Here is a 108079-nt window from a genome sequence, read left to right as displayed (position 1 = left end):
GCACGATCCCAAGGACACCACGTCGGTGGACATCGCCGTGCCGGATTACGAGGCCGCGATCGGCAAGTCCGTGAAGGGCATGAAGATCGGCATCCCCAGGGAATATCGGCTCGACGGCATGCCGGCCGAGATCGAAAAGCTCTGGAGCGAGGGCGCGCAGTGGCTGAAGGCCGCCGGCGTCGAGCTCGTCGAGGTGTCGCTGCCGCACACCAAATACGCACTGCCTGCCTATTACATCGTGGCACCGGCGGAGGCCTCGTCGAACCTCGCGCGCTACGACGGCGTGCGCTACGGGCTGCGCGAACCGGGCAGGAACATCATCGAGATGTACGAGAACACCCGCGCCGATGGTTTTGGCGACGAGGTGCGCCGCCGCGTGCTGATCGGCACCTATGTGCTGTCGGCCGGTTACTACGATGCCTATTATCTGCGTGCGCAAAAGGTCCGGACGCTGATCAAGAAGGACTTCGAGGACTGCTTCGCCAAGGGTGTCAACGCAATCCTGACGCCGGCGACGCCGTCGGCAGCGTTCGGCATCGGCGAGAAGGGCGGCGCCGATCCGGTCGAAATGTATCTCAACGACATCTTCACGGTGACCGTGAACATGGCGGGCCTGCCGGGCATCGCCGTGCCCGCCGGCAAGGACACGCAAGGTCTGCCGCTCGGCCTGCAGTTGATCGGCCGTCCGTTCGACGAAGAGACGCTGTTCTCGCTCGGCGAGGTGATCGAGCAGGCGGCCGGCCGGTTCACGGCGCCTAGATGGTGGTGAGCGATGGCGGATTTCCGCGCCAGTCTCGCTGACACCGCGCCCGATGCGGCGCTGTCGCCGCCGCTCGCCGCGTTGTGGTGGGCAAAGAAGGGCGATTGGGACCAGGCGCACCGCATCGTGCAGGATAAGGGCGACGCCAATTCGGCCTGGGTGCATGCCCATCTGCATCGCGTCGAAGGCGATCTCGGCAATGCCGGCTACTGGTATCGCCAGGCCGGCCAGCCGGCCGCAAAGGACACGCTCGAGGCCGAGTGGGAGCGGATCGTAGCCGCGCTGCTGGCGCAGCGCGGCTAAAGGACGCCGGTGCGGAGGCACCGCGAGCATTAACCCTGTTTCGGCCGCCATGCCGCCGCCCAGATTGGCCGTGATAGGCTAGTGGAACCGGGCGGGGGCCAGCGGCAAAGAGAGTATTCGTGCGTGGGTCGGGCATAGGGGGATGGCTGTCAGCAATGCTGGTGGCCGTGGTGGCGGCGGGCCTTGCCGGCTGCGCCTCCGTCTACAATCTGCCCGGCAATGTGCCGCTCGGCGCCGCGCTCGCCGACAACAGCAGCGCTCGCGACATTCCGGCCTACGAAGATGATCTGCTGCTCGCGCTGTCGTTCTCCGGCGGCGGCACCCGCGCGGCGGCGTTTTCCTTCGGCGTGCTGGAGGAGCTTGACCACACGCGTTCGAGTGCGGCGGGCACCAAGACGCTGCTCGACCGCGTCGACTTCGTCTCCGGCGTCTCCGGCGGATCGGTCACCGCCGCCTATTTCGGATTGAAGCGCCGCGCGGCGCTCGACGATTTTCGCCAGCGCTTCCTGCTGCGCAACGCCGAGGAGGGACTGAAGACCCGGATCTCGCTCGGCAATATCGGGCGCGCGCTCGGCGGCGGCGTCAACGACAGCCAGTTCACCGACTGGCTCGATCAGAATTTGTTCGACGGCGCGCGGTTCGACGCACTGGCCGACGATCGCCGGCCGCGGGTCTGGATCAACGCGTCTGATATCTACAACCGCACGCCGTTCGTGTTCGGCAAGACGTCGTTCGATGCCTTGTGCAGCGACATCAGATCGTATCGTGTCGCCGAAGCGGTGGCGGCATCCGCCGCGGTGCCGCTGGCATTCGCCCCGATCGTGCTGCAAACCTATCCCGGTGGATGCGCCGCGCCGCTGCCGGCCTGGCTCGAGCGGGTGCGCAACGATCCGAACGCACAGCCGTTGCTGCGCGCCTACGCCGAGGCCCAGGCGCATTACCGCGACGGCTCGATGCGCTACGTCAAGCTGCTCGATGGCGGCCTCGTCGACAATTACGGCCTGTCGGGGCTGAGCATCGGCTTGCTCGCCGCGCAGCGTCCCTACGAGCCGCTGAACGAACGGCAGGCGGCCAAGCTGAAGCGCATCCTGTTCCTGGTGGTCGACGCCGGCCGCGGCATCTCCGGCGACTTCGTGCAGACGCTCGAAGGGCCGAGCGGCGTCGAACTGGTGTCCGCAGCCGCCGACACCGCGATCGATGCCAGCGTGCGCTCCAGCTACGCCGCCTTCACGGCGCTCGCCGAGGACTGGTCCGGCAAGCTGAAGCGCTGGCGCTGCGGGCTGTCGGCGGCGGAGCGCAGCCGGCTCGGCGTCGGCGCCGGCTGGAAATGCGGTGACGTCGCGATCTATGTCGAACGGCTCGGCTTCGACCGGCTCGGACCGGACCGCGCCGGCATCCTGAACGCCATCCCGACGCGGTTGTCGCTGCCGCCGGAGCAGGTCGACCAGCTGATCGCGGGCGGCGCCGACGCGCTGCGCTCGAGCAAGGCTTACCAGCAGTTCCGGCGCGGGCTCTGATCCCGCCTCAGGCGACGGCGGCGGGCTGCAAGTGGACCGCAAGGCGGCTTGACTGGCGCGATTGGTTGCGCGAAGCCCAATCCATCCCAGATATCCTTTATCCGGAAACCGAGATCCATGATCGCATCTGCCGCCCCGCACAAACTGATCAAGAGCGCCACCGGCGATTGGGAGGTCGTGATCGGCATGGAGATCCATGCCCAGGTCACCTCGAACGCGAAGCTGTTCTCCGGCGCATCGACCGCGTTCGGCGGCGAGCCCAATTGCCATGTCTCGCTGGTCGATGCCGCGATGCCGGGCATGTTGCCCGTGATCAATGAGGAGTGCGTCCGCCAGGCGGTGCGCACCGGTCTTGGGCTGAACGCGAAGATCAACCTGCGCTCGGTGTTCGACCGCAAGAACTATTTCTATCCGGACTCGCCGCAGGGCTACCAGATCAGCCAGTACAAGTCGCCGATCGTGGGCGAGGGCGAGGTGTCGCTCGAGCTCGACGGCGGCCGCAGCGTCACGATCGGGATCGAGCGGCTGCACCTGGAGCAGGACGCCGGCAAGTTGCTGCACGATCAGTCGCCGACGATGTCCTATGTCGACCTCAACCGTTGCGGCGTCGCGCTGATGGAGATCGTCTCCAAGCCCGACATCCGTGACGCCGAGCAGGCCAAGGCTTACGTCAGCAAGCTGCGCTCGATCCTGCGCTACCTCGGCACCTGCGACGGCGACATGGAGAAGGGCAATCTGCGCGCCGACGTCAACGTCTCGGTGCGCCGCTACGGCGAGACCGCGCTCGGCACCCGCTGCGAAATCAAGAACATGAACTCGGTCAACTTCATCGGCCAGGCGATCGAGTACGAGGCGCGGCGTCAGATCGAGATCATCGAGGACGGCGGCTCGATCGACCAGGAAACCCGGCTGTTCGACCCGAACAAGGGCGAGACCCGCTCGATGCGCTCCAAGGAAGAGGCGCACGACTACCGGTACTTCCCCGATCCCGATCTGTTGCCGCTCGAGTTCAGCCAGGCCTTCGTCGACGATCTGAAGGCGCAGCTGCCGGAACTGCCGGACGAGAAGAAGTCCCGTTTTATTACGGGCTTCGGCCTGTCGCCCTATGATGCGAGCGTGCTGGTCGCCGAGCGCGAGAGCGCGGAGTTCTACGAGGCGGTGCTGTCAGGTCTTGCCGACAAGGCGCGCGACGGCAAGCTCGCCGCCAATTGGGTGATCAACGAATTGTTCGGTCGTCTCAACAAGGAAGGCGTCGAGATCGCAGCCTCGCCGGTGTCGGCGGAGCAACTCGCCGCGATCGTCGACCTGATCGGCGAGGGAACGATTTCCGGCAAGATCGCCAAGGACTTGTTCGAGATCGTCTGGCAGGAAGGCGGCGATCCGCGCGCGCTCGTCGAGGCGCGCGGCATGAAGCAGGTCACCGACCTCGGCGCGATCGAGAAGGCGGTCGACGACATCATCGCGGCCAATCCCGACAAGGTCGAGCAAGCAAAAGCGAAGCCCGCCGCCCTTCAGTGGTTCGTCGGTCAGGTGATGAAGTCGTCGGGCGGCAAGGCGAACCCGAAGGCGGTCAACGAGCTCTTGAAGTCGAAGCTCGGCATCTGAACAACAGGACAATGATGTTGTCCTTGGCGCGTGATCCAGCCGGATCATGCTCACTTGCCGTCACCTTCGATGTCGTCGCGCGCGCGTGAACGCGGCGTGATCCTGCCTCACACCCTCCGTTCGTGGCGCGCCGGCGCCATCGGCGCCGAATCGCCGAAGCCGCAATTCGTTCGCAAATCCGGTTCGGATGACCTCAAACGAGGCAAAAGCCGTCTTTCCCACGAAAATTTTTTCGTTGCCAAAAATTACAACTCGGCGTCTGCGACGTGCCCCTTTTCGTCTTCGCTCGCGACTCAGCGCAACGACGATCTCGCGTCGATCGCTTCAATGCGAATTCAAGAAAAGCCTACAACAGAAGGCATTTTCTGCAACGTTGACAAATGCCGATGTCGGCGGCTGTTGCACTTCTTGCATCGTCGCGTGAATGAAGTGTCGATTTGAACGGCGGCGCGCGCGGTGCGCATTGCCACCGCTGCGTCAACACTTCCTTAAGCGGGACACTGTTTTTTTCGGTCTGTTGGTGTATTCGGGAAGTAGTGCATATCGATTCCCGAGTGCACGCAGCGAAGTAGAGCCATCTCACATACTGGAGGGCAACATGGCTAAGAAGGCAAAGAAGGCGAAGAAGGCGAAGAAGGCGAAGAGCGCAGTGAAGAAGACTGCGAAGAAGACCCGCAAGGTCGCCAAGAAGAAGTAAGCCTCTCGCCTCGAGAGGATCGCCGGCGGCTTGACGCCGGCACGTCGCGAGAGCCAGCGGACGGACTGCTGAGAGGCACATCCCACCCCCAAGGCTCTGGCTGACGAAAGAGGGTGTCGGCGAGACATCAGGTCAAACGGCTGGATCGAATTTCGGAGAGGGCAACCTTCCCAAAACCGGTCCGGCAGAAGAAACAGAGATTTCTTCGTTCGGTGCGGAGCCCGCTTGGTTCCGCAATTTCACCGGCGAGAATGCCGAGCTGAAATCTGGTCCTGACGTGTTCGCCGACCCCCTCGTTCCGGCGGCCCGCGCAGTCCGCGCCCGGCAGCCACTTTCCCCATCCATCCCCGTTCCGGATCGACGCTGGGCCTGACGGCCTCGCGTTGCTTTTCTCTGTGCACCCGACCGCACGCCGCTCCGCGGCTCGTCCATGGTCGCGCCGCCCCTCCGTCAATTTCGAACTGATTACCTGGTGGGACCCGCCAGCGCCCGCGGCCAATGTCCGCCATGGTTATCGTTGTCCCAAACACCAGGGTAAACCGGCGTTCACGAATGCAAGGAAGTGCCTGCGGCACAGGCACTTCTGCGAATTCTTGGAGGCGCCCTCGGCGGTGCCGATTTACATCCCGTTCATCGCGATACTTAAACCGCTCTTCAAATTTGATGGGCCATGATCATCCCAACAAGCTGGCAAACGGCACGCGGTGATCCCGAGGATCAGCGCGGGGCATGATCAAGAGATCAGCCCGGGAATGACAGGGTAGTTTTAACAGTGGACGGGGGCCGCGCTCGGGGGAGGGCGGCCAACAACGAAAAGGGGAATGAGAATGTTTCAGGGGGTCATCGATCAGGAAAGCGCTGTCCCGGTTGCCGCAACGGCGATCCAGGACGTGCTGTTCGAACGTGGCATGTATTGGGCGAGCGGCCGCTCCGGCGTGGTCAACCTCGTCGCGGCGCACAAATGGTTCAACCTGGCGGCGCTCAAGGGACGTACTGACGCGATCGCGCACCGCCGCGAAGTCGCCGAGCAGATGTCCGATGTCGAGATCGCGGTCGCCCAGCGTGAAGCCCGCGCCTGGATGACGACGCACTAAGCCAACCGATATCGATGGGAGCCTCGGCTCCCTCGCTCCACCTAGAACCAGTATCGCGCCGCGTAGACCACTGTCATCAGCGCTCCGGCCACGATAACGAACTGCCGGACGGTGTGGCCGGGAAGGATCCGGATCAGGAAGCCTCCGGCATAGCCGCCGATCATGGCGCCGAGCAGCATCGCCAAGGTCTCTGGCCACCGCACCGCTCCCTGCAAGATAAAGATCAATGTGGCAGCGAGCGACACGCAGGTCGCGAGCAGGTTCTTCAACGCCTTGATCGCCCTGATGTCGTTGGGCTCGGTGATCGACAGCTCCGCGGTCAGGATGACGCCGAGACCGGCGCCGAAGAAGCCTCCATAGATGCACGCCAGCCCCAGCCCAGCACCGCTCGCGCCGGTCGAGGGCAAGGCCGCGGCCTTGTGGCGCCCGACGGTCCATCCCTGGATCTGCGGGGCGAAGCCGAACAGCAGCGTTGCGAATGCAATCAAGGCCGGTACCGGCAGCAGGAACAGCCGCTCGGGAAGCAGCAACAGCACGCCGGCGCCGACCGCGCCGCCCACCGTGGCGATCACGACGTAGCTGATCGTGCGCCGCGTCGGCGGCGGCAGCTTGCCGCGATCGGCGAGCGCGGCGATCAAATGCCCCGGCGAGATCGCCACCGCATTCGACGCGTTGGCGATGACGGCCGGCAGGCCCGCCGCGAGCATCGCCGGAAAGGTGATGAGCGTCGCGCCGCCCGCCAGTGCATTGATGATCCCTCCGGCGACCCCGGCCGCCAGCAGCAGAAGACCTGTCTGGGTATCCATCCTTCACCCTCTTCAGGGTGAGCAGGCTAGCGGGCGATGCGCCAATCGGTCTGGAACGTCTGTGACGTCACTTCAGCCGCGCCGGTAGACGCCCGGCGTCGTGCCAAAGGTGCGGCGGAACAGCCGGGTGAGGTGGCTCTGGTCGGAAAAGCCCGCATCGACCGCGACTGCTGCAATCGGCTCGCCGGCGCGCAGCAATTGCCGGGCAAGATTGAGGCGGGCCAGCAGGCGGAAGGTATGCGGTGGGATGCCGAGCTCGCGGCTGACCATGCGACTGAACCCTTCGCGGCTTCGCCCGAAGCCGGCGGCAATCGCGCCGATCGGCGCCACGCTCTCGGTCAGCGCAATGTCGAGCTTCGTCCTGTCGGTGCACCCGGCGGGGTGGGACGGCGCGCACGACAGGATGTCGTCGGCGATCTCGCTGACGTGCTCAGGCGAGATCTCGCCGACGTTCCGCCAATGCTGCCCGAAGCGGATGATCCGCACCGATGAGCAGACGCGGCCGGCAGGAACGTAGGCGTTCAGGCAGATCGTTTCCTCGTCCGACATCGTCATCGGCGCATGCAGCATTCCCGCCGGAATCAGCGCGGCATGGCCGGCAGGCACGGTGACGGTCGCGCCGCCGATGCGAAAGGCGCGCGACCCCGACAGCACCAGCACGATCTGGCCCTCGTCATGGAAGTGCGGCTTGAGGCCAAGCGAGCCGTCGCCGCGCCACGATGCCAGCTCGACGATGTCTTCCCTGTCGGCTCGCTGATAAGTCCAGGCATTGGTCATGACGAAGCGCGTGATCACAGAGGCTCGAAACGATGGGGCGGTGATCTCCGAGCCTAGCACGGGGGTCACCGACCGTCATGAGGGCCTCACGCCTGCGCAACCGAGGCGATCGGCGAGGCCGTTCGCATGGTCGCCATTGCGATGAGGGCGGCGACGAGGTTGGCGGCTGCACTGATCGCCACCGGAATGAAGTAGCTGTGGCTGATGTCGTAGGCGAAGCCGGCGGCGCTCGGGCCCAGCAGCGTGCCAACGGCGACGCTGGTGTAGAGGATGCCGATGATGCCGCCGACATTGCGGCCGCCGAAATGGTCGGTGACGACAGCGGGCAGGATCGCGACCCAGCCGCCATAGAACAGGCCGAACAGCAGCGCGAAGACCGTGAGCGACCAGAAGGTGCCGGCGATCGCCCAGATCGCCAGCGAGACGGCCATGCCGAGATACATCGCGACCAGGAATGCATCGCGGCCGACGCGGTCGGCGATGCCGCCGAGGAAGAACCGGCCGGCCGTGCTGCCGACCCCGATCATCCCGAGCAGCAGTACGGCCAGCGTCGGCGCCACCTGATGATCGACCGCAAACGGCACGAGGTGCACGAAGGGCACGAAGACGCCGAACGCGCTGATCAGGCAGGCGGCATAGAGCCCGGTGAAGCGCGCGCTCCGTACCGCAGCGCGGATCGCAACACCCTGACGGAGCGGCGCGCCCGAAACCGTCTCAAGCGGATCGCCGTCCGGTCCGGTGCCGTAGCGGCGCGGATCGTCCGCGACCAGCAGCGATGCACCGATCCCGGCGACGGCGGCGACAACGCCCAGCACGACATAGGCATCGCGCCAGCCGAGGCTCGTGATCAGCCAGGTCGCGAGCGGCGGCATCACCAGCGTGCCGACCCCGATCCCGCTGACCGCGAGGCCCGACGCAAAACCGCGCCGCCTGACGAACCAGCGCTGCACGGCGCCCAAGGTCGGCACGTAGGCGCAGCCGACGCCGGCGCCGATCCCGATGCTGTAGGCGGCGTAGACCTGGAGGATGGTCTGCGCCTGTCCCGCCAGCACCATGCCGAGACCGACCAGCGCCATTCCGAGGCCAGCGAGCCTGCGCGCGCCCCAGCGATCGGCAAGCGGACCGGAGATCATCCCCAGGCCGAAATACAGGAAGCCAGCGAAGGAGAACACCAGCGACACCGAGCCCCGCGAGGCGCCGAACTCCCGCTGCAGGGACTCGACGAAGGACGAGAATGTGTAGGCGCTGCCGAAGCCGATCAATGTGACGACGAAGGCTGCTGCGACGACGTACCAGCCGTAGAACGGCTTGGCTCGTTGATAACCGGCGTGCATGACGGCATTCCTCATGATCGTTCTCCCTGTGCCGCATGACCACCGGCCTTGCTCGGCGGGTAGAGCAGCATCTGCGTGCAGCGAAACAGCGCGATGGTCTTGCCGGTCGCCTCGCTGCAAATATCGGCGTCCCACACCTGGGTGGTGCGCCCGGCGTGAACGAGGCGCGCCTCACAGCTCATGCCGCCTTCGCGCGCGGCGCCGATGAAGTTGGTCTTCAACTCTCCGGTGGCGAAGCCGATGGCGCCGTCCGGCAACGACGCGAGGCAGCCGAACCCGCATGCGGTATCGGCCAATGCGACGATGCTTGCGCCGTGCAGCAGCCCGTGCGGCGAGAAGTGTTTTGCGGCAATCTCGAAGCGGCCGCGGATGTGGCCGCGTCCGGCTTCGAGCCATTGAAAGTCCAGCAGGCCGGGCAGACTGCCGGCTTGCGACGCGTTGATGCGCTCGACGAGCGGGCCTGTCTGGCCGCCTGCAGCGATCTCGCGGAGGGCGAGCTTGCTTGCGACCTCAGTCATGGCTTGGCTCCATCAAGAAAACGGAGCCGTCGGGAGCGACAAAGAAGGTTAGAAAATCTAAGTTCCATGGTTCGATTTTCTCTGCGTTGACGCGGCTTTCAGCGTCGGATTAAGCTGATATGGCGCCCCGAACGCCGAGTTGGCAAACCAGATTTGCTGGGCATTTGAGATTAGAAAATCTAAATCATGGAAAGCAGGCTTCCACCGCTGAACGCGCTCAAGGCGTTCGAATCCGCCGCCCGCCATCTCTCGGTGAAGCTAGCAGCCGAGGAGCTATGCGTGACGCCGGGCGCGGTCAGCCAGATGCTCAAGACGCTCGAAGCCGATCTCGGCGTGAAGCTGTTCGAGCGGGTGCCGCGCGGCGTCTATCTCACCGACGCCGGCCGCGACTATCTGCCGTCGATCCGCAACGCCTTTCGCCAGATCGCGGATGCGTCGCGCCGCGTCGCGGCATCCGTCGATGTCGGTACGCTGACGGTGAGCGTCACGCCATTCTTTGCGTCGGCCTGGTTGGTACCCCGCATGGCCTCGTTCCAGGGCGCGCATCCCGAGATCGATCTGCAGATCGTCACCAGCAACACAGTGGTCGATTTCTCTCGCAGCGGCGTTGACGTCGCGGTGCGACACGGTCTTGGCCGCTATCCGGGGCTGCGCAGCGACCGCGTCGTCACCGTGGAGATGGTGGCGGTCGCATCGCCGTCGCTGGTTGAGCGACTTGGCCGGCCGGCATCTCCGGGCGAACTCGCGGGCTGGCCGCAGGTGCATGACGCCGATCGCAAGGGGTGGAGCCTGTGGTTTCAGGCCAACGGCATCGCGGAGGTTCGCACGCCGCGCGGACCCTCGTTCGATGACAGCGGCCTTCTGCTGAAGGCCGTGCTGACGGGGCAGGGCGCGGGCCTGCTGCCGGCCGCGATGGTCGCAAATGAGATCGCGAGCGGCGAACTGGTCCAGCTGCTCGAGACCGCGCATCTGGAGGAGTTCGCCTACTATCTCGTCTGTCCCGACAACCGGCAGTCGCTTCCGAAGATCGCGGCGTTCAGGGAATGGATCCTGGGACCGGAGGCTCAGTCGGCGGCGGAGCACTAAAGCGCGACGAGATTATGTCAGGTCGAGCAACGGACTCTGCTTCACCTCGCCCCGTGTGCGGGGAGAGGTCGGATCGCATGGAGCGAAGCGCAATGTGATCCGGGTGAGGGGGAATCTCCACAAGTCTAACTCGAAGTTGTTTTGCGGATGCAGCCCCTCACCCAACCCTCTCCCCGTAAGAACGGGGAGAGGGAGCACAGCGGCAGTGGACGGCTCACCGATAGAACGCGTTGGGCGGCACGCCAAAATGCTTGCGGAACATCGCGGTGAAGGCGCTCTGGCTGGCATAGCCGGCATCGAGCGCGACATCGACCACCCGGGCGCCGCGCGCGAGGCGTTCGAGCGCGAACAGCAGGCGGGCCTGCTGACGCCATTCGCCGAACGTCATGCCGGTTTCCCTGGCGAACAGACGATGGATGGTCTTCGACGTCAGCTTCAGCCGGCGCGCCCATTGCTCCGCCGTGGAGCCATCGTTCGGGTGGGCCACCAGCGCGGCGCAGATCCGCGCGAGCCTTTCGTCGCGCGGCATCGGCAGGTGCAGCGGCAGCACATCGACTTCGCGCAGCTGGTCGAGCAGCACGCGCATCAGGCGCTCGTCGGAGGTCGCGGGCGCATAGTCCAGCGGGACGCGCATCGCGGCGACGAACAATTCGCGCAGCAGCGGCGAGACCGCGAACACGCAGCTGGCCCGCGGCAGATTGGGAGCCGCGTCGGCGTCCACGAACACGGTGCGGATCTTGACCGCGCCGCACATCCGGACCTCGTGCGCGAGATCGGCCACGAGCCACACCGCCCGGTTGGGCGGCACCACCCAGGTGCCTTCAGCGCAGCGCACGACCATCACGCCTTCGATCGCATAGAGCAGCTGGCCGCGCGGATGCGCGTGCAGGCCGGTCGACGCGCCGCTCGGATAGTCGATCTCCATCGCCGCCATCGGCCGCGCCGTGGCGTGATAGTCGAGGTGCCGTGTGGTCAGCTCGTCCAACACGTCTTCATCTCGCATGTCCCAATCTCACTAGGTGAGGTCAGTCTAGCGTGAGACGGACTTCGGCGCGACAGGTAGTTGCTGGTGCGTCCTCCACCAACAAGCTGCCGGGTCATGTTCAAGTCAAAAGCTGCACTTCTCTATCCCTTCGTTGCCATCGTGCTGTGGGCGGGCAACGTCATCGTCTCTCGCCTCTCGGCGCACACGATCGGTCCGCAGGCGATCACCTTCTATCGCCTGCTGGTCGCGGTGCTGTTGATGTCTCCGTTCGTGGCGCGCGGCGCCTGGCGCAATCGCCGTGCGATCTGGCCGCATCTCGGTCCACTCGCGATCCTCGGCTTCCTTGCGATGTGCCTGTTCCAGAGCCTGTCGTATCTGGCGGCCGAAACCACCACCGCGACCAACATGGCTGTCTTCACCGCGCTGACGCCGCTGTTGACGGTCGCCCTCAGTGCCGCGCTGCTCGGCGAACCGCCGACGCTTGGCATGATCTGCGGCGCGCCGCTTTCGTTCGCGGGCCTCGTCTATCTCGTCGGCGGCGGCGACTTGTCGTCGCTGTTGCAGAACGGCGTGCATGCGGGCGACGCGCTGATGCTGCTGGCCGCGATCGTCTATGCGCTGTACGGCGTGCTGCTGAAGCGCTGGAATCTGCCGATCACTGGATGGCAATCCACCTACATGCAGGCGCTGTGCGCGCTGGCCGTGATGCTTCCCGCGTTCCTCGCGACGCCGGCGCCGCTGCGTCAGGTCAACGCCGAGACTTTGCCGCTGATCGTGTATGCCGGTGCGCTCGCGTCGGTGGTGCTGCCGTTCCTCTGGATTCGCGGCGTCGCGCAGCTCGGCCCGAACCGCTGCGCGATCTTCATGAATCTCTTGCCGGTGCTGACCGCTGTGGCCGCGATCGTGATGCTGGGCGAGCCGGTCAGGCCATTCCACGTCATCGGCGGCGGCCTCGCGCTGCTCGGCGTCGCCTGCGCGCAAGCCTTGCCGCGGCCGCTGAAGACCGCGATCGGTGCGCGATAACGAAGTGACGGATCGCCGATCTCGCTGTTTTGATCGCATGTGAGAAGCGAGGGCAGAATACAGCGCTACGCTCGGCGATCACCTGTTCGGTGAAACGGAGTGATCGCGATGCTTGTTGCCTTGCGTCTATGCTTGCCTATTTCCTTGGCCTTGGCGTTGCCGCTTGTGATGCTGTGGAGCTCGGTTGCCGGCGCCGCAACGGCGCATCACCGTCGCGTGCGACAGCACCTCATCATCCGTCCAAGTGAACAGGTCGTCCCTCCGGACCGGTACGTATATCCGGGCTTTGGCCCGATCCCGCCCGGCGAGAACCGAAACCTCGATCCATCCACCCGCGGCAGCGGCTGACGTCGTCACCGCCGCACTGATGCTTCATCGCATCGATCGCTCTGCCCGCGTGCAAGGAGCTGGTCAAGGACCGAGCTATGCTGCGTCGGTCACCATCTTGTGCTGAGATCTCTCGGCGACACGCTTTTCGAGCGTGGCAATCGTTCCCTTGAGATTGGCGTGCCGCTCATTGAGCGACCTTGCCAAAATCGGATACCTCGCGTCCGATCGGTCATAAATTCCCACGCGCGCTTCTTCGGTCGCGATGTCGGCTTCGATCTGCTGGCAGGCCAGCACGAGATCGGACAGCATCTTGCTGACCGTCGACTCGCGTCCGCCACGTCCGCCAGCTGTCTCAAAACGATGATGCATGTTCATTTGCGTGCTCCGAATGTCTGAGTTCGGCACACCGAGAACAGCTGGCGCCGAACTATTCACGGATACATCGCAAGTTCCCTGCCAGTTGGGGGTCCGTAGGAATACTGTCGGGGCGGTGCGGCGTATGTCGCCGGGCGGCGACAGTCTGATGGCTCGGACTATTCTCGCCGCCACGCCGGAACGCAAGCACCTAGCGTGACGCGCTTGTAGTCTCGCGCGGCGTCCTGATTTCCGGCCTGTTCGGCAAACCTGACCGCTGCTTCCATGTCTTGAGCGGCGGACGCGCTGTCGCAGAATTGGCTGCGAATGTCAGCCCGGTATCGATATGCCCTATAGTTCATCGGGTTGTACTGAAGCGCAACGTTGTAGCTATTTTGCTCCTCGGTGGCGCCTCGGCGTGCTTCATCCGACTGACTGCCGAAATTGGTTTGGCGATTGAGCGCCTGGAGTGTCCCGAGCTCCGTGTAACGCAGAGACATCGCGCCGAGGCTGGCAGGAAGTGCGTCACCCGACGAAGAAGGTTGCCTCGCCGAGGTGCGTTCAATTTCGATCTTCTTGTACTTGATGGCGTTGCCGTAGTCCCGCAAGCCTTGGAAGGTGCTCGATATTTCGCCGGTGATCGACGCAAGATAAGCAGTCGAGAGGCGTCGATCGCTCAGCAGGTTGAGGCACGCCCGAATCTTTGCCTGCGCAGGCAAGACATCGCGACATTCCTTGTCAACCACACGCCACTCGTCCCGCGAATGCGGTGTCGGCGGCGTCTGCGCAGCAGGCAGCACCAGAACCAGCGCGAAACAGATCGCTAACCTGAGACCGCGACTTGGGCCATCCATCTATTCTTCGCCTTCAGCTCGATCTCGACCGGCCGGCGGATTCTTCGTGCGGGCGCCGTGATCAGTTGATGCCAAATAATCAAGCCGAGGGAAAGCTGACGCGGTTCATGGATGGACCTAAAAGTGGGGCCGTTCGTGACTGGGAAAGACCGAACGGCCCCAGCCGGCCCGTAGTGCCAAAATGGAAGAAATAGGCCGGCGCTCCAGCTACGGAGTCGCCGGACAGATGGTTTCACCAGTGCCAATTGACGTCGCTACCGTACGTCCCGATGCGGCTGTTTGCTATGAACGGGCAGGGTCGGCTTGACGACAGGTCGTCAGGACAAACGCGGCCTTGCTGCATTGCCACTCGCTGCCAAGCGCAGCGCTCGAGACCGGCCGCGGGGCAGCAGCGATCGCCAGCACAACAACCATGCAAGCCAGCGAAGTCGCGACCACGAGCCTGCCTGCCTTGGATGAGAAGCGCTGCCGTAACCAGGGACCCAAGTCGGCGGATCGGCGAAGCTGGGCGTTACGCAGAACCTGGTCGGTATCCTGGAATTGGATGCCACTGTCTTGCTGCATGGCTTTACCCCGGAAATGTTCAGGTGAAATAAACAATGCGGGGATGGTGGGCGCGGTTTGTTGCGTGCTCGCTTCGCGGCGCCGGGAATGATGTTTCATTCACGCGGAGGTGACAACCGGCCCAGGCCAGGGGCCGATGCCGGCATTTCTCTCCGATGACCCCTTAGGACCACCGCTCATTGGTCGCTGGCCCGTTCGATAGGCCGCTTCCGGATCGTCTGCCCGGCTGGGCAACCGACTGGATCTGATCGAATCCCCAAAAAGTACGCCGCCGGTCTCAAAATACACGCCCGGCGGCGTTTCCTTCCTGAACTGGGACACTGAAATCCCCAGCACGGTCAAAAGTGCAGACACTATGCCATCGCGTTCGCGCCGGGGCGGCTAAGTACCCGTGCCGCGTCGCTGGATTGCTTGACCTAGATCAAACCCAACTACCGAGAAACAGCCTCGGATGCGCGCCCCTGTAATTTCCAATGGAGGGTAGCATGGCAGTAGTCGTGCAGTATGTGGTCAAGCCAAATCCAGGCGGTGACCTCGCAGGAATACTCGAACTGGCAAAGGAGAGTGCCGGGCTTTGGCGCAAGCACGGTGGCAAACCAAGGTTCTGGTCTGTCGCCGTCGGTGAAGCCGGCAATTTCGTTTTCTCAGTAAATTTCGAGACGTTTTCGGCTTATGGCGCGGCGGTTGACAAGCTAAACGCCGATCCAGCTTTCCAGACCTGGCAAGCGAAGAGATTGAAAGCGGGCTTGACCACCCTTGTTCGCGCGAACATGGCGATCGAGATTGAACTTTAAGGGAGCGCTGCCCAGCATGCCAAACGTACGCCGCCGGGCTCGAAATGGCATTGTCCCGGCGGCGCCTGTTTATCCAGCCTTGGTCATATTTGCAGTAACGGTCGAACGGATCGCCGTCTCAAGTTTCGGAAAATCGGCGCGATTCTGAGAGATGAATTTGACCGTGCTCTCGCACGAGGCCGTCACCCATGTCTTAGGTACGACCTGTTACCCATGGCACCGGGCTGGACATTTGGTTGGCTGGCGGAGAGGAGGGATTCGAACCCTCGATACAGCTTGAGACCGTATGACGCTTTAGCAAAGCGTTGCCTTCAGCCACTCGGCCACCTCTCCAATGGCGCCGATATGCCCGAGTGGGCGCTGAGCCGCAAGCGGCAGATTCAGATTGCGCCAAGGTGATTTGAGGGCAGCTCGGCCGCCGGCCGTCCCCAAGCCCTTATATACCGCGCCGATCGGCTCGTATCGGAGTGCGCGGATGCTTAAAATGCAAGATATAACAATAGATTAGTGAGATTTTTGGTCGAGGCTGGAAGCGGCGGTCGCCCAGCCTGTTGAAAACCGGCAGCGGCGGCTCATTCCACGCTGGCGCCGCGGCGCAAATCGGCCTCGATCTGCAATTTGGTGCCGCCGCCGAACCGGGCGCGATAGACCTGCAGGTTTTCCATGATCCGCTGGACGTAGTTCCGCGTCTCCGAGAACGGAATCGGCTCGACCCAGTCGACCGCGTCGACCTTGGGATCGCGCGGATCGCCATAGCGCTCGATCCACTTCCGCACGCTGCCGCGGCCGGCATTGTAGGCCGCGAAGGTCAGAATGTAGGAGCCGCGATAGTCCTCGAGCAGGCCGCCGAGCTCGGCGGCGCCGAGCATCGCGTTGTAGACCGGGTCGGTCTTCATCCGGTTGAGGTCGAAGCCGATGCCGGCGCGCTTGCAGACGTAGCGTCCGGCGTCCGGCGTCACCTGCATCAGGCCGTAGGCCTGGGCCGGCGACACCACTGCAGGATTGAACGCGCTCTCCTGGCGCGCGATCGCGTAGACAACGCTCTGCTCGACCTCCGGCCCGACCTGGCGGAACGACGGAATGCCGTTCACCGGATAGGCGTAGTGGTCGAACGGCAGTCCGCGGTTGAGCGCGGCCTTGCCCATCAGCAGCATGCCGCGGGCATCGCCGTGGCGCGCGGTGAGCTCGCCGAGGCCGGCAAGGGCCTCCGGATCGCCATTGTCGCCCATGTCGCCGAAGATCGGGATCGCGAGCTCGCGCGCGTCGATTTCGTAGAGCAGCGCTACCGCGCGCACGATCTCCAGCCGGTCGGCGCCGCGGCCGCGCGGCGCGCTATTCAGCTCGATCTGCGGCAGGCCGAGCTTGGCGCGCGCGAGCTGGCCGTAATAACTGGTGGACTGCTCAGCAGCGCGTCCGTAGGCGGCGCGCGCCTCCTGGCCGCGGCCGGCGGCCTCGGCGGCGCGGCCCTGCCAATAGCCGGCACGCGCCAGCGCGGTTGGGTTGGCGCTGCCGACGCCGATCCGCGCGAAATGCTGGGCGGCGAGGGCGGGATCGTTGAGGAAGCGCAGCGCTATCCAGCCCGAAGTGAATTCCTGCTCGGTCTTGTAGATATCGCGGGCCGGCAGCGCCGCGTCGCGCGCGATCAGATAGGCGGTGCGAAACTCGTTGGTGTCGATCATCTTGCGCGCCAGCAGCCGGCGCTCGATCCACCATTCGTCGACATTGTAGAGGCGGGAAGCTTCCTTCGGTGCGCTCAGCATCAGCCGCGCGGCTTCGGAGAATTTCTCCTCGCGGCGGAGCAACTGGATCCTGGCGAACAAGTAGCCGGTGTCGCCGGAGAGTTCGCTCGGCACGGCTTCCAGCAGCGCGCGCAGGTTCGAACCCTTGCGGGTGGCGGCGATGCGTGCCTTCGCGAGCGCCACGTAGCCGGAGCCAAGGCGTTTGGCTTCGCGCATGCCGGCGGCCTCGTTGTCGGTGCCGTACAGCATGGTGTCCATGCGTGCCTTGTGATCGCCGGCAGTCAGGAAGGAGCCGAACAATTCGAGCGCGGTGTTTTCGGTGTCCTCGCTCATCCCGTCGTTGCGCCAGGCCTCGCGGACCAGGCGCTCGGCATTGCCGCGGTCGCCGCGTCCGATCATGACCTTGGCGAGTGCCAGCCGGCCCTTGGCCGAGACCGGCGATTCATTCTGGAACCAGGCCCAGACCGCGGAGTCGTCGCGGCGGTCGTCCCACAACGAGGCCTCGATGCGGCGACGCAGGAAGGTCTGCGACGGCCAGCTCGGATTGGCGTCGAGGAAGGCGCGGTAGCGCTCGACCGAGGCGCCGTTGTCCTCGCTGCGCAGGATCAGCCATTCGGCAAGCTTGCGCGCGACCGGATCGGAGATCGACGCCTCGGCCTCGGTGGCGTCCGCCGGCCTGCGCTTGCGCAGCAGCTCGACGACGCTTGCAAGCGCTTCCTTGTCCGACTGCGACGTCGAGGATGTCGCGGCCACGGCCGCAGGCAGCACCGGCTTGCGCGCGATCGGCGCGGCATGCTGGCGGGTTGCCGGAACCAGTGCGGGCGCGGGCACCGACCTGTTCGATACAGTTCCCGTTGCAACCGGAGCGGCGGGCTTGGCCGCGGTGGTCTTGGATGTGTTGGTCTTGGACGTGGTGCCCTTGGATTCCGTGGGCTTCGGAGCCGTTGCCTTGTGAGCTTCGGTCTTGGCAGGAGCGGCCTTGGCTCCGTCCGTCTTGACCGCGCCGGACATGGACGACGTTGCCTTGTGAGTGTCAGTCTTTCCAGCGCTGGTCTTGGCAGCGTCAGTCTTGGCCGCGTCAGTCTTGGCGGCGCCGGGTTTGGTTACCGCTGGCTTTGACGCCGCCGCCTTCGGAGCCGTGGACTTCGGCGCGATCTTGGAGGCGGCGCCCTTGGAAGCCGCGTCTTGGGCAGCCGGCTTCGCGGTTGGAGCATCCTCGGCGGCCCAGGCATCTGCCGTGATGGCGGCAAGGCCGACAACGAGCGCCAGGCTCGTCGCTAGCGCCGTCGACCGCAATGTGCCTGCACGAACGGAACGGATCACAGAAGTCCTCTGCGGCCCCGAATCATCTGGTCGTTTGGGCCATGGGTTCTTATTTGATTGAAAACGTACACAAAATACTAAGAAGCCTGCCGGTGCGGCTGTTTGCGCCAGCACAACGGCAAAATCGCGGCCGGAAACGATTTCGCGCGCCGCAGATTACCGTTGGGAATAGGTACGGTACGGCCCTTTCGCCTGTCCGCCAGACCCGATATGAATTGCGTTTCATGGCGTTTCGCAACAACCGGGTGCCGGTCGCACGGACGTGAAGCGCGCCAACAACAAAGGTCCGTCGACCTAGCCTTTAGCCTGAAGCGTTTGGAGGAAGTCCATGGCAGCCAAGACAAAATTCCGGGGATCATTCACTGCCTTGGTGACGCCCTTCAAAAACGGCTCGGTGGACGAAGCCGCCTTCCGCGGCCTTGTGAACTGGCAGATCGCCGAGGGCACCCACGGCCTGGTGCCGGTCGGCACCACCGGCGAGAGCCCGACGCTGAGCCATGACGAGCACAAGCGGGTGGTCGAGTGGTGCATCGAGGAGGCCAAGGGCCGGGTGCCCGTGATCGCCGGTGCCGGCTCGAATTCGACCAAGGAGGCGATCGAGCTCGCCGAGCACGCCGAGAAGGCCGGCGCCACCGCGGTGCTGGTCGTGACGCCGTACTACAACAAGCCGACCCAGGAAGGCATGTATCAGCACTTCAAGGCGATCAACGATGCGATCGGCATCCCGATCATCATCTACAACATCCCGCCGCGCTCGGTGATCGACATGTCGGTCGACACCATGAAGCGGCTGTTCGAGCTGAAGAACATCGCCGGCGTCAAGGACGCCACCGCGAGCATGGTGCGGGTCTCGCAGCAGCGCGCCGCGATGGGCGAGGATTTCAACCAGCTCTCCGGCGAGGACGCCACCATCATCGGCTACATGGCCCATGGCGGCCATGGCTGCATCTCGGTGACCTCGAACGTCGCGCCGCGGCTGTGCTCGGAGTTCCAGACCGCCTGGCAGAAGGGCGACGTCACCACGGCACTGAAGATCCATGACAAGCTGATGCCGCTGCACACCAACCTGTTCATCGAGAGCAATCCGGCGCCGGTGAAGTACGCGATGTCGCTGCTCGGCAAGCTCGACGAGAAGCTGCGCCTGCCGATGGTGCCGGTCACCGAAGCGACCCGCCAGGCGGTCCGCAGCGCCATGGTGCATGCCGGCCTGATCAACTGAGCCGGACCGTACCGCCCGTGAACAATGCCGTGCGCAATGTCGAGCAGAAGGGGATGGGTATGCTGAAGGAATTCCGCGAATTCGCGATGAAGGGCAATGTCGTCGACCTCGCCGTCGCCGTCATCATCGGTGCAGCCTTCGGCGCGATCGTCACCTCGCTGGTCGGCGACATCATCATGCCGATCATCGGCGCGATTACGGGCGGACTCGACTTCTCCAACTATTTCACCGGGCTTTCCAAGGCCGTGAACGCGACCAACCTCGCCGACGCCAAGAAGCAGGGCGCGGTGCTGGCCTGGGGCAGCTTCCTGACGCTGACGCTCAATTTCCTGATCGTCGCCTTCGTGCTGTTCATGGTCGTCCGCTTCATGAATCAGTTCAAACGCAAGGATGAGGCCAAGCCCGCCGAACCGCCGAAGCCGTCCGACGAAGTCGTGCTGCTGACGGAAATCCGCGACCTCCTCAAGAAGAGCTAAAGTGGCCGAGAAGAACGAACGCCCGATCAAGGTTGTTGCCGAAAACCGAAAGGCCCGCTTCAACTACGCAATCGAGGACACGATCGAGGCCGGCATTTCGCTGACCGGCACCGAGGTGAAATCAATCCGCAACGGCAAGAGCACGATCGCGGAATCCTATGCGGATTCCAAGAACGGCGAGATCTGGCTGATCAACGCCAATATTCCTGAATATCTGCAGGCCAACCGCTTCAACCACGAGCCGAAGCGGCCGCGGAAGCTGCTGCTGCATCGCAAGCAGATCAACAAGCTGCTCGGCGCGGTCGACCGCGAGGGCATGACGCTCATTCCGCTGAAGCTGTACTTCAACGAGCGCGGCCGTGCCAAACTGCTGCTTGCGGTCGCCAAGGGCAAGAAGCTGCACGACAAGCGCGAGACCGTGAAGAAGCGTGACTGGGGCCGCGAGAAGGGCCGCCTGATGCGAGCGCGGGGATAGCACGGTGCGGAACGGCGTCATTGCGATGACGGCGGATGGAGAGGGTCCGATGAGCCAAAGCAGCCTCACTGACGTCGACTGGAGCAAGATCCCGGCGCCGACGGATGACGGCGGTGCGGCGCACCTCGTCGGCATGACGATCCCGCCGGTCAGGCTGCGCGCCACCGACGACACCGCGGTGGCGCTGTCGGCGCTCAAGGGCCGCACCGTGGTGTTCGCCTATCCGCGAACCGGCGAGCCCGGCAAGATCGGGCTGGTCGACGATTGGGACATGATCCCGGGCGCCCGCGGCTGTACCCCGCAGACCTGCGCGTTCCGCGACCTGTTCGCCGAGTTGAAGGCGGCCGGCGCCGCCCAGGTGTTCGGGCTGTCGACGCAAAGCAATGCGTACCAGACCGAGATGGCGTCGCGCCTGCATCTGCCGTTTCCGGTGCTGTCCGACGAAGCGCTGGAACTCACGCGCACGTTGAAGTTGCCGACGATGTCGGTGGCGGGCCTGACGCTGATCAAGCGGCTCGCCCTTGTGATCGACGATGCGCGCATCAGCCACGCGTTCTATCCGGTGTTCCCGCCCGACCGGAACGCCGGAGACGTGCTGGAATGGCTGAAGGCCAATCCGCGGACGGACTAGCTAGACTAGAGCAATACGAAGTTATGGGGCCGTCGCAGGTCGCGCTGCCAGAATATCGAAAACAACCCCATGCAAAGGAGCCGGCGGCGGCCGGCGTTCGCCCAGGCAGCTTGACACGTCGGGCAATTCAGGGATATATTTCTAATATTCCGAAATGGTGCGGGCGCCTCCTCGCATGTGCTAGCCGAGTTCCTTGCGCACGGTCGCGAACACCTTGCGGAACATATCGGTCGTCAACACGCCGGTGTTCGTGTTGTAGCGCGAGCAGTGGTAGCTGTCGTAGAGCTTGAATTTGCCCGCGCTATGCACGGCACCGTGCACAAAGGGCGCGGCCGCCAAGCGAACATCCAATGCCTTGAGAGTCGATTCGTGCGCGATTCGCCCAAGCAGCACGATCGCGCGCAGCTTCGGCATCGTGGCGATGGTGGCGCGGAGGAATTGCCGGCAGGTGTTGATCTCGGCCGGCAGCGGCTTGTTCTGCGGCGGCACGCAGCGCACCGCGTTGCTGATCCGGGCGTCGACCAGCTTCAGGCCGTCGTCCGGCCGCGCCTGATAGACGCCGCTGGCAAAACCATATTCGAGCAAGGTCGCGTAGAGCAGATCACCGGCGTAGTCGCCGGTGAAGGGACGGCCGGTGCGGTTGGCGCCCTGCATGCCCGGCGCGAGGCCCACGATCAACAACCGCGCATTCGGATCGCCGAACAATTCCACCGGCGAGTTGAACCAGTCCGGATGCAGCGCGCGCGCCTGCGCGCGGAAGTCGGCCAGCCTGACACAAAGCTGACAGTTGCTGTCGGGGCGCGTAGCAGCAGCGACGAGATTACTCGTCGAAATCGTCATCGGCTCCCCGTGGGGCCATGGTGGTCGCGCGCTGCAGGAATTGCGGGGAGTGGTGACGCGGTTCGCGCGGGGCCGGGCGTTCAGACGGATCACGGCCGAGCTTGGATTGCAGCTCGACAAGGTCGGTGAAGACGTCGGCCTGGCGGCGCAGCTCGTCGGCGATCATCGGCGGCTGGCTGGCGATGGTGGAGATGACCGTGACCCGAACGCCGCGGCGCTGCACGGCCTCCACCAGCGAGCGGAAGTCGCCATCGCCGGAAAACAGAATCATCTGGTCGATGTGCTCGGCGAGTTCCATGGCATCGACGGCAAGCTCGATGTCCATGTTGCCCTTCACCTTGCGGCGGCCGCTGGCGTCGATGAATTCCTTGGTCGCCTTGGTGACGACGGTGTAGCCGTTGTAATCGAGCCAGTCGATCAACGGGCGGATCGACGAATACTCCTGATCCTCGATGATCGCCGTGTAGTAGAACGCACGGAGCAACGTGCCGCGACTCTGGAACTCCTTGAGGAGGCGCTTGTAGTCGATGTCGAAGCCCAGCGTCTTCGCGGTGGCGTAAAGATTCGCTCCGTCGATGAAGAGCGCGATCTTGTTGGAAACAGGTGACGACATCAAAGTGTTCTCGCGTGGTTGTTAGTGTTCTTAGCGCGGCGGTGATCAACCGCGCGCAATTTCCGGCGTTGCTGCCTAAAGTTCTGTAAATCTTTCCCCACGACAGTCACCACCGCAATTATGGTGAGGCGAGGGCAAAAAGCCTAGACCCTTGACATTGCAATGAAGAGATTTACTCGCCTGGGACAGCAACCTGGCCATGTCGTCAGACGCTCCGGCCCTTCTGGCCCCCGTCAGACCGGGTTATCAGAGCCTGTTCGGAAGGCAAATCACAAATTTTACCTTGCGAAACGGGGGCTAGGCCTATAACTAACCCTCATAACCTACATGTTCGATCCCTTTTACCACGGAGCGCCTTGAGATGGCTCGCGTCACCGTCGAAGATTGCATTGACAAGGTCGACAATCGTTTCGACCTCGTCCTGTTGGCCGCGCATCGCGCCCGGATGATCTCGTCGGGGTCGCAACTCACGGTTGATCGCGACAATGACAAGAATCCGGTCGTCTCGCTGCGCGAGATTGCCGAATTCGACGATCTCGCCGGAAGACCTGAAAGAGGAACTCGTGCACTCCCTGCAGAAGTTCGTCGAGGTCGACGAGCCCGAGCCCGACACCGTGCCGCTGATCGGTTCCGCCGGTGCTAGCGTCGACGCCGACGACACCGAGGTGGCGGTCGAGCGGATGACCGAGGAAGAGCTGCTGAAGGGCCTCGAGGGACTGGCGCCCCCGGAGGAGCAGCCCGAGGAAGACGAGTAAGCTCGCCGTCGTTTCGAACAGATTTGCCGAAGGCCCGGACATTGCTCCGGGCCTTTGCTTTTGTTGACAATTTTGCTGTTACGGTGCGTCCTATGCGGACGCGGGAAATTGAATGGTTCCAGGGCCCGCGCGGGGTGCTGCTTCATTGGAAAGCGCACTAGATTGAGGAAAGGTGGGACGTTCCGGTCCCGCGCGAGAGGCAGCGAGTTCATGGCGTATCGACGCCGCAGTTCCATCCAGATGCAGGCTGCAACCGAAACGGTCGCGGTTGCGCCGACGTCGTCCACGGCGGAGAGGCCGGCCAAGCCGCGGACGCGAATGATGCGACAATATGACCTCGTCGAGCGCGTCCGCTCCTACAACCCCGACACCAACGAAGACCTGCTCAACCGCGCCTATGTCTACGCCATGAAGGCGCACGGCACGCAGACCCGTGCCTCCGGCGATCCCTATTTCTCGCATCCGCTCGAGGTCGCCGCGATCCTCACCAACCTCAAGCTCGACGACGCCACGATCGTGGCGGCGCTGCTGCACGACACGATCGAGGATACCGAGGCGACGCGGGCCGAGATCGACAATGTGTTCGGCCACGAGATCGGCGCGCTGGTCGAAGGCCTGACCAAGCTGAAGCGGCTGGAACTGGTGTCGCGCGAGGCCAAGCAGGCCGAGAATTTGCGCAAGCTGCTGCTTGCGATCGCCGACGACGTCCGCGTGCTGCTGATCAAGCTCGCCGACCGGCTGCACAACATGCGCACGCTGGAATTCGTGCCGCCGGCCTCGCGCCGGCGCATCGCCGAGGAGACGCTGGATATCTATGCGCCGCTGGCCGGCCGCATGGGTATGCACGAGATGCGCGAGGAGCTCGAGGACCTGTCGTTCTTCGTGCTCGATCCCGAGGCCTATGCGGTGGTCAAGCAGCGGCTCGATTCACTGGCCGAGCGCAACCGCAATTTGATCGGCGAGATCGAAACCCAGCTCTCCAAGAATTTGCAGAAGAACGGCATCACCGCGCGGGTGTTCGGCCGCCGCAAGCAGCCGTTTTCGATCTGGACCAAGATGGAGCGCAAGTCGGTCGGCTTCGAGCAGCTGTCCGATATCTACGGCTTCCGCATCATCCTCGACGATGTCGGGGCCTGCTACCGCGCGCTCGGCATCGTCCACACCACCTGGCCGGTGGTGCCGGGCCGCTTCAAGGACTACATCTCGACCCCGAAGCAGAACGACTACCGCTCGATCCACACCACGGTGATCGGGCCGGGCAAGCAGCGCGTCGAGCTGCAGATCCGCACCGAGGACATGAACCAGATCGCCGAGTTCGGTATCGCCGCGCACGCCTTCTACAAGGAGGGCGCGGGCTCGCCGCACGAGCGGCTGAAGCACGAGTCCAACGCCTTCGCCTGGCTGCGCCACACCATCGGCATCCTCTCGGAAAGCGCCAATCCGGAAGAATTCCTCGAGCACACCAAGCTCGAGCTGTTCCACGACCAGGTGTTCTGCTTCACGCCGAAGGGCAAGTTGATCGCGCTGCCGCGCAACGCCAACGTGATCGATTTCGCCTATGCCGTGCACACCGGTGTCGGCAACAGCGCGGTCGGCTGCAAGATCAACGGCAAGTTCGCGCCGCTGTCCTCCGAGCTGCAGAACGGCGACGAGGTCGAGGTGCTGACCTCGAAGGCGCAGTCGGCGCCGCCGTCGGCCTGGGAGGCGCTCGCCCGCACCGGCAAGGCGCGGGCCGCGATCCGCCGTGCCACCCGCGACGCGGTGCGCGACCAATATGCCGGCCTCGGCCGCCGCATCGTCGACCGCCTGTTTGCCCGCGCCAAGATCGAATACGCCGACGACAAGCTGAAGGGCGCATTGCCGCGGCTCGCGCGCAGCTCGATTGAGGACGTGATGGCCTCGGTCGGGCGCGGCGAGATCAAGGCCTCCGACGTCGCGCGCGCGATGTATCCCGATTACAAGGAAGAGCGGCTGGTGCGCTACGGCGCCAAGAAGGGCCTCGCCGCCAAGCTGAAGACGCAGAACCCGCCGCATCCGGCGCGCGCCACCTCGGTGATCCCGGTGCGCGGCATCAACTCCGACCTGCCGGTGAAGTTCGCGCCGAACGGCGGTGCGGTGCCGGGCGACCGGATCGTCGGCATCGTCACGCCGGGCGAGGGGATCACGATCTATCCGATCCAGTCGCCCGCGCTGAAGGATTTCGAGGAGGAGCCGGAGCGCTGGCTCGACGTGCGCTGGGATATCGACGAGACCATGCCGCAGCGCTTCCCGGCCCGCATCCTGGTCCACAATGTCAACGAGCCCGGCAGCCTCGCCCAGATCGCGACCGTGATCGCCGAGCACGACGGCAATATCGACAACATCCACATGTCGCGCCAATCGCCTGACTTCACGGAGCTGACCATCGATCTTGAGGTCTATGACCTCAAGCATCTCAGCGCTATCATCGCCCAGTTGCGCGCCAAGGCCGTCGTCGCTCGGGTCGAGCGCGTCAATGGTTAGGGTTCCGCCTGTCATCGGCCCTCATGGTGAGGAGGCGCGTCAGCGCCGTCTCCGGACGATGCTTCCGCATCGCTCGGGAACCATGCGGCCCGAGACGGGGGCCACATCCTTCGAGACGCGGCGCAGACGCCGCTCCTTAGGATGAAGTGATGGTTCAACTGGTTTGTCAGAGAGTGATTTGATGTCGTCTCCGCCGCTGCGTCTCGGTATCAATGTTGATCACGTCGCCACCCTGCGCAACGCGCGGGGCGGAGCGCGGCCCGATCCGGTGCGGCTGGCGCTTGCCGCGATCGCGGCCGGCGCCGACGGCATCACCGCGCATTTGCGCGAGGATCGCCGCCACATCCGCGATGAGGACATGGCGCGGCTCAAGGCCGAGATCTCCAAGCCGCTGAACTTCGAGATGGCGGCGACCGACGACATGCTGCGGATCTCGCTCGCCACCAAGCCGCACGCGGTTTGCCTGGTGCCGGAACGGCGCCAGGAACTCACCACCGAAGGCGGCCTCGATGTCGTCGGCCAGCACAACGCGCTGGCGCCGTTCATCGCGCGGCTCAATGACGCCGGCATCCGCGTCTCGCTGTTCATTGCCGCCGATCCCAGGCAGATCGAGATGGCGGCGAAGCTGAAGGCGCCGGTGATCGAGATCCACACCGGTGGCTGGTGCGACGCCGTGGTCGACGGCCACCAGGACAAGGCGGAGGCCGAATGGAAGCGCATCAGCGCCGGCGCCAAGCTCGCGCAGGCGGCCGGGCTCGAGGTCCATGCCGGCCACGGGCTCGACTATGACACCGCGGAGACGATTTCTGCGCTGCCCGAAATCCGGGAGTTGAACATCGGTTATTTCATGATGGGCGAGGCGTTGTTCGTCGGCATCGCCGGGACGGTGCGTGAGATGCGTGCGGCGATGGACCGCGGCCGCGCCAGGGCGCAGGGTGGCGTCAGCGCATGATCATCGGCATCGGCTCCGACCTGATCGACATCACCCGGGTGGCTAAGGTGATCGAGCGCCATGGCGAGCGATTCCTCGATCGCATCTTCACCGACGCCGAGCGCGCCAAGGCGATGCGCCGCGCCAACAACGAGAAGATGGTGGTCGCAACCTACGCCAAGCGCTTTGCCGCCAAGGAAGCCTGCTCCAAGGCGCTCGGCACCGGTATCCGGCGCGGGGTGTGGTGGAAGGACATGGGCGTCGTGAACCTGCCGGGCGGGCGGCCGTCGATGCGGCTGACCGGCGGGGCGCTGGCCCGGCTGCAGGAACTGACGCCCGAGGGCATGCAGGCGCAGATCGACCTTTCGATCACCGACGATTGGCCGTTGGCCCAGGCCTTCGTCATAATTTCGGCGGTTGCGCCCGCCAGATGAGGCCGCGGCGCCGGATTCTGCCGGAAAACTTCAGCAAACTAAAAAATCATTGATATTTCAATGAATTGCGAAGTTTTGAGGCGACGATTGATTGCGCCCCTGCGAACAACCGTCTAAAACGCCGCAGGGTTATATCGAGCGAGATGCTGATTCCGGGTTTAGGCCGGAATTTGCCCTCAAGATCAGAATCAAGGCCATTTTCCTCACGCGAAGGCCGAACGCTTCGCGCGAAGAGAACGTTCTGCCACCGCGTGGACATCAGTCCACGGGAATTGGGAAAGCAATGAGCGTGACCACCGGGACCAAATCTGAAAGCGGCTTGGGCGAGACCATCCGCGTCGTCATCCATGCTCTTCTGATCGCGCTCGTCATCCGCACCTTCCTGTTCCAGCCGTTCAACATCCCCTCCGGGTCGATGAAGGCGACGCTCTTGGTCGGCGACTATCTGTTCGTCTCGAAATATTCCTATGGCTACAGCCACTATTCGATCCCGTTCTCGCCGAACATTTTCTCGGGCCGCATCTTCGGCTCGGAGCCGAACCGCGGCGACATCGTGGTGTTTCGCCTGCCGCGGGACGACTCCACCGACTACATCAAGCGCGTCATCGGGCTGCCCGGCGACCGCATCGAGGTGAAGAGCGGGCTGCTCTACATCAACGATGAGCCGATCAAGCGGGAGCGGCTGAGCGATTTCGTCGGAGAGGATCCCTGCGGCTCGGCGGATGCGACCGCCCGCGTCAAGCGCTGGAAGGAGACGCTGCCGAACGGCGTCAGCTATGAGACGCTGGACTGCACCGACAACAGCTACATGGACAACACCATCGTCTACACCGTTCCGCCCGGGCATTTCTTCATGATGGGCGACAACCGCGACAACTCCACCGACAGCCGCTTCCTGTCGCAGGTCGGCTACGTGCCGTTCGAGAACATCATCGGGCGAGCCCAGATGATCTTCTTCTCGATCGCCGAGGGCGAGCAGGCCTGGATGATCTGGCGCTGGCCGCTTGCCGTGCGGTGGAATCGCCTATTCTCTATCGTGCGATGAACGACGATACCGCATCCATCAACGATCAAGCGCCGACCGGCGAGCCGAGCCAGACGCCTGCCGCCGACAGCACAGCCGCGCCGAAGAAGCGGCGCAGCAAGGCGGCCAAGGCCGCTGAGGAGAAGGCCGCGATCGCCGGCACCGAGGCGCGGATCGGGTACACGTTCCAGGATCCCGCGCTGCTGACCACCGCGTTCACCCACGTCTCCGCGCTGAAGCCCGCCACCCGTAACCGCGCCGACAGCTACCAGCGGCTGGAGTTCCTCGGCGACCACGTGCTCGGGCTGATCGTCTCGGACATGTTGTTCCGGTCGTTCCCCAAGGCCGACGAGGGCGAATTGTCGAAGCGGCTCGCCGACCTCGTGCGCAAGGAAAGTTGCGCCGACGTCGCCAAGGCGCTCGGGCTGCTCGAGGACATCAAGCTCGGCATGGTGAAGGCGGTCGAGGGCGCCCGGCTGCGCAAGTCCGTGCTCGGCGATATCTGCGAAGCGGTGATCGGGGCGATCTTTCTCGACGGCGGCTACGAGGCCGCGCGCCAGTTTGTCGAGCGCAACTGGACCGAACGGATGCACAAGCTGCGCCGGCCGCTGCGCGATCCCAAGACCGTGTTGCAGGAATGGGCACAGGGCAAGGGGCTGCCGACGCCGGTCTATCGCGAGGTCGAACGCACCGGCCCGCATCACGATCCACAATTCCGCGTTGCGGTCGACCTGCCGGGCCTGGCCTCCGCCGAGGGCCTCGGCGGCAACAAGCGCGCGGCCGAGAAGGCGGCGGCATCCGCGATGATCGAGCGCGAAGGCGTCGGCACCAATGACTGACGAGGCCAAAGGGCAAGGGGACGCGACGCGCTGTGGCTTCGTCGCGCTGATCGGTGCGCCCAATGTCGGCAAGTCGACGCTGGTCAACGCGCTGGTGGGCTCCAAGGTCACGATCGTCTCGCGCAAGGTGCAGACCACGCGCGCGCTGATCCGCGGCATCGTGATCGAAGGCAACGCGCAGATCATCCTGGTCGACACGCCCGGCATCTTCGCGCCGCGGCGCCGGCTTGACCGCGCCATGGTGTCGACCGCCTGGAGCGGCGCGCACGACGCCGATCTCGTCTGCGTGCTGCTCGATGCGAAGTCGGGCCTCGACGAAGAGGCCAACGCGATCCTGGCCAAGCTCGAAACCGTCGCCCATCCGAAGATCCTGGTGCTGAATAAGTTCGATCTCGTGCAGCGCGAGAAGCTGCTGGCGCTGGCGCAGGCCGCCAACGAGCGGATGCGCTTCGAGCACACCTTCATGATTTCGGCGCTATCCGGCGACGGCGTTGCCGATTTGCGGCAGACGCTCGCCAAGCTGGTGCCCGCAGGGCCGTTCCTCTATCCCGAGGACCAGATGTCGGATGCGCCGATGCGGCATCTGGCGGCCGAGATCACGCGCGAGAAGATCTACAGCCATCTGCATCAGGAACTGCCGTACCAGTCGACGGTCGAGACCGACAGCTGGACCGACCGCAAGGACAAGTCGATCCGCATCGAGCAGACGATTTTTGTCGAGCGCGAGAGCCAGCGCAAGATCGTGCTCGGCAAGGGCGGCGCCACCATCAAGTCGATCGGCGCGCAGGCGCGTGCCGAGATCGCCGAGATCATGGGCGTCCCCGTGCATCTGTTCCTGTTCGTCAAGGTGCGCGAGAACTGGGGTGACGATCCCGACCGCTACAAGGAAATGGGACTGGAATTCCCCAAGGAATAAGAGTCGACGCTTGCATGAACGTGCCCAGAAACGTGCTGTGGTTTGAGGTTCTGCTCTATCTGTCGCTGACGCTGGATGCGCTGTCGGTGGCGTTCCAGGACCGCACGCCAACCGTCCTGAAGACCGAGCAGGTGATCATGGGCGAGACCCTGACGGCCGGCTGCATGATCCTGCTCCTGATGTATTTCGTCCGGCTTGCCGCGCAGCACCGCAAGAACTGGCCGCGCTGGGCGCTGCTCGCGGTGCTCGTCTTGTCGGTGATGTCCCTGCTGCAGGTCATCGGCGCAAGGGGCATGGAGATCGACAGCGCCATCGAGGTGGTGTCATGCATCCTGACCTCGGCCGGGCTGTATTATTCCTTCACCGGCGACGCGCGGGGCTGGTTCAACGCGTAGGGCATGACGCGTGAGGAAAGCTGCGTTCATCCGCGGAATCCTGCTGAACTCCGTACATGGAATGGACCGACGAAGGCATCGTGCTGGGCGTGCGGCGGCATGGCAAATCCTCCGCCATTGTGGAGCTGTTGACGCGCGAGCACGGCCGCCATCTCGGCCTGGTGCGCGGCGGCGCCAGCTCGCGGATGCGGCCGCTGCTGCAGCCCGGCAACAGCGTCACCGCGGTGTGGCGGGCGCGGCTCGACGAGCATCTCGGCATGTATGCGCTGGAGGGTACGCGGCTGCGCGCGGCGACGCTGCTCGGCTCGTCGCATGCGGTCTATGGCGTCACGCATCTGGCGGCGCTGGCCCGGCTGCTGCCGGAGCGCGATCCGCATGAGGACATCTACTGGATGCTGCAGGGGACGCTCGACGATTTCGAGGACGCCGGCGTTGCCGCCGTGCACCTGATCCGGTTCGAGCTCGCGATGCTGACCGAGCTTGGCTTCGGGCTCGACCTGGAAAACTGCGCAGCCACCGGGGAGACCACCGACCTGATCTACGTGTCGCCGAAATCCGGCGGCGCGGTGTCGCGCGCCGCCGGCGAGCCATGGCGCGACCGGCTGTTGCCGCTGCCGGCGTTCCTGCGCGAAGGCGAGGGCGGCGCCAACAGCTGGTCGGACCAGGACCTGCTCGACGGCTTCCAGATCACCGGCCTGTTCCTGCTCCGCCACGTGCTGGAGCCCCGCGGCCAGGGCCATTCGGACGCACGCGACGGATTTATCAACGCCGTGACGAGGCGGCGGGGCCGGAGCGCGGTTCCGTAAGGCCGATTCGGGCCTTAAATTCCCGCTGATTCGCGGCTTGCCCAATTCAGCGCCAAGGTTTAACGCCTCCCCATGGGAAAACGACAGATACCGCCGGAAGAGCCGGCCGAAATTCACGAGGTGCCGCTGCGTGATGCGCTCGAGGAGCGCTATCTCGCCTATGCGCTCTCGACCATCATGCATCGCGCGCTGCCGGACGCCCGCGACGGGCTGAAGCCGGTGCACCGGCGCATCCTCTACGGCATGGACCTGCTCGGGCTCGACCCGCGCGCCGCATTCAAGAAGTCGGCCAAGATCGTCGGCGACGTGATGGGTTCGTTCCATCCGCATGGCGACCAGGCGATCTACGACGCCATGGTGCGCCTGGCGCAGGATTTCTCCTCGCGCTACCCGCTGGTCGACGGCCAGGGCAATTTCGGCAATATCGACGGCGACAACCCGGCCGCCTACCGCTACACCGAAGCGCGCATGACCGAGGTCGCGCGGCTCTTGCTCGAAGGCATCGACGAGGACGGCGTCGAGTTTCGCCTCAACTACGACGGCCAGTCGAAAGAGCCGGTGGTGCTGCCGGGCGGCTTCCCGAACCTGCTCGCCAACGGCGCGCAGGGCATCGCGGTCGGCATGGCGACCTCGATCCCGCCGCACAACGCCGCCGAGCTCTGCGACGCCGCGCTGCATCTGATCGAGAAGCCCGACGCCAAGTCGAAGGCGCTGCTGAAATGGGTCAAGGGCCCGGACTTTCCGACCGGCGGCATCGTCGTTGATTCGAAGGAAGCGATCGTCGAGGCCTACACCACGGGGCGCGGCTCGTTCCGCACCCGCTCGCGCTGGATCCAGGAGGAGGGCGCCCGCGGCACCTGGGTGGTCGTCGTCACCGAAATCCCGTGGCTGGTGCAGAAGTCGCGGATCGTGGAGAAGATCGCCGAACTCATCAACGAGAAGAAGCTGCCGCTGGTCGCCGACGTCCGTGACGAGTCGGCCGAGGACGTCCGGCTCGTGCTCGAGCCGAAATCGCGCACCGTCGATCCGGCACTGATGATGGAGTCGCTGTTCCGGCTGACCGAGCTGGAAAGCAAGATCTCGCTGAACCTCAACGTGCTAATCAAGGGCCGCATCCCCAAGGTGGTCGGCCTTGCCGAGTGCCTGCGTGAATGGCTCGACCATCTGCGCGACGTGCTGGTCCGCCGGACCAAATTCCGCAAGACCCAGATCGAGCACCGCCTGGAAGTGCTGGGCGGCCACCTCGTCGCCTATCTGAACCTCGACAAGGTGATCAAGATCATCCGGACCGAGGACGAGCCGAAGCCGGTCTTGATGAAGACCTTCAAGCTCACAGAGATCCAGGCCGATGCCATCCTCAACATGCGCCTGCGCAATCTGCGCCGCCTTGAGGAGATGGAAATCCGCACCGAGGACAAGGATCTTCGCAAGGAGCTGAAGGGCATCGAGGGCCTGCTTGGCTCCGAGACCGAGCAATGGGCCAAGGTCGGCGACCAGGTGCGCAAGGTCCGCGACATCTTCGGACCGAAGACGCCGCTCGGCAAGCGACGCACCACCTTCGCCGATGCGCCCGAGCATGACCTCGCCGCGATCGAGGAAGCGCTGGTCGAGCGCGAGCCGTGCACCGTCGTGATCTCAGAGAAGGGCTGGGTGCGGACGCTGAAGGGCCATGTCGAGGATCTCTCGGGGCTTGCCTTCAAGACCGACGACAAGCTCGAGCACTCGTTCTTCGCCGAGACCACCTCGAAGCTGCTGCTGTTCGCGACCAACGGCAAGTTCTACTCGCTCGACGTGGCAAAACTGCCGGGCGGCCGCGGCCATGGCGAGCCGATCCGCATGTTCATCGACCTCGAGCAGGACGCCGCGATCATCTCGCTGTTCGTCAACAAGGGCGAGCGCAAGTTCCTGATCGCGAGCAGCGAAGGGCAGGGCTTTATCGTCAAGGAGGAGGACTGCGTCGGCAACACCCGCAAGGGCAAGCAGGTGCTCAATGTCGAGATGCCGAACGAGGCCCGCGCGATCACGACCGTGAACGGCGACACCGTTGCGGTGATCGGCACCAACCACAAGATGGTGCTGTTCGGCCTCGACCAGGTGCCGGAGATGGCGCGCGGCCGCGGCGTGCGCCTGCAGAAATACACCAGCGCGTCGCTGTCTGACGTTGCGGTGTTCGACGCCAAGGCCGGCTTGAGCTGGAAGGATTCCGCCGGCCGCGAGCACAGCATGACCATGAAGGAACTGGCCGACTGGCGCGGCAACCGCGCCGACGCCGGCCGGCTCGCCCACGGCCTGCCGAAGTCGAACAAGTTCAATCGCGGCGTGGAGTAGCCGTGCGGTAGCCCGGATGGAGCGCAAGCGAAATCCGGGGCCGCTGTCGCATTGGGCAATGATCCCGGATTGCGCTTCGCTCCATCTGGGCTACGGGGGCTCAGTGCGCTGTGTGATAGTATCCACAATTCACCGCGCTATAACCGTCGCCGACGACATCGGGCGACGGTTGCCATGGCGCACAATCACGACCACGACCACACCGGTCATTCTCACGGACATGCCGGGCACAGCCACGCGCCCGACAGTTTCGGCACCGCCTTTGCGGTCGGCGCGTCGCTGAACACCGCCTTCGTCGTCGCGGAGCTGGTCTTCGGCTATTCCGCCAACTCGCTCGCGCTGGTCTCCGACGCGGTTCACAATCTCTCCGACGTCATCGCGCTGCTGCTGGCCTGGGGCGGGGCATGGCTCGCCGGCAGGCAGCCGACCGATACCCACACCTATGGCTACCGTCGCGCCTCGATCCTGGCGGCGCTGTTCAATGCCGGGTTGCTCCTGATCGCGGTCGGCGGCATCGCGGTCGAGGCGATCAATCGCTTGCGCGAACCGGCGGAGGTCGCAAGCTGGACCGTGGTCTGGGTCGCGGCGCTCGGCATCCTGATCAATGGCGGCACCGCGCTGCTGTTCATGCGCGGCCGCGATAGCGACCTCAATGTCCGCGGCGCCTATCTGCATATGGCGGCGGATGCCGGCGTCTCGCTCGGCGTCGTGATCGCCGCGCTCTTGATCATGGCGACCGGCTGGCAGTGGCTCGATCCGGCGATCAGCCTCGTGATCGCCGTGGTGGTGCTGCTGAGCGGCTGGGAGCTCGCCCGCGACAGCGTCAACCTCGCGCTCGACGCGGTACCGAAAGGGATCGATCTCGAACAGGTGCGGGACTATCTCGCCGCGCTCGAGGGGGTGACCGAGGTGCACGACCTGCACATCTGGGCGATGAGCACCAGCGAGACCGCGCTGACCGCGCATCTGGTGCGGCCCGGCGGACACGACGATGTCTTCCTGCATCACGTCTGCGCCGAGCTGTCGGAGCGGTTCAGCATCCACCACGCGACGCTGCAGGTCGAGATCAGCAGCGAGACCTGCCGGCTGGCGCCGGCGGAAATGGTCTAGCCGACGCGGCCGCTACGCACTCGCATTCAATTGATCGCTCGACCCATGTCCACGTCTTCCACGGGCGGCGACGACACGGCACATTGCGACCACGCGAATGGCTGGCGTGATCAACGGAGGGCGACGTGAAGAAGGCAATCGGTCTTGCAATGTTGTTCTTCGCCGTGGGCGCGCTGCCGCATGCGGACGCCGAGCCGGCGAAATCAGGCGTCGAGAAGCTCTACATCCTCAACTGCGGCGAAGGCGTTGCAGGCGACATTTCACGCTGGTCGCCCGGCGTCAATGAAGGCAAGTCGATGGACTTCGTCGACAATTGCTACCTGATCAAGCATGCCCAGGGCTGGTTCCTGTGGGACACCGGGATTCCCGACGCGGTGGCGGCAATGCCGAACGGCCTTGCGCCGGCCGACCCCAAGGCGGTCACCTGGCGGCGGCCGAAGACACTCGCCGCGCAGCTCGACCAGCTCGGCGTCGAGCCGTCGGACATCAAGGCGATCGCCGTGTCGCACACCCATCCCGATCACATCGGCAATGTCGAGCTGTTCCCGGCCGCGATGCTGTATGTGCAGAAGGTGGAGTATGAATGGCCGGGCGCCAACAACGCGCCGCGCTTCAAGCCCGAGCATCCCGTGACCAAGCTCGAAGGTGACCGCGACGTGTTCGGCGACGGCAGCGTCACCATCCTGTCGACGCCGGGCCATACGCCCGGCCACCAGTCGCTGCTGGTGAAGCTGCCGAAGACCGGTGCGATCGTGCTGACCGGCGATGCCGTTCACTTCAGGGATAATTGGGACAATCGGCGCACGCCGAGCATGAACGCCAGCAAGGAGCAGACGGTGGCTTCGATGCAGAAGATCGCCGACACGCTGACCAAGGAGAAGGCGCAGCTCTGGATCAACCACGATAAGGCGCAGCGCGACAGGCTGAAGCTGTCGCCGGAGTTCTACGACTGAGCTGCCTTGGGACCGCGCGCTTTCGACCAGTTTCGAAAAATCTGCGCGGTCTCCTCGTCCATCGGAAAGAAGCTTTCGATGCGCAGCTCCTGCAGCGTGACGTCCTGCGGCGTCCCCAGCGTCGCGATCGTGGTGAACAGCTGCAGGCTGACGTCGCCCTTGCGAAACAGCATCGGCAGCACCGGCCCGGACGCGGGACTTGCCGGCGCGGCCAACGCGGCCTCGATACCGTCATAGGCCAGCAGGCGCTTGAGCAAATCCGCCGTCGCGGTGGTGCCGTCGGCGGCGGCATCGGCCTCGACGCTGCGGACGAAGTAGCCGGCCACCTCGGTCCAGTTGGTGAGATAGGGGCGCAATACGCCGGGCGCGACCAGCGCGTCGGCGAGGTTGACCGCCGTGCCTGGCGCCAGCGGCCCGACCAGGAATTCCACCAGTTGGCTTGCGCCTGCATTGGCGAGCAGCAAATTCCAGTGCCGGTCGACCACGACCGCCGGGAAGGGCTCCTGCTGTGCCAGGATGAAATCGAGCGCGTAGCGGATCTGGGCGAGCTCCGGCGCGGCGAGGTCGGTTTGCCGCCACACCGGCGCGAAGCCGGCCGCGACCAAGAGCGCGTTCTGCTGGCGCAACGGCACGTCGAGCGCCGCGGCAAGCCGGATCACCATGTCGCGGCTCGGCGCGGCGCGGCCGAGCTCGAGGAAGCTGAGATGGCGCTGGGAGATATCGGCGCGCCCGGCGAGCTCGAGTTGCGAGTGCCCCTTGCGCTGCCGCCACCAGCGCAGGCTGGCCGCAAAATCGCGGTGCTGCGACATGAATACCTGTGAAGTAGTTGCCGGAATGATCTCGCCGGGCAAGATGCCACAAGCGAACCGAAAACGCATGGGGATCGGGATGGGCGAGTGGATCGGCGTTGCGATTGCACTGGTCTCGGGCTGCCTCGGCGGCACCGCCGCGGCGATCACCCGTTACCTGGCGGGCAATGCCGACCCGATCACGCTGGCGATCCTGCGCTGGGCGACCGGCTTTCTCTGCGTGCTTCCGGCGGCGATCCTGCTCGGGGCGAAGTGGCCGCGGCGTGAAGACCTGCCGGCGGTCGCGGCGCTCGGCGTCGCCTTCTTCGGCGTGTTCTTCGTGCTTTATAATCTCGCGATGTCCTACACGACGGCGGCGCGCGCCAGCCTGGCGCTGGCGACCTTGCCGCTCTCCACCATGGTGGTCGGCGCTATGCTCGGCATCGAGCCGCTGACGATGCGCAAATCGATCGGGGTCTCGATCGCGGTGCTCGGCGTTGCGGCCGCGCTGGCATCCGGGCTGGCGGCGGCGCCATCGGGAGCATGGCGCGGCGAACTGATCATGGCCGCCGCGGTGCTCTGCATGGCCTTCTACAACGTGCTGTCGCGGCCGTTCATTCGACGCTCCAGCGCGCTCGGCTTCCTTGCCGTCGGCATGGGTGCCGGCGCGGCCGGGCTGGTGGCGGTGGGTTCGTTCACCGGCAGCCTGGCGACGCTGCGCGAGTTCGGTCCATCGCAGTGGATCGCGGGGCTCTATCTCGGCATAGCCGGTGGTGCGCTGGCGTTCATCCTGTGGGTGCTGGCGCTCGAGCGGGCCTCGCCGACCCGCGTCGCCAATACCATGACGGTCAATCCGATCGCCGCCGGGCTGCTTGCGAAGCAATTGGTCGGCGAGCCGATCACGGCCAATCTGGTCGTCGGCCTGATCGCGGTCTTCGCCGGGATCTGGATCGCGACCTCGGAAACCAAATCGGGCTGATCAGCTGCGCGGGGCGGCAGGCGTGGCCGCCGGCGGGGCAGGCGAGCGTGTCGGCTTCAGCGTGCCGGCGTAGAACGACAGCACGAACACCAGGATGAGGCCGACAAGATAGACCCCATAGGATTGCGGCGGGGTGATCGCCCATTGCATGAGGCGTCGGATCGGGTTTGGCGGGCCAGCGTCGTTGTCCATGCGCTGTTGTGCGCGAAGGGGTGGACAAAAGGAAGCGGAATCGGCGTCATTCGGCTGCCGTGTTCCGCGCGAAATGGTGAGGCGGGCGGCCTTGCAATGCCGCATTGGCGTTCGCATCTGTCACGCGACGACCAACCCTTCCTCCCGCACCAATTGCCCGGCATAATCCAGCTTATGGAACTGACGCCCCGTTTGCGCCTCATGAATTGGCTGGTCCGCCAGGGTCTGACGGGCCTGCCGGAAAACGACCTGCTGCGCGGTTTCTGCGAGCGCTGCCGGGCCGCGGGCATGCCGCTGTCGCGGGCGATCGTCTTCATCGATACGCTGCATCCGATCTTCGAGGGACGCGGTTTCCGCTGGAACGACGGCGAGAGCAACGAGGCCGACATCTTCGAATACGGCTCGACCAGCACCGGCGAGGCCAGCCAGACCTGGCGGCGGTCGGCCTTCTATCACATGCTCGAAAACGGCCATGACGAGATAGTGATCGATCTCGCCGACACCTCGCACGATTTCTCGATGATCGGCGAGCTGGCCGAAAAGGGCCACAAGCATTTCGCCGCCTTCGTGCATCGCTTCGGCGAGGCCGGCACGATCGGCGAGATGGACTGCTTCTACTCCTACTACACCACCCGCCATTCGGACGGGTTCGACGAGAACCACATGGCGGCGCTGCGCGACCTGGTGCCGGTGCTCGGGCTCGCGATCAAATCGGCCGCCCAGGTCGAGATCGCCCGCACCCTCGGACGGGTCTATCTCGGCCGTGACACCGCAGAGCAGGTGCTGCGCGGGCGCATGCAGCGCGGCATCACCGAGAAGATCAAGGCCGTGCTGTGGTACTCCGACGTGCGCGGCTCCACCGCGATCAGCGAACGGATCGGCCCGGACGAGATCATTCCGTTCCTCAACGATTATGCGCAGGCCTCGATCGACGCGATCCATGACGCCGGCGGCGAGGTGCTGAAGCTGATCGGCGACGGCGTGCTGGCGATGTTCACCGGCGAGAACGTCGCAGGCGCGAAGCGGGCGGCGCTGCGGGCCGAGCACAGATTCCGGCATAACATCCGCGTGCTGAATGATCGCCGCGAGAACGAGGGCCGGCCGACCACCACGGCCTATGTCGGGCTCCATGTCGGGCAGGTCTTCTACGGCAATATCGGCAGCGAGGACCGGCTGGATTTCACGGTGGTCGGACCGGCCGTCAACGAGGTCAGCCGGATCGCCTCGATGTGCGCCTCGGTCGATCGCGAGCTACTGACTTCGACGGACTTCCGCACCGGGCTCGACGCCGCCGGCCGCAACTATCTGGTCTCCACCGGCCGCATCGTGCTGCGCGGCATCGGCCATGCGCAGGATCTCTATACGCTCGATCCGGCGATTGCCGCCGACGAGGTCGTCGGCGGCAAATACGAGCGGTACCTGGCGAGCTAGCGTCTCTCCACCGTCATTGCGAGAAGCTCGCGACAAAATTGCAGAGCAATTTTGCGCTGAAGCGACGAAGCAATCCATCGTCCCGCATATGCGGAAAAATGGATTGCTTCGTGGAGCCTGTCATCGGGCGCGCATTCGCGCGACCCGTTGGCTCGCAATGACGGTTGAGAAGACCCGGATCAGCACCGCGCGGGTTCGCCGACCATGTCGGGCTGCCGCGTCAGCGACACTGCGGGCGACATCAGGATCACCAGCGCCTGGGCGGCGAAGATCGCGGCAGCGAGATAGAGGCAGGCTTCGGCGCCGTAGAGGCCGCCGACGATGGCGCCGAGCGCGGAGCCGAGCGGGCGCGCGCCGTAGCTCATGATGTTGATCGCCGAGACGCGGCCGAGCAGCGAGGGCGGCGTCACCGACTGCCGCAGCGTGGTGGTCGAGATCACCCACAGGATCGGGCCGACGCCGAGCAGGAAGAAGCTGAGGCCCGCGAGCAGCGGCGTCGCAATCCAGGTCGTCAGCGCCATCACGGCCGCGGCGACGAAGCCGGTAACCGGGCCGAGCCCGATCACGGTGCCGAACGCCAGCCGCTTCATCACGCGGGTCGCGAACAGCGCGCCGACCACCATGCCGACGCCGTACATCGCAAGCGTGGTGCCGACGCCGGTCGCGCTGAGCCCGAGATGACGCACCGCATAGGGCACGAACACGGCGAGCAGCAGGAAGGACGCGGTGTTGAAGATGAACTGGGTGATGAACACCGGCCGCAGCAGCGCGTGGTGCATCACGAAGGCGGCGCCTTCCTTGATGTCCTGCAACGGATGGCGCCGCGGGGCAGGCTGTCGGGCCGGCTCGTAGATGCCGGCGAGCAGCACGACCGCGATCGCCGACAATGCCGCGGCGAAGCCGAATGCGGGCGCGGCCCCGACCCAGCCGACCAGCACGCCGCCGAGCGCGGGGCCGCTGGCGAACGCGACGGTGCGTGCAAGCTCGATGCGGGCGTTCGCCGCCGGCAATTGCTGTGACGTCACCAGCGAGGGGACCAGCGCCGGCGCTGCGACGCTGTAGGCGACCGTGCCGCAGACCGCGATGAAGCCGAGCAAAGCGAGCAGCGGCAGCGTCATGAGGCCGAGCCACAGCAACAGCAGGATCGCGGCAAGCCCGGCCGCGCGCAGCGCTTCGGAGCCCGCCATCACCCAGCGCCGCGACACGCGGTCGGCCAAGAGGCCGGCGGGGATCGCAAACAGGATGAAGGGCAGCGTCAGCGCGGTCTGCAACAGGCCGGTCTGGCCTTCGCCGACGCCGAGCAGCAGCACGGCGACGATGGGCGCAGCCGCCAGCGCAATCTGTTCGGCCGATTGCGCGGCGAGATTGGACCAGGCCAGGCGATTGAAGGTGGCCGGCAGGCGAGGCGTATCGGCGGACATGGCAGAATCCTTGGGACATTCGATCTGGCCATAGTGTGTGGTTGGAAGGCCTCTGATCCCACCCGTTTCCCGACAACGCCAAGCAAAAGGCCCGCCGGGGAGGGCGGGCCTTGCCGATGCGATGTTCACAACCTGACTATGCCATCGAGGATTGGGATCGCAAGCGAGTTGGCCCGTGATCGCGCCTGCGCTGTGCTACGACCTCGGGCCAAGCGTCGCGTGGCCGGATCCCGATATGGTGGTCGGCGGCGTTGCCGGACTGTCGACGGACGGGGCCGGCACTTCCGCTTGAGTGGCACGCAGCGCACTCAATAGGTTGGTCATGGCGTCGGGCCCCGCGGGGAAGCCCGCCTCCGAGAGGATCTTGTCGATCATCGGCTTGAACGCCGAAACCGACAGCAACTGCGCCGCGAGCCCGTCGCCGAGCCCGAGGCCGCCATTGCCGTTGGCGTGGCCGTTGGCGCCGCCGCGGCCGAGCATGCTGCCGGTGTCGAAGATCCGGATGTCGGAGATCTTCTCGATCGGCTTCACCGCCTCGGCGAGCGCGCTCGGGATCACGTTGATCCGCGCGAGGTTGAGATCGTAGGCGATCATGTCGGCGCTCAGCTTGTTGCGCGCCTCCGCCTTCATGGTCGCGACCTCGGCTTCGGCCTGGCCGAGCGCCTTGACGCCGGCAGCGCGGGTGGTGGTGGCGGCCGCATCGGCCTTGGCGAGCACGTTGGTGGCTTCCGCCTTGTTGGCGGCGGCCTGGCGTTCGGCCTCGGCCATCACCGTGATCGGCATCGCGTCGGTCTCGGCCGCCTTGCGCGCCGCGATCACGTTGATGATCTTGTCGCGCTCGGCGATCTCGGTGGCGCGGGCGGTGGTGACCTTTTCCTCGGCGGCGATCGCGACGGCGCGCGCGGTCTCGGCGATGGTCTGGGCCTCCGACTGCTCCTTGCTCTTGGCCGCGACCGCGATGGCGCTCTCCTGCGCCACGATCTGAAGGTCGCGCTCCATCTCGGTGTTGCGGCGCTTGACCGCGAGATCGGCCTCGATCTTGCGGGTGTCGCGGGCCTGGTTGGCCTCGGTTTGCTTGTTGGCGACCGCGAGCTCCTGCTGGATGCGGTATTCGGCCTCGTTCTGCAGCGCGGTCTGCTCGACCTGCGCCGTCTGCGCACGCATCGCGGCGGTCTTGTTGGCGATGTCGCGCTGCTGGGCGAGCTCGGCCTCGCGCTTGGTGCTTTCGATCGTCAGCGTGGTCTGCCGCGCCACCAGGTCCTGCTGGGCGATGTTGACCTCGGTGGTGCGGACGATCTGGTTGCGCTCCTGCTCACGCTCCTTGGTGATCTTGGTCAGCGTGGTGAGGCCGTGCGCATCGAAGAAATTGCTCGGGTTGAAGTGCTTGATGTCGCTCTGGTCGAGCTTCGTCAGCGACACCGATTCGAGCTCGAGACCGTTGTTCTGGATGTCTGCGCCGACCGCGTCCTGCACCGCCTTGACGAAGGTCGCGCGCTGCTCCTGCAATTCCTCGAGGTTCATGGTCGCGGCGACCGAGCGCAGGCCGTCGACGAACTTGGCCTCGACCAGTTCGCGCAGCTCGGCGGCGTCATTGGTGCGGTTGCCGAGCGTCTGCGCCGCGAGCGCGATCGACGACGAGTCGGGTTTGACGCGCAGATAGAACTCGGCGCCGATGTCGACGCGCATGCGGTCCTTGGTGATCAGCGAGTCCGGGCCGCCGCGCGCGACCTCGAGCCGCAGCGTTTTCAGGTTCACCGCCGCGGTGGAGTGGAAGATCGGCAGCACGAGCGAGCCGCCGTCGAGCACCACCTTCTGGCCGCCGAGGCCGGTGCGAACATAGGCCTCGTCGCGCGTCGAGCGCTTGTAGAGCTTTGCGAACAGGAGACCGATAACGAGGATGACGATGACGCCAATAACGACGGGTACAGCAAGTTCCCACATGTGTTATGCCCTGTTGGAAGATCGTTGTTGTTCGACGAGGTCGGCTGGAGCGGCAATCGCGATGAAGCCCTTGGCATCGCGATCGACCAGCAGCACGCTGGCGCCGACCGGCAACGCCTCGGACTCCGCGCTGGCACGCGCCGACACGGTGTGCCAGTTGCCGAAGACATCCTTGAGACGGACCCTGCCGGGCAGGCCCTGATCGAGCGGGCCGACCGACACGGTTGCGACTTTGCCGACAAAGTCGCTGTCGTTGACCGCATAGCTCTCGTCGCGCGGAATGATGCGCGCGAGGCCGCGGCTGGTATTTCTGATCACGGGAATGCTGCCTGCCGCAGCAACCACCGCGGCAAGCGAGACCGGGATGGCGGTGCCTGCGGCATGCGCCAGTCCCTGAAGCAGGAAGCCTCCGATCGAGAAGATGCCGAGGATCAGGATGATCAGGATCAGGAGGGGAAGCCGCCCGGCGTTGATCCAGAGAAACAGGCCACCGAGAGCATTGTGGCTCTCGGCCTCGACCGCGAAATCCTTGCCGATCAATTCGCTGATCGAAAGTCCGACCATGGTGCTGAGCAGTTCGATACCGCCAAGTGCCACCATGATCGCAGCCGCGACCGCGAAGGGCCGCACGTCGGGGGCGAGCAGAATGTCGCCAACTGCACTCATTTTTCTGACTTGATCCTTTCAAGCCGCGCCGCGATTTCCTTTTCGCGATGCAGGCGATCGAGTTCGTCAAGCTCCTTGTCGCCGAGCACGCTGGAGGCGGGAACGCCGGTGACCCGGGCGATCGCCGCCATGGCGCGCTCAGCACTCAATGTATTGGTCGTCGATGGGCCCCGGCTGGTTTCGTCCTTGGCCTCGCGGATCAGGCTTTGTTCGAGATCGGCCAAGCGCGTCTCAGCCTCGCGGCGCGCGCCGAGCATGGCCTGCAGCGCCTTGGTCTGCTCGTCGATTTCGAGCTCGATGAAATCCATCGCGCGTTCCAGCGCGATCACCTGCGACTCCAGATCAATTTGCCGTGCAACGCCGGCGCGCGCGAGATCCTCGCGATTTTCCGCAAGTGCGAGACGAATTTTTTCGTTCAGACCAGCCGTTTCGGTATCCAGTTCTTCGCGCCGCTTCTTCAGGCGGAATTCTTCGGCGCGCGACTTGCCGAGCGCGTAGCGCGCCTCGTCGGCGCCGGCGTCGATCTCGCGGATCGCCTGTTTGACCAGCGCGACCTTGTTGTTGTTCTCGACATTGTCGATGGTCTGGCTCGCGATGGCGGCAAGAAGCCGGCCCATGCGCGCAAGGATGCCTTCGTGAAGCATGGTCTTCTCCTCCGGTTGTGCTGATTTCGATTTGACGGCGATGTGGATTTCGTAGCCGCGTCCATCCGAGATCAAATGTGCCGGGAAGGGGCTTTCCCAGCCCGAGACATATCCCGGCACATCGAACGGCACCAAGACGCGTCCGCTGACAGTGCTAATGGTCAGTGAAGTTGGGCCCTTGATCGCAAACAACTTGTCGTCGAGCGGTATCCGGCGGACGGCGGCGCCTGCGATGTAATTGGCGCGGTCGCGCAGGCCGAGCGTCACCAGCCGTGCGGGCAGGCCGGTCTCCTTGCGGATTTTCTCGTAGGCCTGGGCGTGCAGCGAGACGAGGTTGGCGCCGACGGGAGCGACCTCGGCCAGGATCGCCATCATCCGGTCATAGGCCGCAAAGGTCGCCTCGATCGCCTCGATGCCTGAAGGATCAGGGGCGAGGGCGTAGCGCAGCGTTGCGGTCGGCGTTTCGACGGGCAGTTTGATCATGTAGCTAACGTAAAGCACTTCCTCAGTACTTTATAAGGAGGACGGATGGTATCATTTTCGTGAGCCTAGATGCAGTTGCAAATGAGTTGCAATAACCGGAGAGATCGGCCATCCTTGTCGGATGGATGCTCGGACCCCTGAACTGTCTTCCGTTTCCGTTCCCAATGCCGTGCCAGGTGGCTGGCGGGGCGATGCCGGACATGTGCGCAGCCTGCCGGAGGTGAACGCGACCGTCGCGGTGCCGTCAGGCGGCCTGTGGTGGCGGCGGCTGCTGGCCTTCGCCGGGCCGGGCTACCTGGTCTCGGTCGGCTATATGGACCCCGGCAATTGGGCCACCGACCTCGCGGGCGGATCGAAGTTTGGCTACACGCTGCTGTCGGTCATCCTGCTCTCCAACCTGATGGCGATCCTGCTGCAGGCGCTCGCAGCACGGCTCGGCATCGCCACCGACCGCGATCTCGCCCAGGCCTGCCGCGCGACCTACCCGCGCCCGGTGAATTTGCTGCTGTGGCTCGCCTGCGAGGCCGCGATCATCGCCTGCGACCTCGCCGAGGTGATCGGTACCGCGATCGCGCTCAAGCTGCTGTTCGGCATTCCCCTGATCGGCGGCGCGCTGCTGGCGGCGCTGGATGCGTTCCTGCTGCTGCTCCTGATGAACCGCGGCTTCCGCTTCCTCGAGGCCTTCGTGATCGCGCTCCTGATCGTCATCGCGGTCTGCTTCGTCGTCCAGATCGCCGCCGCCGCGCCGCCGGTTGCCGCCGTGCTCGGCGGCTTCATCCCGTCGCGCGAGATCGTCACCAATCCGGAGATGCTGTACATCGCGATCGGCATCATCGGCGCCACCGTGATGCCGCATAACCTCTATCTGCACTCCTCGATCGTGCAGACCCGTGCCTATCCGCGCACCGAGGAGGGACGGCGCGACGCGATCAAATGGGCGACCACCGATTCCACCATCGCGCTGATGCTGGCGCTGTTCGTCAATGCCGCGATCCTGGTGCTGGCTGCCGCGACCTTCCACAAGAGCGGCCATTCCGATGTCGCCGAGATCGACCAGGCGTTCGAGTTGCTGTCGCCGCTGCTCGGCCTCGGCATCGCCTCGACGCTGTTTGCCGTGGCGCTGCTCGCCTCCGGCCTCAACTCGACGGTGACGGCGACGCTGGCCGGCCAGATCGTGATGCAGGGCTTCCTCGACCTCAAGCTGCCCGACTGGCTGCAGCGGCTGGTGACCCGCGGCATCGCGATCGTCCCTGTCATCGTGGTCGCCGCGCTCTACGGCGAGAGCGGCACGGCGCAGCTGCTGGTGTTCAGCCAGGTCGTGCTGTCGATGCAGCTGCCGTTCGCGGTGATCCCGCTGGTGCGGTTCGTGTCCGACAAGCGCAAGATGGGCGCGTTCGCGATCTCACGCCCCGTCGCGGTGGCGGCGTGGATCGTCGCCGGGTTGATCGTGGTCCTGAACGTGAAGCTGCTGATCGATACGTTCTTCGGCAGCTAGTCCTCGGCAGCTAGTCCTGCGGCTCGGCGAGCACCTCGCCTGATGCGTCGACGCGGAGCCAGCCCGACGGCGCGAGCCGCTGCTGCGGCAGGAAACGGCCCTTGTAGTCCATCTTCTTGGAGCCCTCGATCCAGTACCCGAGATAGACGTAGGGCAGGCCCTGCCGGCGGGCGCGGGCGATATGGTCGAGGATCATGAAGGTGCCGAGCGAGCGCGCCTCCAGCCCGGGCTCGAAGAACGAATAGACCATCGATAGCCCGTCGCTGAGCACGTCGGTCAGCGCCACCGCCATCAACTCGTCGCCGCGACCGGTGATGGCGCTGTCGGCATTGCGCTTGCGGTACTCGATGATCCGGGTCTCGACATGGCTGTCCTCGACCATCATCGCGTAGTCGAGCACGGTCATGTCGGCCATGCCGCCGTTGCGGTGGCGGCGGTCGAGATAGGCCCGGAACACCGAATATTGCTCCGAGGTTGGCACCGCGGTGCGCTGCTCGCCGATGATGTCGGCGTTGCGGGCCAGCACCTTGCGGAAGTTGCGGGAGGGGCGGAATTCGTTGGCGATCACCCGGACCGAGACGCAGGCCCGGCACTGGTCGCAGGCCGGGCGGTAGGCGATCGACTGGCTGCGGCGGAAGCCGCCATGGGTCAGCAAGTCGTTGAGATCGCCCGCTTTGTCGCCGACCAGGTGCGTGAAAACCTTCCGCTCGTGTCGGCCCGGCAAATACGGGCAGGGCGAGGGCGCCGTCAAATAGAACTGAGGAGTATCACGCGAATGCTGGGTCACGTCAGATCGTCGGGCTCCACAAACAATTCAGGCAGCCGAGTGAGCATCGCCCCCCTGAGGCTAACGGTCAATTGGTTTAGGCGGGCCTAATAGGAGGCCCGCGCGGCCGGAGCGACCGGGGTCCGGACCGAGCTGTTGATAATGACGGTTCCGAGGATGATGTCATGCAGCAGCCGGCGGCGGCCGTTGAGCAGCCCGATCAGGAGCACCAGCGGCGACAGGAACGAGATCGTCACCCAGAACAGCACCGCGTGGGTGGCGCCGAGCACGAAATAGCCGCGCGCGCCGTACCAGGTGCGCAGTTCCAGATCCATCATGCGCATGCCGAGCGTGGCCGAGTGCTGCCCGCCGATCGAGGCGCCGTAATAGACGATCGCCCAGACGATCGAGGCCGGCGAGACCAGCCAGAACAGCGCCCAGCCGAGACCGAGCGTGACGAGGCCGAACACCGCGATGAAAATCACCGCGAGGATCACCGGCACCGACAGCACGAACAGGTCGATCAGGAATGCAAAGACACGTCGAGTCAGCACGCCGCGGAACAGGTCCGGCTGCATCATCGGATCGAACGCATGCGGAGGAACGCCGCCGTCGTTGCGCCAGGCCTTATTGCGCCAGGTGCCGCCATCATTGCCGTAGGACATGACCAACCTCCGATGAAAGTCCCGCGCAGGACATGGGAACAGGAGGCGCGCTCGCCAAGCCTGCGCGAACATTAACTAGCCGAAATATTCCGGCGATTCGGGGGCTGGATCGAGCGGTTCTACCTTCACGCCGTCATTGCGAGCGGAGCGAAGCGATTCACTGGTCGCAATAGCGGCGGCGGCCGTCAGCTCTCCGCCTTGATCTTTTCGGCGGCCTTCGGCGCGAAATAGGTAAGGATGCCGTCGGCGCCGGCGCGCTTGAAGCCGACCAGGCTCTCCATCATCGCGCGCTCGCCGTCGATCCAGCCATTGGCAGCGGCGCCCGCGATCATCGCGTACTCGCCGGACACCTGGTACACGAAGGTCGGCATCGCGAAATGGTCCTTCACGCGGCGGACGATGTCGAGATAGGGCATGCCCGGCTTCACCATCACCATGTCGGCGCCCTCGGCGATGTCGAGCTCGACCTCGCGCAGCGCCTCGTCGGAATTGGCGCTGTCCATCTGATAGGTGCGCTTGTCGCCGGTCAGCGTCTTGGCCGAGCCGATCGCGTCGCGGAACGGGCCGTAGAAGGCGGAGGCGTATTTCGCCGCATAGGACATGATCTGCACGTCGCCGAAGCCGTTGTCATCGAGCGCCTCGCGGATCGCGCCGATCCTGCCGTCCATCATGTCCGAGGGCGCGATCACGTCGCAGCCGGCCTCGGCCTGGGTCAGCGCCTGCTTCACCAGCACCGCGACGGTCTCGTCGTTGAGGATCTTGCCGCCTTCGATCAGCCCGTCATGGCCATGGCTGGTGAAGGGATCGAGCGCGACGTCGCACAGCACGCCGATGTCGGGAAACTCCTTCTTGATCGCGCGCACCGCCTGGCAGACCAGATTGTCGGGATTGAGCGCCTCCAAGCCCTGCTCGTCGCGCAGCGACGGCTCGGTGAAAGGGAACAGCGCGATGCAGGGGATGTTGAGCCTTGCCGCGCGCTCGGCGTCGCGGACGATCTGGTCGACGGTGAGCCGGTCGACGCCGGGCATCGAGGCCACCGGCGTGCGGGTGTTGTGGCCATCGACCACGAACATCGGCCAGATCAGGTCGTTGGTGGTCAGCACGTTCTCGCGCACCAGGCGTCGGGCCCATTCCGACTTGCGGTTGCGCCGCATCCGGATCGTGAGGTCGAGCGAGGGAGAGGCGAGGGCGTCAGTCTGGCGCCGGGGCGCATCGCGCAGTTCGATCGGGCGCCCGAATTTGATCGCCATGTTGTCTTCTCCTCGACGGACGGCAGTTCCGGACCTGATAAGGTCTGGACCTGATATAACTCCGGTTCTAGCACCTGTCAGGGCCGCCGTCATTGCGCCGCTATTGCATCCGTGGCGCCCTTGATTTGCCGCAACGGCAATTGATTTTGCGTCCCCGGCGGGCCAAGACTGCGCCCATGAACCCCATTTTGCAGCCGCTCTGCGGCGATTCGGATGTCTGACACCTCTGCACGCGATCAGGCGCGGGACAATGCCATCTCGGTGAGCGCGATCTCGTCCGACCGGATCGAGCCGGACGACAATGCGTGGACGCGGCGCCTCGTCATCTTCCTGCGCATCATGGCTGTCGTCTCGGTCGCCAAGGGCCTCTATCACTGGGCCCAGGTAACCGGCTTCGTCGGCGGCGAGGAGGAGGCCTTCGAGAACCAGTCGATGGCCTGGCAGACCGCCACGATCTATTTCGCCGTCATCGAGCTCGTCGCCGCCGTCGGGCTCTGGCTCGCGACGCCCTGGGGCGCCGTGGTGTGGCTGACCACCGTGGTGTCGATGGCGGTCATCGAGCTGATGTTTCCCGGCATCTATGGCGGTAGTCTCACCGTGGTCGGGCTCGAGGCGCTGATGCTCGCCGCCTATCTCGCGCTGGCCTGGATGTCGGCGCGCGAACGCCCGCCATAGGCCGGCGTGCAGCGATGGCCTGATGCACTGTTGCCCCGTGGCGACAGCGCCACGAATAGCCGGCCGCGGCCGGCAATATTTGGCAGCCGTGCGCGCAACGAGAAGACAGCATTGCTGGTTCTGATAGGTGGGTGCCGACAGATCGCATCCGTTTGAGACACCCCCTTCCGGGACCGTCTCTACGGGACCTGCCGTCGGGGCCCATTTCACCGGACCTCGGCGCGTGTGCCGGCCGGCTTTGCGCGGGCCGACGGCGGAACCGGTCTTGCTCTCCGCAACAGATCTGCACCGCTTGCGCGCATCGCGTGCACGTCCCGCCGCTGCACTCCGATAAAATTTTCAAAGAATTTTCCGGTAACCGATCGGTCACCGTAAAGGGTTCCCTCATACCCGTTACGCCACCGTTTCGAATTCAGACGATGCTGTTTCCGAATGTGACAGGGCAGGCAGACGAAGCGTGAACAAGGGTCCGCCACCGTCAATGAAAAGTTGCGAAAAGCCTTTGATCCATGGGCTTAATCCACGATTCACTGTCTTAAATTCATGATCTCTTTATTCTCTTATTTAAGCGGATATTCAAACGGCCCCCTTACGTTGGACCTATCAGGCGGGACACAAGTTTCGTCGAATAAAGTCGATAAAAACGACAAACAGGGGAAGTGTCATGATGAAAGCCGTTGCGACAACGGCGGCGGATGCCGCTGATCGCGCTACCGGTCAAGCTCCGGTGCAGCCGCTCTATCTCGAAGCCCTGACTTTGGTGGAGCGGCTGCATCGCCGGCTCCTCGACGTCATCAAGGACGAATTCGATCGTCGTGGCCGCGCCGACATCAACTCGGTGCAGGCGCTGCTCCTGTACAACATCGGCGACAAGGAGTTGACCGCCGGCGAGCTGCGCACCCGCGGCTACTATCTCGGCTCCAACGTTTCCTACAATCTGAAGAAGCTCGTCGAGCTCGGCTTCCTCGATCATCAGCGTTCGCGCGTCGATCGCCGCTCGGTCCGCATCCGCCTGACCCCGCAGGGCCAGGAAGTCCGCAAGATCGTCGACGCGCTCTATCAGAAGCACGTCAAGACGGTGGAGCAGGTTGGCGGCATCTCGAACGAGGAGTTCGCGAGCCTCAACAAATCGCTGCATCGCCTCGAGCGCTTCTGGACCGACCAGATCCTGTATCGCCTCTGAGCCTTCCTGTTTTCGCCTGATGGCCAAGCCGGCCGCTCGAGAAGACCGGCAGCCTTCCTCCAGTCCAGCCTTGCTTCAGTCAACGCATCGGTCATGCCCGGCCGATGCGTTTTTCATGCTGCACTGCGAAAATAAATGAGCCCCGGCGAGGAACCAAGGCGTTCCCTGCGGCTTATCCGTTAGCCAACGGAGAGGCAGGGATATGTTGCTCGAACGCGGGATTGAGGTGCTGAATGTCGAGGTCGTCGGTGACGCCTACGCGATCGCCTCGAACTATCTGCGCAAATCCGGCGCCATTCCCGACAATTTCGCCACCAATGAGCGCCTGCTCGGCATCATCGTGAAGCTGTTCCAGCGCGGTGAGATGAACCGCCTCCGCCTCGCCAACAAGGCGATCGCGAAGTTCGAGGCCGAGACGCTGGTGGTCGCCTGAGCGTCAACCCGGAGACTTCAATGGAAGCCGCTATCGATCGGATCATGCAGACGTATGATCTGCTGCTCAACCGCACGCCCGCTGCGAGCGACGAAGCGCGGGCGAAGGTGACAGAGTACGTGCAGACGCTGTTCGACGCCGGCGAACGCGATCCGCATCGGTTGACGGTGTGCGGGCTGACTTATCTGCGCCAGCTCGACGGCAGTACCGACCACGTGAAGGCCGGCTATACCGGGCTTTAGCGGCGCGCCTGGTTTCGCACTCTGTCTCGCGTCATTTGGGGTAATGGGTCCTGGCTTTCGCCAGGACGACACTGAGTTTGTCGCAACTCAAAACTGAAATGGAGCAACCGAAACCGCCAACTTTCCGTCGCTCGATTTCTGCACGGTGAATTCGACTTCCTTGGAAGCCTTGATGTCGCCCACGGAAACCGAGATGCCGCCGCTGCATTGCAATGTTCGCTTGTCCTCACTTGCCGAGGTCGTGACGATCTTTTCACCGAGGAGGTATTGTGGATTTGCGTTTTCCGCAGTGGGCTTCGCCGTCGATTCCCTGGCGGCGAAATTGACAAGCGGATTGCGGTGATCGTTGGAGATGGTCTGGAGCACGGCCTTCCGGGTTTCGATTGAATTGCACTCGAGTTGATCGCCGCAACTACCCAGAACAACCAGAACCGGAAACCCCAGAAACCAAAGCAGTCGTGACGGCATGCCAAGTGACTTCTGTGGGATGGATGGTTTCCCGACAACCGACCCAACGGAGCATGGTTCCTGCGCTCGCGCTCGGCGCGGCCGCTCCGGCTGCGGCGCGCGATCCTGGCGGCTCGCCGGCCCGCACGCGACCGAAGGGAACGCTGATCTTGCCGCTCCGTTGGTCCTCGATTGCTTGCGAGGAGCCGATCATGCGCACAACTGTCCAATTCGCTGTCCTGGGGTTCGTCCTGGCGTTCGGCGTTGCGGGACTGGCAAATGTGAGCCCGGCCAGCGCCCGGGATTATCGCTGGTGCGTGCAGGGGCGCGGCGTCGGCTATCCCGGCGATTGCATGTACCAAACCCGTGCCCAGTGTCTCGCGTCAGCTTCCGGAAGGAACGTGACCTGCGGGATCAATCCTCGCGCCGCATATGGTCAGCAGCGGCGGGGATATCGCGACCGCCATTGATTGTCTCGCCGATGGCGCGCGCGAGGCGATGGGGAAGAGCGCACCCAACGGGTGATGCGGTTAGCTGGGGCCGCTTTTTGAGCCTGCCGTTTTGAAACCTCTACTACCCTGTGGAGAGGTGTGGCCTTTCTGAGCAACGCGCACAGCCAGTGGCGTGCGGGAAGATCCCCAAACTCGGACGAGTCGTAGTCTCGGCCTTCAGGTGTCACGATGTGGATGTCGTAACACTGCGACCGTGAAAGCTCTTTTGCCTTGCGCAGAGCTGCTTCGGCCGTGCCACGACGGTGCACGATCTCTCCAAACCTGCACCTAGCTTTTACGGTGAAGCTCATCTTTCTTCTTTTTCTTGTTTCGCTTGACGACCTCGGCCTGAGCCCGGAAGGCTTGGGCGAGGCTCTTCATTTGCTCGGCCGCGAATTCGTCAGCCGTCCGCACCGCCGCCTGCTCGGCGGTCTTGGCCTGCTTCTTCAGGTCCTTGGCTATGCCCATGCCCTGTAACTTCCACGCCGTTTCGCTAGTTCCATCCGTCTGATCTTCATTGACGCGAAGCTGGCAGGAACTTTTCACGCTCTCCGGGCTTTTTGATTTTGCTTTTGGGGGGCAGCCAAACGTCAGCGTTGGAGAGAGGAGCCATCAAACGACGACGCCGGGTTAGGCAGATTTTCCCCCTTGAAAAACGCCTTGCCCAAGAAGCCGAACGGCTACGTCAACGGGCCAAGAACCTTCCTCCCTGTCGAGAGCGAGAGACCCTGTTGAGGCAGGCGCGGCATGACGAAACCACCGCCAATTTGACGGCGTGGCTACTGTCCCAAGGTCCGCGGGCACCCATCTAGGAGGACGCTCAATGCATACAAACCACCACCATATCGACGGTGTAGAGATTGCCTTTGTAAGCGCTGCGACCGTGTCGCTTGTGGCTCTCATCGCCTCCATGGCCTGGCTCTTGCTGGGGTGAAATTCCGAATCAGGGCTCCGATCCGAGACCTTCGGTCGGGATCGTTACGCGGAACCCATGGAATGAAAGATCTTCTCCAGCGCGACCAATGAGCCAAAGACTGGGCCGGTCACAGCGAGGAAGACAGCGAAATAGTAGATCCGATACATAAGGCAACCTCTCCCGGATGCGTATCAAGCCCCGGAATAACGGATGCGTCCTTTGATGGTTCGAAGGCCCGGGGTGGCCTTGCGGCCTTCGCGCGAGGCGAGCGGCGGGCATCGCGAGCGATATTGATCTCCCGCCGCCATGATCGCTCACGCAGCGCGTGCCGACCGATCGGAATCGTCGAGCAACCGGCCTAGTATCCGGCGTTCTTCCTCGATCCTCCGTCGATAGCGTTCGCGCTCTCGTTCCGAGGTCGCGCTATCCAGCAGGAATTGATAGTGACCGATGACTTTTTCGCTGCCTCTTATGAGCAGTTGTTGCAGCCCATTCATGACGTGATCTCCTCGCAAGCCGCGCGATCGAACGAGGAGGGAAGTGGCGGAATGTCGGCCGCGAGGCCTTGCATCGCCGTGACTTCTTCGGCGAGCCGTCTTTCAATGAATTCACGCTCGAGGTCGGAGAGCTGGGTCTGCAGCAGTCGCCGATACCGATGAATATTGTTGCGATGAGCGCGCAGCTGTTCAAGCCGATGGTCGAACAGTTGTGAGCTCCGGCGCCTTGCGTGTCCAAATCTTGACCGCCAGCGTTCCTCAAGGCGGTCGATGACCTGCTTCGGTAGACTGATGTCTGTCATCTCGCGCTCCTATGCAGCCAGGCAGCGGTCGACGGAGCGCAGGCGTGCAGGCCGGCCGCCTGGCGGATGGCGCGGATCGCCGTCGAGCGCGCGAAGCGCTTCGAGGATGTCGCGGACAGGAACGGGCGCTTTCAGCCCCTTGGGTGCCCGCAAGGCGGGATTGGACGCTACAGCGCTGGCGTCCGAGGCCCAGGATGCCAGGAGAGCGCGCTTCTCGGCGAGGCTCAGGCGAGGATCCGCACCACATCGTGCGGGACCTCATATTGGTGGTAATCGCCAATCGGCAGATGAAAGCCAATAACGTTATGAGCAGGAGCGGTCGTCGGCCGCATGGATACCTCCGTTCGAAAGACGAGTTGCTGAGAAGAGTGAGAAGACGAAGCCGCGACCTGTTCGTCGGACGCGGCTTCGCCGGTTCAATCAGGCGGCGACGTTTTCGAGCTGTCGGGGCGCCGTGTTCGATGCCGCGTTGATCGCGATGCGTCGCGGCTTCATCGCCTCCGGCACCTCGCGCGCCAGCTCGATCCTGAGAAGCCCGTTGTCGAATGCCGCGCTCTTGACCTCGACGTAGTCCGCCAGGCTGAACTGGCGCTTGAACCTGCGCGTCGAGATGCCCTGATAGATGTATTCGCGCTCGGCCTTTTCGACCTTGACGCCTTCGACAGTCAGAACGTTCTGCTCCGCCGTGACAGAAATTTCATCCGGCGCAAAACCGGCGATCGCGAGCACGATCTGATAGCGGTCTTCGGACAGCCGTTCGATGTTGTAGGGCGGGTAGTGATCTTCGCCGGCCCGGTGGGCTGCTTCGGCGAGATCAAAGAGCCGGTCGAATCCGATGGTCGACCGGAACAGGGGGAGAAGTCGTATGTGCGCATAGCCAAATCCTCCATAGAGCAAGATGGATATGAACGGCACCGGACACGACCGGTGCCCGTCTCGCCTGGCCCCGAGGGGCGACCAGGCCCAGCCTCCGCGATGGGGGCTGGCGCGGAAGAAAATAAAAACCGCAGATACCGTGTCAAGAACCCGGCCGAAATATTTTTGCGGTTGATTCTCCGCGTCAGAACCGCCGCTGAAGCGGCGGCCGATCAACGCCGCTCGAGGGAGGCCTGTTGCAGACCAGACATCCCGGTGGAAAATCAGATCGCCGATTTACATAGGCTAATGCCGGAACCGCGGGGGCGTTGATCGATTGGACTGCCTGGCTCCAACAGCTCAGCCCCGGATCAGGCAACCGGCCCCAGCACCGGCCTCCAGGCCCCCGAAGGTGCTGGGGCCGTTTCGTTGCGCGACCCTGGTCCGTTCCGGCGAGCTTGGATAGGGCCGCCATCACTTGCATGAATCATCCGCCGTAGCGCCCGTCCGCTCGAGCGAGCAGACGGGGCGTCGATGCTACTTATTCTCCGGCTTCCAAGTCGTACTGGCGCGATCGTATTTGAAACCAGGTGCGGCCTTCAGGCTGTCCTTGGTCTCGTCGAGCGTAAGCCACCACTTGTCGTCCTTCTTTTGAGACTTGACGGCCGTGAACGGCACGATCACGTCCTTCTCGCCGGCGCCGAGGAAGCCGCCGACACCGACGACGAGGCCGGTCACCTTGCCGGACTTGTCGACAAGCACGTCGTCGATCGTCCCGATCTTGGATTCCTTCGGGTCGTAGACATTCTGCTTGTAGTAGTTGGTGATGGTCGAACTGTCCGCCGGCGCGGCGGGCATGGTGGTTGCTGCCTGTCCAGCCGATGCAAACGCTGCGGCCATGATGCAGCCAATAGCTAAGTACTTCATAAGTGAAACTCCTCGCCTTCAGTGAAAATGGCCGAACAGGTAGATTCCGCCGCCGATGACGATGATCGCCGGCACGGCCCAAAGAATGATGACTGGCATGCGATCGCCTCCTAGTCCGAGGTACAGACCTTGACGCTCTTCATGCCGGTCTCGGCCTCGGAGCGCGTCTTGTAGACGGTGCCTGACGGGCTGACGACGGTGGTGGTCGTGTCGACGGGCTTCTTGTCGACGATCGTGCACTTCTTCGTCTTCACATCCTGGACGACATAGAATTCATCCGCTGCGAATGCCGGCGAGACGAAAGCGGCAAGCAAAGATGCCGCGACAATGGTCTTGAACTTCATGTTCTCTCCTCCAATAGCCGTACCAATCGGCGGAGGTGGAACGGGAGAAAATGGCGAAGGTTCCGTAGAACCAGGCTTGCGTTGGTGAGTCGTGCCGAATCAATGCAAGCGAAAAACGATCCGAGAGGGTGCGGCGATTTGCAGCACTGGCTAGCTGCGCCCTCCGGCTTGCCGAAGGCTGTGGCGAATGGTCGCTAGGGATACGCAGACGCGAGATCGGCGAGCGATTCCTGACCCGAAGGGACCGCGCTCCGAGTGGCGATGCGATCACATGACCGGATGCAGCCGGCGATCGGCAGGCTGCTTTCCGAAAATTCAGGAGGAAGCCCCATGATCCCGTCCCACATGCGCCTGTTCGGCGCGGTCGTCGAGCTGTTGCTTGGGGCGAGCGGTCCGGCGCCCGCGCAGCAGCTCGAGCTCAAGCTGATGGCGCCGGCGGCTCCGGGCGGCGGATGGGATCAGACGGCGCGCTCGATGCAGCAGGCGCTGGTCGCCTCCGGTGTCGCGCGCAGCGTCCAGGTCACCAACGTTCCCGGCGCCGGCGGCAGCGTCGGCATCGCGCAGTTCGTCAATGGCGCCAAGGGCGACGGCAACCAGATGATGGTGAACGGCTTCGTCATGGTGGGCGCACTCGCCATGAACAAGTCGCCGGTGACGCTGGATCAGGTGACGCCGATTGCGCGCCTCACCGAGGAGACCCAGGTCATTGTGGTGCCGGCGAACTCGCCGATCAAGACGGCGCAGGATCTCGCCGCCGCGGTGAAGGCCGATATCGCCAAGGTGACCTTTGCAGGCGGCTCGGCCGGCGGCGTCGACCATGTGATGGCGGCGCTGTTCGCGGGCACGGTCGGCGCCGATGCCAAGAAGATCAACTACATTCCGTTCTCGGGCGGCGGCGAGTCGCTTGCGGCCATTCTCGGCGGCAAGGTCACGGCCGGCATTTCCGGCCTCAGCGAATATGAAGGCCAGATCAAGGCCGGCAAGTTGCGCGCGCTCGGCGTGACGTCGGCGAACCGTCTGCCCGGCGTCGATATCCCGACCTTCAAGGAGCAGGGCATCGATCTCGTGCTGGCCAATTGGCGCTCGGTGGTCGCACCGCCCGGCATCACGCCGGAGCAGCGCAAGGTGCTGAGCGATGCGGTCGAGAAGATGGTGAAGTCCGATGCCTGGAAGGAGATCCTGAAGCAGAAGGGCTGGGACGACGCCTACCTTGGCGGCGACGCCTTCGCGGAGTTCCTGAAGAAGGAAATCGTTCGGGTCACTGACGTGCTCAAGTCCGTCGGCCTCGTGAAGTCATGACGCCGGACGCGGCGTCTGAAGATCTCCGGCCCGCGCCGGCGCGACGCGTCGATCGCGCCGGCGTGGTCATCGCGGCCGCGCTTGCCGGGCTTGCCGCGGTGCTGGTGTGGGACGCCAGCAAGCTGCCGTCCACCACGATGTACGGCATGGGGCCGGAGGCGATGCCGGTCGTCATCGCGATCGGCCTCGTCATTCTGGCGATCGGTAATCTGATTGATGCGCTGCGCGGCAACCTGCCGCCGCGCGAGAGCATGGATCCGAAACCGGTGTGGCTGATCATCGGCGGCCTGGCGCTCCTGATCGCCATCATCGGCCTTGGCGGCGGTTTCATCCTCGCCACCTCGGCGCTGTTCGTCACCACGTCGGCGGCGTTCGGCCGCCGCGCCGTCCTCGCCGACACCGCCATCGCGCTCGTGATCACGACGCTGATTTATCTCGCGTTCGACAAGCTATTGACGCTGAGCCTTCCCGCCGGCCCGCTGGAGCGACTGCTGTGATGGACACTTTCGCCGCGCTGGCGCACGGCATGGCGGTCGCCATGCAGCCGATGAACCTGCTCTACGCCCTGATCGGCGTGTTCCTGGGCACCGCGGTCGGCGTGTTGCCGGGCATCGGTCCGGCGCTGACGGTCGCGCTGCTGCTGCCGGTGACCTACAAGCTCGATCCCGGCGGCTCGCTGATCATGTTCGCCGGCATCTATTATGGCGGCATGTATGGCGGATCGACCACCGCGATCCTGATCAATACGCCGGGCGAGAGCGCGTCGATGGCGACCGCGCTCGAGGGCAACAAGATGGCCAAGGCCGGCCGCGGCGGCCCGGCGCTGGCGACCTCGGCGATCGGCTCGTTCGTGGCCGGCACCATCGCCACCATCGGCCTCGCATTCCTCGCGCCATGGCTGGTCGATTTCGCCGTGCGCTTCGGGCCGGAGGATTACTTCGCGCTGATGTGCGTCGCCTTCGTCACGGTGTCGGCAACCTTCGGCGACTCGCCGGTCCGCGGCCTCACCAGCCTGTTCATCGGCCTCACGCTCGGGCTGGTCGGCATCGACAAGCTGACCGGTCAGGCGCGGCTTGCCTTCGGCATCCCCGAACTGCTCGACGGCGTCGAGGTGACGACGCTCGCGGTCGGCCTGTTCGCGGTCGGCGAGGCGCTCTATGTCGCCTCGCGCCGGCATCACGCCGAGGAGAAGCTCGAGCCGGTGCGCGGCTCGCTGTGGATGACACGGGAGGACTGGCGGCGGTCGTGGAAGCCGTGGCTGCGCGGCACGCTGTTCGGTTTTCCGATCGGGGCGCTGCCGGCCGGCGGGGCGGAGATCCCGACATTCCTGTCCGATTCCACCGAGCGGCGGCTGACCGAACATCCGGAGGAGTTCGGCAAGGGCGCGATCGAAGGCGTCGCAGGGCCGGAAGCGGCGAACAACGCGTCCGCCGCCGGCACGCTGGTGCCACTTTTGACGCTCGGACTGCCGACCTCGGCAACGGCTGCAATGATGCTGGCGGGCTTCCAGCAATACGGCCTCAACCCGGGGCCGCTGTTGTTCGCGGAGCGGCCCGACCTGGTGTGGGGCCTGATCGCGAGCCTGTTCATCGCCAACGGCATGCTGCTGGTGCTCGATCTGCCGCTAGTCGGCCTTTGGGTGCGGCTGCTGGCGATCCCGCAGCCCTGGCTCTATGCCGGCATCCTGGTGTTCGCCACCATGGGCACGATCGCTGCGAAGCCGTCGGTCGTCGAGCTGTCGATGCTGGCGGCGTTCGGCGTCATGGGCTTTCTGATGCGCCGGTTCGACTTCCCGATCGCACCCGTCGTGATCGGGCTGATCCTCGGGCCGATCGCCGAAAGCCAGTTGCGCCGCGCGCTGGCGATCAGCCTCGGCGATCCCATGGTGCTGCTGCAAAGCCCGATGTCGGCGACGCTGCTTGGCATAGCGCTGATCGCGCTGCTGGCGCCGTTCGTGCTCAAGGGATTGGGGCGATTCAAGGCGAACGAGGATTAGGACGCGACCAGACCGTAAAAGGCCCGCTCCGGGGCTCGCATTTCGGAGCGGGCCAGTCTGGGCACGGCAAATATCGCCGCGACGCGAAACCTAGCGTGACAAGCTGACACCACCCTGACGACAGCGAAAAAGAGAGGCGGCCGAATGCCGCCTCTCGGTCACATGATTTTCCGTGAACTGAAAGTTCAGCTCACCATTTGTAGGCGAGGCTCGCCGTGATGCGGCGGCGATCGCCGTAGTAGCAGGAGCTGATCGTCGCGCAGCTCGCGACATAGATCTTGTCGGTGACGTTCACGACATTGAGCGCCGCGCGCCAGTTGTTGTCCCATTCGTAATGCAAGGCGAGGTCGCCCAGCACGACCCCCGGGACCCGTGCGGTGTTCGCGGTGTCGGCAAAGGACGAGCCGACATAGCGCACGCCGCCGCCGAAGCCGAAGCCCGTGAGCGGGCCATCACGGAAGGTGTAGTCGGTCCACACTGATGCGAGCTGCTGCGGCGCGTTGGTCGGCACGGTGCCGATCAGCGCGGGGTTGAGGTCCTTGCTGACGAACAGCTCGTAATTGGTGTAGCTCGCCACCAGCTTGAAATCGCGCGTGATGTTCGCGACCGCCTCGAGCTCGACGCCGCGCGAGGTGACTTCGCCGTTCTGGGTCTGGAACAGCGGATTGTTCGGATCGGTTGTCAGCGCGTTCTTGCGCTTGAGGTCGAAATACGCGACGCCGAACCGTGCGTTGAGCCCGACCGGCTCGTACTTGACGCCGACCTCGATCTGCTCGGAGGTTTCCGGCAGCAGCAATTGGCCGGACGCGGTGGTGCCGATGACCGGATTGTAGCCCGTCATGTAGGAGACGTAGGGCGCAACGCCGCTGTCGAAATTGTAGATCGCGCCGACACGGCCGGAGAACTTGCTGTCGTCGCGGCCCTGGGAGGCGCCGATCCGGTTGTTGTTGGTGAGATCGACCCAGTCCTGGCGGCCGGACAGCACCACAGTCAGGCGGTCGAGCTTGATCTGATCCTGTAGATAAAGCCCGGCCATGCCCTGGGCGAGATAGCCGTTCTGATACAGCGGGCCGCTGTACGGCAGGTTGGTGCCATAGACCGGATTGAGCACGTTGAGATTCGTGCCCATGCCAAAGCCCTGGCGGTCGTCGATGCCGTAATATTTCAGATCGACGCCGACCAGCGCGGTGTGCTGCAGCGCGCCGGTGGTGAAGCGGTATTCGAGCTGATTGTCGAGGTTGAGCTGGGTGGCGATGCCGCGGGTGTAGAAATTGCCGCGGGCGATGTCGGCGGCCGCCGGCGTCGTCGCGTAGCCGAGCCCGTAGAGGCCGGCATAATAGACGTCGACATGCGCCATGCGCGCGTTCTGGCGGAAATCGACGCTGTCGGTCACGCTCTTCTGGAACTGGTAGCCGACCATCTGCTGGTCGCGGCGGAACTGGTCGGCGCTGGGATCGCCGACGAACAGGCTGGTCGGAATCCGGCCGAACGGCGCGTTGGTGACGGTGCCGACATAGGGCAGGAAATTCAGCGCGCGGGTGTTGCTGTGCGAGGCCATGCCGAACACGGTGAGGCTGGTGTCGGCATCGGGCCGCCAGGTCACCGACGGGGCAAAGAAGAAGTTGTTGTCGTAGACATAGTCGGTCTGGGTGCCGCCGCCCTGGACCTGGCCGACCAGGCGGTACTGCACCTGGCCGTTGCCGGGCTGCGCCGTCGCGCCGCCGATGTCGAACTGGGTATAGGCGTTGCCGAAATTGTTGACGCCGGTCTCGATGTAGCGAATGGGCTCGGCCTGCGGCAGCTTGCTCACCGCGTTGACGAGGCCGCCCGGCGCCGAGCCGCCATACAGGATGCCGGACGGACCGCGCAGCACCTCGACACGCTCGAGATTGAAGGGCTGCAGCTTCCAGCTCGCATAGGAGGTGTAGAACAGCTGCAGGCCGTCGAGGAACAGCGACTCGTTCTGCGCGGGGAAGCCGCGGATCATGAACCAGTCGTTGCGGAAATCGGCGCCATAGGTGCCGCCGATGACGCCCGGCGTGTAGCGCAGCACCTCGTCGAACTTGCTGACGATCTTCTGGTCGCGGATCTGCTCGGCGCTGATGACCGACACCGATTGCGGCGTCTGGATGATCGGCGTGCTGGTCTTGGTGCCGCTGGCGCTCAGCCGCGCCAGATAGCCGGTGACCGGGCCGTTGGCGCGTTCGTGCCCGCCGCTGGCGCCCGCGGGCTGCTGAGCGGTCTGTGGCTGCGCGCCCACCGGGGCGGCCGTCGCGCGGCGCGAGGCGCTGCGTGCGCGCGTGGACCGTTGCGAAGGCTGCTGCGATCGCGCCGCTTGCCGCTGCGGCGCCTCGACTGTCACGGACGGCAATTGCGTCTGGGCGAAGACATCGTCCGCACCAACAACCGAAAACACAACGACAGCCGAAGCAGCAAACCGCTGCGGCCGAATCCACCTGCACGACATTTACTCCACGCTCCGTAAAAAAAATCTTGAGCGAGTTGTTATCACGGTGATTTTCGCGAGCAGCCTGCACGCGGTTAGAAGCTGTCGAAGTTGCACGCAAAGCTTGGCTGTGTGACCGGGAGACAACGGCGTATGACGCGCAATTGCACGCATCGCGTGAGAGCCTTGAATCGATCCAGTGTTGAACGATTCAAAAATCGAACGATTCAAAAATTGTCTCGCCGTCTCGTGAGTCGATGCATCGCGATCGCGCGCGAACATGATCAAGCGAATCCGATGTCGGGTGGTTGCGCAGTAGCGCTTTGAAACCTCGAGGCGATCGTTGTCTTGTCCGCAGCCTCGCGCGATCGGGAAGGGCGTCACGTTCCATTGGCGGCTGCCACGGCCGTGCTGGCCGCGCGGCGGGAACCGGGCGGCGGGGGCGGCCGTCCCGCCGGCTGGCAATCCCCGCCATCCCCACCATATCTGGCATAATTGACCGGCAGGGACCGCAACCGCTTGGCCATTTTGGGGCGATGTGATAACGCTCTGAAACCAGCTTCGACCGCCACTCGTGACCGTCCGCATCCTGCCTAAGGCTTGCGGCGGTGGAGATATTTCGCCGATGACCTCATCCAGCAAGACCGCTTCCGCGCCCGATTCCTTCTTCACCGCGACCCTCGCCCAGGCCGATCCCGAGATCGCTGCCGCGATCAAGGGCGAGCTCGGCCGGCAGCGTCATGAGATCGAGCTGATCGCCTCGGAAAGCATCGTCAGCCGCGCCGTGCTGGAGGCGCAGGGCTCGGTGATGACCAACAAATACGCGGAGGGTTATCCGGGCGCGCGCTACTACGGCGGTTGCGAGTGGGTCGACGTCGCCGAGACGCTGGCGATCGAGCGCGCCAAGAAGCTGTTCGGCGCCGGCTTCGCCAACGTCCAGCCGAACTCCGGCAGCCAGATGAACCAGGCGGCGTTTCTGGCGCTGCTGCAACCCGGCGACACCTTCATGGGCCTCGACCTCGCGGCCGGCGGCCACCTCACCCATGGTTCGCCGGTCAACATGTCCGGCAAGTGGTTCAAGGCCGCGCACTATACCGTGCGCCGCGAGGACCAGATCATCGACATGGATGCGGTGCAGAAGCAGGCCGAGCAGGTCAAGCCGAAGCTGATCATCGCCGGCGGCTCGGCCTATTCGCGCGCCTGGGACTTCAAGCGCTTCCGCGAGATCGCGGATTCCGTCGGCGCGTATCTGCTGGTCGACATGGCGCATTTCGCGGGCCTCGTGGCCGGCGGCGTGCATGCCTCGCCGGTGCCGCACGCCCACGTCACCACCACGACGACGCACAAGTCGCTGCGCGGCCCGCGCGGCGGCCTGATCCTCACCAATGACGAGACGCTGGCCAAGAAGCTGAACTCGGCGATCTTCCCGGGCCTGCAGGGCGGCCCGCTGATGCACGTCATCGCTGCCAAGGCGGTGGCGTTCGCCGAAGCGCTGCGGCCGGACTTCAAGGTCTACGCCAAGAACGTGGTCGAGAACGCCAAGGCGCTGGCGGAGACGCTGCGCGGCCACGGCCTCGACATCGTCTCGGGCGGCACCGACAACCATCTGATGCTTGTCGACCTCAGGCCGAAGGGCCTGAAGGGCAACATCTCGGAGAAGGCGCTGGTGCGCGCCGCCATCACCTGCAACAAGAACGGCATCCCGTTCGATCCCGAAAAGCCGTTCGTCACGTCCGGCCTGCGTCTCGGCACGCCGGCGGCGACCACGCGCGGCTTCGGCGTCGCCGAGTTCAAGCAGGTCGGCGGCATGATCGCCGAAGTGTTGAACGCGCTGGCGCAGTCGCCGGACGGCAAGGCGCCGCTGGTCGAGGCCGCGATCAAGGAGCGTGTCAAGGCGCTGACCGATCGCTTCCCGATCTATCAGTAAAAGGTCGCTGCTAGAGGTCCCGTCGGATGCGCTGCCCGAGTTGCAATTCTCTCGACACGCAGGTCAAGGACTTGCGTCCGACCGAGGACTCCGCGGTCATTCGCAGGCGTCGCGTCTGCATGGCCTGCAACTTCCGTTTCACGACCTTCGAGCGGGTGCAGCTGCGCGAGCTGACCGTGATCAAGCGCAACGGCCGCCGCGTGCCGTTCGACCGCGACAAGCTGGTGCGCTCGCTGCAGATCTCCTTGCGCAAGCGCCCGGTGGAATCCGAGCGGGTGGAGAAGATGGTGTCCACCATCGTGCGCGAGCTCGAAAGCGGCGGCGAGGCCGAGGTCTCCTCGGAGGCGATCGGCGAGATCGTGATGGAGCATCTGCGCCAGCTCGACGACGTCGCCTATGTGCGCTTCGCGTCGGTCTACCGCAATTTCCGCGAGGCCAAGGACTTCGAGGCCGTGCTCGACGAATTGACCGGCGAAGAGGACCCGCGGCTCGCGACGCTACGCAAATGATCTTCCGCATTCTGGAAGACCAGTTCGCGCAGAAGGCCAAAGAGGCCAAGGAAGCGGCAAAGGCGGCCGATCTGCGCTTCATGCAGCTGGCGCTGGCGCTTGGCCGGCGCGGGCTCGGGCGCACCTGGCCCAATCCGGCGGTCGGCGCCGTCATCATCAAGGACGGCGTGATCGTCGGCCGCGGCTGGACGCAAGCAGGCGGCCGGCCGCATGCCGAGGTCGAGGCACTCAGGCGCGCCGGCGATGCCGCGCGCGGCGCCACGCTCTACGTGACGCTCGAACCCTGCTCGCATTTCGGCCGCTCGCCGCCTTGTGCGGACGCCGTGGTGGCGGCCGGGCTCGCCCGCGTCGTCTCGGCGATCGAGGATCGCAATCCGGAAGTCGCGGGGCAGGGGCACGCCAGGCTGCGTGCCGCAGGCATCGCGGTCGATGTCGGGCTGTGCGCGGAAGAGGCCGCGCGCGACCATGCCGGGCACTTCCGCCGTATCCGCAACAAGCGCCCGCATGTGATCCTCAAGCTCGCGGTGTCTGCCGACGACAAGATCGCTGCCAGCGGCCACAGGCCGGTTACGATCACCGGAGAGGCCGCGTGGACCCGCGTGCATCTGCTGCGCGCGCAGAGCGATGCGATCCTGGTCGGCATCGGCACGGTCAAGGCCGACGATCCGCTTTTGACCTGCCGGCTGCCCGGCATGGCGGCGCGCTCGCCGGTGCGCCTGGTGCTGGACCGCGCGCTGCGGATCTCTGGCGACAGCCGCCTGGTGCATTCGGCGCGCGAGACGCCGCTCTGGGTGCTGAGCTCGGATATGGCGGAGGCGCCTGCCGCGGTGAAGCTAGGTGCCGCCGGCGCGCAGGTGATCCGCGTCGCCGCCGGCGCGTCCCAAGGGCTCGATCTGCCGTCCGTCCTGCATGCGCTGGCGGAGAAGGGGATCTCGCGCCTGCTGGTCGAGGGCGGATCGCGCGTGGCAAATTCTTTCGTGGCAGCCGGCCTTGTCGACGAGATCTGGCTGTTGCGCGGGCCTGATGCGATCGGTGCCGACGGCGTTCCCGCGCTGGACGCAATGCCGCTCGACGCAATCACGCAGTCGCCCGCCTTCCGGCTTCGTGCTAGCGAAGCCTTGGCCAAAGATGTTTTGACTATCTACGATCGATCCTAGGTCGTCATGCCCGGGCTTGACCCGGGCATCCACGTCTTGGTCGCCAGCAGTGAAGTAAGTCGTGGATGGCCGGGTCAAGCCCGGCCATGACGAAGAGTAAGAGGTTTGTTGTGTTCACGGGAATTGTCACCGATATCGGTGAGATCACCAGCCTGAAGCAGGTGGCGCAGGGGCAGCTGCACCGGATGCGGATTGCCTGCGACTACGACCAGACCACGATCGCCGACGGCGCCTCGATCGCCTGCAATGGCGTCTGCCTCACCGTCGTCGCCTCCGGCACCGCCGATGGCAAGACCTGGTTCGATGTCGATGCCGCGGCCGAGACGCTCGGCATGACCACCGCCAAGCATTGGGGACAGGGCAGCCGGCTCAATCTCGAGCGCGCGCTCAAGATCGGCGACGAACTCGGCGGTCACATCGTGGCCGGGCATGCCGACGGCATCGCGACCATCGTCAAGCGCGACGATCTGCCCGACATGGCGCGCTTCGAGCTGCGAACCACTCGGGAGCTGGCGCGTTTCATCGCGGCGAAGGGATCGGTCACGCTGGACGGCGTGTCGCTGACCGTGAACACGGTCGACGACGTCAGCTTTTCGGTGCTGATCATCCCGCACACGCTTTCCGTGACGACCCTGAGCGCCTGGAAGGCCGGCAGCGAGGTCAATATCGAGGTCGACCTGATGGCCCGCTACGCGGCGCGGCTGTCGGAGATGAAATGACGGCATAGCCGTCAAGCGGCAGTCATTCCGGGGCGATGCGAAGCATCGAACCCGGAATCTCGAGATTCCCCGGTGCACTATTGTGCACCTGCGGTCTGGTCCTTCGGACCATCCCGGAATGACAGTGCCTGAGGCATTCGTGCTTGGCTTCAGTCGTCGGGGCGACTACAAACTCGCGAAACGTTGACATCCAACGTTATCGGTAAATGTCAACAATATGAAATGGATACGTAGATGGCTGACGCGCGGCGCGCACCCCTGAAGGACCAGACCGACATTACCGGCGCACGCGTGCTGATCGTCGAGGCGCGGTTCTATGACGACATCCAGGACGCGCTGCTGGAAGGCGCGTTGGCCGAGATCAAGGCCGCGGGTGCGACGCACGACGTGATCACGGTGCCGGGCGCGCTGGAGATTCCGGCGGCGATTGCGATCGCGATCGATGCGGCTGAAGCGAACGGCAAGCCGTATGACGCGGCGATCGCGCTCGGCTGCGTGGTGCGCGGCGACACCATCCATTTCGAGATCGTCTCGCAGGAGTCCTCGCGCGGATTGATGGATTTGGCCATCAGCCGGAAATTCCCGCTCGGCAACGGCATCCTCACCGTCAACACCGAGGCGCAGGCCTGGGCGCGGGCGCGCGCCAGCGAACTCAACAAGGGCGGCGACGCGGCGCGTGCGGCGCTGGCGATGCTGCGGATCAAACGCCGCCTGGCAAAGGCCTGACCATGGCAGACAACAAGAAGCCCGCGAAAGCCCCCGACAGAAAAGCCAACCGCCGCGGCGCGGCACGGCTCGCGGCGGTGCAGGCGCTCTATCAGATGGACATTGGCGGCGCCGGCATCAACGACATCTTCGCCGAGTTCGAAAGCCACTGGCTCGGCAACGAGGTCGAGGGCGAGAAATATTTGCCGGCGGAGGCCGCATTCTTCCGCGACGTCGTCTCCGGCGTGGTGCGCGACCAGGCCAGGCTCGATCCTTTGATCGACGAGGCGCTGTCGAAGGGCTGGCCGCTGAAGCGGATCGACGCCATCCTGCGCGCGGTGCTGCGGGCAGGGTCCTATGAGCTCGAGCACCGCAAGGACGTGCCGGGCCGCGTGGTGGTCTCCGAATATGTCGACGTCGCGCACGCCTTCGTCGAGAAGGACGAGACCGGCATGGTCAACGCCGTGCTCGACCAGATCGCGCGCCAGTTCCGCGGCGACGAGTTTGTGCGGAGCTAGGTGCCGCGATGCCGCCCCCCTCCGTAGCCGTCACCCTGAGGTGCCGTAGCGAAGCGGAGGCCTCGAAGGGCGACGGCGTGGCGCTACGGTCGCATCGGGGCCGTGCATCCTTCGAGGCTCGCTCCGCTCGCACCTCAGGATGACGGGGCTGCTATCGTGACGCAGAGCGACAAACCGATATCCGGCGAAGACTCCCTGATCGCGCGTTATTTCAAGCCGCTCGCGACCGAACCGGGGGCGTTCGGGCTCGACGACGACGCCGCCGCGCTGAGGGCAGCCGGCGAGGACATCGTGGTCACCACGGACGCCATCGTCGAGGGCGTGCATTTCCTCCGCGACGATCCGCCCGACACGCTGGCGCGCAAGGCGCTGCGGGTGAACCTCTCCGACATCGCCGCCAAGGGCGCGGTGCCGGCGGGCTTCGTGCTGACGCTGGCGCTGCGCGGCGCCGAGGAGGCCTGGCTGAAGCCGTTTGCCCGGGCGCTCGGCGAGGACGCCGCGCATTTCGGCTGCCCGCTGCTCGGCGGCGACACGGTCTCGACGCCGGGGCCGCTGATGATCTCGATCACTGCGTTCGGTCGGCTGCCGCAGGGCAAGATGGTGCATCGCGCGGGAGCACAGGCGGGCGACCGTGTGTTCGTCACCGGCACGATCGGAGACGCCGCGCTCGGCCTCGATGTGCTCCGGGGTGGCCCGGTCGCCGCGGCTCTGGCGGACGATGTCGTCGGGCGGGATTTTCTTACCGCCCGTTACCGCGTTCCGCAGCCGCGCAACGCGTTGGCCAAGGCCGTCCGCACCCACGCCAGCGCCGCGATGGATGTGTCCGACGGTCTAGCCGGCGATCTGACCAAGCTGTGCGCAGCCAGTGGTGTGGCGGGCGTGATCAACGTGCCGAGTATCCCGTTGTCGGCTGCAGCCGCAGGGCTGCTCGCGCGCAAGGCGATCGATATCGAGACCTTGGTGGCCGGCGGTGATGATTACGAGCTGTTGTGCGCGGTCCCGAGCGATCATGTCGACGCGTTTCTGCGGGACGCACGGCAGGCCAAGGTCGCGGTCACCGCAATCGGCGGCCTGATCGCAGGCTTGTCGCCACCAAGCTTCCTTGACGGGCAGGGGCGGGAACTGAAGTTGAAGCGGCTGTCCTACAGCCATTTCTAGAGCGTTTTCGAGCGAAGTGGGCACCGGTTCGCGTTAAGAAAACGCGTCGGAACGGAAGCGGCTCTGGACTTCCCGCGCCTGATCGCGCCGATTTTCCTTCTAAATAGCTGCCGATATCGGCGTTTTCGGCCACAGGTGGCGTTGCACAGCGGTAACGATTTTGGCAAGGTCGCGCCCGATTTGAGGCAATCCGTTTTTGGGGAGGATTGTCCTCGCAAAATAAGCGCCTGCCGCCCCCTAGCGGCACAAGAAGGCGCGGGGGTTACATCAAGGATCTGAGGCAACATGACAGCTTTATGGTTGATTGTGCTCTGCGGGGCGCTTTCCATCGTCTACGCGATCTGGGCGACGCAGTCGGTCTTGAACGCGGATGCGGGTAATCCGCGCATGCAGGAAATCGCGGCCGCGGTACGCGAGGGCGCACAGGCCTATCTGCGGCGGCAGTACACCACGATCGGCATGGTCGGTATCGTGATCTTCGTGGTGCTGGCCTACTTCCTGGGCCTGCCGGTGGCGATCGGCTTTGCGATCGGCGCCATCCTGTCGGGGGCTGCCGGCTTCATCGGCATGAACGTCTCGGTGCGCGCCAACGTCCGCACCGCTCAGGCGGCAACCACCTCGCTCGCCGGCGGCCTCGAGCTCGCCTTCAAGGCGGGCGCGATCACCGGCATGCTGGTTGCGGGGCTCGCGCTGCTCGGCGTCACCATCTACTTCATGGTGCTGGTCAAGTTCATGGGTCTGGAAGCGGGCAGCCGCACCGTGGTCGACGCCATGGTGGCGCTCGGCTTCGGCGCCTCGCTGATCTCGATCTTCGCCCGTCTCGGCGGCGGCATCTTCACCGAGGGTGCGGACGTCGGCGGCGACCTCGTCGGCAAGGTCGAGGCCGGCATCCCGGAGGACGATCCGCGTAACCCGGCCACTATCGCCGACAACGTCGGCGACAATGTCGGCGACTGCGCCGGAATGGCGGCTGACCTGTTCGAGACCTATGCGGTGACCGCGGTCGCCACCATGGTGCTTGCGGCGATCTTCTTCGCCAAGACGCCGATCCTGGTGAACATGATGACGCTGCCGCTCGCGATCGGCGGCATCTGCATCATCACCTCGATCATCGGCACCTTCTTCGTCAAGCTCGGTGCCAGCCAGTCCATCATGGGCGCCCTCTATAAGGGCCTGATCGCCACCGGCATCCTGTCGCTGGTCGGCGTCGCGCTCGTGATCAATTGGCTGGTCGGCTTCGGCAAGCTCGACGGCGTCGACTATACCGGCATGGCGCTGTTTTGGTGCGGCGTGGTCGGTCTCGTCGTCACCGGCCTGATCATCTGGATCACCGAATACTACACCGGCACCGACTATCGCCCGGTGAAGTCGATCGCCTCGGCCTCGGTCACCGGTCACGGCACCAATGTGATCCAGGGCCTGGCGGTCTCGATGGAAGCGACCGCGCTGCCCGCGATCGTGATCATCGCCGGCATCCTCGTCACCTACAGCCTTGCCGGCCTGTTCGGCATCGCGATCGCGACCGCCACCATGCTGGCGCTGGCCGGCATGATCGTCGCGCTCGACGCCTTCGGCCCGGTTACCGACAACGCCGGCGGCATCGCCGAGATGGCGGGGCTGCCGAAGGAGGTGCGCAAGTCGACCGACGCGCTCGACGCGGTCGGCAACACCACCAAGGCGGTGACCAAAGGCTACGCGATCGGCTCCGCCGGTCTCGGTGCGCTGGTGCTGTTTGCGGCCTATAATCAGGACCTCAAATTCTTCATCAGCGACTCCAATGCCCATGCCTACTTCAAGGGCGTCAACCCGGACTTCTCCCTGAACAATCCTTACGTCGTGGTCGGCCTGCTGTTCGGCGGCCTGCTGCCGTATCTGTTCGGTGCGATGGGTATGACCGCGGTCGGTCGCGCCGCCGGCGCGATCGTCGAGGAAGTGCGCCGTCAGTTCCGCGAGAAGCCCGGCATCATGCAGGGTACCGACAAGCCGGACTACGGCAAGGCGGTCGACCTGCTGACCCGGGCGGCGATCAAGGAGATGATCATCCCGTCGCTGCTGCCGGTTCTGTCGCCGATCGTGGTCTACTTCCTGATCTACGCGATCGCGGGCGGTGGCGCAGCCGGTAAGTCGGCCGCTTTCTCCGCGGTCGGCGCCATGTTGCTCGGCGTCATCGTCACCGGTCTGTTTGTCGCGATCTCGATGACCTCGGGCGGCGGCGCATGGGACAACGCCAAGAAGTACATCGAGGACGGCCACTACGGCGGCAAGGGCTCTGACGCCCACAAGTCCGCAGTGACCGGCGATACCGTCGGCGATCCCTACAAGGACACGGCGGGCCCGGCGGTGAATCCGATGATCAAGATCACCAACATCGTCGCGCTGCTGCTGCTGGCGATCCTGGCGCACTGAGCGGCGGACACGACTGAAACGAAGCCCCGCGGTGAAAGCCGCGGGGTTTTATTTTTGAACCAGACGCGAACAACACGGAGATCAATCGATGTCGCTCTCATCCGCACGGAACTACGCGCTCCGCGCCTCCAAATCGCAGGATCAGAAGGAGGCCATCGAGCTGCTCTCGAAGGCGATCATGGAACTGGCGATGTCGATTGAAGCGACCGACGCCAAGGTCAAGAAGATCAACAAATCTTCGTAGCGTCAGAGCGTCGGGCGGATTAGCGAAGCGTAATCCACCGATAGGTCTAGCCGCATGTTTGCAGCGTCATTCCGGGGCGCCTCGAAGAGGCGAACCCGGAATCTCGAGATTCCGGGTTCGATGCTTCGCATCGCCCCGGAATGACGGCTACGCCGTCACTTGACCTCCATCTGCAAGCCTTCCTTCTCGATGATCGCCGCGAACTTCTTCGTCTCGGCATCGACGAAATCGGAGAATTGCTGGGGCGTGCCGTAGTCGGCGCGCGCGCCCATGCCGGCGATGTTCTTCTTGACGTCGTCGCGCTCCAGCATCGCCTTGACCTGGCGGTTCAACTCGTCGAGCACCGGGGCAGGCGCGGTCTTCGGCAGGAACACGCCGAACCAGGACGAGACGTCGAACTTTGCCAGTTCCGGCGCACCCTCGCGCATCGTCGGCAGGTTCGGTGCGGAATCGCTACGCTCCGGCGTGGTGACACAGAGGCCGTTGAGCTTGCCGTCCTGCACCTGCGGCAGCGACGGATAGAGATTGTCGAACAGGATCTGGATGTCGCCGGCGAGCCCGGCCTGCAATGCGGGACCGGCGCCGCGGAACGGCACGTGCGTCATCTTCAGCCCGGTGAGTTGCAGGAACCAGGCGCCGGTGAGGTGAGGGCTCTGTCCGGTACCGGACGAGCCGTAGGTGAGCTTGTCCGGATTCTTCTTCAGAAAGGCGATCAATTCGGGGATCGACTTGAGGCCGGTCGACGGATGCGCCGACACGATGTTCGGAATCCGGATCATGTTGGAGACCGGCTGCAACTGGTCGGCCTTGTAGGTCAGGTTGCGGAAGATGCTGTAGGCGATCGCGTTGGGGCCGGGATTGCCGATCAGGATGGTGTGGCCGTCGCCCTTGGCGCGCGCGACCTCGGATGTGCCGATGGTGCCGCCGGCACCGGAGCGATTCTCCACCACCACCGACTGGCCCCAGAGCGGCTGCAAATGCGCCGCGAGCAGCCGCCCCATTACGTCGGTCGAGCCGCCGGCCGCCGCCGGCACGATGATGCGGACGGTCTCGGTCGGCCGCCAGTCACCGGCGCCGAGGCTTGCGCGCGGCAGGATCGACGCGGCCGTCATCGCGGCTGTGCCCGACAATACCGTACGACGGGAAAATCTCTTGGCTGTCATGCGTTTACCCCCTGCTCAGGCTCTTGTTTGCGAGCAAACTGGGGACCGCTTGCCCCTCGGGCAAGCGACAACTTGGCGCAGCGGCTCATGCTCTGGACTCCGGTTTGACGCGTTGTCTCACGCGAACCGGAGTCCACCTCGCTCTAGTTGAAGCTCAGCAGCTTGAAGAGCGGTGTCAGGTAGGACATTTCCTGGCCCGACGTCGGCGTGGACCGGCTGACGAAGTCGAAGATCTTGCCGTCCTTCAGGCCGTAATTGGCCAATCGGCGCACCTGCCGGTTCTTGTCGAAATAGACCGCGATCACGCGCTGGTCGATCACCCGCTGATTCATGAAGGCGACCGGGCGGGAGGTTCGTTGCGAGATGTAATAAAACACCTCGCCGTCCAGCGTTGCGACCGTCGAGGGCGTGCCGAGCACGATGAGCACCTGGTCCTGGCTCGCGCCGATCGGGATCTGCTCGAGCGCCCCTTCGGGCAGGATGTAGCCCTTCTGGAATTGTTCGCCGGCGCAGCCGCCGAGTGCGGCGCAGACGAGGCCAATCGCCGCGACGGCGCGGAGACGCGAAAAGAACCCGCGCGCGGAAGCGGCGCGAGACTGTCGTGAAAGAATGTGGTTCATCGGCGGAACTGATCCGTCCCCTTGCATCGGCCGAGGCATTGACGTACCGGGCAGCTCAATGGATTGCAATCATGCCGAGCTCCAATGGGCGACCTCTCAACAGGCGACCCTTTGGGGACCGGCAGCCGGAACCCGTCATGCTTTGGCCGTTCAATCACTTCAGAAGACCCCGGGTGCCCGCGCGCAGCACCATTGAGACCATCTATGGCATGATCGTGACGCAGGCGCGAGAACCGTTGTTTTACCGTGACTTGGGCGTTCCGGACACGGTTAACGGCCGTTTTGACCTGCTTCTCATGCATCTGTGGCTGGTGCTGCGGCGACTGAAATCCGTCGAGGGCGGCGTCGCGCTGTCCCAGGCCCTGTTTGATCATTTCTGCATCGATATGGACGACAATCTGCGCGAAATGGGCGTCGGCGACCTCACGGTGCCGAAGCGCATGCAGGCGTTCGGCGAAGCTTTCTACGGCCGCACCGCGGCCTATGATCTGGCGCTGACCGACAGCGAGGGGGCCTTGGCCGAGTCGTTCTGCAAGAACATCCTCAACGGTCAGAACATCGACAAGGCCCGCGAGCTCGCCGCCTATGCCAGGGAGGCGATCGAAGAGCTGGCGCGCGCCGATCTCGCGGCGTTGGCCAAGGGCGCGTGGCGCTTTCCGGTACCACAGGCTGCGGGGACGGCGGCATGAGCGGCGGCACCACAGGGCAGCCCGATGCACGGCGCGACCGCGACCCCTGGCGGGTTCTCGTCAATGTCGCGCAGATCCCGGAGACCGGCCTGCATCGCGAGATCGCAGCCGACGAGACGGCGCGCAAGGCGATGGCCGAAGTTGCCGAGTTGAGGGAGGTCGTCTCCGCGCGTGCAGAGTTCGACCTGCAGCCCAAACGCGACGGCAGCTACCACGTCACCGGCAGAGTTAAGGCCAGGGTCGGGCAGACCTGCGTGGTGACGCTCGATCCGATCGAGAACGAGATCGATGAGCCGATCGATGTGGTGTTCGCGCCGCCCGAGCAGATCCCGCAAATGGCCGACCTGGTCGACGACGCCGACGACAGCGATGAGGAAACGCCGGACCCGCCGGAGCCGATCGTCGGCGGCTTCATCGACATCGGCCGGCTTGCCACCGATGCGCTGTTTCTCGGCATAGACCCGTATCCGCGCAAGATGGATGCGGTCTTTGAACAGAAGGCTGAAGCCCCTGACCCGGAAAATCATCCTTTCGCGGCGCTGAAGGCGCTGAAGGAAAAGCCGGACGGCAAGAAGCCCAAGGGAAGTTGAGGGCGCTTGGCGCCACATTTGCGGGGATGGCTTGCCTGCAAGCTTGCGCGAGCACTGCTCCTTGTTACTTCAAATACGTGTCACAATACATTGAAATACAATGTATTTCTGGTATGCTCTGATGTGTTGCGTGACGGTTCGGCAGCTGCCTCATTTGCGGTCAAGAGGTTGTGTCGGACCGAGGACACGCTATTGTCGCGGCCCGGCCGGGACGCGAGTTGGTGTTTCGCCGCGCGCCGTTGACGGCGGTGACTTCAAGCTCGCGGTCCTCGTCTGAAGGGCTGCGGGAAAGCAGGCTTCCGGGACGTTCATGCCTCAAAAGGTTCGAATAGCGCTTGACGCCATGGGGGGCGATGTCGGCGCTGCCGTCGTCATTCCCGGCGCTGCGATCTCGCTGAGCCGTCATCCCGACAGCGAATTCCTGTTGATCGGGGACCGGGCCCGGATCGAGCCGGAGCTCGCCAAGCATCCGGCGCTGAAGGCGGTATCGAAAGTGATCCATACCGACGTCGCCGTGAAGAACGATGAGAAGCCGAGCCAGGCGTTGCGGCGGACCCGGCGGGCGTCATCGATGTGGCTCGCGATCGACGCCGTGAAGCATGGCGAGGCCGATGTCGCGGTCTCCGCCGGCAACAGCGGCGCGCTGATGGCGATGGGCAGCATCAATCTGCGGACGCTGCCGGGCGTCGACCGCCCGGCGCTCGCCGGAGTTTGGCCGAACTCTGCGCGGTGACTCCGTGGTGCTCGACCTTGGTGCCACGATCGGCGGCGACGCCCATCATCTCGCGACACTGGCGGTGATGGGGAGCGCGATGGCCAGCGTGCTGTTCAACATCGAACGCCCTACCGTCGGCCTCCTCAACATCGGAGAGGAGGAGGTCAAGGGCCATGAGGAGATCCGCGAGGCCGCCGAAATGCTGCGCGCCCTATCTGACATCAACTATATCGGCTTCGTCGAAGGGGATGGCATCGGCAAGGGGCGTGCCGACGTAATCGTGTCCGAAGGATTTAGCGGCAATATCGCGCTCAAGACCGCCGAAGGCACTGCCCGCCAGATGTTCGACCTGTTGCGCGAGGCGATCGGTTCGAGCTGGATCTCGCGCATCGGCTATCTGCTGGCCCGCGGTGCATTCCGGAAGCTGCGCGACAAGCTCGATCCCAACAAGTCGAATGGCGGCCTGCTGCTCGGCCTGAAGGGCGTGGTGGTCAAGAGCCATGGCGGCGTCAACACGGAAGGCTTTGCTTACGCGGTCGATGTTGGCTATGAGATGGCCCACTACGATCTCCTCACCAAGATCAATCAGATGCTTAATCGCGACGGCAGTGCGCTGGTGCAGGCGCAGACCGCGCAGGAGGCTGTCTCGTGACTGCGATACGTTCGGTAGTGCTCGGCTGCGGCTCTTATTTGCCGGAGCGGGTTTTGACCAATGCCGAACTGGCCAGCCGGATCGACACGTCGGACGAATGGATCGTACAGCGCACCGGCATCAGCGAGCGCCACATCGCGGCCGACGACGAATTCACCTCGCATCTGGCGATCAAGGCGGCGCAGGCCGCGCTCGCCCACGCGCAAGTCGATGCGCAGTCGATCGACCTGATCGTGCTCGCGACCTCGACGCCGGACAACACCTTTCCCGCCACCGCGGTCGCCGTCCAGCACGCGCTCGGCATCAACCATGGCGTCGCCTTCGACCTGCAGGCGGTCTGCTCCGGCTTCGTCTTCGCGCTGGCCACCGCTGATAATTTCCTGCGCGCCGGCACCCACAAGCGGGCGCTGGTGATCGGTGCCGAAACCTTCTCGCGCATCCTTGACTGGAACGACCGCGGCACCTGCGTGCTGTTCGGCGACGGCGCCGGCGCGGTCGTGCTGGAGGCGCAGCAGCATCCCGGCACCACCAGCGACCCCGGCGTGTTGACGACGCATCTGCGCTCCGACGGCCGCCACAAGGCGAAGCTGTTCGTCGATGGCGGGCCCGGTTCGACCAGGACGGTCGGATACCTCCGGATGGAGGGCCGCGAGGTGTTCAAGCACGCCGTCGGCATGATCACCGACGTGATCGTCGACGCCTTCAACGCCACCGGCTTTACCGCCGAGGACATCACCTGGTTCATCCCGCACCAGGCCAACAAGCGAATCATCGATGCGTCGGCGCATAAGCTTCATATTGCGCCGCAGAAAGTGGTCCTGACGGTCGACAAGCACGGCAACACATCGGCGGCCTCGATCCCGCTCGCGCTGTCGGTCGCCGTGAAGGACGGGCGCGTCAAGAAGGGCGATCTGGTGCTGTTCGAGGCAATGGGCGGCGGCTTCACCTGGGGCTCGGCGCTCGTGCGCTGGTAGCGTATCGCCAAACAGTATCGACAGGTTGCCGGTATCTTTCCTGCGCCTGGGTGCTGGTCGCTGTTGACCATTGCGCGCTAAGCTTTTAATTTCAGTCAAGAAATTGTTCGCCGAGAGTGCGGGGCAGGCGATGACCACGGGAACCGGAAAAACAGTTACGCGCGTCGATTTGTGTGAGGCGGTCTACCAAAAGGTGGGTCTGTCGCGCACGGAATCGTCGGCATTTGTCGAGTTGGTGCTGAAGGAGATCACCGATTGCCTGGAAAAGGGCGAGACGGTGAAGCTGTCCTCATTCGGCTCCTTCATGGTGCGCAAGAAGGGCCAGCGTATCGGCCGTAATCCGAAGACCGGCACCGAGGTGCCGATTTCGCCGCGGCGGGTGATGGTGTTCAAGCCGTCGGCGATCCTGAAGCAGCGGATCAATGGCCACGTCGTCACCAATGGCGACGGCAGCAAGGCCGACTAGAGCGTTTTCAAGCGAAGTGGATACCCGGTTCGCGTGAAGAAAGCGCGGCAAACCTGAGAATCCGGAGCCCCGTTCCGATTCAATCGGAACGGAAAGGCTCCAGGCATTGAGCTCAAAGGAGCGGCATTTCGGACAAGGCGCCGGATGCGTTCCGTACCATCAGCGAGGTCGCTGATGAACTCGATATTCCCCAGCATGTGCTGAGATTTTGGGAAACGCGCTTCGCGCAGATCAAGCCGATGAAGCGCAGCGGCGGACGCCGCTATTATCGCCCCGACGACGTCGACCTGCTCAAGGGCATCCGCCGGCTGCTGTACGGCGAGGGCTACACGATCCGCGGTGTGCAGCGGATCCTGAAGGAGCACGGCATCAAATCGGTGCAGGGCATCGCCGACCAGACCGCGGCGGTCTCGTTCGGCGCGGTCGAGGAAGCCGTCGGCAACAGCATGGCCGAGCCCGACGACCTCGAGAGCAGCGACGGCCTCGATTTCGACGGCGAGGAGGGCGACGGCGACGAGAAGGGGATCGACTACCGATTCGCTCGATCCCGACGAGGATCCGATCCTGTCGACCTATAAGGCGCACGCCCAGCCGGGCAAGGCGCCCGCCGCGCCGCCGGTTCTGTCCTCCGTTTCGTCAGTCGATCGGGAGCGGCTCGAACGCGTGCTGCAGGAGCTGGTCGCCTGCCGGCAGATGATCGACGCAGCGATGAAGGACGGCTGAGGCAAGGAAGCCCGCCAAGGGAACCGGTGCCCGGATTGCAGTCGTCAGGAGCCTGCTTCGCCTTGCGCGAACGCTGGATCGCAGCTAATGGAACGGCATCGGAGCGTGGCGCAGCCCGGTTAGCGCACTAGTCTGGGAGACTGAGGGTCGGAGGTTCAGATCCTCTCGCTCGACCATCTTTCCTCAGCGATATCAATCGCCTGATGTTTCGAACCGGCGCCGCCCGGTTTGCAGTTTACACTTCAGTTTACACTTTTGTGCGCGATGCGTTCTTTCGAGCGGTCGCGAATCTCGCCCGTGGCATACCATCAACTTGCTGAAAACGGCCTTTGCCGGCGCCGGCGGCCCGCCTGGCTCGTTGGAATTTGCCGCCAGTGTCTTGACCGCCTCGTTGGTCCGCAGCGCTGCCAGCCGCGCGCGCTCGACCTTGTGGGCCTCGAGCTTGGCGAACGCCGCATCCGCCATCTCGCCGGACATCGCGATATAGGCGTCGATGATCTTCTGGCACTTGTCGAGCGACCAGCCGATGACGGACGCGATCTGGAAGGCGGTGCAGCCGGCGGCGGCGAGATTGGTCGCGACCGTTCCGCGCATGTCGTGGAAATTCAGCTTGCGGCCGTCGATCTCGGCCTCGACGGCGTCGGCGTCCTCGCGGAAGCATTCGTTGAACCAGCGCTTGGAGAACATCTTGCCGCCCGCAGTGCACAGCACGGTGTCGCCGCGGCGATCGAGCGCGTCGAGATGCGCGCGCAGCTCCGCCGTGGCGGGGATCGTGATCCACTTCTTTCCCTTGCTCTGGCGCACCGTGACGCGTTCGCCGTCATACTTCGTCCAGGGGTACTCGCGGATGTCCTTGGCGCGCTGGCCGGTGTTGCGGGCGATGATCATGGCGGTCACCATCGTCGCGCGCGCCTTCTGCAGGAAATCGTCCTGCAGCTCGTCCGACCAGGTCAGCTCCTCGCGCTGGCCGCCCTTGTAGAGCCGGGTGAAGGTCGGCAGCGGGTGATGCTTGATCTTCTTCTTCTCCTTGTTCCAGGAGAGCACGCGGCACAGCGCCGACATCAGGTTGTCGGCGGACCTGCGCGATTTCTTGCCGAGCTGCTGATGCCAGGCGAGCGCGTCGGCCGCGAAGCGTTCGGCGTCGTCGTGATCGTTGAACACCTCGATCGGCAGCGTGCCGTATTTCTTCTCGAGCGCCTTGAACTTCCAGCCGGTATAGGCGTCCCGGGTGTCCTGGCTGAGGCCGTCGAAGTCGGCCGAGGTCTCGAAATTGCGGATCAGCTGGTTGAAGGTGTCGCCACTCTTCGGCGCGCGCATCTTGCGCTCTGCGGCGGCGTAGCTCTCGACGAGGTTGTCGGGGTCGAGCATGACCCCGGCCTTGCGGTGCCGGTAGTAGTATTTCAGCGTGCCGTCGGCGAGCGTCTTGGGGATGCGCTGGAGGTGCTTCAGTTCTTTAAACGGCCTGCTCGCTTTGCGCATTTTCCGCTTTCCAGCGTTCGAACGGTGACAACTCCCTTTCCGCCGAGACTGTCACAATCCCGCTGGCGCGGTCTAGGGCGGCGTCCAGGGCCTTCCGGTCCCATCTTGTGGTCCCCGGGATGGGCCCGGCACAATCCCCTTGGCGCGCCACTGGTCGAAGGCTGCGAGGGTCTCGCAACCGCAGTAATCGGCCGCCTCGCGCTTGGAGAGGCAGCGCTTGGAGAGGGCCGACGGCGCTGTCATGCGGCCCTCATGGGCTGCTCGATGCCTTCCGGCGTCGGCCAGCGCTGCTGGAAGCGCTGCAGGGTGGCCTCGTCGGCGAAGCCGAACCAGGTCCAGCCGGCGATCGTCGCGCTGCCGCGATGCCAGCTGCCGGCGAGGCCGTGGATCGGCGACGACATCTGGCCGAACTGCTGATAGCACCAGCGCAGGATCTCGTCCTCGCGGCCCTCGCGGTAATGGCCGACCCAGACATCGATCATCCACGGCGTCGGCGTCCAGACCTCGCGCATGATCTCGCCGCGATCGGCGGTGCCGTAGTCGAAGGCGATGGTTCGCTGAAAGAGCGGGGTCCCGGTCATGTGCGGAGGTCCTCCGCACCGTCGACGGGCGCATCATCACCGGCGAGCGCGGCTGTGACGGTATCCTCAATCACTGCCATGGCTGGCGCCTCGGCTGCCGGCGTGCGGTCTCCGGCTTTCCAGGGTGTGATCGATGGCCAGAAAATCTGCGCGGGATATGCGTCCCAGTCGATCGGTGGGTGTGGGGCCCCGATCTGCTTCGCTGCGTCGGCGCAGTCGTAGATCACGCGCTGCAGATCGGCGGACGGGATGATGAAATCGTACTCCTCGCCAGTTTTCGGATCGACCAGCACCATGCGCAGATCGCGGTAGCCAGGCGCGTGCCAGCAATTCTTGTATTTCAGCTCGATCGAGGGGCGCGTTCTTCTGGTGCGTTTCGTCACTTCGCGCTCCTCAGTTGCAGCTTCTCTCCGACTATTTCCGCGCGGCCGCTGGCGATCAGGCGGTCGACGATGGCGGTGCTGATCGTCTTGGTGCCGAACCGCCAGCCGCCGCGCGGGCGCCGCTCGAAGGGGCTGAATTCGAGCAGCTTGAGACGGGTTCTGTCGTATGGTCTGAGTGTCATTTCGCGCCGCCTCCGGCAGCGAGGCGCGCCCGGATTGCCGGGAGCGCGGCGTTCACCGCGACGCGGTCGCCAGTGCAGTTCGCGTACTCGGAGACGACCCAGCCATCGCGCGAGTGGCTGAGCACGGCGAACGCGGCGCGGCCTCTGACCGCTGCTTCGCGCAGAATGCCGACCACGCAAGCGTATTCCTCAATCCGAGAGGAGATGCGGCTGCTGCCCTCATAAAGCTGCGATACGACGATGTAGCGATGGGCGAGGCGATCGGCCTCGGCGTGTCGATCGAGTCCGAAGGTCACGAGCTCGACGAGCGACCAGCTCGTCTTGTCTGGTCGGGTCTCATGGCGGTTCGCCTCGGCGAGCGCGCCGTCGACCATGATCGAGATCTGGAAGGGAGTGAAGGTCGAGCCGTTGAGAAGCGCGACGATCGCGAGCGCCTTGCTGTCTGTCGCCTCGAGGCGGATCAGTTCGGCAGCCATCTGCGAGATGCGCGCCGGATCCTGTCCGTGATAGTCTCTCGCGCAAGGGGGCAAGGCATGCACCGTAGTCATTCCAATCGCTGTGCTGTTCGGCTTGGTGCCGGTCGCGATCGCGCTTACTGGCGCCGGTCTGTTGCGTTGGCTCAGTCTTGGCTGCGCCTGCCTGATGCTGTTCGGCCTGGTGGCGCCCCCGGTTGCGGCCGCGGCCTGGCTCGTGGCCATGATCTTCGCGGTCGGTGCTCGGCGTGCTCGACGCGATCGTCGGCTTCTGAGGAGGGGCGCGCAGCAGCGGGCCGTCGATCAAAGGAAATGAGGAAATGTGTGCCATGACGAAGCCGAGCGATTGATGCCGGACAACACTCAATCACAGATTCAGAGGTCAATCTACAAAAAATTAGAAAATGATCTAATGTAAATATTGAATGCGCGGGCGCGCGTCGGTGCGGTTGCCGAAGCGGCGGCCGTCTAAGTGCGGAAATGGGGGCTATCGCCGCCGTCAGCGCTGGCGGGCGCGGAGGCTCTCGGTGACGACGCCGACAACGATCACGCTGCTATTGTCGATCAGCAGCGGCTTGCGCGTTACCGGATCGTTGCCGACGCCGATCAGATAGGGCGGCTCAAGAATGCGGAAGATCGACTCGACATCGCCGGTGCGCGGGTTGATCGACTGGGCCACGACGAGATCGCCGGCCACCGCGTGCGCCGAGGCGTCAGTGATCAGGACGTCGCCGCGCAGGAAGTGAAGGGATTCGAGCGCGTCCGTCTCGAGCAGCCAGGGTGTCGCGTTGGGGCGCCCTGCAACGGCAGCGGCGACCATCGCTGAAAATGCCGTGGATGGGGTCGGATTGAAGCTGCTTGCCTCGGCGAAGCCGCCCTTCTTCTCTTCCGGCCATTCGTCGTTCGGGCCGGGGCATTGGCTGTACCGCTTGATCTTCTCGATATTGAGGGCCGAGAGGGTGCCTTCATAGTCCTCGCGATTGAGGAAGCGTGTCAGTGTGACGTCGGCCATGCCAGAATTGACGGCGAGCTCGCTCGCGCTCTTGCCGGTCTTTTCGAGGACGCGTCGCAGCCATGCACGCTGGGTGCTGCGGATCTCCGCCTTAACGTCACTATTGGCAACCACGCGCAAACGCCGCCCACGATCTAAACTATGTGTGGCTACGCTATAGCTTTCGTTGATCGCCGCGGCTGGCAACAGGTTTTGCCTTTACAACACGCGCATTGTTAGATCTAAATCTACAATAATTCAGATTGATTCGGTCTGCAATGCTGACGATGGAACAAATCGAGGCGCGCCGTCGGCGAATTGGCCTCAATGTCGAGGATCTTGCCGCCGCCGCGGGCTGTAATCCGAATACAGCCGGGCCGGCGTTGGCAGGCAAGCGTCTCCCCCGGTACGGCACGGCGATCCGGCTCTCCGCGGCGCTGGTCGAAACCGAGATTGGCCTCCGGGACTACCTCCTCGCGCTGCATCCGCTCGCGCCCTCCGGCGCCGACCATCGATCTTGAAATCTGTGTGACGGGGCGTAGCGGGCCGGGGCTGTTCCGGCAGGTGAGGGGGATTCCATGATCACTGAGCGTCTGTCTGATCCGCAGTTCTACGGAATGATGGCGAGCTTTCTCGGCCTCGCCATCTGCGTGGTGGTGCTGGTGGTTGCCTGGCCGCTCGACGAGCGCGAGCAGGACGCCGGCCTCGATAGCTGGGTGAAGCGATGAGCGTCTGGTCGCCCTGGCACCCGAAGCACGGATTCGAGATCCCGCATTTTTTCGAGGGGCCGATCGCCTTCGCCAGCCTCGACCCGCAGCTCGCACGCATCATCCGTGAGCTGAACAGGCCGGACGGCACCAACAACCGCAACGGCTGGCGTGCGGTCAAGGTGCAGCTCGTCAAAGGTGCCGGCATGAGCGCTACTAAGGCCGCCCGCGAGGCGCTGAAATCCTACATCGAGCGGATAGAGAACCTCGTCGAGCAGATCGTTGCGCTGAAGGATGATCAGAAGGCTGTTTTCGCCGAGGCCAAGGCGGACGGCTTCGACCCGAAATCGATGCGCCGCATCATCAAGCGCCGGCAGAAAGACCCTGGCGAGCTCGCCGAGAACGAGGCCATCGACGACACCTATATGCACGCGCTCGGCATGGCCTCCGAGAGCGCGCTGCACGTCCAGGTCTCGCGCCTGGTGCGCGACGGCATGTCGCGCGACCAGGTGATCGAGGCGTTCCAGATGCTCGTCCCGGTCAATGGCGAGGTGATCGCCAGCGTCGGTGGCGCGCCGATGCGGATCTGGCGGACCGAGGACGGCAAGGCATTCGCCGAGGACTACGTGCCGCCGCTGTTCGAAAACTTCATGAAGAAGCGGGGCGCGGCCTGATGCACGGCTCGTTCGCTATCGGCCGCAAGCGCCTCGAGACGGTCTCGTCGGAGCTGATCGACCTGACCGGCACGCAATGGCGCCGGATCATGCTGTCGGCGCGCGAGCCTATCTATGCACTGGTCGACGCCGAGGATTACGGCTGGCTTTCCGAAAACGTCTGGAACGAGTGGCATGCGGGCAGCGGCGACTGGATGCGCTACGCCAAGCGCAACGCCGGGCCGGAGCGTGCAACCATCCGCATGCATCGCGAGATCCAGATCAAGGCTGATCCGCGCAGCCTGCGTTACATGGCCTCGCATTCCGTCGACCACATCAACGGTCAGACCCTCGATAACCGCCGCGCAAATTTGCGCTGGTCGACCAAGCTGCAGAACGCGCGCAACCGCCGTCCGCGCGGCACGGCGCCCGCGCTCGAGGACATCATTCGCGATCTTGTCGCAGGCCTCGGCCCGCGGCCGCAGCTGGAGGAGATCCCGTTTTGACCGACGTTCCTGCCAACGGCATGGGGCTGACCGCCCGCATGGTCGACGCGCTCCGGGCAATCACCGAATTCGTCGGGCGCCACGGCGTGATGCCGTCGCGCCGCGCGCTGGCTGAGGCGATGGGCTGCTCGCCGAACAACGCTGTTCGCCTGATGCATGGCCTCGTCGAGCGCGGCGAGCTGTCGACCGTAACGCAGGGCGGCATGCTCGCCGGCTTCGGCCGTGAGGGCGTGCTGATCTCGGTCCGGCCGCATACGGCGGCGCGGTTAGCTGCCTTCGCCGCCGCGGCGGGCGAAAAGGTTACGGCCGTCGCCGACGACGCGATCAGCCTGCACCTCGACCAGGTCGAGGGCGATGTCGCGGCCATTGCGCAATGCGGCGACGGCGTCGCGATCGTTCTGGTCGACGGCGAGGGCACCTCGTCATGACGCAGCTCGCGATCCATCCCTATGCCAACCTGTTCCCGCTGATCGAGGGCAGGAATTCTTCGATCTCGCGGAGGACATCCGCGTCAATGGCTTGCGTGAACAGATCGACCTGGTCGAGGTCGACGGCGCCATGCAGATCCTTGATGGCCGCAATCGCTATCGCGCCTTGGTCTGGATCGCGACCAAGGGCGATCCGCTCGGCGAGGGATGGCAAGAGCATTTTGCGGGGGGCGTGCTCACGCCGGCCGATCTCGCCAATCTTGACGATATCTGGCTCTACCAGGAGGTCGTGCCGGACTACTACGACGGTGATCTGCTCGGCTACGTGCTGTCGAAAAACCTCAATCGACGGCATCTGACCGACGACCAGCGCCGCGTCGTCGCGGCCAAGCTGGTGAACCTGCGGCAGGGGCGCCCGGCCGAGGACAAAACTTCGCAAATTGCGAACATTAGCCGTGACCAGGCGGCCGAGATCATGTCGACCGACGTCGCCGGTATCGACCGCGCTCGGTCTGTCCTGTCGCGTGCCGCGCCTGAGATCGTCGAGGCGGTCGAGCAGGGCGCCGTCTCGGTCGCTGCGGCGGCCGAGATCGCCGCGCAGCCTGCCGAGCGGCAGGCCGCGATCGTGGCGCAGCTGCCGCGCGATGCTGAGGGCAAGCTGACGCCGGAGGTCAAGAAAGCACTGGCGCCGATCGTCAAGGAAATGCGCGCCGAGAAGGTCGCCGCGAAGAAAGAGCGTCGGGCCGAGCGCGAGCAGGATCTCGGTCGTAAGCTGCAGGCGCTTCCGGACAAGATGTTCGGTGTCGCGATCGAGGATTTCGAGTGGCATCATGAGGTGTGGTCGCCTGAAACCGGGATGAACAAGCACCCGGCGAACTATTACGAGACCGCGGCCGATGCGACGACGCCGGAGCAGATCGTCGATCGTTGCGCCGAGAGATTCGCCTGCCTCGCCGACGATTGCATCCTGTTCAAGTGGACGACGCAGCCGCATTTGGCTGTGGCGCTGCGCGCGCTGGAGCTGCAGGGCTTCCGCTACGTTACCAACCTTGTTTGGAATAAAGAGCGGCCCGGCGAAGCGCGCGGGCATGGCTACTGGTTCACGGGCGAGCATGAGATCTGCCTCGTCGGCGTTCGCGGAAAGGTCGTGCCACCCGCCACGGCGCATTTCCGCAGCAACTTCTCGGCGCCGGTCGGTGATCACTCCGAAAAGCCGCTCAACATCCATGAGATCATCGAATTCCACTGGCCGAATACACCCAAGGTGGAATTCAATGCGCGGCGTGCGCGTCCTGGCTGGACATGCTGGGGCTTTGATGCGCCAGCTAGCTCGTCATCAACCCGTGTTGGGCTGGCGTCGCTGATTGCGGCGGGCGAGGCGGCTGAGCGAGGGGATGCGGTCGACGGTTCGGATCAGGGGAGCCCGGAGGGCTATGATCCGGCGGGTGTAGAAGCGACCGCCGAGGCCGCGCCGAGTCATGGCGGTGCGGCCTCAACAATCTCTAACGATATCCGGCAGCGCGACTGGGAAGGTCTTTGGGCCGTCGCCTGGCTGAAGCCCATAGATCAGGCGGTCGCGGCCGACATGATCGCCCGCGGTCTGATCTTCCAAACGAGGCCGGGCGATATGTCGGCCGGTTATACCCCGACGAAAGCCGGTCGGGAGCGCGTCGAGCAGCTGCAAGGGTTGTTCGATCTCGAGGAGACGCGGCGAAAGCTTCTCGGCCTCGCGTCTCAGACAAAGATTGCGAACGGCGGCGGTGCGACTCCCGCTGCCGAACCTCCAGCCCCGTCCGCCGATGTTGCCCCGGCCGAGCGTGGGAAAGTCGTGTCGGATGCCGCCGCGCCCGCGGCCTGCGCCGACACAGCCGTGTCGCCGGTGAACCGACCTGGAGCGAATTCGGACGACGGGCTCGATATCCCGGCATTCCTGCGCCGGGCGCCTGTTGCGCAGACCGAGATGGACCTCGCGCGCATCGACCGGGCGCCGGCCGAGGTGGTCGACGATCGCCTGCAGACGCGCATGCCGCTGACCGATGACGAGGTCGAGCTGCGCTCAGCGCTGCTCGCGATCGACGCCGGAACCGAATGCCCGTGGTCAATCATGCGCCAGGCGATCGGCGCCGGCTACGCGCACGCCACGACGACCAAGATCATGGTGACTGACGAGGGCCGCGCCTTCCTGGCGCAGCTCGCCGGGCCGGCGCCTGCAGAGATCGAGGCGCGGGCATGACCGACAAAATCTCCCTGACCCGGCAGATCTCGGCAGTCGAGGCCGAGCTGCGGGACGTGCGCAGCGGCGCCCGCTCCAAGGGAGCGATACGGCGCGAGGGCATTGAGGCCGCGGTCAAGACGCTGCGCTGGCTCGACCAGAACGCGGCGCGCATCGGGGCGATGCCGCAGACGAGTGTCGGCGGCGCCGGCATCTCGCTGACCCGGCAGATCGGCGCGGTCGGCGCCGAGATCAATGTCAAGAGCAGCAGCCCGCGGCGCAAGCTGACCGCGTCACAGGCGCAATTCCAGTGCGATGGCCTCGAGGCCGCCGCGAACACGCTGCGTTGGCTGCAGCAGAACGAGGCGCGCATCAGGGGGCGCTCGGACAATGACCGTCGATCTTTTCAGCAGAGGAGACTGTTCAATGAGCCTGACGTTTGACGCGCTGAGGGGAGCCAACGTGGCACGCCTTCCTCAGTTCAAGAACAGCCGCGGCGGCCCTGCACATTCGGAGGCTGACGGTTCCGATTGGTGTCTCGCGCAGTGGTGTAATGCCGTCCTCGGCGAGCTGGGCGAGGCGGCTAGTATCATCAAGAAAATTGAGCGCGGTGACATGACGCTCGACGAAGCGCGGCCCGCTTTGTCGCGCGAATTCGCCGATGTGCAGATCTATCTCGATATCCTCGCATTTCGTGCCGGCGTCGACCTCGGCAATGCAACGCTCCAGAAATGGAACGAGGTGTCGGAGCGTGTTGGCGCTACAGTCCGGCTTTATCCATCAGTCTACACCGTTGATGGCTGGGTTCGCGTGCCGGAGCTGCAGCCGTGAAGCAATCCCGCTTCATGTCGCTCCTGGAGAGCGCGATCAACATCCTCGTCGGATTCGGCATCAGCCTTGTCGCACAAATGACGCTGTTGCCGATGCTCGGCGTCGCCGTCACCTTCCATCAGAACTTGCTGTTTGCGCTGATCATGACTGTGATCTCGATCGTGCGGTCCTATTGCCTGCGGCGCCTGTTCGAGGCGCTGCATATCCGCCGACCGCTGTCTGCGTTCATGCAGGCTGTTATCGCGGAACGCTTTCGCCAGATCGAACGCGAGGGTTGGTCGACCGAGCACGACGACGGGTACGATCGCGGCACGCTGGGCCGAGCTGGCGCTGCGTTCATTCTGCATGCTGGCACGGAATCGCCGACCGTGCCGCATGAATGGCCTTGGACGCGCGAATGGTGGAGGCCAGCGGGCTATCGACGCGACCTAGTGCGCGGCGTCGCCTTGGCGATCGCCGAGGGCGAGCGGTTTGATCGCAATCGTAATCCGACCGGTATGCCGGCTCGACTGATGCGGCCGCTCGCTGCGCGGGAGCAGCAGCAATGACGCAGCTGGAAATCGCGGCGCTTGCGGTTGCTGCCTTCGGACTCTTCATGTTTGGTTACTCGCTTGGCTGGATGCAGCGTGGTCGCATGCGCCAGCGCCCGCATTGCCCGTGCAGCGTGGTCGAGGCGGACCTCGAGCAGCTCGTTCGGAGGTCGCAGAGATGAAACATCTCCGCTGCATTGGTGGCCCGCGCCACGGTTCGGTGATCGAATTCGCCAACCATACGAGCGACGTCCTGCTGATCGACCCACGGAAGCCGCTAGCGCCACGCACCCGCTACACGGCGCGCACCGCTTACACGCCTAATTCCGCCTATTCGGAATGGGGCGTGCACTTCCTGGCACCTGAGGATGTCACCGACGCCGAGGCGTTGCGCATCGCGCTCGGTCCAGTCGAGCACTTCAACCGCTCATGGATTTCGATCGAGGAAGAGCACGAGATCCGCGCGCGCCTTGCCTCGCTCGAGGAGGTTGCCCCGGCTGACGCAATGATCGCGCAGATCGAGGAGCGTTTTCCGAACTGGCGTTCGTTCCGCGACCTGGCCGATTGCATCGATTGCACGCTTCACGCTCTGAGGCAGTCATGACAGCTCGGCGGAAGATCGTCGTCGACCTGTTCTGCGGCTCCGGCGGTTCGTCGGAGGGCGCCGAGGAGGCATTCGACCGCCTCGGCCTCGACATGGATCTGCGCTGCGTCAACCATTGGCCGGTCGCGATCGAGACGCACTGGCAGAACCATCCGAGCGCGATCCACTACTGTCAGGATGTCGCGACCGTGCGTCCGCAGAAGGTCGTTCCGGAGGGTTATGTCGACCTGCTGATGGCGTCGCCGAGCTGCACGCATCATTCGCCCGCGCGCGGCGGCCGTCCGACGTCGGATCAGCTGCGCTCAGACCCGTGGCACATTATCCCGTGGCTGACCGAGCTGCAGGTCAGTCGCATGATCGTCGAGAACGTCTGGGCCTACGTGAATTGGGGGCCGGTCGATCCGGAAACGCAGCGGCCGATCAAGGAGCGCGAGGGCGAGTATTACCGCGCGTGGATTGAGACCATCCGCGGCCTTGGCGCGACGTCGATCGAGTGGCGCAAGCTGAATGCGGCCAATTTTGGCGGCGCCACGACGCGCGAGCGCTATTTCGGCTTCTTCCGGTTCGACGGCAAAAAGCTGCTGTTGCCGGTTGCGACGCATGCGAAACGGTCGGGGGCCGAGGCGAAGGGATTGAAGCCGTGGCGGCCGGCGCGCGATATCATCGATTGGTCGATCAAGGGCCGCTCGATCTTCGCCCGCAAGACGCCGCTGGCGCCAAAGACGATCGCGCGCATCCTGGCCGGCGCCATCAAGTTCGATTGGCCGCGGGTGCTGATCTGGATGCTCGTCGTCGAGCTGCAGCGGTCGCTGATCCACGCGCTGCGTTTCTGCCTGGCGCGCCGCCATGCCGAGCGCGCCGACCTACGCCAGCGCAATCGCAAGCGCGTCATGGCCTATGTGGCGTGGCTGCGCGAGATCCGCGCGGGTAACGTGGCCGGCGGCGCCGGATCTGCGGCGCCGATGCTGGTGACGTTGCGTAATAACGCTGACGGGCGGCCGATCGAGCTGCCGGTGCCGGCCGTCGCGGCGCGCGGGACTCATATCGGGTTGGCCGAGCCGATCATCATCAAGCAGCATTTCCGCCGGGATTCTCAATCGGTCGACGAGCCGTCGCCAGCCTCGACCGGGATCGCCCGCATCGGCCTGGTCGAGCCGTTCCTGCTCAATCGCCACGGGGACGGCTATGGCGAGACGCGCGCGCATTCGCTCGGGGAGCCGGCGCCGACCGCGGGCTGTGAGGGCGCCGGCTATGTCGTCGAGCCGTTCGTGCTGTCACGTCACGGCGGCGGGGAGCCGCGCTCGACCGGGGAGCCGGTCCCGACGCAGGTCGCGAAGCACTCGCACGTGCTGATCTCGCCGTATTACGGGTCGGGGTCCGGCGAGACGTGCCGCAGCGCCGATGAGCCGCTGCCGGTCGCAACCGCCAAGGCGCGTTTCGGCATGGTGATGCCGGTCACGCATTCGGACATGTCCAACCGGGCGCGCGACGTCGAGACCGAGCCGCTGGCGACGCTGACCACGGCGAAGCGGGGCGAGCTGGCATTCATCACCGCGCAGTTCGGCGAGCGGGCCGGGCAGGTGCCGCGCGTGCATGATCTCGCGCTGCCGGCGCCCGTGATCTGCGCGACCGGTCATCACAACCTGGTCGAGGCGACCGGTTACGACATCCTGTTCCGTATGCTCGAGCCGCCCGAGCTCGCCGCCGCGATGGGCTTTGGACGCCGCGGTCGGCCGTATCGATTTACCGGCACCAAGACCGAGCAGGTCAAGCAGATCGGCAACGCCGTCGAGGTCAACCAGATGGCGGCGAACGTCTACGCCATCATGCAGGACGAGGCCGCGCCGGCATATCTGGAGGCGGCGGAATGATCGTTCGATCGGAATGGGATTGGCCGCGCATCAGGCTCGACCGGCATGTGTACCACCCGTCGCACGGGCCTCAGCAATGGCCGTGGTGGCTTCTCGTTACGGTTCGCGTCTGTCGATGCACCCACGATCTGTATCGGTTTTTCTGGATTACGCCGATCACGTGGAATGTGTGGATTTACACCCGGTGGGGTGCGCGATGCATCACCCTTCGCGAGCGGATCGGCATCTACCGGCGAGAAGAGATAGCCGAGCGGGGTTGGTTCAAATGACCAGCGTCGAAACTTCGCAAATTGCGAACATTAAGCCGGTCTCGACCCGGCACAAATGGGGCGAAAAGGTTCGCTTTCCGCTCAAAACCGAGCAGTCCTGCCTTCGCTGCGACATGGTGAAGGTCGGCCGCCACGAATTCGAGGGCGGTCGCGACCGGTATTGGACCGAGTACTGGCGCGACGAGGAGCACATCAGGTGCGAGGCGACGCCGCCCTGTGACGCAAGACTCGAGGTGCAGCCATGAGCCGGGCGAAGGCGAAAAGGTGCGAGCGGACCACCTACATCCGGAAGGTTTCGGACGGGGTGTATGAGTACGGATGGCATTACACCTCGCGGAATTTCCGCAAGGTCTCTCCCGCCGATCCGATCGGCGCCGCCGCATCAATCGCCGAAGCATTGAGTGCTGCCGAAGCCCTCGCGGGCAGGGCAAGCGAGGGTCGCCGCGATGCCTGACGTCGAGGCCTGCTTTCGTCTGAGCGAGCCCGTGCTGCGGATATTGATCCGACAGAACGCTGATGCTCTGCGCGAATTGCAGGCGGCGGCGCCGCTCGATCCCGATTCATCGGCCGGTCGTCAGCATTGGCTGACCGTCGACGAACTGCGCGCGCAGACGCGGCGGCTCTACGCAGCGCTCGACGACGTCAAGGCCAATCCGCCAGCTCCACGCCGCAAGCGATCGTGGCGCGACCTGCCGCCGCCGTCGCAGGCGTGAATTTTAGTGCAGTTGCGTTTGTGTCCAGCTTAACGACATGCATCACGAAGCTTAGGGAATGATCATCCGTCGCCGTCACACGGCAAACTATACAACGATCGGGAACGTCCTTTTCGAGGATACGCGGCTCGCCGCCGACGAGGTCGGCATACTCGCTTATCTGCTGTCCAGGCCGCATGACTGGGAGGTCCGCAGGCCTGCGCTGATGCGCCGCTGGAACATGGGGCGCGATGCGATCAAGCGGGTCCTGCACAACCTTGTGCGCACCGGCTGGTGCCGGCCGGAAAAGGTGCGCCTTCGCAACGGCACGTTTCACATGGTCTATGAAATCCGGGATCAGCCCGGCCCGTCATTGACGGATAAGGAGGTTCGGCAGGCTTTGTCGCTGGTGTCCAGCGAGGCCGTCGCCGAGGAATCCATCGTCCGTGATGCCGTGCCGGCCACCAGACAACCACCTACGGGTTACCCGTCGCTGGCTGACCCGTCGCCGGGTGACCCGTCGCTGGCCTATATAGATATACAAAAACCGGATTCACCAAGGACGGAATTTACCCAACGATATGATGGGGAGAGCGCGGGCGCGCGCGTTTTCAGCGCGGGTTCGCAGTTGCTCGCCGATGCGTTCCTCAGGTCGCTCGGCTTCGATCGGCCGCTCGACGTGCCGCCGGAGTTTGCCGGCGTGCCTTGGCGGGCTGTGATGTGGGAACAGGCGGGCTGGACCGTCGACCTCGTCGAGGCCGAGACCCGCAGGCTTGCCGGCGACGTGCCGCTGAAGCCGCTCGCCTACTTCGAAAAAGTGTTCGCAACCGCGTTTGCCAAACGAAACTCGCCGCTGCCGGTCGCTGCCGCGCCAGCCCGCGAGCAATCCACGGGGACCTGATCATGACCGATCACGGGGAAGCGTCATTCAGGCCGCTGACCGTCTCGTTGACACGATCAGCAGTTTCGACGCCCGACCAGTCCACCTTGACGGCGTATGCAGCCCAGCGGGCCAGGCTGGTCCTCGGCTGTTACCGCAGGGCTGATGCCGCAGATCCGGACACCTATGTTGCTGCGATCGCCGCCGTGTTGTCGCGGTATCCGGAGGACGTGATCTGCAGCGTGACGCATCCGGCAACCGGACTGCCGATCAAGTGCGATTTCCTACCGACGGTGCGTGAGGTCTATCTCGCCTGCGAGGAGATCCAGCGACCACGGCGTGAGGTCGCGGCGCGCGAGGAGCGCGTCAGGCGGCAGCTGGCCGAGCGCGCCGAATTCGAAAGGGCGAAGCGATGAGCGCTGCAAAGACCAAGGCGGCGCAGCAGCCGGAGCCGGAGCACTTCCAGCCGGCGTGGACGGCCTATCCGGGGCATCAGATCATGCGGCGCGATCTCGGGCTCAATGCATTTCGCGCGCTGACGCCGGCGAAGCAAAAGCTCTGCCGCGCTGCAGCTCCGGAATATGCGATGGCGTGCTCGCGCTGGAAAAGAAGCCGATGAGCTTTCACGTGTGGGTGAAGTCCGGCGGCTTCAACGATTTTCCGGATGCGAAGCTGCCGGAGGACAAGCCGCCGCCGCCAGTTCGCCGGTTCATGCAGGGCGACGAGCTGGCCGGCCTTGCTGTCGCCGTTCGCATGGCCGAGCGGCGCGATCTCAAGACGGTCACCGATCAGCAGCTCGGTGTCGGCCTGTGGACGATCGCGGTCGTGCAGCCTGACCTGGTTGCTCTAGCCGAGTTTGTCGGCGACGCGATCGAGGACTGGCAGTTCGTCGAAGAGGGAGGCCCGCAGTTCGCCGCGTGGCGCGATCGGCTCCAGCTTTGGATGCGCGTCGAGGTCAGGGCCGAACGCATCTGGTCGGAACCGTTTGATCCGGCTGTTCACGGTTTGCCGGCGATCCATCCGGATTTCCGGTTGAGGAAGGCAAAGCACGGTCTTCGCGTGCCGCGGCCCTTTCCGCCGCGGCGCGACGGGACTTGGCGAAGGGCAGGGGAGAGCGAATGAACATGGATTACGAGGTCGGGCAGTTCGTCGGTTACGTCACCATTAGAGAGCAGCAGGCCGTGCCGGCGGCGCCTGCGGCGTGGCACGTGCTGCAGGTTGCGCCGGGTCGCGACGCAAAGGTGATCAAGGCTTTCGGCGAGCGATGCATCAGCGGGTGGTCGCCGACTGTTGCGCATGCCGTTAGCCGCGGCACCGGACAGCCGGCGCGGAAGCCACATCTCGGTAGGCTGATCGTCAAACCGTTTCTGCCTGGTCTAATCTTCCTTCCGGATTTTGAGATGGATCGCCTCGGCGAGATCCGCAGCATTCCCGACGTCGACGATCTGCTCGAATTCGGCGAGCTGCGCTCCTGGCTCAATGCCGAGGAAATGCGCCTGCTGCGCGACATCGTCGCAATCGAGAACATGCTCCCGTCGCGGCGCAAGTGGGCACTGGTGCAGCTGTATCTGAAGTACGGCTGGATCAGTGCGAAGGATGCAGAGGACGAGACCAAGCTCAAGGTCGGCCGTCGCATTCGCATCGCTGACGGTCTGTTCTCCGGCTTGCGCGCGCTGATCGAGCGAATTGACTCAAATGGCCGACTCAGCGTCTACGTCGAGGACGGAAAGCGCGGCGTCAAGGTAAGCGGTTTGACCGAGACGCAGATCGAGCTGATCGACTAATTCGCGGTGCGGTGCATACGCGGCAGCTCGGCTAAGCGCAGAGCCTGATTCCAGGCGGACGGCGCAGCTTTAAGCTTAAACATGTCAGATCGCCTCGTTCGCACCACACAGCTGATAAGCAAGCTGACGGCTAATCCGCAAATCTCAGAGGCGGATTGGTCGGTTCTCGATCGGGAGCTGCACGATCTGCTGCTGTCAAAGACGGCGGCGCTCATGAGCAGGGGCCGCTCTAAACCGATCAGGACTGGAGTCGCCCGATATCATCAAACGCTCAAGTAGAGCCCGGCCATCGCGCCGGGCTTTTGCATTTGGGTGTAGCCTCTGAAATGGCAAATGAGCGGGAAGGCGGGGCCGCACCGTCTGGAGCCGCAATCGGGCAAAGCCCGGCACGTCATTGTGTCGGGCTTTTCCATTCGCGTAGGTTACAAGCGAAGCATCGCCTTCTCTTGCTTCGGAGGGCAGCCATGTAAGCCGTGGCCCATGCGCCGATCGCAGCAATGCGGTCGGCGTTTTCGTTTGCATAGGTTGTGCGGTAGCGCCTCGCGCTACTGATGCAACTGAGCAAAGGGAGACGACGATGCTATCGAACATCATCTGGGCCATTCGCCATCCGATTTACGCGGCATCTTGGTGCCTGACTGGGCAGCCTTACTCGCATTGGGTAGGTGGCAGTCAGTAAGCCACCTGGCGTTTCCTCCCTGAGACTTGAGGCCGGCCATCGCAAGATGGTCGGCTTTTCCTTTTGGTGAGATGCCTCAGCCGCCATGGAAAGCCTGGTACAAACTCGCGCGCTGGCGAGCGTTGCGCCTGCGTATCTTCCTGCGCGATCTCTACACCTGCCAGCGCAAGAGCTGCGGTCGGGTCGAGGGCAACACGGCGTTGCTGGTGTGCGACCACATCAAGCCGCACCGTGGCAACGAGCTGCTGTTCTGGAACGAGGCCAACCTGCAGACCCTGTGTAAGACCTGCCACGATCGCGACAAGCAACGCGAGGAGCAGGCAAGTCTGCACATGCGTGGCGTCTGGGATTGAAGGGTGGGGGTGGCCTAAATCCTCAACGCAAAATCGCGCTGCGGACCGGCTGTTCTCACATAGACAGGTTTTTTTTCACCGTGACCGCGAATTTTGACCTCTTCGGCGATCCTGTGCCGGCCAACCACGGTGGCCGCGGTCGGCCGGAGCATGTTCCCACGCTCGAAAATCGGAATCGCGTCAACATGTTGCTGGCGATGGGCTGGAACAACGAGCGGATCGCAGCGACGCTGCGCGTCACGCTTCCGACTTTGCGGAAGCATTATTTTTCAGAGCTGAAGTACCGCGCCGTCGCGCGTGACCGGCTCGACGCTGTGTTGCTCATGAAGGCTTTTGAGGGAACCGAGAAGGGGCGGCTCGGCCCGTTCCTCAAACTGGTCGAGCGTAACGACCTGATGAACTTCGGGCAGACCTCGCGCCCTCGCACTGAGCCGGCCGATCCGAAACCGGAGAAGCCGGCGAAGGTCGGCAAAAAGGAAGAGGCGCTCGTTGCCGCCCAACATCCGGATGTCGGTTCGCCCTTGGGCGAGCTGATGGCCCGCCGGCAACAGTCGGTAAACTGAGAGCGCGCGGGCCATGTGGGATACGTCCTGTCCAGATTGGGAAGATCGCATCCGTAACGGGCGGTCGCTGATTCCCAATCTGCCGCTGATCGCAAGCGAGGCCGACATGGGTCTGGCGTTCTTTGACGAGATCCGGCTACCGGACGTTCCCGGCAATCCGCGGCTCGGTGATGCGGCCGGCCAGTGGTTCCGCGATTTCGTCCGAGCTGTGTTCGGATCGTGGGACCCGATCGCGAAGCAGCGGATGATCCGTGACTTTTTTGCGTTGGTGCCCAAGGGCTCGTCCAAGACGACATACTCGGCCGCGCTGATGCTGGTCGCGATGCTGATGAATTTCCGGCCGCGCGCCACGGCGCTGTTTCTCGGCGAGACGCAGGCGGTTGCCGATCGTGCCTATGAGCAAGCGGTCGGCATGATCGAGGAATTGCCCGATCTGAAACGTCGCTTCAAGCCGCGCGATTACGACAAGACGATCGAGGATCTTGTCACCAAGTCCGAGATCATGATCGCGAGTTTCGACCTCAAGATTTTGACTGGCGCAATGGCGCTGATCTTCGTGCTGCTCGACGAGCTGCATTTGCTCGGCAAGCGCGCGCATACCTCCCGGGTGCTGCGTCAGATACGCGGCGGTCTCGACAAGACCGAGGAGGGCGTCCTGGCCATCACCACGACTCAAAGCGACGAGGCTCCGACCGGTGCCTTCAAGAGCGAGCTGAAATTCGTCCGCAATGTGCGTGATGGGCTTTATCGCGGCAAAATCATTCGGCCGACGTTGCCGCTGCTGTACGAATTGCCACGCGACGTTGCCACGTTGACCCGCGAGGAGCGCAAGCTTGGCGTCGAGCCGCGTTGGATGGACCCGGCGTGCTGGCCCTGGGTGATGCCGAACATCAATCGGCCGATCACGGTCGCTTCGATGTTGGCCGATTTCGCCAGCGAGCGCGAAAAGGGCGCGGAAGCTGTCGAGGTCTGGGCGTCGCAGCACCTCAACATCGAGATCGGTACGGGCACCAAAGACGACGGATGGAGCGGCGCCGACCTCTGGGATGCACAGGTCGACGAGAAGCTCGATCTGGAAACGCTCCTCGCGCGCAGTGAAGTCGTCACCGTTGGCGTCGACGGCGGTGGCCGCGATGATTTGCTCGGTTTCGCCGTCATCGGGCGCGAGAAGGGCACCCGGCATTGGCTTTCGTGGTGCTACGGTTGGGCCGACCCGGTCGTTCTGCAGCGTCGCAGGGACATTGCTTCGCAGCTTGAGGATTTCGCCAAAGAGGATTCCTTCAAGATCCTCGATATGGCCGCGGCGCACGCCGATCTTGCCAGCATTGCCGCCCGCGTGGTCGCGAGTGGGCTGCTGCCGGAGAAAAATGCCCTCGGCATCGACCCGAACAGGGCTGCAGCGTTGTTTGAGGCGCTGTTCGGCGCCGGAGTGACCGACGGCATGATCCGGCGCTTGCTACAGGGGCCGGCGCTGGCGCCGGCAGTCTACGGTCTGGACATCAAGCTCGCCGATGGCACGTATTTCCATGCGGACCAGGCGCTGATGACATGGGTGGTCGGCAACGCCAAGGTCGAGCAGCGCGGCAACGCCGACATGATCACCAAGCAAGTCGCTGGCCGCGCCAAGATCGACCCGATGATCGCGCTGCTGCAGGCCGCGATCCTGATGAGCTGGAATCCTCAAGCGGGCATGCTTGTGACCGGCGCTGACATCCTGACGGTGGTTTGATGGGCATTCTTTCCGGCATCGGTCGCGGCTTGCGCGCAATGGCCGACTCGATCGACGTCACTAAGCCGCGCGACGAGTGGGACCCGCAATACTGGGGTGCGCTCGGCGGCGGAATGTCGATCGCAAACGTCAATGTCAGCGATTACAACGTGTCGCAGCTCGGCTCCGTCCAGTCCGTGCGCTACGGGTTGTCCTCTGCGCTCTCGACGTTGCCGGTCTCGGTCTATCGCAAGGGCGCGAACGGCGCACGAACGCCGCTGCCGGATCATCCGGCCACGCGGCTGCTCGGTTCCCGGCCGAATGCGACGAATACGCCCGGCGAGTTTATTGGCGAGCTGGCGTGGCACCTGTCCTACTACCGTAACGCCTTCGCCCGCATCCTGCCGCCGAGCGATCGGCTTGGCCCGGAGCCTTACGGTCTGGGCGGGCTTGAGCTGATCCACCCGCGGCGCCTGGCGCTGGTCGAGCGCCGTTATGACGGGCGGCTGTACTACACGTTCAATCCGCCGGCGACGATCGTGCAGAATTCCTCGCTTGCGCCGGTGACCTATCGCGAGGATGAGTTGTGGCACCTTCGCGGCAACCCGCTGCGCGAGGATGGCCTGCTCGGCGAGCCGATCTTTCAGACTGCGAAGAATGTGTTCGCCCGCGCCATCGCGGTGCATGACTATGGCGACCTGTGGTTCGCCAACTACGGGGGCACTGGTGGTATCATCAGGCATCCCGGCACGTTCAAGGACAAAGCGGACAAGCAGGAATTCCTCGACACGTGGCGGGCGAACGGTACCGGCCGCAACCGGCACCGCGATCGGCTGCTGACGCATGGCGCCGAATACACGCAGCTCAAGATCACCAACGCCGAGGCGCAGCTCCTCGAAACCGAGGATGCGGCTGATACCGCCGTGTTCGGCCTGTGGAGTTTCCCCCGCACCGCGCCGGTCGGCTGAAGCGGTCGACCAACAACAATATCGAGCAGCAGGGCGGCGAGTTCGTCGTTTACTGTCTTGCGCCGCTTGCTGTTGCGGTCGAGCAGGCTGCCGAGCGGGATCTACTGCTCGACAATGAGAACGGCGACCTTTTCATTGAATACAATTTCTTCGGCCTGTTGCGCGGCGACCTGCTCAATCGCTACCGCGCCTATCTGATCGGCCGTCAGGGCGAATGGCTGTCGGCCAACGACATCCTGCGCTGGGAAAACATGTCGCCGCGAACCGATGGTGCCGGCAACGACTACAAGAATCCGCTGACCAAGGACTCTGCCGGTGCCGACACGGGCACGGAAGAATTTGGCGTAGGCGATCGTCAACCAGGTGGCGAGGAGAAAAATGATGCCGAAGACTGACCATGGCGCGCCGGATATGCAGGCGACGGAATCCCGTTTCCGGTGGTGCTGGGGCAACGGCCACGTGATGGCGGAGCTCGCGGCGATTGATCCCGTTGTCGCGATTGAGCTGAGTACGATGGCGGCTTGTCTGGGGCGCATTCACGCTCGCGGGGAGGCTGTGGCCGCGGCGGCGCCCGCCAGCGTCACGGTGCAGCCGAGCAAGATCGCTGTGATCTCCGTGTCGGGTCCGTTGACGCCGCGAGGCAGCTGGTTCGGCTCCTCGCTGGCCGGCATCGCCTCGCAGGCGACGCGAGCCGCCGATGACCCAGACGTCGCCGCGATCGTCGGCGATGTCGACAGCCCCGGCGGCACGGTGCACGGCACCGCCGAGGCCGCGGCGGCGTTCGCCTATGCGGCCTCGAAAAAGCCCGTCATCGCCTGCGTCAACACCCTGGCGGCGTCTGCGGCCTATTGGATTGCGTCGCAGGCCTCCGAGATCGTCATGACGCCATCCGCCGACGTCGGCTCGATCGGCGCCATGGCGATGCACGTCGATTATTCCAAGGCGCTCGAGGAAGCCGGCATCAACGTGACGATGATCCGCTCCGAGCAGTCGCCGCGCAAGAACGAGGCGCATCCGTTCGGTCCGCTGTCGGATGAGGCGCGCGCCTATGTCCAGGGCCGTATCAATGACGCCGGCGCCGATTTCATCAAGGCGGTCGCCGGCGGCCGCCGCGTGTCGCAGGCCAAGGTCCGCGAGGAATTCGGTCAGGGCCGCATGTTCGGCGCCAAGGAGGCTATCTCCCGCGGTATGGCCGATCGGGTCGCAACCCTCGACCAGGTTATCGCCGGACTGGTCGCGAATGCGCCGGCAGCGCGCACCGCCACGCGCCGCCGCTCGGCGCTCGCCTTCGAGTAGTTCCCACTTTTCAGCGTGTTTCGGTTGCCCACCCGCGTCGCCGGACGGCGGGAGTGCGGGCTCTCGTGTCCGGCGTCCACCAACTAGGAGTGATCCATGAAAAAGGATCTGAAGAAAATGCGCCAGGCCCGCGCCGAGAAGGCGAAGGCCGGCAAGACTGCGCTTGATCAGCTCAACGTGCTGCTCGCCAAGGACGATGCGACCGACGCGGAAAAGGCGTCGATCACCACGCTCGAGGCTCAGGTCGATGGCCTCGAAAAGGAGGTCGCCGAGCTCGACCAGGAGATTGCTGCCGAGGAGAAGTCGGTTAAGCGCGCGACGCTGTTCGGCTCCACGGCGCTGGGCGGCCCGGCCCTGGCGACCGTCGTCAACGACACGGACCCGGCGCGGACCGCTGGCTTCAAGAGTTTGGCGGAATTCGCGGTCTGCGTCCGCAACATGCAGGTCAACGGCGTCGCCGATCCACGTTTCGCTGCGGCTGCAAGCGGCTATCAGCAGAACGGTGGTTCCAGCGGCGAGGGTGTTCTCGTGCCGGTCGAGTGGCGCGAGCAGATCTGGCAGGCTGTGTTCGCCGAGGATGATCTGCTCGGTTTCTGCAATCCGGAACCGACGCAGGGCAACGCGGTCGGCATCGTCAAGGATGAGACCACGCCGTGGGGTGCCGTCGGCGTCCAGGCTGCGTGGCGTTCCGAGGGTACTCAGATGATCGCCAGCAAGGCTGCGGTCACGCCTGAGTTGATGTCGCTGCACGAGTTGTATGCGTTCGTGCTGGCGACGCAGGAGATCCTCGACGACGCACCGCGGCTGCAGAACCGCATCACGGTGCAGGCCTCCCGCGCGATCCGTTGGAAAGCGTTTGAGGGTGTCACTTGGGGAGATGGCGTCGGCAAGCCGCTAGGCTTCATGAATTCGCCGGCCCTCGTGACCGTGGCGAAGGAGGCCGGCCAGGCGGCCAACTCGATCGTGCCGGCGAACGTGCTGAACATGTACGCGCGTCTGCTCGACATGCCTGGCGGCAATCCGATGTGGCTCGCCAATCGCGATACGCTGCCCCAGCTCGGCGCCCTGACGATTGGCAACAACGCGGCGTGGCTGCCGATCAATCAGCCGTTGGCCGGCTCGCCGAAGGGCGGCATGTTCCTCGGCGAGGCGCTGCAGTTCAGTGAGCATATGCAGACGCTCGGAACCGCGGGCGACATCGTACTGGCTGATCTCTCCGGCTACGCACTGGCGACCAAGGCGGGCGGCGGCATCGACTTCGCAGCGTCGATCCATCTGTTCTTCGACCAGAACCTGACGGCCTTCCGCTGGGTGTTCCGTTTGGGCGGCCAGCCCTATCTGTCCAAGCCCGTCGCGCCAGCGAAGGGCACTAACAGCAAGTCGCATTTCGTCGCGCTTGCCACGCGCGGCTAACCGGCGACAAACGCTCGACATCAAGGCCGCCCCGGAAACGGGGCGGCTTTTTGCTGTTTAGGGTAGAGGCTCGCGCAACCGGCGCTGCTTCGCGAAACCAGGAGAGCGACCCGATGTTCCCCATGTCAGTCAAGCCGTCGCAACGCGTGAGCGTCGTCGACGTCATCAATCCGCAGTCGGCCAATGCCGTGCAGACCACCGGCTGGATCGATGCCAGCAAGTTCCACAACTACATGGCCGTGCTGATGGTCGGCGCGCTCGGCGCTTCTGCCACGGTCGACGCCAAGATCCAGCAGGCGACGAGCTCCGGTGGTGCCGGCGCCAAGGATATTGCCGGCAAGGCCGTCACTCAGCTTACCAAGGTCGGTACCGACGACAACAAGCAGGTCTTGATCAACCTGAAGCAGGATGATCTCGACATGAATAACGGCTTCAAATTCTTCCAGCTCTCGATGACGCCGGCAGTTGCGGCCTGCCTGATCGGTGCTGCCGTGCTCGGGTTCGATCCGCGTTACGACTTCGCAACCGACAACGACGCGACGACCGTCGACGAGGTCGTCGGCTGATCTCTCGCGCCTGGCCGGGCCTCGCCCGGCCGGCGCCTCTCTTTCCCTCGCAAAGAGGCGTTCTCACATGCTGCGCACGGTCACGGCCGCAAAGGACATTGCGCCGGTTGTTACGCTCGATGAGGCAAAGGCGCATCTCCGCGTGGATCACGGGGATGATGACCTGCTCATTGCGGCGCTGGTCACGGCCGCGACGATCGCAGCGCAGGACCTGACGCAGCGTCGTTTCGCCGAGCAGGTTGTCGAATGGCCGTTGATGCATTGGCATTGCGGCTGGATCGCGCTGCCGATCGCGCCGGTAACAATGGATGACGTCGAATTCGATCGCATATGTCGACGCTGCCGGCGTGACGCAAACCCTCGATGAGTCTCTCTATGTGGTGCAGACCGCGGGGCATAGCGTGCGGATCATCCCGCCGATTGGTTCTGTTTGGCCGCTGGTCAAGCGCGACGCGCCGGAGCCAATCGTGGTGCGCTTTTCGGTCGGGCAGGCGGTTGGCGACATCGGCGCCAACATCAAGGCCGCGATCAAGATGACGCTCGGCCACCTCTATGAGAACCGCGAAAGCGTCGTGGTCGATAAGAGCGTCGCGGCCGTCGAGTTGCCGCAGGGCGCTCTCGCGCTGCTGCTGAGTGAGACCTGGTGAATTCTTCAACCGTCCAAAACAGGAGCTGGACCAAATGACTCAAGTCAATGCCGTTGTGAAAGCCTCGATCGAGGGCTCGGCGCGCCTGGCGCGCGATGGGCGCGACACGGTCGATCCGATTCCGCACTCTGACGACTACGTGTTCGGTTCCGGCACCGGGACCGGGCGGGTCGATATCGAGTTTGTCGACGATCGCGTGCTGGCGACCGCGACCAGCGAGAATCTCGACCTGTCCGGCGTCCTGGTCGACGCGTTCGGCCAGACCATCGCGGCCGCCAACATCAAGGCGATCGAGATTTCGGCGGACCCGGCGAATACCACGAACCTGACGGTTGGCGGCGCGGCGGCGAATACGTTTGTCGGGCCGTTCGCTGACCCCACGGATGCGCTGGTGCTGAAGCCCGGCGCGCGTGCGGTGCTGTTCGATCCGGCCGGCTGGACCGTGACGGCGGCGACCGGAGATCTGCTGAAGGTCGCCAACTCGGCCGGGGCCTCGGCGACCTACCGGATCAAGCTGCTCGGCGCCTCGGCGTAAGGACTGGGTTGATGTCATCGGGCGAGCTCGATCGTCGCGTCACGTTCTGGCGCCGTCCGGTCACGGAAAGTGTGGCCGGCGACGATCGCGGCTCGCTCGAGGGCGTGCTGCGGGTCTGGGCGAAGTTCAGTCCGCTATCGGCGGAAACCCGGCGGACCTATGGCTATGCCGAGGATGCCGTCACCGGCTGGCTCAAGGTGCGTGAGTCCAAGAATGTCGACCAGCTGACGCTGGCCGACCGCGTCAGCTTCGACCTCGATCCCGAGGGTAATGATTTCGAGATCGATTCAGTCGGCATCAAGGATCGCGGCGGCTACCGCTTGCTGCGCATCTCCCGGAAAATGTAATGGCCAACCTTCCCGTACCCTTCGGCAAGCAGGAGCTGCTCGGCTTCGGCCTGATCGGCCTTGACGTGCTGCAGAACCGCTTCGTCAAAATCGGGCGGTTCATCGAAAAGCACATGCGCGTCAAGGATGAGGAATCCGCGCGCGACATGGTCGGCCGCATGCGGGCGGACGTGCCGCAGGACAAGGGCAACCTCTACAACGGCATCCGCTATTGGCAGGATGGCGACGCTTGGGTTGTCCAGGCCGCGGCCGTGCACGATGACCGTAGCGGCGGCGAGGACTATTCCGGCTTCGTCGAGCATGGCACGCAACCAGGCCAGCGCGGCCGCAGCGTGACCTATGCCGTGGCCGATGGCGGCTATCATGAGAACACGTCCGGCCTCGGCGAGGGCGCAGTGCGGCCGGTCCCGCGCAGCCGTACGCGGCAGCAATATCGCACTCATCCCGGCACCGAGGCGCAGCCGTTTTTCTATGACAATGCGCGCGATGTGCTGGAGGAGCGCGGCGCCGATGCCGATGAGGTCATCGGTCTGGCGCTGGATGAGGATGACTGATGGCTGACCGTGTGCCGCAATCCGCCGTGGAGGCGCTGCAGGGCGCCGTCATTGCGCGCCTGAAGGACGATCCGGTGCTCAAGGTGCTGGTCGCGGCGCGGATCTATGACGAGGTGCCTAGCGACAAGGATCGGCCCAAGCCGCCTTACGTCTATCTCGGCGGCGTCAACCGGCGCCGCATGACCGAGCAGGGCACGTGCTCAGCGGTCCGCACCGTGACGTTCCGCCTCTATGCAGTCTCGACCGAGTTCGGCCGGCTGGAGGCTTGGTCGGTGATCGAGGCATGCGTCGAGGCGCTCGACAATAAAGAGATCGAATTGGCCGCGCCCTACACCACGTTGGGCGAGGTCGTAAAGCTGGTGAGCGATGGCGACGTCATCCAGCCTGTCACGCCAAAGTCGACGTTCGCCGATTTCACAATCGATCTTATGAAGCAAGGAGACTGAAGCAATGGGGTCCGATGCGCCGCTCTCTGGCAACCGGTTCAACCTGTACCGGATTGTCAACAATAACCCGGTTTTCGTCTGCGCTGCCGTCAATCTCGGCCTGACTGAGACCAAGCAGTTCGATGACGCGACTATGCCGGATTGCGACAACCCGACCGCGATCCCGACCCGGAAATCCGTGGTCAAGTCGAAGGAATGGAGCCTGAATTTCGGCGGCAAGGCCGTGATGAAGCACTATACGGACCTCAAGACGGACAAGGATTCCGAGGCGCCGGTGCCGTACCGCATTGTCGCCAATCCGATCGACAACCAGGGTGGCGGTCGCTGGGATGGCCTGCTGCATTTCGAGTCGCTCGAACTGACCAAGAATGACAACGGCATCGTGACGTTCACGTGCCAGTGCCGTGGTGACGGCGACCTGACATTCCTGGCGGCGTGATGCAGCTCGAGATCCGTAGGCCCTTCGCGGGCCGCGAGCGCACCCTGCGCCTGCGCATTGGCGAGGTCGCCGAGCTTGAGCGCCTCGCCAATGCCGGCATCGGCGCGATCATGGTGCGTCTCGCGACGCACCAATTCTATGCCTCCGACGTGCGTGAGGCGATCCGGCTCGGCCTGCAGGGCGGCGGCCTGACTGAGCCGGAAGCGACGGCGATCGTCATGGGTAGCGTCGACAGCAAGCCGCTCGGCGAGCATATCCAGCTCGCCGCCGATATCATCGGCGCCTATGTCAGCGGCATCCCCGACGACATCAAAAAAAAGACGATCAACCGTAGCCGAGCGGACGGTTGTGCCGGGCGATATGAGCGCCTGGTACCACCTCGGCGGCATGATGGGGCGGCTTCCCGCCGAGGTCGATCGCGAGACGCCCGCGGCGTTGTGGGCGGCTTCCAGCGCCTTCCGCACGTTCCATGCCGGCAAGACGCCTGACGACATCAGCGATGACGAATTCCTGGCAATCCTCGCGGCCGAGCAGCTCGCCGGCCGCGCCTGATCAGGTCAATCAATGGCAAATGCGCCGTTAACAATCCGATTTGCGACCGATATCGATTCCGCCAAGCGCGGGATGTCGTCGCTTGCCGCCTCGGTCGCGACCAACATGGCGTCGGTTGCCGGATCTGCGCTCGCCGCGGGCCGGACCGTAACCACGGCCGGCTCGTCGATCATCGGGACGTTCCAGTCGATCGGTAATGTGGCGTCGCTGCTCGGCCCGGCGCTCGGCGCGCTCGCCGTCGGCGCCGGGGTCGCCTATGCGGCCTTTGCGGCGGCCGGCGCGATCACCAATCTCGCGAAAGAGCGGCTCGAGGAGTACGTCAAGATTGCCGACCAGGCCGCCAAGGGCGGCGTGACGCCGGAGTTTTTCCAGCGTCAGGCCGAGGCGGCTAAGGACTACCGGATCAAGCTCGACGACGTCGCCAAGTCGTTGGCGAAGTTCCGCGAGGTCGACACGGCCAAGCTGGGGCAGGGGAAGGACGCGACCAACGGCAGCGAACTCGAGCAGCGGCTGGATGCGCTGATCAAGGCCGGGAATTTCTCGGGCAATACCGGCGTCGCCGCCTTCCGCAGCGCCAATTCGCCCGAGGAGCGTTATCGCGCCCTGGTGACGCTGATCACACAGGCAGCCGACCAAGGCGAGCGCCTGGCCGGGCTTGATCTCGCTGCCAAGTTTTTGCCGCCGTCTATGATGGAGCAGCTGCGCGCGAATTCCGGCTTCCTGAAGGATATGCAGGACAGCGCCGATAAGATCGCGGCAACCAAGATCATCCCGGACGAGGACGTCGCCCGCGCGGTTGACCTGAAAAACCGCCTCGACGACGCGCAGAAGATCCTCGCCGACAAGTGGAAGCCGATCCAGAACGATCTCGTCCAGCTCGGCATGAACTATCATGAGAACTGGGTTTCGATCGTCGAGACCATGGCGAAGGCCGTCGACCTCGCTAACCAGCTCTATCGCGCGCTCTCAAACGAACCGCAGTGGCTGAAGGATTTCGGCAACTCGTCATTCTGGGCGCGCCTGGTCGAGGCGAGCGGAAAGCTGGGCCTGAACGCGGACCCGGCCTCGCTCGGCATCACGCCGATCGGCGACAGATCATCGGTCAACAATCCGGACGGCCCGGAGATGACCGCGGCCAGGGCGCGCCTGCGCGGCGGCCTCCTCAATCCCGCGGCGGTTCGCGCGGCTGCCGAGCAGACGACCAATGTTGCCTATGGCGCGCGCAAGGACACGTCGAAGGCGCCGCGCGAGGATGACACCAAGGATCATCTTGATCAGATCGAGATGCTGATCAACCTGATGCAGAAATCCAATGACACCCTCAAGGTGCAGCTGGATACCGAGGGCAAGAGCAACATTGAGCGCGAAAAGGGCGTCGCGCTGGCGAAGGCCGAGGCCGCGGCGCGAGCCGCCGGCCGCGACCTGACTAATGACGAGCGCGCGAAGATCCTGCAGCTCGCCGAGGCTCACGGCCAGCTTGCGAACAAGCTCGCGGACGTCAAGCAGGCGCTGGCCGCCAACGCGGAGCAGGCCCGCTTCTTCGGCAATACGGCCGCGAACGCGCTCGCTGACGTCTTTGTCGACGGTCAGAAGGCCAGCGACGTCATGAACAGCCTGCTCAAGCAGTTCGCACGGCTCGGCCTGCAGGCGCTGTTCACCGGCACCGGCTCGCTGGCCTCGACGCTCGGCACTGCGCCGCTGGCGAGCGCTGGCCCCAATGCCGTCGGCGGCCTTGCGGGTTTGTTCAGCAAGCTCTTCAGCTTCGATACTGGCGGCTTCACCGGGCCGGGCGGCAAGTTTCAGCCGGCGGGCATCGTGCATAAGGGCGAGGTTGTTTTCAGCCAGGAGGACGTCAAGCGGCTCGGCCTGCAGAACCTGTTGAGGCTTCGCGCTGGGTATGCCGATGGTGGTTATGTCGGTGGATCTTCGCCGGCCATGACCGCGATGGGGCGCGGCGGCGGTCAGACCTACGCACCGAATTATCAGATCTACGCGCCGAATGCCGACCGCACGACCGTCAGCCAGATTTACCGCGTCCTCAACCAGCATTCCGAACAGCAGGCAATGCTGGCGCGGCAGATGGTGAGCATTCAGCGCTTCCAGACCAGGGGTGTGTCGTGACGATCGAATTCCCGCGCCGCCTGCTCCGCGAGCAGACCAAGGGGTGGAATCTGGTTGGCGTGGCCGCGTCTCCGGGCGTTACCGCGGAATCGGTCTCGACGTTCGTCAGGACGGACGGCGGAGGCTTCTGGACCGCGTCGATGAGCGATATCGGCCTCAGTGGCTCGACCAGACAGGAAATCAGCGAGCTGACGCGGTTGTGGCGTGCGGTCAGACAGATCGCCAACGGCGGCACGACAGGACTGATCGTGCCGTGCAATGACGCGCTGTTTCGGCCTTGGCCGGAGGGCTTCTCCCTTACCGATGGCCTTTCCGTCCCGCACAACGATGGCGCCTTATTCGGTGATGGCGCCGGCTATTATCAATCGGTCATCGATATCGTCTGCGGCGAGGCCGGCCTTCGCGATACATCGCTCGCGATCACGCTGAACTTTGCCGGTCCCTTGCTCGGCGGCGAGCGCTTCTCGATCGAGCATCCGACCAAGGAATGGCGCATCTATGAGATCGCGACCGTCGATATGTCCTCGGACGCCGCCGGCGTTATCACGTTCAACCCGCCGCTGCGTGAGGACGTGGCTGCCGGGACCCGGCTCGAGTTCGATCGCCCGCGCTGCAAGATGCGTCTCTCGGCGCCCAACGCGATGGACCTGAACGAGGCGCAATGGACGGTCAATTCCGCCAGCGCGACGTTTGTCGAGGCGCCCTGATGTTCGATTTCAACGATGCCGAGCTCGAGGCGCTGGACAGTGGCGTCTATAGCAAGGGCATTTTCTTTCGCCTGGATACTGATCCGGCCGTGCGGCTTTGGCTCGGCTTTGGCGACATCAAGCCCGGCGTCAACGTGTTCGATCCGGACGGCGCGCTCTATCAGGGTTTTGGCGCCGTCCGCGATATCCCTGTGATCTCGCAGCTGATCAACGGCACGGCGGAACGTCAGGAATTCACGTTGAGCGGGGTCGATGACAGCATTCTGGCGCTCGCGACCGGCGACGATGCTGACCGGGTCAAGGGCAAGGCCGCGACGCTAGGCTTCGCATTGATGGACGAGCGCTGGCGGTTGCTCGGAGGCCTGCATTGGTGTGCCTTCTACACGGCGGACTATCTCACGATCAACCGGCCGGTTGTCGACGGCAAGGATAGCCCGATCGTGCAGACGGTGACGTTATCGGTCGGCACGCGCTTCACGGCGCGCCGTCGGCCGACTGCCTCCTATTGGTCGGATGCTGATCAGCAGACGCGGTGGCCCGGCGATCTCTCTTGCAGCCATGTCGTCGAGTACACGCACGGCTTCAACAAGCCATGGCCGGTTTTCTCATGACGGATATCGAGGCCATGGTGGCCGATTATCTCGACGGCGTCGCCTCGCAGCGTTTCGGCTATGGCGTGCTGGACTGCTGCACGCTGATGGCCGACTGGG

124 protein-coding genes, 2 tRNA genes and 4 pseudogenes (2 of these 130 only partly in view) are annotated in these 108079 nt (G+C 64.5%); 93 read left to right on the top strand and 37 right to left on the bottom strand.

The genetic code is table 11. From position 1 onward, the window contains the following. The 6 genes from gatA to ACSKB9_RS05705 form a co-directional block, all read left to right on the top strand. Positions 1-769 carry the 3' portion of an Asp-tRNA(Asn)/Glu-tRNA(Gln) amidotransferase subunit GatA gene (gene gatA, locus ACSKB9_RS05730; RefSeq protein WP_438071961.1) on the top strand. 707 nt of this gene lie to the left of the window's left edge, so 769 of the gene's 1476 nt are visible here — the last part of the coding sequence; its start codon lies beyond the left edge, outside the window; it ends in the stop codon at positions 767-769. 3 nt (positions 770-772) lie between these two features. After that, on the top strand, positions 773-1063 hold the full coding sequence (locus ACSKB9_RS05725) for a hypothetical protein (RefSeq protein ID WP_438071960.1): 291 nt from the start codon (positions 773-775) through the stop codon (positions 1061-1063). Between the two features lie 155 nt (positions 1064-1218). Beyond that, positions 1219-2580: a patatin-like phospholipase family protein gene (locus tag ACSKB9_RS05720; protein WP_168858152.1), complete on the top strand. Its 1362-nt coding sequence runs from the start codon at positions 1219-1221 to the stop codon at positions 2578-2580. 117 nt (positions 2581-2697) lie between these two features. Next, positions 2698-4185 (top strand): Asp-tRNA(Asn)/Glu-tRNA(Gln) amidotransferase subunit GatB, encoded by a 1488-nt coding sequence (gene gatB, locus ACSKB9_RS05715; RefSeq protein ID WP_438071959.1) that lies wholly within the window; start codon positions 2698-2700, stop codon positions 4183-4185. Positions 4186-4239: 54 nt separating this feature from the next. Next, the gene (locus ACSKB9_RS05710) at positions 4240-4626 is read left to right on the top strand and encodes a hypothetical protein (RefSeq protein WP_438071958.1); all 387 of its coding nucleotides are present in this window, start codon (positions 4240-4242) and stop codon (positions 4624-4626) included. Between the two features lie 1083 nt (positions 4627-5709). Next, positions 5710-5976, top strand: a complete 267-nt coding sequence (locus tag ACSKB9_RS05705) for a hypothetical protein (protein ID WP_057020768.1) — start codon at positions 5710-5712, stop codon at positions 5974-5976. Between the two features lie 41 nt (positions 5977-6017). Here ACSKB9_RS05705 and ACSKB9_RS05700 read toward each other — a convergent pair whose 3' ends face one another. The 4 genes from ACSKB9_RS05700 to ACSKB9_RS05685 form a co-directional block, all read right to left on the bottom strand. Then, the gene (locus ACSKB9_RS05700) at positions 6018-6782 is read right to left on the bottom strand and encodes a sulfite exporter TauE/SafE family protein (protein WP_438071957.1); all 765 of its coding nucleotides are present in this window, start codon (positions 6780-6782) and stop codon (positions 6018-6020) included. Between the two features lie 72 nt (positions 6783-6854). After that, positions 6855-7577: a helix-turn-helix domain-containing protein gene (locus ACSKB9_RS05695; protein ID WP_438071956.1), complete on the bottom strand. Its 723-nt coding sequence runs from the start codon at positions 7575-7577 to the stop codon at positions 6855-6857. Positions 7578-7645: 68 nt separating this feature from the next. Continuing rightward, positions 7646-8908: an MFS transporter gene (locus tag ACSKB9_RS05690; protein WP_438071955.1), complete on the bottom strand. Its 1263-nt coding sequence runs from the start codon at positions 8906-8908 to the stop codon at positions 7646-7648. Further along, positions 8905-9411: a PaaI family thioesterase gene (locus ACSKB9_RS05685; RefSeq protein ID WP_438071954.1), complete on the bottom strand. Its 507-nt coding sequence runs from the start codon at positions 9409-9411 to the stop codon at positions 8905-8907. The genes ACSKB9_RS05690 and ACSKB9_RS05685 overlap by 4 nt, the downstream gene beginning before the upstream one ends. Positions 9412-9597: 186 nt before the next feature. Here ACSKB9_RS05685 and gcvA point away from each other — a divergent pair, with 186 nt between their 5' ends. Further along, the gene (gcvA, locus tag ACSKB9_RS05680) at positions 9598-10497 is read left to right on the top strand and encodes a transcriptional regulator GcvA (RefSeq protein ID WP_438071953.1); all 900 of its coding nucleotides are present in this window, start codon (positions 9598-9600) and stop codon (positions 10495-10497) included. Positions 10498-10711: 214 nt separating this feature from the next. Here gcvA and ACSKB9_RS05675 read toward each other — a convergent pair whose 3' ends face one another. Continuing rightward, complete coding sequence (locus tag ACSKB9_RS05675) at positions 10712-11500, bottom strand: AraC family transcriptional regulator (RefSeq protein WP_253623796.1); 789 nt, start codon at positions 11498-11500, stop codon at positions 10712-10714. 96 nt (positions 11501-11596) lie between these two features. Between ACSKB9_RS05675 and ACSKB9_RS05670 the strand changes: the two genes are divergently transcribed. Continuing rightward, positions 11597-12505 (top strand): DMT family transporter, encoded by a 909-nt coding sequence (locus ACSKB9_RS05670; protein WP_438071952.1) that lies wholly within the window; start codon positions 11597-11599, stop codon positions 12503-12505. A 423-nt stretch (positions 12506-12928) separates the two neighbouring features. Here the strand turns inward: ACSKB9_RS05670 and ACSKB9_RS05665 are convergent, their stop codons facing one another. The 3 genes from ACSKB9_RS05665 to ACSKB9_RS05655 all read right to left on the bottom strand — a co-directional run bounded on the left by ACSKB9_RS05665 (position 12929) and on the right by ACSKB9_RS05655 (position 14706). After that, complete coding sequence (locus tag ACSKB9_RS05665; RefSeq protein ID WP_438071951.1) at positions 12929-13210, bottom strand: hypothetical protein; 282 nt, start codon at positions 13208-13210, stop codon at positions 12929-12931. A 158-nt stretch (positions 13211-13368) separates the two neighbouring features. Next, positions 13369-14043: a hypothetical protein gene (locus tag ACSKB9_RS05660; protein ID WP_438071950.1), complete on the bottom strand. Its 675-nt coding sequence runs from the start codon at positions 14041-14043 to the stop codon at positions 13369-13371. 282 nt (positions 14044-14325) lie between these two features. Then, the gene (locus tag ACSKB9_RS05655) at positions 14326-14706 is read right to left on the bottom strand and encodes a hypothetical protein (protein ID WP_438071949.1); all 381 of its coding nucleotides are present in this window, start codon (positions 14704-14706) and stop codon (positions 14326-14328) included. Positions 14707-15092: 386 nt separating this feature from the next. On the opposite strand from ACSKB9_RS05655, the gene ACSKB9_RS05650 reads away from it, so the two are divergent. Beyond that, positions 15093-15401 (top strand): hypothetical protein, encoded by a 309-nt coding sequence (locus ACSKB9_RS05650; protein ID WP_157340985.1) that lies wholly within the window; start codon positions 15093-15095, stop codon positions 15399-15401. A gap of 241 nt (positions 15402-15642) precedes the next feature. On the opposite strand, the gene ACSKB9_RS05645 is transcribed toward ACSKB9_RS05650, so the two are convergent. Next, a tRNA-Ser gene (locus ACSKB9_RS05645) sits at positions 15643-15734 on the bottom strand. Between the two features lie 239 nt (positions 15735-15973). Then, positions 15974-18463, bottom strand: a complete 2490-nt coding sequence (locus ACSKB9_RS05640; protein WP_438071948.1) for a transglycosylase SLT domain-containing protein — start codon at positions 18461-18463, stop codon at positions 15974-15976. 328 nt (positions 18464-18791) lie between these two features. On the opposite strand from ACSKB9_RS05640, the gene dapA reads away from it, so the two are divergent. From dapA to ACSKB9_RS05620, 4 genes are read left to right on the top strand one after another with little or no spacing between them, the layout of a single operon-like run. Further along, positions 18792-19682 (top strand): 4-hydroxy-tetrahydrodipicolinate synthase, encoded by an 891-nt coding sequence (gene dapA / locus ACSKB9_RS05635; RefSeq protein ID WP_076834417.1) that lies wholly within the window; start codon positions 18792-18794, stop codon positions 19680-19682. A gap of 59 nt (positions 19683-19741) precedes the next feature. Beyond that, positions 19742-20158 (top strand): large conductance mechanosensitive channel protein MscL, encoded by a 417-nt coding sequence (gene mscL / locus ACSKB9_RS05630; RefSeq protein ID WP_057020874.1) that lies wholly within the window; start codon positions 19742-19744, stop codon positions 20156-20158. Position 20159: 1 nt separating this feature from the next. Further along, positions 20160-20633, top strand: a complete 474-nt coding sequence (gene smpB, locus ACSKB9_RS05625; RefSeq protein WP_229159708.1) for an SsrA-binding protein SmpB — start codon at positions 20160-20162, stop codon at positions 20631-20633. A 49-nt stretch (positions 20634-20682) separates the two neighbouring features. Further along, entirely contained in the window at positions 20683-21264 is a 582-nt protein-coding gene (locus tag ACSKB9_RS05620; RefSeq protein WP_438071947.1) for a peroxiredoxin, read from the top strand. A 180-nt stretch (positions 21265-21444) separates the two neighbouring features. Here ACSKB9_RS05620 and ACSKB9_RS05615 read toward each other — a convergent pair whose 3' ends face one another. Both ACSKB9_RS05615 and ACSKB9_RS05610 read right to left on the bottom strand, forming a co-directional pair. Then, on the bottom strand, positions 21445-22104 hold the full coding sequence (locus tag ACSKB9_RS05615; protein WP_438071946.1) for a uracil-DNA glycosylase: 660 nt from the start codon (positions 22102-22104) through the stop codon (positions 21445-21447). Next, positions 22085-22717 (bottom strand): LabA-like NYN domain-containing protein, encoded by a 633-nt coding sequence (locus ACSKB9_RS05610; protein ID WP_016844002.1) that lies wholly within the window; start codon positions 22715-22717, stop codon positions 22085-22087. The genes ACSKB9_RS05615 and ACSKB9_RS05610 overlap by 20 nt, the downstream gene beginning before the upstream one ends. Positions 22718-23078: 361 nt before the next feature. Between ACSKB9_RS05610 and rpoZ the strand changes: the two are divergent. From rpoZ to ACSKB9_RS05550, 12 genes and pseudogenes are all read left to right on the top strand, one after another. Beyond that, positions 23079-23472 (top strand): annotated as a pseudogene (gene rpoZ / locus ACSKB9_RS05605) (DNA-directed RNA polymerase subunit omega). 210 nt (positions 23473-23682) lie between these two features. Further along, entirely contained in the window at positions 23683-25974 is a 2292-nt protein-coding gene (locus tag ACSKB9_RS05600; RefSeq protein ID WP_026192848.1) for a RelA/SpoT family protein, read from the top strand. Between the two features lie 181 nt (positions 25975-26155). Then, positions 26156-26926, top strand: a complete 771-nt coding sequence (locus ACSKB9_RS05595; protein ID WP_438071945.1) for a pyridoxine 5'-phosphate synthase — start codon at positions 26156-26158, stop codon at positions 26924-26926. After that, positions 26923-27339: a holo-ACP synthase gene (gene acpS, locus ACSKB9_RS05590; protein WP_021078359.1), complete on the top strand. Its 417-nt coding sequence runs from the start codon at positions 26923-26925 to the stop codon at positions 27337-27339. Before ACSKB9_RS05595 ends, acpS begins: the two co-directional genes overlap by 4 nt. A 283-nt stretch (positions 27340-27622) precedes the next feature. Further along, positions 27623-28384 (top strand): signal peptidase I, encoded by a 762-nt coding sequence (gene lepB / locus ACSKB9_RS05585; RefSeq protein WP_028333840.1) that lies wholly within the window; start codon positions 27623-27625, stop codon positions 28382-28384. After that, positions 28381-29202, top strand: a complete 822-nt coding sequence (gene rnc, locus ACSKB9_RS05580; RefSeq protein ID WP_438071944.1) for a ribonuclease III — start codon at positions 28381-28383, stop codon at positions 29200-29202. Before lepB ends, rnc begins: the two co-directional genes overlap by 4 nt. Next, positions 29195-30118 carry a GTPase Era gene (gene era / locus ACSKB9_RS05575; protein WP_438071943.1) on the top strand — a complete coding sequence of 308 codons (924 nt, stop codon included), beginning with the start codon at positions 29195-29197 and terminating at the stop codon, positions 30116-30118. Before rnc ends, era begins: the two co-directional genes overlap by 8 nt. A gap of 14 nt (positions 30119-30132) precedes the next feature. Further along, positions 30133-30513, top strand: coding sequence for a hypothetical protein (locus ACSKB9_RS05570; RefSeq protein WP_438071942.1), 381 nt, complete (start codon positions 30133-30135; stop codon positions 30511-30513). 56 nt (positions 30514-30569) lie between these two features. Continuing rightward, positions 30570-31319: a DNA repair protein RecO gene (gene recO / locus ACSKB9_RS05565; protein WP_438071941.1), complete on the top strand. Its 750-nt coding sequence runs from the start codon at positions 30570-30572 to the stop codon at positions 31317-31319. 72 nt (positions 31320-31391) lie between these two features. Then, the gene (gene parC / locus ACSKB9_RS05560; RefSeq protein ID WP_438071940.1) at positions 31392-33647 is read left to right on the top strand and encodes a DNA topoisomerase IV subunit A; all 2256 of its coding nucleotides are present in this window, start codon (positions 31392-31394) and stop codon (positions 33645-33647) included. Positions 33648-33821: 174 nt separating this feature from the next. Continuing rightward, entirely contained in the window at positions 33822-34757 is a 936-nt protein-coding gene (locus ACSKB9_RS05555; RefSeq protein ID WP_438071939.1) for a cation diffusion facilitator family transporter, read from the top strand. Between the two features lie 149 nt (positions 34758-34906). After that, positions 34907-35710 (top strand): N-acyl homoserine lactonase family protein, encoded by an 804-nt coding sequence (locus ACSKB9_RS05550; RefSeq protein WP_438080076.1) that lies wholly within the window; start codon positions 34907-34909, stop codon positions 35708-35710. Here the strand turns inward: ACSKB9_RS05550 and ACSKB9_RS05545 are convergent. Next, complete coding sequence (locus tag ACSKB9_RS05545; RefSeq protein ID WP_438071938.1) at positions 35701-36519, bottom strand: helix-turn-helix domain-containing protein; 819 nt, start codon at positions 36517-36519, stop codon at positions 35701-35703. The two genes, ACSKB9_RS05550 and ACSKB9_RS05545, sit on opposite strands and share 10 nt — an antisense overlap. Positions 36520-36598: 79 nt before the next feature. On the opposite strand from ACSKB9_RS05545, the gene ACSKB9_RS05540 reads away from it, so the two are divergent. Next, entirely contained in the window at positions 36599-37477 is an 879-nt protein-coding gene (locus ACSKB9_RS05540) for a DMT family transporter (RefSeq protein ID WP_438080074.1), read from the top strand. On the opposite strand, the gene ACSKB9_RS05535 is transcribed toward ACSKB9_RS05540, so the two are convergent. Then, positions 37478-37627, bottom strand: a complete 150-nt coding sequence (locus tag ACSKB9_RS05535) for a hypothetical protein (RefSeq protein ID WP_438071937.1) — start codon at positions 37625-37627, stop codon at positions 37478-37480. It lies immediately after the preceding gene. Between the two features lie 216 nt (positions 37628-37843). Between ACSKB9_RS05535 and ACSKB9_RS05530 the strand changes: the two genes are divergently transcribed. Further along, a complete protein-coding gene (locus ACSKB9_RS05530) occupies positions 37844-39100 on the top strand; it encodes an adenylate/guanylate cyclase domain-containing protein (protein WP_438071936.1) in 1257 nt (418 codons plus the stop codon). A 179-nt stretch (positions 39101-39279) separates the two neighbouring features. On the opposite strand, the gene ACSKB9_RS05525 is transcribed toward ACSKB9_RS05530, so the two are convergent. The 4 genes from ACSKB9_RS05525 to ACSKB9_RS05510 all read right to left on the bottom strand — a co-directional run bounded on the left by ACSKB9_RS05525 (position 39280) and on the right by ACSKB9_RS05510 (position 44255). Beyond that, on the bottom strand, positions 39280-40521 hold the full coding sequence (locus ACSKB9_RS05525; RefSeq protein WP_438071935.1) for an MFS transporter: 1242 nt from the start codon (positions 40519-40521) through the stop codon (positions 39280-39282). 195 nt (positions 40522-40716) lie between these two features. Beyond that, entirely contained in the window at positions 40717-42462 is a 1746-nt protein-coding gene (locus ACSKB9_RS05520; protein ID WP_438071934.1) for a flotillin family protein, read from the bottom strand. Between the two features lie 3 nt (positions 42463-42465). Beyond that, complete coding sequence (locus ACSKB9_RS05515) at positions 42466-43128, bottom strand: OB-fold-containig protein (protein WP_016844022.1); 663 nt, start codon at positions 43126-43128, stop codon at positions 42466-42468. After that, the gene (locus tag ACSKB9_RS05510; protein ID WP_438071933.1) at positions 43125-44255 is read right to left on the bottom strand and encodes a PspA/IM30 family protein; all 1131 of its coding nucleotides are present in this window, start codon (positions 44253-44255) and stop codon (positions 43125-43127) included. The genes ACSKB9_RS05515 and ACSKB9_RS05510 overlap by 4 nt, the downstream gene beginning before the upstream one ends. Before the next feature lie 121 nt (positions 44256-44376). On the opposite strand from ACSKB9_RS05510, the gene ACSKB9_RS05505 reads away from it, so the two are divergent. Continuing rightward, positions 44377-45750, top strand: coding sequence for an Nramp family divalent metal transporter (locus tag ACSKB9_RS05505; RefSeq protein WP_438071932.1), 1374 nt, complete (start codon positions 44377-44379; stop codon positions 45748-45750). 10 nt (positions 45751-45760) lie between these two features. Here the strand turns inward: ACSKB9_RS05505 and ACSKB9_RS05500 are convergent, their stop codons facing one another. The 3 genes from ACSKB9_RS05500 to hemB form a co-directional block, all read right to left on the bottom strand. Further along, complete coding sequence (locus ACSKB9_RS05500; RefSeq protein ID WP_026192842.1) at positions 45761-46537, bottom strand: arginyltransferase; 777 nt, start codon at positions 46535-46537, stop codon at positions 45761-45763. 86 nt (positions 46538-46623) lie between these two features. Beyond that, complete coding sequence (locus tag ACSKB9_RS05495) at positions 46624-47181, bottom strand: RDD family protein (RefSeq protein ID WP_438071931.1); 558 nt, start codon at positions 47179-47181, stop codon at positions 46624-46626. Positions 47182-47366: 185 nt separating this feature from the next. After that, the gene (gene hemB / locus ACSKB9_RS05490; RefSeq protein ID WP_438071930.1) at positions 47367-48431 is read right to left on the bottom strand and encodes a porphobilinogen synthase; all 1065 of its coding nucleotides are present in this window, start codon (positions 48429-48431) and stop codon (positions 47367-47369) included. Positions 48432-48644: 213 nt separating this feature from the next. On the opposite strand from hemB, the gene ACSKB9_RS05485 reads away from it, so the two are divergent. The 4 genes from ACSKB9_RS05485 (at position 48645) to ACSKB9_RS05470 (ending at position 50964) form a co-directional block, all read left to right on the top strand. Then, positions 48645-49106 carry a DUF6163 family protein gene (locus ACSKB9_RS05485; RefSeq protein WP_016845013.1) on the top strand — a complete coding sequence of 154 codons (462 nt, stop codon included), beginning with the start codon at positions 48645-48647 and terminating at the stop codon, positions 49104-49106. Positions 49107-49770: 664 nt separating this feature from the next. Continuing rightward, positions 49771-50289 carry a transcriptional regulator LdtR gene (ldtR, locus tag ACSKB9_RS05480; protein WP_018271925.1) on the top strand — a complete coding sequence of 173 codons (519 nt, stop codon included), beginning with the start codon at positions 49771-49773 and terminating at the stop codon, positions 50287-50289. A gap of 202 nt (positions 50290-50491) precedes the next feature. Next, positions 50492-50722 (top strand): hypothetical protein, encoded by a 231-nt coding sequence (locus tag ACSKB9_RS05475; protein WP_016845011.1) that lies wholly within the window; start codon positions 50492-50494, stop codon positions 50720-50722. A gap of 20 nt (positions 50723-50742) precedes the next feature. Beyond that, positions 50743-50964 (top strand): hypothetical protein, encoded by a 222-nt coding sequence (locus ACSKB9_RS05470; protein WP_016845010.1) that lies wholly within the window; start codon positions 50743-50745, stop codon positions 50962-50964. A gap of 87 nt (positions 50965-51051) precedes the next feature. Here the strand turns inward: ACSKB9_RS05470 and ACSKB9_RS05465 are convergent, their stop codons facing one another. Further along, the gene (locus ACSKB9_RS05465) at positions 51052-51432 is read right to left on the bottom strand and encodes a hypothetical protein (protein WP_438071929.1); all 381 of its coding nucleotides are present in this window, start codon (positions 51430-51432) and stop codon (positions 51052-51054) included. Positions 51433-51455: 23 nt separating this feature from the next. Here ACSKB9_RS05465 and ACSKB9_RS05460 point away from each other — a divergent pair, with 23 nt between their 5' ends. Further along, positions 51456-51881, top strand: coding sequence for a DUF3551 domain-containing protein (locus ACSKB9_RS05460; RefSeq protein ID WP_438080072.1), 426 nt, complete (start codon positions 51456-51458; stop codon positions 51879-51881). Positions 51882-52190: 309 nt separating this feature from the next. On the opposite strand, the gene ACSKB9_RS05455 is transcribed toward ACSKB9_RS05460, so the two are convergent. Both ACSKB9_RS05455 and ACSKB9_RS05450 read right to left on the bottom strand, forming a co-directional pair. Next, positions 52191-52370 carry a hypothetical protein gene (locus tag ACSKB9_RS05455; RefSeq protein WP_016845008.1) on the bottom strand — a complete coding sequence of 60 codons (180 nt, stop codon included), beginning with the start codon at positions 52368-52370 and terminating at the stop codon, positions 52191-52193. Between the two features lie 762 nt (positions 52371-53132). Then, entirely contained in the window at positions 53133-53315 is a 183-nt protein-coding gene (locus ACSKB9_RS05450) for a hypothetical protein (RefSeq protein ID WP_438071928.1), read from the bottom strand. Positions 53316-53383: 68 nt separating this feature from the next. Between ACSKB9_RS05450 and ACSKB9_RS05445 the strand changes: the two genes are divergently transcribed. After that, positions 53384-53530 carry a hypothetical protein gene (locus ACSKB9_RS05445; RefSeq protein WP_438071927.1) on the top strand — a complete coding sequence of 49 codons (147 nt, stop codon included), beginning with the start codon at positions 53384-53386 and terminating at the stop codon, positions 53528-53530. Between the two features lie 507 nt (positions 53531-54037). On the opposite strand, the pseudogene ACSKB9_RS05440 reads toward ACSKB9_RS05445, so the two are convergent. The 3 genes and pseudogenes from ACSKB9_RS05440 to ACSKB9_RS05430 form a co-directional block, all read right to left on the bottom strand. Beyond that, positions 54038-54492 (bottom strand): annotated as a pseudogene (locus tag ACSKB9_RS05440) (Hsp20 family protein). A gap of 517 nt (positions 54493-55009) precedes the next feature. Beyond that, positions 55010-55372, bottom strand: coding sequence for a PRC-barrel domain-containing protein (locus ACSKB9_RS05435; protein ID WP_438071926.1), 363 nt, complete (start codon positions 55370-55372; stop codon positions 55010-55012). A gap of 137 nt (positions 55373-55509) precedes the next feature. After that, positions 55510-55743, bottom strand: coding sequence for a hypothetical protein (locus ACSKB9_RS05430; RefSeq protein WP_057020731.1), 234 nt, complete (start codon positions 55741-55743; stop codon positions 55510-55512). A gap of 330 nt (positions 55744-56073) precedes the next feature. On the opposite strand from ACSKB9_RS05430, the gene ACSKB9_RS05425 reads away from it, so the two are divergent. Genes ACSKB9_RS05425 through ACSKB9_RS05415 form a run of 3 tightly spaced genes read left to right on the top strand, consistent with a single transcriptional unit; the run spans position 56074 to position 59038 of the window. After that, the gene (locus ACSKB9_RS05425) at positions 56074-57042 is read left to right on the top strand and encodes a Bug family tripartite tricarboxylate transporter substrate binding protein (RefSeq protein ID WP_438071925.1); all 969 of its coding nucleotides are present in this window, start codon (positions 56074-56076) and stop codon (positions 57040-57042) included. Then, entirely contained in the window at positions 57039-57539 is a 501-nt protein-coding gene (locus ACSKB9_RS05420; protein ID WP_438071924.1) for a tripartite tricarboxylate transporter TctB family protein, read from the top strand. The genes ACSKB9_RS05425 and ACSKB9_RS05420 overlap by 4 nt, the downstream gene beginning before the upstream one ends. After that, a complete protein-coding gene (locus ACSKB9_RS05415) occupies positions 57539-59038 on the top strand; it encodes a tripartite tricarboxylate transporter permease (RefSeq protein ID WP_438071923.1) in 1500 nt (499 codons plus the stop codon). The genes ACSKB9_RS05420 and ACSKB9_RS05415 overlap by 1 nt, the downstream gene beginning before the upstream one ends. A gap of 190 nt (positions 59039-59228) precedes the next feature. Here ACSKB9_RS05415 and ACSKB9_RS05410 read toward each other — a convergent pair whose 3' ends face one another. Continuing rightward, the gene (locus ACSKB9_RS05410) at positions 59229-61505 is read right to left on the bottom strand and encodes a TonB-dependent siderophore receptor (protein WP_438071922.1); all 2277 of its coding nucleotides are present in this window, start codon (positions 61503-61505) and stop codon (positions 59229-59231) included. A gap of 604 nt (positions 61506-62109) precedes the next feature. Between ACSKB9_RS05410 and glyA the strand changes: the two genes are divergently transcribed. The 9 genes from glyA (at position 62110) to ACSKB9_RS05365 (ending at position 70827) form a co-directional block, all read left to right on the top strand. Further along, positions 62110-63411, top strand: coding sequence for a serine hydroxymethyltransferase (gene glyA, locus ACSKB9_RS05405; protein WP_438071921.1), 1302 nt, complete (start codon positions 62110-62112; stop codon positions 63409-63411). 26 nt (positions 63412-63437) lie between these two features. After that, positions 63438-63920, top strand: coding sequence for a transcriptional regulator NrdR (gene nrdR, locus ACSKB9_RS05400; RefSeq protein WP_438071920.1), 483 nt, complete (start codon positions 63438-63440; stop codon positions 63918-63920). After that, positions 63917-65077: a bifunctional diaminohydroxyphosphoribosylaminopyrimidine deaminase/5-amino-6-(5-phosphoribosylamino)uracil reductase RibD gene (gene ribD / locus ACSKB9_RS05395; RefSeq protein WP_438071919.1), complete on the top strand. Its 1161-nt coding sequence runs from the start codon at positions 63917-63919 to the stop codon at positions 65075-65077. Before nrdR ends, ribD begins: the two co-directional genes overlap by 4 nt. 110 nt (positions 65078-65187) lie before the next feature. Continuing rightward, the gene (locus tag ACSKB9_RS05390; protein WP_438080071.1) at positions 65188-65796 is read left to right on the top strand and encodes a riboflavin synthase; all 609 of its coding nucleotides are present in this window, start codon (positions 65188-65190) and stop codon (positions 65794-65796) included. Positions 65797-66030: 234 nt separating this feature from the next. After that, positions 66031-66522, top strand: coding sequence for a 6,7-dimethyl-8-ribityllumazine synthase (gene ribH / locus ACSKB9_RS05385; protein ID WP_076834363.1), 492 nt, complete (start codon positions 66031-66033; stop codon positions 66520-66522). Positions 66523-66524: 2 nt separating this feature from the next. Next, the gene (nusB, locus tag ACSKB9_RS05380) at positions 66525-67019 is read left to right on the top strand and encodes a transcription antitermination factor NusB (RefSeq protein WP_016844994.1); all 495 of its coding nucleotides are present in this window, start codon (positions 66525-66527) and stop codon (positions 67017-67019) included. 156 nt (positions 67020-67175) lie between these two features. Next, the gene (gene thiL, locus ACSKB9_RS05375) at positions 67176-68177 is read left to right on the top strand and encodes a thiamine-phosphate kinase (RefSeq protein ID WP_438071918.1); all 1002 of its coding nucleotides are present in this window, start codon (positions 67176-67178) and stop codon (positions 68175-68177) included. A 285-nt stretch (positions 68178-68462) separates the two neighbouring features. After that, positions 68463-70583: a sodium-translocating pyrophosphatase gene (locus tag ACSKB9_RS05370; RefSeq protein WP_438071917.1), complete on the top strand. Its 2121-nt coding sequence runs from the start codon at positions 68463-68465 to the stop codon at positions 70581-70583. Between the two features lie 88 nt (positions 70584-70671). Then, a complete protein-coding gene (locus tag ACSKB9_RS05365; RefSeq protein ID WP_167350400.1) occupies positions 70672-70827 on the top strand; it encodes a hypothetical protein in 156 nt (51 codons plus the stop codon). A gap of 155 nt (positions 70828-70982) precedes the next feature. Here ACSKB9_RS05365 and ACSKB9_RS05360 read toward each other — a convergent pair whose 3' ends face one another. Then, on the bottom strand, positions 70983-71990 hold the full coding sequence (locus ACSKB9_RS05360) for a Bug family tripartite tricarboxylate transporter substrate binding protein (protein ID WP_438071916.1): 1008 nt from the start codon (positions 71988-71990) through the stop codon (positions 70983-70985). A 143-nt stretch (positions 71991-72133) separates the two neighbouring features. Continuing rightward, complete coding sequence (locus tag ACSKB9_RS05355; RefSeq protein WP_076834359.1) at positions 72134-72610, bottom strand: outer membrane protein assembly factor BamE; 477 nt, start codon at positions 72608-72610, stop codon at positions 72134-72136. Between the two features lie 137 nt (positions 72611-72747). Here ACSKB9_RS05355 and ACSKB9_RS05350 point away from each other — a divergent pair, with 137 nt between their 5' ends. The 7 genes and pseudogenes from ACSKB9_RS05350 to ACSKB9_RS05320 all read left to right on the top strand — a co-directional run bounded on the left by ACSKB9_RS05350 (position 72748) and on the right by ACSKB9_RS05320 (position 77595). Next, positions 72748-73299 (top strand): ubiquinol-cytochrome C chaperone family protein, encoded by a 552-nt coding sequence (locus tag ACSKB9_RS05350; RefSeq protein WP_438071915.1) that lies wholly within the window; start codon positions 72748-72750, stop codon positions 73297-73299. Further along, a complete protein-coding gene (locus ACSKB9_RS05345; RefSeq protein WP_438071914.1) occupies positions 73296-73889 on the top strand; it encodes a YceD family protein in 594 nt (197 codons plus the stop codon). The genes ACSKB9_RS05350 and ACSKB9_RS05345 overlap by 4 nt, the downstream gene beginning before the upstream one ends. 310 nt (positions 73890-74199) lie before the next feature. Continuing rightward, positions 74200-75256: pseudogene (gene plsX / locus ACSKB9_RS05340) on the top strand (phosphate acyltransferase PlsX). Next, complete coding sequence (locus ACSKB9_RS05335; RefSeq protein WP_438071913.1) at positions 75253-76230, top strand: beta-ketoacyl-ACP synthase III; 978 nt, start codon at positions 75253-75255, stop codon at positions 76228-76230. The pseudogene plsX and the gene ACSKB9_RS05335 overlap by 4 nt, the downstream one beginning before the upstream one ends. Positions 76231-76360: 130 nt before the next feature. Continuing rightward, positions 76361-76696, top strand: coding sequence for an integration host factor subunit alpha (locus tag ACSKB9_RS05330; RefSeq protein WP_035631661.1), 336 nt, complete (start codon positions 76361-76363; stop codon positions 76694-76696). Positions 76697-76821: 125 nt separating this feature from the next. Beyond that, positions 76822-77419: pseudogene (locus ACSKB9_RS05325) on the top strand (MerR family transcriptional regulator). 99 nt (positions 77420-77518) lie between these two features. Beyond that, positions 77519-77595 (top strand) — tRNA-Pro (locus ACSKB9_RS05320). A gap of 16 nt (positions 77596-77611) precedes the next feature. Here ACSKB9_RS05320 and ACSKB9_RS05315 read toward each other — a convergent pair. From ACSKB9_RS05315 to ACSKB9_RS05290, 6 genes are all read right to left on the bottom strand, one after another. Beyond that, positions 77612-78898 (bottom strand): tyrosine-type recombinase/integrase, encoded by a 1287-nt coding sequence (locus tag ACSKB9_RS05315; protein WP_438071912.1) that lies wholly within the window; start codon positions 78896-78898, stop codon positions 77612-77614. A gap of 239 nt (positions 78899-79137) precedes the next feature. Beyond that, the gene (locus ACSKB9_RS05310) at positions 79138-79479 is read right to left on the bottom strand and encodes a hypothetical protein (RefSeq protein WP_438071911.1); all 342 of its coding nucleotides are present in this window, start codon (positions 79477-79479) and stop codon (positions 79138-79140) included. Beyond that, the gene (locus ACSKB9_RS05305) at positions 79476-79862 is read right to left on the bottom strand and encodes a hypothetical protein (protein WP_438071910.1); all 387 of its coding nucleotides are present in this window, start codon (positions 79860-79862) and stop codon (positions 79476-79478) included. The genes ACSKB9_RS05310 and ACSKB9_RS05305 overlap by 4 nt, the downstream gene beginning before the upstream one ends. Next, positions 79859-80044: a hypothetical protein gene (locus tag ACSKB9_RS05300; protein ID WP_438071909.1), complete on the bottom strand. Its 186-nt coding sequence runs from the start codon at positions 80042-80044 to the stop codon at positions 79859-79861. The genes ACSKB9_RS05305 and ACSKB9_RS05300 overlap by 4 nt, the downstream gene beginning before the upstream one ends. Beyond that, positions 80041-80520, bottom strand: coding sequence for a hypothetical protein (locus tag ACSKB9_RS05295; protein WP_438071908.1), 480 nt, complete (start codon positions 80518-80520; stop codon positions 80041-80043). Before ACSKB9_RS05295 ends, ACSKB9_RS05300 begins: the two co-directional genes overlap by 4 nt. A 496-nt stretch (positions 80521-81016) precedes the next feature. Then, on the bottom strand, positions 81017-81715 hold the full coding sequence (locus tag ACSKB9_RS05290) for a hypothetical protein (RefSeq protein WP_438071907.1): 699 nt from the start codon (positions 81713-81715) through the stop codon (positions 81017-81019). Positions 81716-81786: 71 nt separating this feature from the next. Here ACSKB9_RS05290 and ACSKB9_RS05285 point away from each other — a divergent pair, with 71 nt between their 5' ends. From ACSKB9_RS05285 to ACSKB9_RS05180, 22 genes are all read left to right on the top strand, one after another. Beyond that, positions 81787-82029, top strand: a complete 243-nt coding sequence (locus tag ACSKB9_RS05285) for a hypothetical protein (protein ID WP_438071906.1) — start codon at positions 81787-81789, stop codon at positions 82027-82029. Positions 82030-82086: 57 nt separating this feature from the next. Next, positions 82087-82236: a hypothetical protein gene (locus tag ACSKB9_RS05280; RefSeq protein WP_438071905.1), complete on the top strand. Its 150-nt coding sequence runs from the start codon at positions 82087-82089 to the stop codon at positions 82234-82236. Continuing rightward, the gene (locus ACSKB9_RS05275; protein WP_438071904.1) at positions 82233-82889 is read left to right on the top strand and encodes a DUF2312 domain-containing protein; all 657 of its coding nucleotides are present in this window, start codon (positions 82233-82235) and stop codon (positions 82887-82889) included. The genes ACSKB9_RS05280 and ACSKB9_RS05275 overlap by 4 nt, the downstream gene beginning before the upstream one ends. After that, the gene (locus tag ACSKB9_RS05270; protein ID WP_438071903.1) at positions 82889-83374 is read left to right on the top strand and encodes an HNH endonuclease; all 486 of its coding nucleotides are present in this window, start codon (positions 82889-82891) and stop codon (positions 83372-83374) included. Before ACSKB9_RS05275 ends, ACSKB9_RS05270 begins: the two co-directional genes overlap by 1 nt. Continuing rightward, positions 83371-83802, top strand: coding sequence for an ABC transporter permease (locus ACSKB9_RS05265; protein ID WP_438071902.1), 432 nt, complete (start codon positions 83371-83373; stop codon positions 83800-83802). Before ACSKB9_RS05270 ends, ACSKB9_RS05265 begins: the two co-directional genes overlap by 4 nt. Before the next feature lie 91 nt (positions 83803-83893). Beyond that, positions 83894-86035: an MT-A70 family methyltransferase gene (locus tag ACSKB9_RS05260; RefSeq protein ID WP_438071901.1), complete on the top strand. Its 2142-nt coding sequence runs from the start codon at positions 83894-83896 to the stop codon at positions 86033-86035. Next, positions 86032-86457: a hypothetical protein gene (locus tag ACSKB9_RS05255; RefSeq protein ID WP_438071900.1), complete on the top strand. Its 426-nt coding sequence runs from the start codon at positions 86032-86034 to the stop codon at positions 86455-86457. The genes ACSKB9_RS05260 and ACSKB9_RS05255 overlap by 4 nt, the downstream gene beginning before the upstream one ends. Continuing rightward, positions 86441-86845, top strand: a complete 405-nt coding sequence (locus tag ACSKB9_RS05250) for a MazG-like family protein (protein WP_438071899.1) — start codon at positions 86441-86443, stop codon at positions 86843-86845. Before ACSKB9_RS05255 ends, ACSKB9_RS05250 begins: the two co-directional genes overlap by 17 nt. Before the next feature lie 14 nt (positions 86846-86859). Next, entirely contained in the window at positions 86860-87393 is a 534-nt protein-coding gene (locus ACSKB9_RS05245; RefSeq protein WP_438080069.1) for a DUF7220 family protein, read from the top strand. After that, on the top strand, positions 87390-87557 hold the full coding sequence (locus tag ACSKB9_RS05240) for a hypothetical protein (RefSeq protein WP_438071898.1): 168 nt from the start codon (positions 87390-87392) through the stop codon (positions 87555-87557). Before ACSKB9_RS05245 ends, ACSKB9_RS05240 begins: the two co-directional genes overlap by 4 nt. A 38-nt stretch (positions 87558-87595) precedes the next feature. Beyond that, positions 87596-87979 carry a hypothetical protein gene (locus ACSKB9_RS05235; RefSeq protein ID WP_438071897.1) on the top strand — a complete coding sequence of 128 codons (384 nt, stop codon included), beginning with the start codon at positions 87596-87598 and terminating at the stop codon, positions 87977-87979. Next, positions 87976-89850, top strand: a complete 1875-nt coding sequence (locus ACSKB9_RS05230; protein ID WP_438071896.1) for a DNA cytosine methyltransferase — start codon at positions 87976-87978, stop codon at positions 89848-89850. Before ACSKB9_RS05235 ends, ACSKB9_RS05230 begins: the two co-directional genes overlap by 4 nt. 265 nt (positions 89851-90115) lie before the next feature. Further along, positions 90116-90364 carry a hypothetical protein gene (locus ACSKB9_RS05225; protein ID WP_438071895.1) on the top strand — a complete coding sequence of 83 codons (249 nt, stop codon included), beginning with the start codon at positions 90116-90118 and terminating at the stop codon, positions 90362-90364. After that, the gene (locus ACSKB9_RS05220) at positions 90361-90573 is read left to right on the top strand and encodes a hypothetical protein (RefSeq protein WP_438071894.1); all 213 of its coding nucleotides are present in this window, start codon (positions 90361-90363) and stop codon (positions 90571-90573) included. The genes ACSKB9_RS05225 and ACSKB9_RS05220 overlap by 4 nt, the downstream gene beginning before the upstream one ends. Next, positions 90566-90832 (top strand): hypothetical protein, encoded by a 267-nt coding sequence (locus tag ACSKB9_RS05215; RefSeq protein WP_438071893.1) that lies wholly within the window; start codon positions 90566-90568, stop codon positions 90830-90832. Before ACSKB9_RS05220 ends, ACSKB9_RS05215 begins: the two co-directional genes overlap by 8 nt. Before the next feature lie 58 nt (positions 90833-90890). Next, positions 90891-91712, top strand: a complete 822-nt coding sequence (locus ACSKB9_RS05210; RefSeq protein ID WP_438071892.1) for a hypothetical protein — start codon at positions 90891-90893, stop codon at positions 91710-91712. Between the two features lie 2 nt (positions 91713-91714). Further along, on the top strand, positions 91715-92107 hold the full coding sequence (locus tag ACSKB9_RS05205; protein ID WP_438071891.1) for a hypothetical protein: 393 nt from the start codon (positions 91715-91717) through the stop codon (positions 92105-92107). Then, a complete protein-coding gene (locus tag ACSKB9_RS05200) occupies positions 92104-92310 on the top strand; it encodes a hypothetical protein (RefSeq protein ID WP_438071890.1) in 207 nt (68 codons plus the stop codon). Before ACSKB9_RS05205 ends, ACSKB9_RS05200 begins: the two co-directional genes overlap by 4 nt. Beyond that, positions 92283-92813, top strand: coding sequence for a hypothetical protein (locus tag ACSKB9_RS05195; protein ID WP_438071889.1), 531 nt, complete (start codon positions 92283-92285; stop codon positions 92811-92813). The genes ACSKB9_RS05200 and ACSKB9_RS05195 overlap by 28 nt, the downstream gene beginning before the upstream one ends. Next, on the top strand, positions 92810-93475 hold the full coding sequence (gene nusG, locus ACSKB9_RS05190; RefSeq protein ID WP_438071888.1) for a transcription termination/antitermination protein NusG: 666 nt from the start codon (positions 92810-92812) through the stop codon (positions 93473-93475). Before ACSKB9_RS05195 ends, nusG begins: the two co-directional genes overlap by 4 nt. 750 nt (positions 93476-94225) lie before the next feature. After that, on the top strand, positions 94226-94507 hold the full coding sequence (locus ACSKB9_RS05185) for an HNH endonuclease (protein WP_438071887.1): 282 nt from the start codon (positions 94226-94228) through the stop codon (positions 94505-94507). A gap of 80 nt (positions 94508-94587) precedes the next feature. Continuing rightward, positions 94588-95070: a hypothetical protein gene (locus ACSKB9_RS05180; RefSeq protein WP_438071886.1), complete on the top strand. Its 483-nt coding sequence runs from the start codon at positions 94588-94590 to the stop codon at positions 95068-95070. A gap of 136 nt (positions 95071-95206) precedes the next feature. Here the strand turns inward: ACSKB9_RS05180 and ACSKB9_RS05175 are convergent, their stop codons facing one another. Then, complete coding sequence (locus ACSKB9_RS05175; protein ID WP_438071885.1) at positions 95207-95647, bottom strand: hypothetical protein; 441 nt, start codon at positions 95645-95647, stop codon at positions 95207-95209. Between ACSKB9_RS05175 and ACSKB9_RS05170 the strand changes: the two genes are divergently transcribed. From ACSKB9_RS05170 to ACSKB9_RS05085, 18 genes are all read left to right on the top strand, one after another. Then, complete coding sequence (locus tag ACSKB9_RS05170) at positions 95612-96799, top strand: terminase TerL endonuclease subunit (RefSeq protein WP_438071884.1); 1188 nt, start codon at positions 95612-95614, stop codon at positions 96797-96799. The genes ACSKB9_RS05175 and ACSKB9_RS05170 overlap by 36 nt on opposite strands. Beyond that, positions 96799-97746 carry a phage portal protein gene (locus tag ACSKB9_RS05165; RefSeq protein WP_438071883.1) on the top strand — a complete coding sequence of 316 codons (948 nt, stop codon included), beginning with the start codon at positions 96799-96801 and terminating at the stop codon, positions 97744-97746. Before ACSKB9_RS05170 ends, ACSKB9_RS05165 begins: the two co-directional genes overlap by 1 nt. After that, positions 97713-98141, top strand: a complete 429-nt coding sequence (locus ACSKB9_RS05160) for a phage portal protein (protein ID WP_438071882.1) — start codon at positions 97713-97715, stop codon at positions 98139-98141. Before ACSKB9_RS05165 ends, ACSKB9_RS05160 begins: the two co-directional genes overlap by 34 nt. Further along, positions 98125-99042 carry a S49 family peptidase gene (locus tag ACSKB9_RS05155; RefSeq protein ID WP_438071881.1) on the top strand — a complete coding sequence of 306 codons (918 nt, stop codon included), beginning with the start codon at positions 98125-98127 and terminating at the stop codon, positions 99040-99042. The genes ACSKB9_RS05160 and ACSKB9_RS05155 overlap by 17 nt, the downstream gene beginning before the upstream one ends. Positions 99043-99138: 96 nt before the next feature. Then, entirely contained in the window at positions 99139-100455 is a 1317-nt protein-coding gene (locus tag ACSKB9_RS05150) for a phage major capsid protein (RefSeq protein ID WP_438071880.1), read from the top strand. Positions 100456-100568: 113 nt separating this feature from the next. After that, positions 100569-101021, top strand: a complete 453-nt coding sequence (locus tag ACSKB9_RS05145; RefSeq protein WP_438071879.1) for a hypothetical protein — start codon at positions 100569-100571, stop codon at positions 101019-101021. 67 nt (positions 101022-101088) lie between these two features. After that, positions 101089-101388: a head-tail connector protein gene (locus ACSKB9_RS05140; protein WP_438071878.1), complete on the top strand. Its 300-nt coding sequence runs from the start codon at positions 101089-101091 to the stop codon at positions 101386-101388. Further along, complete coding sequence (locus tag ACSKB9_RS05135; RefSeq protein ID WP_438071877.1) at positions 101369-101668, top strand: head-tail connector protein; 300 nt, start codon at positions 101369-101371, stop codon at positions 101666-101668. The genes ACSKB9_RS05140 and ACSKB9_RS05135 overlap by 20 nt, the downstream gene beginning before the upstream one ends. 34 nt (positions 101669-101702) lie before the next feature. Continuing rightward, positions 101703-102203, top strand: coding sequence for a hypothetical protein (locus ACSKB9_RS05130; protein WP_438071876.1), 501 nt, complete (start codon positions 101703-101705; stop codon positions 102201-102203). Positions 102204-102214: 11 nt separating this feature from the next. Then, positions 102215-102550 carry a phage head completion protein gene (locus ACSKB9_RS05125; RefSeq protein ID WP_438071875.1) on the top strand — a complete coding sequence of 112 codons (336 nt, stop codon included), beginning with the start codon at positions 102215-102217 and terminating at the stop codon, positions 102548-102550. Continuing rightward, positions 102550-103104, top strand: a complete 555-nt coding sequence (locus ACSKB9_RS05120; RefSeq protein WP_438071874.1) for a hypothetical protein — start codon at positions 102550-102552, stop codon at positions 103102-103104. The genes ACSKB9_RS05125 and ACSKB9_RS05120 overlap by 1 nt, the downstream gene beginning before the upstream one ends. Then, the gene (locus ACSKB9_RS05115; protein ID WP_438071873.1) at positions 103104-103550 is read left to right on the top strand and encodes a DUF3168 domain-containing protein; all 447 of its coding nucleotides are present in this window, start codon (positions 103104-103106) and stop codon (positions 103548-103550) included. Before ACSKB9_RS05120 ends, ACSKB9_RS05115 begins: the two co-directional genes overlap by 1 nt. A gap of 4 nt (positions 103551-103554) precedes the next feature. Further along, positions 103555-103989 carry a hypothetical protein gene (locus ACSKB9_RS05110; RefSeq protein WP_438071872.1) on the top strand — a complete coding sequence of 145 codons (435 nt, stop codon included), beginning with the start codon at positions 103555-103557 and terminating at the stop codon, positions 103987-103989. Next, positions 103989-104477, top strand: coding sequence for a gene transfer agent family protein (locus tag ACSKB9_RS05105; protein ID WP_438071871.1), 489 nt, complete (start codon positions 103989-103991; stop codon positions 104475-104477). The genes ACSKB9_RS05110 and ACSKB9_RS05105 overlap by 1 nt, the downstream gene beginning before the upstream one ends. Positions 104478-104613: 136 nt before the next feature. Beyond that, positions 104614-106662, top strand: a complete 2049-nt coding sequence (locus ACSKB9_RS05100; RefSeq protein WP_438071870.1) for a hypothetical protein — start codon at positions 104614-104616, stop codon at positions 106660-106662. After that, complete coding sequence (locus ACSKB9_RS05095) at positions 106659-107369, top strand: hypothetical protein (protein ID WP_438071869.1); 711 nt, start codon at positions 106659-106661, stop codon at positions 107367-107369. Before ACSKB9_RS05100 ends, ACSKB9_RS05095 begins: the two co-directional genes overlap by 4 nt. Further along, positions 107369-107980 carry a hypothetical protein gene (locus tag ACSKB9_RS05090; RefSeq protein WP_438071868.1) on the top strand — a complete coding sequence of 204 codons (612 nt, stop codon included), beginning with the start codon at positions 107369-107371 and terminating at the stop codon, positions 107978-107980. Before ACSKB9_RS05095 ends, ACSKB9_RS05090 begins: the two co-directional genes overlap by 1 nt. Beyond that, positions 107962-108079, top strand: the 5' end (the start) of a protein-coding gene (locus ACSKB9_RS05085) for a DUF6950 family protein (protein WP_438071867.1). The gene runs 362 nt beyond the window's last position; the window shows 118 of its 480 coding nt (coding positions 1-118); it begins with the start codon at positions 107962-107964; the stop codon falls past the right edge of the window. Before ACSKB9_RS05090 ends, ACSKB9_RS05085 begins: the two co-directional genes overlap by 19 nt.

It is taken from the genome of Bradyrhizobium sp. BR 1433 (genome assembly GCF_051547665.1).
In the GTDB taxonomy this organism is placed as follows: domain Bacteria; phylum Pseudomonadota; class Alphaproteobacteria; order Rhizobiales; family Xanthobacteraceae; genus Bradyrhizobium; species Bradyrhizobium australafricanum.
This window is presented reverse-complemented; position numbering and strand designations above follow the sequence as displayed.

Coding starts and splice junctions, on each gene's coding strand:
- ACSKB9_RS05725 (WP_438071960.1), top strand. CDS start 773: ATGGCGGATTTCCGCGCCAGTCTCGCTGACACCGCGCCCGATGCGGCG.
- ACSKB9_RS05720 (WP_168858152.1), top strand. CDS start 1,219: ATGCTGGTGGCCGTGGTGGCGGCGGGCCTTGCCGGCTGCGCCTCCGTC.
- gatB (WP_438071959.1), top strand. CDS start 2,698: ATGATCGCATCTGCCGCCCCGCACAAACTGATCAAGAGCGCCACCGGC.
- ACSKB9_RS05705 (WP_057020768.1), top strand. CDS start 5,710: ATGTTTCAGGGGGTCATCGATCAGGAAAGCGCTGTCCCGGTTGCCGCA.
- ACSKB9_RS05700 (WP_438071957.1), bottom strand. CDS start 6,782: ATGGATACCCAGACAGGTCTTCTGCTGCTGGCGGCCGGGGTCGCCGGA.
- ACSKB9_RS05690 (WP_438071955.1), bottom strand. CDS start 8,908: ATGAGGAATGCCGTCATGCACGCCGGTTATCAACGAGCCAAGCCGTTC.
- ACSKB9_RS05685 (WP_438071954.1), bottom strand. CDS start 9,411: ATGACTGAGGTCGCAAGCAAGCTCGCCCTCCGCGAGATCGCTGCAGGC.
- gcvA (WP_438071953.1), top strand. CDS start 9,598: ATGGAAAGCAGGCTTCCACCGCTGAACGCGCTCAAGGCGTTCGAATCC.
- ACSKB9_RS05675 (WP_253623796.1), bottom strand. CDS start 11,500: ATGCGAGATGAAGACGTGTTGGACGAGCTGACCACACGGCACCTCGAC.
- ACSKB9_RS05670 (WP_438071952.1), top strand. CDS start 11,597: ATGTTCAAGTCAAAAGCTGCACTTCTCTATCCCTTCGTTGCCATCGTG.
- ACSKB9_RS05665 (WP_438071951.1), bottom strand. CDS start 13,210: ATGAACATGCATCATCGTTTTGAGACAGCTGGCGGACGTGGCGGACGC.
- ACSKB9_RS05660 (WP_438071950.1), bottom strand. CDS start 14,043: ATGGATGGCCCAAGTCGCGGTCTCAGGTTAGCGATCTGTTTCGCGCTG.
- ACSKB9_RS05655 (WP_438071949.1), bottom strand. CDS start 14,706: ATGAAACATCATTCCCGGCGCCGCGAAGCGAGCACGCAACAAACCGCG.
- ACSKB9_RS05650 (WP_157340985.1), top strand. CDS start 15,093: ATGGCAGTAGTCGTGCAGTATGTGGTCAAGCCAAATCCAGGCGGTGAC.
- dapA (WP_076834417.1), top strand. CDS start 18,792: ATGGCAGCCAAGACAAAATTCCGGGGATCATTCACTGCCTTGGTGACG.
- mscL (WP_057020874.1), top strand. CDS start 19,742: ATGCTGAAGGAATTCCGCGAATTCGCGATGAAGGGCAATGTCGTCGAC.
- ACSKB9_RS05620 (WP_438071947.1), top strand. CDS start 20,683: ATGAGCCAAAGCAGCCTCACTGACGTCGACTGGAGCAAGATCCCGGCG.
- ACSKB9_RS05615 (WP_438071946.1), bottom strand. CDS start 22,104: ATGACGATTTCGACGAGTAATCTCGTCGCTGCTGCTACGCGCCCCGAC.
- ACSKB9_RS05610 (WP_016844002.1), bottom strand. CDS start 22,717: ATGTCGTCACCTGTTTCCAACAAGATCGCGCTCTTCATCGACGGAGCG.
- ACSKB9_RS05600 (WP_026192848.1), top strand. CDS start 23,683: ATGGCGTATCGACGCCGCAGTTCCATCCAGATGCAGGCTGCAACCGAA.
- ACSKB9_RS05595 (WP_438071945.1), top strand. CDS start 26,156: ATGTCGTCTCCGCCGCTGCGTCTCGGTATCAATGTTGATCACGTCGCC.
- acpS (WP_021078359.1), top strand. CDS start 26,923: ATGATCATCGGCATCGGCTCCGACCTGATCGACATCACCCGGGTGGCT.
- lepB (WP_028333840.1), top strand. CDS start 27,623: ATGAGCGTGACCACCGGGACCAAATCTGAAAGCGGCTTGGGCGAGACC.
- rnc (WP_438071944.1), top strand. CDS start 28,381: ATGAACGACGATACCGCATCCATCAACGATCAAGCGCCGACCGGCGAG.
- era (WP_438071943.1), top strand. CDS start 29,195: ATGACTGACGAGGCCAAAGGGCAAGGGGACGCGACGCGCTGTGGCTTC.
- ACSKB9_RS05570 (WP_438071942.1), top strand. CDS start 30,133: ATGAACGTGCCCAGAAACGTGCTGTGGTTTGAGGTTCTGCTCTATCTG.
- recO (WP_438071941.1), top strand. CDS start 30,570: ATGGAATGGACCGACGAAGGCATCGTGCTGGGCGTGCGGCGGCATGGC.
- parC (WP_438071940.1), top strand. CDS start 31,392: ATGGGAAAACGACAGATACCGCCGGAAGAGCCGGCCGAAATTCACGAG.
- ACSKB9_RS05555 (WP_438071939.1), top strand. CDS start 33,822: ATGGCGCACAATCACGACCACGACCACACCGGTCATTCTCACGGACAT.
- ACSKB9_RS05550 (WP_438080076.1), top strand. CDS start 34,907: ATGTTGTTCTTCGCCGTGGGCGCGCTGCCGCATGCGGACGCCGAGCCG.
- ACSKB9_RS05545 (WP_438071938.1), bottom strand. CDS start 36,519: ATGTCGCAGCACCGCGATTTTGCGGCCAGCCTGCGCTGGTGGCGGCAG.
- ACSKB9_RS05540 (WP_438080074.1), top strand. CDS start 36,599: ATGGGCGAGTGGATCGGCGTTGCGATTGCACTGGTCTCGGGCTGCCTC.
- ACSKB9_RS05535 (WP_438071937.1), bottom strand. CDS start 37,627: ATGCAATGGGCGATCACCCCGCCGCAATCCTATGGGGTCTATCTTGTC.
- ACSKB9_RS05530 (WP_438071936.1), top strand. CDS start 37,844: ATGGAACTGACGCCCCGTTTGCGCCTCATGAATTGGCTGGTCCGCCAG.
- ACSKB9_RS05525 (WP_438071935.1), bottom strand. CDS start 40,521: ATGTCCGCCGATACGCCTCGCCTGCCGGCCACCTTCAATCGCCTGGCC.
- ACSKB9_RS05520 (WP_438071934.1), bottom strand. CDS start 42,462: ATGTGGGAACTTGCTGTACCCGTCGTTATTGGCGTCATCGTCATCCTC.
- ACSKB9_RS05515 (WP_016844022.1), bottom strand. CDS start 43,128: ATGAGTGCAGTTGGCGACATTCTGCTCGCCCCCGACGTGCGGCCCTTC.
- ACSKB9_RS05510 (WP_438071933.1), bottom strand. CDS start 44,255: ATGATCAAACTGCCCGTCGAAACGCCGACCGCAACGCTGCGCTACGCC.
- ACSKB9_RS05505 (WP_438071932.1), top strand. CDS start 44,377: ATGGATGCTCGGACCCCTGAACTGTCTTCCGTTTCCGTTCCCAATGCC.
- ACSKB9_RS05495 (WP_438071931.1), bottom strand. CDS start 47,181: ATGTCCTACGGCAATGATGGCGGCACCTGGCGCAATAAGGCCTGGCGC.
- hemB (WP_438071930.1), bottom strand. CDS start 48,431: ATGGCGATCAAATTCGGGCGCCCGATCGAACTGCGCGATGCGCCCCGG.
- ACSKB9_RS05485 (WP_016845013.1), top strand. CDS start 48,645: ATGTCTGACACCTCTGCACGCGATCAGGCGCGGGACAATGCCATCTCG.
- ldtR (WP_018271925.1), top strand. CDS start 49,771: ATGATGAAAGCCGTTGCGACAACGGCGGCGGATGCCGCTGATCGCGCT.
- ACSKB9_RS05475 (WP_016845011.1), top strand. CDS start 50,492: ATGTTGCTCGAACGCGGGATTGAGGTGCTGAATGTCGAGGTCGTCGGT.
- ACSKB9_RS05470 (WP_016845010.1), top strand. CDS start 50,743: ATGGAAGCCGCTATCGATCGGATCATGCAGACGTATGATCTGCTGCTC.
- ACSKB9_RS05465 (WP_438071929.1), bottom strand. CDS start 51,432: ATGCCGTCACGACTGCTTTGGTTTCTGGGGTTTCCGGTTCTGGTTGTT.
- ACSKB9_RS05460 (WP_438080072.1), top strand. CDS start 51,456: ATGGTTTCCCGACAACCGACCCAACGGAGCATGGTTCCTGCGCTCGCG.
- ACSKB9_RS05455 (WP_016845008.1), bottom strand. CDS start 52,370: ATGGGCATAGCCAAGGACCTGAAGAAGCAGGCCAAGACCGCCGAGCAG.
- ACSKB9_RS05450 (WP_438071928.1), bottom strand. CDS start 53,315: ATGAATGGGCTGCAACAACTGCTCATAAGAGGCAGCGAAAAAGTCATC.
- ACSKB9_RS05435 (WP_438071926.1), bottom strand. CDS start 55,372: ATGGCCGCAGCGTTTGCATCGGCTGGACAGGCAGCAACCACCATGCCC.
- ACSKB9_RS05430 (WP_057020731.1), bottom strand. CDS start 55,743: ATGAAGTTCAAGACCATTGTCGCGGCATCTTTGCTTGCCGCTTTCGTC.
- ACSKB9_RS05425 (WP_438071925.1), top strand. CDS start 56,074: ATGATCCCGTCCCACATGCGCCTGTTCGGCGCGGTCGTCGAGCTGTTG.
- ACSKB9_RS05420 (WP_438071924.1), top strand. CDS start 57,039: ATGACGCCGGACGCGGCGTCTGAAGATCTCCGGCCCGCGCCGGCGCGA.
- ACSKB9_RS05415 (WP_438071923.1), top strand. CDS start 57,539: ATGGACACTTTCGCCGCGCTGGCGCACGGCATGGCGGTCGCCATGCAG.
- ACSKB9_RS05410 (WP_438071922.1), bottom strand. CDS start 61,505: ATGTCGTGCAGGTGGATTCGGCCGCAGCGGTTTGCTGCTTCGGCTGTC.
- glyA (WP_438071921.1), top strand. CDS start 62,110: ATGACCTCATCCAGCAAGACCGCTTCCGCGCCCGATTCCTTCTTCACC.
- nrdR (WP_438071920.1), top strand. CDS start 63,438: ATGCGCTGCCCGAGTTGCAATTCTCTCGACACGCAGGTCAAGGACTTG.
- ribD (WP_438071919.1), top strand. CDS start 63,917: ATGATCTTCCGCATTCTGGAAGACCAGTTCGCGCAGAAGGCCAAAGAG.
- ribH (WP_076834363.1), top strand. CDS start 66,031: ATGGCTGACGCGCGGCGCGCACCCCTGAAGGACCAGACCGACATTACC.
- nusB (WP_016844994.1), top strand. CDS start 66,525: ATGGCAGACAACAAGAAGCCCGCGAAAGCCCCCGACAGAAAAGCCAAC.
- ACSKB9_RS05370 (WP_438071917.1), top strand. CDS start 68,463: ATGACAGCTTTATGGTTGATTGTGCTCTGCGGGGCGCTTTCCATCGTC.
- ACSKB9_RS05365 (WP_167350400.1), top strand. CDS start 70,672: ATGTCGCTCTCATCCGCACGGAACTACGCGCTCCGCGCCTCCAAATCG.
- ACSKB9_RS05360 (WP_438071916.1), bottom strand. CDS start 71,990: ATGACAGCCAAGAGATTTTCCCGTCGTACGGTATTGTCGGGCACAGCC.
- ACSKB9_RS05355 (WP_076834359.1), bottom strand. CDS start 72,610: ATGAACCACATTCTTTCACGACAGTCTCGCGCCGCTTCCGCGCGCGGG.
- ACSKB9_RS05350 (WP_438071915.1), top strand. CDS start 72,748: ATGCTTTGGCCGTTCAATCACTTCAGAAGACCCCGGGTGCCCGCGCGC.
- ACSKB9_RS05345 (WP_438071914.1), top strand. CDS start 73,296: ATGAGCGGCGGCACCACAGGGCAGCCCGATGCACGGCGCGACCGCGAC.
- ACSKB9_RS05330 (WP_035631661.1), top strand. CDS start 76,361: ATGACCACGGGAACCGGAAAAACAGTTACGCGCGTCGATTTGTGTGAG.
- ACSKB9_RS05315 (WP_438071912.1), bottom strand. CDS start 78,898: ATGCGCAAAGCGAGCAGGCCGTTTAAAGAACTGAAGCACCTCCAGCGC.
- ACSKB9_RS05310 (WP_438071911.1), bottom strand. CDS start 79,479: ATGACCGGGACCCCGCTCTTTCAGCGAACCATCGCCTTCGACTACGGC.
- ACSKB9_RS05300 (WP_438071909.1), bottom strand. CDS start 80,044: ATGACACTCAGACCATACGACAGAACCCGTCTCAAGCTGCTCGAATTC.
- ACSKB9_RS05295 (WP_438071908.1), bottom strand. CDS start 80,520: ATGGCTGCCGAACTGATCCGCCTCGAGGCGACAGACAGCAAGGCGCTC.
- ACSKB9_RS05285 (WP_438071906.1), top strand. CDS start 81,787: ATGCTGACGATGGAACAAATCGAGGCGCGCCGTCGGCGAATTGGCCTC.
- ACSKB9_RS05280 (WP_438071905.1), top strand. CDS start 82,087: ATGATCACTGAGCGTCTGTCTGATCCGCAGTTCTACGGAATGATGGCG.
- ACSKB9_RS05275 (WP_438071904.1), top strand. CDS start 82,233: ATGAGCGTCTGGTCGCCCTGGCACCCGAAGCACGGATTCGAGATCCCG.
- ACSKB9_RS05270 (WP_438071903.1), top strand. CDS start 82,889: ATGCACGGCTCGTTCGCTATCGGCCGCAAGCGCCTCGAGACGGTCTCG.
- ACSKB9_RS05255 (WP_438071900.1), top strand. CDS start 86,032: ATGACCGACAAAATCTCCCTGACCCGGCAGATCTCGGCAGTCGAGGCC.
- ACSKB9_RS05250 (WP_438071899.1), top strand. CDS start 86,441: ATGAGCCTGACGTTTGACGCGCTGAGGGGAGCCAACGTGGCACGCCTT.
- ACSKB9_RS05245 (WP_438080069.1), top strand. CDS start 86,860: ATGTCGCTCCTGGAGAGCGCGATCAACATCCTCGTCGGATTCGGCATC.
- ACSKB9_RS05240 (WP_438071898.1), top strand. CDS start 87,390: ATGACGCAGCTGGAAATCGCGGCGCTTGCGGTTGCTGCCTTCGGACTC.
- ACSKB9_RS05230 (WP_438071896.1), top strand. CDS start 87,976: ATGACAGCTCGGCGGAAGATCGTCGTCGACCTGTTCTGCGGCTCCGGC.
- ACSKB9_RS05225 (WP_438071895.1), top strand. CDS start 90,116: ATGACCAGCGTCGAAACTTCGCAAATTGCGAACATTAAGCCGGTCTCG.
- ACSKB9_RS05220 (WP_438071894.1), top strand. CDS start 90,361: ATGAGCCGGGCGAAGGCGAAAAGGTGCGAGCGGACCACCTACATCCGG.
- ACSKB9_RS05215 (WP_438071893.1), top strand. CDS start 90,566: ATGCCTGACGTCGAGGCCTGCTTTCGTCTGAGCGAGCCCGTGCTGCGG.
- ACSKB9_RS05210 (WP_438071892.1), top strand. CDS start 90,891: ATGATCATCCGTCGCCGTCACACGGCAAACTATACAACGATCGGGAAC.
- ACSKB9_RS05205 (WP_438071891.1), top strand. CDS start 91,715: ATGACCGATCACGGGGAAGCGTCATTCAGGCCGCTGACCGTCTCGTTG.
- ACSKB9_RS05200 (WP_438071890.1), top strand. CDS start 92,104: ATGAGCGCTGCAAAGACCAAGGCGGCGCAGCAGCCGGAGCCGGAGCAC.
- nusG (WP_438071888.1), top strand. CDS start 92,810: ATGAACATGGATTACGAGGTCGGGCAGTTCGTCGGTTACGTCACCATT.
- ACSKB9_RS05185 (WP_438071887.1), top strand. CDS start 94,226: ATGCCTCAGCCGCCATGGAAAGCCTGGTACAAACTCGCGCGCTGGCGA.
- ACSKB9_RS05170 (WP_438071884.1), top strand. CDS start 95,612: ATGGCGCTGATCTTCGTGCTGCTCGACGAGCTGCATTTGCTCGGCAAG.
- ACSKB9_RS05175 (WP_438071885.1), bottom strand. CDS start 95,647: ATGCAGCTCGTCGAGCAGCACGAAGATCAGCGCCATTGCGCCAGTCAA.
- ACSKB9_RS05165 (WP_438071883.1), top strand. CDS start 96,799: ATGGGCATTCTTTCCGGCATCGGTCGCGGCTTGCGCGCAATGGCCGAC.
- ACSKB9_RS05155 (WP_438071881.1), top strand. CDS start 98,125: ATGATGCCGAAGACTGACCATGGCGCGCCGGATATGCAGGCGACGGAA.
- ACSKB9_RS05150 (WP_438071880.1), top strand. CDS start 99,139: ATGAAAAAGGATCTGAAGAAAATGCGCCAGGCCCGCGCCGAGAAGGCG.
- ACSKB9_RS05145 (WP_438071879.1), top strand. CDS start 100,569: ATGTTCCCCATGTCAGTCAAGCCGTCGCAACGCGTGAGCGTCGTCGAC.
- ACSKB9_RS05140 (WP_438071878.1), top strand. CDS start 101,089: ATGCTGCGCACGGTCACGGCCGCAAAGGACATTGCGCCGGTTGTTACG.
- ACSKB9_RS05130 (WP_438071876.1), top strand. CDS start 101,703: ATGACTCAAGTCAATGCCGTTGTGAAAGCCTCGATCGAGGGCTCGGCG.
- ACSKB9_RS05125 (WP_438071875.1), top strand. CDS start 102,215: ATGTCATCGGGCGAGCTCGATCGTCGCGTCACGTTCTGGCGCCGTCCG.
- ACSKB9_RS05120 (WP_438071874.1), top strand. CDS start 102,550: ATGGCCAACCTTCCCGTACCCTTCGGCAAGCAGGAGCTGCTCGGCTTC.
- ACSKB9_RS05115 (WP_438071873.1), top strand. CDS start 103,104: ATGGCTGACCGTGTGCCGCAATCCGCCGTGGAGGCGCTGCAGGGCGCC.
- ACSKB9_RS05110 (WP_438071872.1), top strand. CDS start 103,555: ATGGGGTCCGATGCGCCGCTCTCTGGCAACCGGTTCAACCTGTACCGG.
- ACSKB9_RS05105 (WP_438071871.1), top strand. CDS start 103,989: ATGCAGCTCGAGATCCGTAGGCCCTTCGCGGGCCGCGAGCGCACCCTG.
- ACSKB9_RS05100 (WP_438071870.1), top strand. CDS start 104,614: ATGTCGTCGCTTGCCGCCTCGGTCGCGACCAACATGGCGTCGGTTGCC.
- ACSKB9_RS05090 (WP_438071868.1), top strand. CDS start 107,369: ATGTTCGATTTCAACGATGCCGAGCTCGAGGCGCTGGACAGTGGCGTC.